This window comes from Carboxydocella sporoproducens DSM 16521 (assembly GCF_900167165.1).
Taxonomy (GTDB): Bacteria; Bacillota.
Genome location: NZ_FUXM01000006.1, coordinates 1 through 101,470 on the forward strand (window position 1 = coordinate 1; position 101,470 = coordinate 101,470).

Here is a 101,470-nt window from a genome sequence, read left to right on the forward strand (position 1 = left end):
ACAGCATACCATTCGGGGCATGGCCAAAATGAAGCTGCGGTGCGGACTGGCCCTATGTGTTATGCTAGCAATGGCGATAGGGCGAATTCGGGAAAATCAGGCAGAGAAGATGCGGAGCCTGGTAGCTTAAAAAGGAGAAGAAAAGCATCTCTAATATGGGCAAAAAGTTACAGGCCGGATGATTAAGAAGTCATTTTAGGGCTAGTGGGATTAGTGCGCCCTTTTTTAGGATTTAAAAAAAGAGAGATACCATTATCCTTGCTAAAGAACTGAATGATAATGTTTAAAAAAAATTATTTATAATATTTTTAGCAATTTTCATTCTGAAAAAGGGTACATCGCAAAAAGCATGTAAATAGTGTAAAGATATTTAGGATTAGGTACAGTCGATGTTACATCTAAAACACTGGCTACCTTATCAATCGGGCTTTGTTTTTTTAAATAAAACCAGCCAAAGCCTACCACCGCTAGCAAAGACACAGCTAAAATGATATTAATTAAAGTGCTTAATTTAACTTTTTTCATGGTTACCCCTGAAACAGGGCCCACCTCCTGTTACTGCTGTTTAGCTAATTCCTGTTTCAATTGTAAGGCCTCCTGATAATCAGGGACGAATTTCAGTGCTTTTTCCACATCAGCCCTGGCCTTGGCAATTTCACCCATATCCTTGTATACGCGGGCCCGGGAAACCAGAACATCCGCCGCTCCGCTTTCCAGGCGCAAAGCAATCTCAAATGCCTTTAATGACTTCTCATATTCTTTTTTATCTGCGTACAGTAAAGCCAGATTATACTGGGCCAGAAAGTGCCACTTGTTTTTCTTAACTACCTTTTCTAGATAGCTAATAGCTTCGTCTTTTTTCCCTATTTCCTTATAAGCCAGCCCCAGATTAAAGAGTACAGCCAGATCATCTGGCTTTGCCAGCTTTTGGGCCTCTTGATATTCCCGCAAAGCCTTATCCTTTTCTCCTCGTCTCAAATACTGATACCCTAAAGCCAGATGGCCTCTGGGATCCTTGGGATCCTTTTTCACCACTTCCATAGCAGCCTTGAGCTGGATATCATCAACAGTAACCTGCTCGTACTGGTTCCAGAAGAATTTATAACCCACAAATAAGCCTGCACTAACGATAAGGACCAGGGATAACGCAAGGATCAAGAGCGCTTTCCCCAGAGATAGTTCTTTTTCCATGTCCATCGCTCCTATTTCTTTTTCGGTAAAATACGGTGAATAATGATATCCTGATTGCGTTTCTCACCATGACACTTCAAACATAACTGTGTTCGCGGCTCAAGAGTGAAATATTGATTGGGGGTACCATGGGGTCCATGACAACTGGTACAACGCATGCTGATACCGCGTATAGGATCCGTATATTTGGGCCCGACCGGATGGTTAATAGCGGCACGGGCTATTTTACCATGACAGGTTTTACACATATCCAACTGGTCTGCAAAAAGCAAGGGCCTGTATTGCGAACCATGCGGCTGATGGCAATTGATACAAAGCCCCTTACCAGCACGACCAACAGCTTTCTTGGCATGGGCCAGACTTTCAAAACCTTCGCGCAGCCAGCCATGGCAGTTATAACACAGCTCATTTCCCGGAGCTATGGTCATCCTTTTACCAGGCCCGGAGTGAGGATTGTGGCAGCTAAAACACTCAATCCTACCCGTATCAACCGGGTGATGAGAGGGCATACTAAAGTAGGATCGATACTTGCCATGACAGAGATAACACAACTGACTTCCTGGTTCTAAAACCAAACTCTTATTGTAAGACCCATGCGGTGTATGACAACCGGTACATTGTCCTTTGGCAAAGGGAGGATGCTGATAACCAACCTTTGTTTGTTCTGCCTTATCTACATGACAGCTGAAACACAGCTTTTCTTTCGGATATCTCAACATCTTCTCGCCACTGGTAGCATGAGGACCATGACAGCCTATGCAGTTTCCCTCAGCATAAGGCTTATGTTTAACTGGCATACTTCTTTCAGCCAGGCGGTCATAATGGCAGGAAAAACAGAGTTTATCTCCTGGTAACTTGGTTAGACCTTTGCCTGTCGAGGCATGAGGGGTATGGCAGTCGGTACAATACCCTTTCGCAAAAGGCGGGTGTTTACTGGGCAAACCCGCATACCTCATCGCAACAGTATGGCAGGATTGACATAATTGTTGCTCTGGTATTCTCAGTTGCCTGGGGTAGTCAGATGCATGAGGATCATGGCAATCTATACAGCGCCCTTTAGCAAAGGGAGGGTGCTTAACCGGCATTGCCATTTCGTTTTTCCGATCGAAATGACAGGTAGCGCACAGCTTATCAATCTCAACTACAAATTCTTTTTTACCACTACCTACGGTATGAGGGACATGACAGTCTGTGCACTGCCAGCGCACAAAAGGGGCATGTTGATATTTCTTGCGAAAATCAGCACTTTTATCGGAATGGCAGGTGCCACATACTTTGCGGTCACCTTCACCACTTTTTCCTGGTTCTTTTGCTCCATCAGTATTTAGCAAACCATCTATCTGAACCAATCCAGCCAGCTTTTCTATTCCATTCTGGAGAAGCTGTCGGCCGGTATCGGTAATTAACATGGTAAAAACTAGAGCCACCGCTGTAATAATCGACACTATGTAACTCAGCCAGCGCCCCATGGAAATCGGCCCCTTTCCCCAACCAACCATCGGATTGTGATATTTATTACATTTTTCCTCATTTGTGGGCTGATCTCTGTTGCCAGCGGTGCCCTTCGCTTGTGTTTAATTTATCATTTCGACAAATATTGCAAAAATCCTTCCTTAGTCAGCCCTGCTTAAAAAATTTTATTAGATAAAGGGACAGCGTATTGCTGTCCCTTTTTAGGTTTTGCCACCATTGGTGTGACACCGGAAGCAGTTGGATGTATCGTGACACTCAAAACAGCGACCGGTACCAGTACCTTTTTCCTTCACATATTTAGGATGAATTTGACGCCAGTTAGACGGGTGTGAACTGGGCCCTTGCGGTTTACCGCTTTGTACCCCCCCGTTTTGATTGCTCCCACCTGTGAAAGTAGTTTGCCCTGGTAAAACCGTTGGTCCATGACATTTAGCACAATAAGTAGTGGTCGCTGTAGAATTGACTGCTGGTTTATTTTGATCATGACAGATGAAACAACCATCTTTATCCTTGCGAGCCGAATGTTTGTGGACTATCTTCCAGTCAGCAGTATGGCTTTGCGGCCATTTCCTGTGACAGGTATAACAGAAAACATTGCCCCGGACATAATCCCTGGTTGAGACTTTTGTTCCCTCCTGAGTTTGCAATGAGAATGAATGGCACTTATTACAGTAATCAATGTCCTTCATAGCCAGTCGGCCATGCTGATACCACCAGTCCTCCTGTTCATGGTTGGTAGGTATAGCAATAGTCTTATGACAGGCCTCACAACGAGTGGTAACATTCCGTTTGGTATGACATTCCAGACAGGTATTCATTTTGGGTTTGGCCAGCTTACCATCAGTCTGTTCTCTTGCTACTGTCTCATTCCAGGCCAGAAACTGAATCCTGGTAGTCACTTTCCGTTTGGCAATTTCCCCATGAGCTACACCGCTGTGGCAATCAACACAGTAAACCCCTTTGGCATCATGGCGATCATGGGGGATTATCAAGTCCCCGGAAACAGTGAACTGACGATTACCAGGCGAATGGCATTTCTTACAGGTATTATTGGGAATGGGATTTTCCATTTTAATCGGCCGTGGATAGGTACCGGTAAAGTGGAGGTAGACCTCTTTAACTGCACTGATTTTATGGATGAGCAGACTGGCCAACCCCGGCTCAATATGGCATTCGGTGCAACGAAATTGACGATGAGATGTTACTTGCCAGGTATAATACTCAGGTCTCATCTCATGACAGGATTGACAAAAATCCGGCTCCATCGTAATCTGGATAGCCCCTACTGTCGCAACCCCGATAAAAATCAGTAGTCCGCAGACCAGTATGAAAGCCTTTAACCGGTTTTCTGTCGTACTGAGGTCCAGCTTTAACCTCCACTTACCCATTATCCCCTATCCTCCTAATATTAGTGGCAACGGTCACAGGTAATGCGAGCCGGTGCCTGTGGTCCTTCTTTGCTGGTTTGACTGTGGCAGGCAAAACAGTTGTTAATGCCTTTAGCTGCCACTTGAGTTTTGTGCATTTTCCTCCACGTAGCCTCTTTATGGCTGGCAGGGGCCTGGCTGTGACAATTCACACAGTATTCATTGCCCCAGGCATAGGCAACGGCCTTATTGGTGTGTACCACCTGTTTTACAGTCATCCCATAGTTATGGCAGGACTTACAAACATTAATATCTTTTTCAGCATCTTTACCATGCTGCGGCAACCATGCTGCTACCGGTGTATGATTATCCGGAGTCTTGATGGTAGCATGACAGGTTTCACACTTGATGGATTGCTTGTTCTTCACATGGCATGCAATACAGTCGTCCATGTCTGCTTTAGTGAATTCGCGAATAGTCTGCTGTTTTCCGTCGTCTAATGTCCATGCCGCCAGATCGCCTTTTTTCACAGCCGTTGGTGACCCTTCAGTAATCATACCCCTTTCGGAAATCTTGCCGTGAGCCACCCCTGCGTGACAATCCACACAGTAGACCTCTGTAATTTTGCTCTCAATATGTCTGGTATGAGGGATCTTTATATCCCCGGAAACAGTGAATTTACGAGTAGTGATAGAGTGACATTTCTCACAAACGAAATTCTCAATTTTGTGTGACATTTTAATCGGAGTAGGATAAGTATTGGTAGCGTATAAATATAATTCCTTCATCGCCCCGATCTTGTGCTTGATCAGGTTAAAAACACCGGGCTCTATGTGACACTCCGTACAGCGGATATTGCTGTGGGAGGTCGCCTGCCAGGTTCGATACTCAGGCTTCATGATGTGACAGGTCTGGCAAAACTCAGGGTACATAGTCAGCTGAATTGCCGTAACTGTGGCCACACCAATGAAGATAAGCAGACCGCTGACCAGAATGAACAGTTTCAGCTTATCTTCTGTCTTGCTGAGATCGAACTGCAGCCATTTTGGCCTCAGACCCATGAAAACTCCCTCCTTGTTATGACATTCACATTCTTGCAGCAATGGACGTCGAATATATTCGCCGTCCTTCTCTACAATTCCTCTTTTTTGTCAGGAAAATTTTTAGTAATTCCGCCGATTTATGAAATGAGCCAGCTTCTCCAGCAAATCACGGGTTGGATTGACCGGGAGTATGGCCAATTCGCGCAAACCTTTCTCCACAAAGCGTCGACTGATTTCCCTGGTTTTCTCAATAGCACCAGCTGCTGAGATCAGCTGGATTGCTTCCTTGATTTCCTTTTCCCCTTTTTCGCGCGCAGCCAGGATTTCAGCCAGCCGGGAATTTTCTCCGTAATATCTAAGGGCAAAAATCATCGGCAAAGTCATAATCCCCTGACGAATATCTCCACCTATGGGTTTTCCCAGTTTTTTCTGGTCAGCAGTTAGATCAAGAATATCATCGGTAATTTGAAAGGCCATACCAATATAGTGGCCAAAACGACCCAGGGCCCGCACAACCGCTCGTTCCGCCCCTGCTGCCAGGGCCCCACAGCGGCAAGATGCTGCAATCAACAGGGCAGTCTTCCTTTCAATCCGGTAGAAATAGTCCTTTATAGTTTGCCTGATATCAAAAGCAGTAAGGATTTGCTGGATTTCGCCTTCGCACATCTTAACACTGGTGGTAGCCAAAATGCCACTTATTTCCCTGTTACCGATACTATGAATCAACTGCAAGGAACGGGCAAAAATATGGTCGCCGGCATGCATGGACATCCTGTTGCCCCATTTGGCCCGCACAGTAGGTAGACCGCGTCTTGTGCTCGAGGCATCAATCACATCATCATGGACCAGAGAGGCCATATGTATAAGCTCTAAAGCCACTGCCAGCGGTATCATTTTCTTGAGATCATAATTGCTAAACTTGCCCGAAATCAGGGCAAAAGCAGGACGCAAACGTTTCCCTCCCGCTGCCAGCAAGTGGGAAGAAGCCTCCTCCAGGACAGGAATTGGCCCTTTTACTGCTTCCTGCAGCTCCTTCTCTACCAGTTGCAAATCACTACTGATTTCACCAAAAATATTCCAGGTATTCATTAAATAGTTGCATCCTTTCTTCTCGTCAACTGCTTGGACACATAGATATATATATTCAATCTCCATCAAAAAATTCCTGCTTAGAAAAAAGACTGTCAGCCTTAGCCGACAGTCTTATTGCTGTCTCCTTCCGATTTGGGCTCATCTTTTACCGCTTCGGTTATTTCCTTTTGCACTTCCCGGGAGGCCCGCTTAAACTCATTGATACTTTTCCCCAGAGCCCTACCTACATCCGGTAATTTACCCGGGCCAAAAATAATCAGTGCCAGCACCAGAATGACAATTAACTCCGGCATACCCAGACCGCCAATAAAACCAAACATGAGACTTATTCCTCCTTCTGGTTGACAAAGTTGAGGGCTATTGATTCAGCATCCAGCAACCAGGGATGAACATCCTGCTTGCCAGTGCGCAAATCCAGAACCTTTAAAGAATATCCGCACTTCCTACAGCTATCCAGTTGCCAGCCCGGCAGTTCCTCGGCCTTGCGGTAATACAAGGTCTCATGGTCGCGATTACCACAGGCCGGACAGGCAAGAGCAGGATAATCCCAGCGGGTAGTACAGCTGCCACAAACCAGCTGTCTGGCCCCACCTGGTCCGCTCAGTACTGCCAGCAAAGGGATACTGCCACAGAGAGGACAGTGGGCGATATTATTTTTAGTTTCCAATTCCTTTTTTAGCATTTCTTTTTGTTGTTTAAGGATTGGATAGAAAATCAAGGTTCGCACCCAGGCAGCCTCCGTTTGCCCGGGTTGATAGGCCCAGAGGCCATTTATATCCATGGTTAGGAATTCCTGAAATAACCGCTGCCAGTCCTCCTTTTTCTCCGGCTTCAGTTCCTGTAAAAATGCCTGCCATCCCAGTAAATACTGGCGCCAGTCATCAGCATCTGCTTGCCAGCGGCAATCGGCCAGCAAAAAAGGCTGTCCCTCCATACTTTCTGCCAGTTCTACCTGTAGACTGACCGGGGGCTGATTTTCTGCAAAAGCCAGAATTCGTTTAACTACCTGCACTAATTCCTGCATTAGACATCCCTAACCTTTCTTTATAATTATCGCATAAACAGAAGGAAAAAACAAGGGAGGGTAATACCCTCCCCGGCAGGGTTAGCCCCGCATTTTCCCCTTGATCTCCTGATACCACAGGGGGTAATGGCTTTTGGCAAATTCCGCATCCACATAACCGCTCAACATACCGTTGATAGCCTCGTTGGTCTTGGGATGAAAAAGAGCCAAATAGGCATGACCGATCATAGCTGTAAAGGTCAGGACAAAAGCCAGATCGTGAACGATCAGGGCCAGTTGCTGGGTTCCCTGGCTGAAGCCCTGGGGGAACCAGAGGATCAACCCGCTGATTGCCAGCAAAGTGCAACCTACCAGCTGCAGCAAGGAGTTAACCTTTTCACCGGCATTGAAGCGGCCCTGGGGCGGTACTTCGACATGAGCTCCAAAAAACTCTTTGACAAAGGCACCAAAGAAGGCGAAATCATTGGCACCCCAGCGAAAAACATGGCTCATCCATTCTTTGAAACCTGCCGGATTGGCAAACAGCGAGAGAATCGGCAGGACAATAAACCCTACTGCTGCAATCCGGTGCAGAAGCCGGGCCCCTTGCATGCCTCCGAATAGAGGTGCCAGGAAGTCCAGGACATCCATGTAAATCAACATGCCAGTAAAGGCAAGGAGCAGGAATGTCACTGTATGGGACCAGTGGGCAAACCGGGCCACCGCCCCGAAGCGTAAAACCTTTTCCCCGCTTTTAGGCGCCATGGCTTTTCCCTCCTTTATCTACAGAATGGCTATTCTCCCGAATCCGGGTGAGGAAGGCGCTGACCGCCACAGCTCCCAGGGCAGCCAGAGGCAGAGCTTTACCGATGGGCTGGATCACATCCTTCCAGGTGGTGAGAATGGCCGGAACCGATGGCTGTTTGGGCAAATCATAAAATTCCGGTGCTTTAGGCAGGAGATAGAAAACATTGGTCCCGCCCAGGAATTGCTCATCTAATCCATACAAGTTGGCTTCGGGATATAATTGCTTTACTTCTTCCAGCCGGGCTTTTGCCTTGCTGACCAGCTGGCTTCTTTCCCCGAACTGGACAGCTCCGGGCGAACAGGTTTTACTGCAAGCCGGGGTCAATCCTTCCGCTACCCGGTCAAAGCAAAGAGTGCACTTGCCCATTTTCTGCACTCCCTCATCCACTTTGGGAATACCGAAGGGACAATATTTAGCACAATAGCCGCAGCCAATGCATTTGTCGTAATCCCTGACCACCGCTCCGGTTTCGGTGTGGCTGAGGGCATTTTCCGGGCAGGCCTTGATACAGGCCGCTTCTGTACAGTGCATACATTGCCTTTTGAAGAAAAACCATTGCACCTGGCCATTTTCTTCAACTTCCTTGAATTTAATCAAATTATAGGTATGAGGCGTGGTATCCGGCATGGATTGCAAACCTGAGTAATAGACCGTCTTCTCCCCCGGCAACTGATTCCAGCTTTTGCAGGCTGTTTGACAGCCCCGACAGCCGACACAAAGGGTCAGGTCGACAAACATGCTAAGTTTCTCTGCCATTCTACTCCGCCCTCCTTATATTGACCAAGAAGGCCTTGTATTCGGGAATCATGGTATTGCCATCCCCTACATGCGGGGTCAGCTTGTTGGCAATATCACCGGTAATCAGCCCCTGATAGCCAAAGTGCCAGGGCATCCCTACCTGATGGATTGTCTTGCCCATCACCGTCAGGGGGCGGAAACGTTTTGTGACCATAGCCCTTGCCTTGACCTGGCCGCGGCTGTTTTCCACGATTACCATATCCCCATCCTTGATCTTCAGTTCAGAGGCCAGAGCTTCCCCGATTTCCACCACCATCTCCGGTACCAGTTCCGCCTGCCATTCCAGGTTTCTGGTCATCTGACCGGCCTGCCAGTGCTCTGAGAAGCGATAGGTGGTAGCCACATAGGGATATTTGGCCGGATCGGATTGTTTATCCGGCTCCCAGACCTTGACAACCGGGTTCAGTTGTACCTTGGAGAATGGATTCTGAACCGGGCTCTCCCAGGGCTCATAGTGTTCCGGGAAAGGTCCTTCATTCATCTTATCCTTGGCGAAGAGCCAGGCCTTGCCGTCATCCTGCATGATAAAGGGATTGAGGAAGGCCGGATCATCGGGGCCAATTACCGCCTTGAAGTCAGGCACGTCATGGCCGACCCATTTCTTCTGCACAGCATCCCACCAGATGACAGCCTTGTCCGGATGCCAGGGCTTCCCGGTGGTGTCTGCTGAAGCCCGGTTGTACAGGATACGGCGGTTCAGCGGCCAGGCATAAGACCATCTGGGATAAATACCCAGACCACTGGGATCATCCTGTTCCCGGAGCTGAGCCAGGTTTTTTCCTTCTTCGGGGTAAATTCCTGAATAAATCCAGTTACCACAGAGGGTGGAGCCATCATCCATTAAGGAGAGGAAGTTTTTGACCTGCTTGCCTGTAGCAGTTTCCTGACCATTTATTTCGCGAGCAACCTTATCTACATCGCACTCATCACCATCACCAAAGTTCCAGTAGAGATACTTAATCGGTTCATCAGCAGGGTTGGTACTATCCTTGTATGTTTCCTTCAGCCGACGCGCCAATTGATGTATAATATCCAGATCAGCTCGCGACTCACCCAGAGGTTCGACCGCCTGCCAGCGCCACTGAGACCAGCGGCCGGAAGATGCAATGCTGCCCTCCTTTTCAAAGGAAGCAGCTGCCGGTAAAACAAAGACCTCAGTCTTGATCTCGGCCGGGTTAGCCCCTGCTTCTTTTGTCCAGAAGGTCATAGTTTCAGTCAGCCAGAGGTCGGCTGCGACCAGCCAATCCAGTTTCTCCAGAGCCTTTCTCTCTTTATTGGAATTTGGGCCACCTACAACTGGGTTCTGGCCCCAGCAGATAAGCCCTTTAAGTTTTCCTTTATACATGGCCTCAAAAAGTCCAATATGTGTATAGTTGGTCTTAGGATCACGCTTGGGCAAATACTGATAGGCAAACTCATTATCCGGGCGGGCAGCATCACCCCACATTGCTTTTAGGTAACTTACAAAAAACTTAGGCAGGTTCGTCAAAAATCCACCTTTAGGAGTTTCTTTTTCAATATATGCTGAAAGGGTAGCATGTTCAGGATCCGCTGTCGGCGTAGGTATATAGCCTGTGATTATGTTGTTTAATAAACCGAAATCAGTAGAGCCCTGCACGTTGGACTCACCCCGCAGAGCATTTACACCGCCACCAGGAATACCTATATTACCCAGTAAGAGCTGCAGAATAGCATAGGCCCGCACATTTTGTGAACCAACAGTATGCTGGGTACCACCCATTGCATATAGAATCGTGCCTGCTTTATCAGGTACACCGGTAGCCGCATAGGTTTTACAAATCTCTTCATAGAGCTCTTTCGGTGTACCGGTTACCTGGCATACGGTATCAATATCATAACGGGAATAATGCTTTTTCAGCAACTGGAAGACACAGCGCGGATCCTGTAAAGAGGGGTCACGCAAAGGCTTGCCTTCCGCATCAAGTTTATAGCCCCAGAGTTTTTTGTCATATTTTCTGTTTTTTTCATCATAGCCGCTGAACATACCATCATTGAAATCATAGGTGTCGGCTACAATGAAAGAAGCGTTGGTGTAATTGACTACATAGTCTTTAAAGTACAGGTTATTTTGCAGGATATAATTGATCATACCCCCGATAAAGGCAATGTCAGTACCAGAACGCATCGGTGCATAAATATCGGCTTTGGAAGAGGTACGGGTAAAACGCGGGTCAACGGAAATGATTTTGGCTCCGCGCTTCTCCTTGGCTTCCATCAGCCACTTGCTGGAGATAGGATGATTTTCAAAGGCATTGGAACCAATAATCAATGCACAATCGGTATTTTTTAAATCAATCCAGTGGTTGGTCATTGCTCCACGACCAAATGAAGGCGCCAGACCGGCGACCGTAGAGCTGTGTCAAATACGGGCCTGGTGTTCGAGATAGACTACGCCCAGCCCCCGCATCAATTTTTGAACCAGATAGCATTCTTCATTATCTAAAGCTGCACCACCTAAAGAGGCGATAGCTTCAGTCCGCATGACTTTGATGCCATCTTTTTCAACTTCAAAGGTCTTATCCCGGGTTTCTTTAATCCGCTTTGTAATTTCTGTCAACATCCAATCCCAATCTTTTTCTTCAAACTTATCGCTGCCCGGAGCCCGGTAGAGGGGTTTAGTCAAGCGCCGGGGATTGGGCTTACCTACTGCTAGATTACGGATCTGGAAAATGGATGCTCCCTTACTACAGGCACCGCCCCGGTTAACCGGATGGTCCGGGTCCCCGTCAATCAACAATAACTCCCCATTAGCAGTGTCCACGTGAGCGATCATCCCACAGCCAGCACTGCAAAACGGGCACAGGGTAGGTACTCGTTTGGCATCCTTGATTCGGAACTGTTTGGCCTGGGCCCTGGCAGGTGCAGTATCAATGCCAAGTACACCCGCTGCCGCCAGAGCACCACTAAGACCAGAGATTTTGAGAAAATCCCGTCTTGTTACGGCCATGCCTTCATCCCCTTTCTCATCTTAATTTTTTGAATTTTTGCTTTTCTATTATCCATCAGCTTCCGCGATAGGTCAATTTTTTGTAAGTAAAGTAAATTATGAAACTAATGTAATTTACAAAAATAGATCCTGTGGCCAGAAAAACCACAGGCTTATCCTTTTTCGAAAATCTGATATAACTTTACCGGTCTACCAATAGCTCCGTATTTTACTTCCACCTGAATTCTACCGTTTTTTTCCAGGTAATCCAGATAGCGTTTAACTGTTACCCTGGTCAGATTCACCCCTTCAGCTATTTCTTCCGCCGACAGGGCCTCTGTTTGCTGGGTCAAATAGGCCAGTATCTGCTTTAAGGTAGATTCGTTCAGACCCTTGGGTAAACTTTCTTCAACGCTGGCAAGACTGGCAGGGGTATCAACTTCGGCTGCCCCCTTTGAAGCCAGCTGAGGCTGCCCCTGCTGCTGACTGATCTGCTGGGTCAACTTCTGCAATTCCTCTACCATCTGGTTAAAAGCCTGAGCCAGTTGCCCGATCTCATTGGAGCTATCCACTTCCACCTTGACTGCCTGATGCCCGGAAGCTACTTCCATAGTTCCCGCTGTAATTTGCTGCAAGGGGCCGATAATAACCCGCTGGGTAAAAAACCAGCCCGCCAGTGCTACCAGCAAGGTTATACCAGCGCTGATGGAAATCACAGTAAAAATTGATTCTTTTAACAGCTGATCTGACAGTCGCTTGGAAATACCTACATAAAACATGCCAATGATGTTACCCTGACTATCCCGCAGGGGTTTATAAGCGGTCTGATAGTACTCGCCAACCACATTGGCTTCACCCAGGTACACCTGTCCATTCTTCAACACTGTGCGGGCCACCGCATCCGAAACTTTCGTTTTTAAAGCCCGCTGGCCATCCGGCCCCCGTACAGTAGTGGCCACTCTGGTATCACCCAGGAAAATGGTCACAGTATCCCCCGTTAGACTGGCAATATAATCTACCAGTTCCAGGTCGTTATTGATTTTATGCTCGCCTTTATATAACTCGCCATTTTTCACCTGCCAGGAACCCGGGTACATTAAATCGATAATAGCTTCCCCTGTGGCCAGGTCGCTTTTAGCTTTAGTTTCCGTGGCCAGAATGGCCCTTTCCTTCATATGAATGCTGATCACAACAGTTAATAAGAGCGACAGCAGGAGGATAGGTCCCAGAACTAATAGTAATAATTGTTGTTTCAGGGACTTCATCTTTTATCACTCCCTACAAACATCTACTTACAGTTATACAGGAAAAGCCCGTATTTTTCAATCAATAAATTTGACAATAAGCATTTTATTTAATATAATCTAATACGGTAAGGGAATGAATGAGGTCTGGTGGCCTCCCCGGCCTTCAAAGCCGCGTGTTTCGGGGTAGCCCCTCGAAAGGTGGGTTCGATTCCCACGCATTCCCGCCAGAACAGATTTGAAGCCTATAAATCCCAGCAGGATTTATAGGCTTTTATATTTTTACGAAAATGTGATGAAACTAACAGTTTTCTGTGACTGTTTTACTGTATGATGATAACTGGTCTTTGCTAAAATAAGCACAACAGGAAATTGAGGAGGAGTAAAAAATGGTTAAAAGAAAAATAGTAAAAATCAATGAAGACCTGTGCACTGGCTGTGGTAAATGCGTCAGCCCCTGTGCCGAAGGTGCCATAACTATCGTAAATGGCAAAGCCAAAGTCTTGCGGGAGGAACTCTGTGATGGCGCTGGCTATTGCCTGGCTGTTTGTCCCACCGGAGCTCTGACCATCGAAGAAAGGGAAACAGTGGAATTTGACCACCATGCTGTGGAAGAACACCGCAAACAAATTCTGGACCAGCTGGCAATCGTCAAGTGTGCCCGCTGCGGTGCCAGTGAAATGGAGCGCGTCCTTATCCCTTACCGGCATAAGCAGGACAGCCAGTGGGTCTGTGTCCGCTGTTTACCGGCCCTGATACATGGCTAAAAGTTTTCCCCCTATGATAGTAATTCAAATCTACCATAGGGGGAATTTTATTTCATTTTCCGTTCTCCAGGGTTCAGTTTCAGAAGCTTTTATTCGCTCCTGGTTGAAGGGGCTAGATGGGTTTCACGTAAAAAAGGAGTATAGTCTGTTTCCCGGTGGTAATTGGGAACTGGCCAGCCGAAACGGCGCCGTTGTTTGAGCCGAAAAGCAGCAGCATGTTTTTTAAGTTCAAAACCAATACCTGCAGTTACTTTTTTGGGCTCTAATAACTCAAGACTTATAGCCCCCTGTGTTCGTGCTAAACCGACTAATTCCTCTCCAGCAGAGGAACGTACCAAAATGGTCGACTTACCAGCCTCGGTTCCCGGTTTCATAGTCGGATCCCAGTAGTCACCAACAGCAACGTCCGCAAGTTCTGCAGCCCAGTCCGTGCACATTTCACACCGATCCCGCTTGTATGCAGGCATTAATATGTGGTACATGTAATGATGCCGATCAATAACTATTTCCTTACCATCAGCCAAACGAACCGTTAAATGGCCGGGCCAGTTACCGCCCCGGTAATTAAGACATTTAACATATTTTAAATCCTTAATACCACCCTGTTCAACCAGCAAATGCCTGGTCCCTTCAAAATAAAATTGAGAAGCGCAAAAAAGGCCAATCACAAGTTTAACAGCTTTTGCTATACTGTCCGGTTTACCGGAAAACTGCATCTTGCGAATTCCATGGATATGACAGGGACAGCCTACAATTGCAATTCGAGTATAACCGCGGGCTACTGCCTCATTCAGCAAACTGTTAATAGGTACCACCGCATATTTAGAACCCGCGGCAGCCAATACTTCTTCTTTTGTAGTTACCAACCTTGCTTCTGTCCGCAATGGGTTATCCTGTTGAAAGCCCGCTACAAGGGCACAGTCGATTACTCCTCTTTCCAGCGAAAATGCCAGCAGGGCACTAACCAGGCCTCCCCCGGTACCTTCTTCCCTAATTGTCGGGTCAGAGGCATAACCATAGTAACAACCCGCATAAACGCCTAAATCATCTTTTCTTTCCGGCCTTACCCGGCCAAAAAATTTCTGTTCCAGAGCCGGGATGGGAATATCGGCCCCCGGGCAGGCCTGAGTGCATATTCCACAAGCCTTACACTCACCTTTTAACTCAGGCAATAACTCCCCATCTTCTTCTGTAATTCCCAATACCCGCCAGGGACACAAACCTACACAAGTGCCGCAGGTGGTGCAAAGTCCCCGGTCAATTACATCCCTTTTAAGTTCTTCAAAAGATTTCATTATAAATTTTTCCTCCTTATTTTTCGGGCGGCAACAATTTTCTTTGTTAATATTTAGAATAAACAGGCGCCAGGGGGTTATGGCAAGTAACTCGATCTTTTACAACCAAAGTGGAGACAGGGGCGGTTGAATATTTTGTAAAAATAGCATCGTGGCCAATACAAAGTCCGATTATTAAATTCAACTCCGTTCCGGCCTCACCTAATATTTTAGCTTGAGCTACCGGATTACAAGTAGCTTCATAGCGACCTTCAACAACATTAGGCATGCCAAATTCTTTTTTATTCATACCGCATACTTTGCACATAACTGAATCTACCTCAAAATAATTCTCCAAAATTTGAGAAATCATTTTAGCCTCATTGGAAAGACCAACACAAAAGGCCAATCCTATATGCTTGATACCTACTTCCTGGCAAAACAAAATAACTTCTTCTAAACGAGTCTTCTTCATGTAATGTTCGGCTTCAATTTTTGCTGCAGCAGTCCACATCTTTCTTACTAATTCGTCCTCATACTCCGGAACCGGGATTCTTTCCTTGGTACAAACCTTCCCCTGGAAATAACAATCATTTTTTGAACAATCGGCGCACTTCACTTTGCATTGCTCCTTTTCTCTATTTTACTTATCTAACCAGCGCAAAATACTGTGAAGTGTAACCTGACGGTTTACATCGGCAATAGAAGCTGTCAAAGGTATTTCTTTTGGGCAAACCCGGACACAGTTCTGGGCATTACCGCATTCAGCTATACCGCCTTCACCCATCAGGGATTCAAGGCGTTGGCCTTTACTCATTGCTCCGGTGGGATGAGCATTAAAAAGGCGAACCTGAGCAATGGGTGCAGGACCGATAAACTTCGATTTGGGGTTGACATTGGGACACGCTTCCATGCAACACCCACAAGTCATGCAACGGGACAATGGATATATCTTCTCCTGTACTTCCTGGGACACCTTGGGTCCAGGACCCAAATCATATGTCCCGTCAATATCAATCCAGGCCTTGACCTTTTTCAGGTTTTCAAACATAATGCTGCGATCTACCATCAAATCCCTGATAACGGGGAACTTGGTTAATGGTTCAAGCACAATAGGCTGCGTTAGCTGGTCAATCAACGCCGAACAGGCCTGACGGGGTTTGCCATTGATAATCATGGTACATGCTCCGCAGACTTCTTCCAGACAATTACATTCCCAAACTACAGCCGTTGTTTTCTGTCCCTGGGCATTAACCGGATTTCTTTGAATTTCCATTAATACGGAAACCACGTTGGCTCCCGTCCGGTAAGGCACTTTAAATTCTTCCCAGCGTGGACGATCCTGGGGGCTATCTTGTCGTTTAATTTTTAGATGAATTGTCTTCGACATTCATAGTAGCCTCCTTTTCCACATCATAACGCCGTGGTCTTGGTTTAATGTATTTAAGATCAACTTCCTCATAACTAAAGACAGGGCCTTCCGGAGTATACCTGGCCATAGTTGTTTTCAGCCAATTAGCGTCATCCCGGTCCGGAAACTCCGGTTTATAATGGGCACCCCGACTTTCATTACGGTTAAGAGCACCAATAGTAATTACCCGGGCCAGTTGTAGCATGTTCCACAGCTGTCTGGTAAATTGGACGGCCTGGTTAGCCCAGCGACTGGTATCGTTAATATTAATTTTCTGCCAGCGTTCCTGAAGCTCTACCAGTTTTTCATCAGTCTTCTTTAGTTTATCATTATATCGGACAATGGTAACATTTTCATTCATTATTTCACCCATTTCCCGGTGCAAGGCGAAGGGGTTTTCTGTTCCGTTCATCTTATAAATTCTTTCCTGGAAATCAATTTGACGTTTTAACTCGCGTTCTATAACCTTGCTGCTGACAGTTTCGGCAGATTTGCCAATATTTTTTACATATTCAACAGCTTTCGGCCCTGCAATCATTCCACCGTATATGGCAGAAATCAAAGAGTTAGCCCCTAACCGGTTGGCGCCATGATATTGATATTCACATTCCCCGCAAGCAAAGAGGCCTGGAATATTGGTCATCTGGTTATAGTCCACCCAAAGTCCGCCCATCGAATAATGAACAGAGGGGAAAATCTTCATCGGTACCTTTCTAGGATCTTCTCCCATAAACTTTTCATAAATTTCCACGACACCACCAAGTTTGCGGTCAATTTCTTTGGCTGGAAGGTGGGAAATATCCAGGTAAACCATATTCTCCCCGTTAATGCCAAGCTTTAACTCGTAACAAACTTTATGGATAGCCCTTGCGGCAATATCTCTTGGCACCAAATTCTTATAGGCGGGATACCATTCTTCAAGAAAATACCAGGGCTTGCCATCTTTGTAAACCCAGATCCGGCCGCCTTCGCCCCTAATAGATTCAGACATCAGGCGGCGCTTATCTTCTCCAGGGATACCCGTCGGGTGAATCTGAATAAATTCCCCGTTGGCATAAATTGCTCCCTGCTGGTAAACAGCGCTCGCCGCCGAACCGGTATTAATGGTAGAATTGGTGGTACGGCCGAAAATCATTCCCGGGCCACCGGTGGCAAGAATCACCGCGTCTGCCTTGACTGCATGGATTTCCATAGATTTCATTTCCTGTACTACAAGACCACGGCAGATTCCCTCATCATCAATAATTGCCGATAACATTTCCCAGCCTTCATACCGTTTGATTAAACCATCGTCTTCATAACGCCGTGTCTGCTCATCAAGGGCATAAAGAAGCTGTTGACCGGTGGTTGCACCAGCAAAAACTGTTCTGGAGTACTTTGCCCCCCCGAGCCGGCGAACATCAAGGTGCCCTTCCGGGGTACGGTTGAAAGGCACTCCCATCCGGTCCATCAGGTATATTATACCGGGTGCAGCATCACACATCCCTTTCACCGGAGTTTGGTTGGCTAAAAAGTCGCCACCGTAAATAGTATCATCAAAATGTTCCCAGGTAGAATCCCCTTCACCCTTGGTATTAACAGCAGCGTTAATTCCTCCCTGGGCACAGGCAGAATGGGAGCGCTTGGCGGGAACTAGAGAGAACAAATCAACATGCATACCTGCCTCAGCTATTTTAATAGCGGCCATCAAACCGGCTAATCCACCGCCAACAACCACGATTTTTCCTTTACTCATATCTGTTTACCTCCAATCCTATCTCGTAAAGGCTACCAATACGTTGATACCAATTATGTTGAGTACCAGGAAAAGCAGCCCCGTAACATAAGTGGTCACTTGCTGCGCCCTTGGGCCAACTGTAATACCCCAGGTGATGAGGAATGTCCATAACCCGTTGGCAAAATGAAAAACAGCTGCAATTAAACCGACAATATAAAAAGCAAAAATTCCTGGATTACTGAGAGAAGCGCTTATAGCCTCAAAACTGACCTCGGTATCGTAAAGAGCTTTTGCCAAACGCAAGACATATACATGCCAAACCAAAAAAACTAAAGTTACGATAGCCGTTACACGTTGCAAGTAAAACATCCAGTTACGGAAATAGCTATAAGATAAGATATTATTCTTGGCAACATAAACTATATACAAACCATAGAATGCGTGAAAGGCAATGGGTAAGCCGATAAACAATATTTCAATAAAAGTGAGATAAGGCAAGGTTTGAAAGAATTCAACTTTTTCGTTAAAAGCTTTGGCACCTTTAAGTGCAAATGAATTGGTAAAAAGATGTTCCAGCAGAAATAATCCGATAGGTATTAAACCTGAGAGAGAATGAATCCGGCGAAGAAAAAAGCTGTTTGTGCTCATATCTAATAAACTCCCTCCTTTCAATTAGTAAAAAATAAAGCGATATTTTGTATGTTCTCCATTTTTAATGCCTTTTGTAAAAGCCTTTCTGCTTCTTCTGGTTTTAGTCTGATACCCGCCAGTTCCCGGAATTTCACAGATAATTCCTCAGCAGTTACCGGATTTTCCGGATCACCTTTCGGGAAGTTGGTCCGCTCTGTATAGACTCGATTATCTGAACAGTAAATTTCTACTATAGCAGGCCACTGTTCCGGGTATAAAGCTTCTATTTCCGGATCTTGAACCAGCTCAACCCTGGACATCAGCTCGCGGATCTCTTTGTCTTCCAGAGCTGCCTCGTTAAACTCGGCGAGTCCGGCCTTCCGCTTTTTTAATCCAAGGGCAACACAAAAGGGAAGGCTAAACTTGGCTGCATAAAGAGAATTGGGCTGATAATTTCCAGTAATATCCAAAGCAATCCCATAAGTTTTAACAACTATTTTTTCAACCTGGCCGGGAGTTAAATCAAACTGCTTGGCTAATGCGATAACCAAATCTAATCCCGGATGGGTATGCCGGCAAGAGGCATGAATCTTGAAAGAATTCTCCAGAATTTTATAACTCTGGCCCAGGCCGTCAGTAATTTTATTTAAATCGTATTCCCTGGCTGTTGCTTTACAGAAACCTTTCTCACCTTCTAAAATTTTGCTCGCACCAGTAAACCCCCGGGCTGCCAGCAAAGCTGCCAGAAGACCGTTCATGGCTGCTTTTCCCGGGTGAAGATGTTTACTCATGGCACCGTCCGCCAGGAACTCCCACAGCCCAGCAGCCTGAGTGCCTGCATTGCCAAGGGCATGAACCATCTGGTCCCGATTCAAGCCTAAAATTTTTCCCGCTGCTGCCGCAGCGCCAAAAGTTCCACAAGTACCGGTATTATGCCAATAATAGTAATGGGAGGGAGTAACCGCCTCGCCAATTCTGATACCGACTTCATAGCCAGCCACAATAGCAGTTATCAGTTCTTCACCAGATGCCCCGATTTTCTCAGCCGCTGCCAGGGCTGCCGGAATTATTGCAGCAGCAGCGTGTAAAATTGATGCCTTGTGAACATCATCCAGCTCTACGATATGCGAAACCGCCCCGTTGACCAGAGCAGCGTTAAGACAAGAAGATTTCCGCAAGGACGGAATTAATGTCGCCTGGGGGTTTCCCCCAATATCCTCAGCTACAGCATAAACCATTTGTCCCGCTTCTTTTCCGGCACCGGCCAGGGCAGACCCCAGCCAGTCCAGAAAAGATAACCTGGTAATTTCAATAACTTCGTCAGGCAAATCGGTATATTTGAGGTTACAGATATAATCAGCCAGCTTTTGCGAAATCATTACAGCAAGCCTCCCTTAACCCAGCAACTTTTTTAAGGTCGGAATCATATCATCAAATTTTTCAAGCACATATGCACCGGCCTCTTTGAGTTTAGCCATTTTTGTTGAGGGTTTCCCTGTTCCGCCGGAAATCATCGCTCCAGCATGGCCAAAGACCGTCCCTTCAGGCATGGACTCGGTAAACCTGCCAGAAATATAAGAAATTAATGGTTTGGTAAAGCCTCCTGACTTAATAAATTCAGCCGCCTCTTCCTCAAAGCTGGTACCCGGTTCGGAATAAGTTACCACCGCTTTTGTTTCAGGGTCTTTCTCAAACAGGGCAAGCAGATCTTTAATAGAGCTACCGATCAAGGCGTCTCCACCGATGCTTATGGCAGTGCTAACCCCATAGCCGGCTCTTTTGACCATCCAGGACGTCTCGGCTGTCATACCTCCGCTCCGAGATATTACCCCTACCGGGCCCGGAACAAAACACCTTTCTACATTGTCCCCGCCAATGGCTCCCAGTTTTACCCTTTCCCCGGGACTGATCATACCCACGGAATTGGGCCCTACAATCCTAACACCCCGTTGCTGAGCTATATTTAAAAATTTAATGGCATCCTTTTGTGGCACGTTTTCTGTAGCAATCAAGATTAACTTAATTCCATTAGCTATTGCTTTCATCACAGCGTCAAAGACAAAGGCCGGTGGCACATAAACGAGAGAGGTGTCCAGTTCATGCTCACGACAAGCAGCTTTTAATGTATCGTAAACAGGTACACCTTCAACATCCTGCCCCCCCTTCCCAGGGGTAATGCCAGCAACAATTTTCGTTCCGTAAGCTAAGGTATGCTTAGTGACCATGGTAGCTTCCCGCCCGGTAATACCTTGAATAACTATTTTCGAATTGCGGTCAATTAAAATTGCCATTAGATTGTCCCTCCCAAATACTGATTTTGTTTCATCGGGTCGTATATTCTCTATTCACCGTAGGTTTCTTTCATGCGCTGTACCATTTTGGCAGCAGCTTCTGTAATAGTAACATCATCACCGTAATATTCAATACCGGCATTGACAAACAGTTCCTTGGCTACAGCATCGTTAACCCCTGCCTCCCGGACAACAACCGGGAACTTTGATGGATCAATGTTTAAGTCTTTAAGAGCCCTGATAATCCCTTTGGCCATTATGTCAACCTGAGTGTTGTTGGTAATGTTATGAGCAACAAAAAGCCCTTTAACACCAGGTTTCGATAAAATACCCCTGGTCAGTCCGTACACCTTTTCCTCTGTCGGGTTTCCACCAACTTCAGAATAGTTAGCCGGTTTGCCGCCAAAAGAAACCAAAGCGTCAAAACTTAACAAACTGCCGCCACCACCACCGCACATAAAACCTATATCTCCACCATCCATTTCGGTATAACGGGCAGTGCCGCGATAAGGATCTGCTTCATTAACCGCAATCATTTGCTTCTCCAATTCTGTGAGCGGTCGCCAGGCTCTTTCACTGCCAATCTGCACTATGTCTTTAAGTTCAGGATGACGGTACATAGCTGAATCATCAACACTCATAACTGAAGCAGCAGCAACAATGTCCTCATCGGTTGTTACCACCAATGGGTTAATTTCTAAAAGATAGGCATCAGTACTATCAAATAAACGGTAAAGTTTAGATAAAACTCCGGTTGCTTTAGTCAAAAGCTTGCCCTTAACACCTAATTCACTCCATATTTCCTTGGCTTCATAATCACAAAAGCCAAGAATCGGGTCTACATGATAGGTAATAATTTTTTCCGGCCACTTGCGGCTTAGTTCTTCTACATCGATACCACCACAAGTACTGGCAATAATCACAGGCGCTTTTTTGCTCTTGTCAATAGTAATTGAAACAAACCATTCCTCGGCAATAGAAATCTTTTCTTCCACCAAAACTCTTTCAACGGGGAAACTGGCCACTTTCATCCGCAACAGTTCAGCCGCTAAATGGGATGCTTCATCAGGAGTATCAGCAAATTTTATTGCACCTGCTTTTCCTCTTTTGCCGATAGGTACTAAAGCTTTTAAAACTACCGGTTTGCCAAAACGTTTAGCAATTTCCCGGGCTTCCTCAGGGCTTGCCGCTACATCGTTTTGCGGAGCCGGAATACCAAACTGCCGTATTAGTTGTTTACTGTGATTTTCCGTAATTCTTCCCATACTAAACCCTCCTTAAAATTTAAGAAATAATTACATTCCTAATGCTTCAGCTATAGCCAATAATTTTTTTGCACGCATGGCCACAGGGTAGTCAATAAATTTACCGTCCACCTGAATCGCAGCCAATCCTTGTTTTTCGGCTTCTTCAAAAGCAACAACAATTTTTCTTGCCTGGGCTATTTCATCAGGGGTGGGTGAGAAAACTTTATTTACTGGTTCTATCTGTCCTGGGTGAATGACTAATTTACTCTGGAATCCCATACTTCTAACCAACCGGCACTCTTCCACCAGTCCATCTATGTCCTTAATTTCTGGATAGACTGTATCGATAGGTGCTTCAATACCAGCAACCCTGGAAGCAATCACCAACTGTGAGCGGGCATAAAAGAAAGCATTGCCATCTTTGCTCCAGGTTGTTCCAATATCGAGACTAAAATCAATCGCCCCAAAAGCAAGCCGCGAAATCCTTGGTGAAGCAGATGCAATTTCCGCCGCCCGATAGACACCAGCTGCACTTTCAATTAGAGGGATGAGGTCTATTTGTCCCGGAGGGAGCCCTCTTTTTTTCTCACCTTCAGTTATCAGCCAATCAACCATACGAATGTCTTCAGCGGATTCAGCCTTGGGTAGCATAATACCGTCCAACCGCGAGCAGATAACTGCTTCTAAATCATCAAAGAAAAAATTAGTGGAAATGGAATTAACCCTAACATAAGCCTTACAACCCCTGGGTTTTAACAAAGTTTCCTGGACCACCTTGCGTGCTTGCTCCTTTTCACTGATTGCTACTGCATCCTCCAGATCGAGGATAACGGCATCAGCTCCTAATGTCAGTACCTTGTCTGATTTTTTGGAATCACTGCCAGGAGCAAACATAAAAGTACGCAACGGTTTCATTAAATATCGCCTCCTTTCATAATCAGAATTTTATTAATTTTTTCATTTTTATTAAAAAGCAAAAACCATGCCAGCATTTTGGCATGGTTTTTTCGCCTATTTTGATATTCGCCGTTTATTTACTGAACAATAAACTTGACATTTGTTTAAATTTTAAACGACGGCAAAACCTTTAAAATTCTTTTAACTTCTTCCAAAGAGTGGTACGACTTATACCAAGTTTTTGAGCCAAAAGAGTCCTGTTTCCATTCATTTTTGCATCAAGCTTTCTAATGATTTCTAACTCCATTTCTTCCAATGTTCCCTCCCGAACTGTAATTGTGTCACCTTGCCAGCAGTTAACCTCTGACCTGTCAGGCTGTTGAAAGGTTTCCTTAAAATAGCACTCCAATTCCTTAGAGGCCTGGTTATTTTGTTCCAGAATAACATAACGCTCGATGATGTTCTCCAATTCCCTCACATTTCCCGGCCAAGAATAACTTAACATCAATTCCTTTAAATATGAAGGGATTGATGTTACTTTTTTATCAAATTTCCTATTAAATTTATTTAAAAAGTGGTTAATCAATACCGGGATGTCCTCTTTTCTTTCCCTCAGCGGCGGAATTTTCAAATTAAGGACGTTCAGACGGAAATATAAATCCGATCGGAATTCTCCATTTTGAACCGCCCGGTTTAAATCTTCGTTTGCCGCTGAGATAACCCGCACATCGACGGGGATAATCCGATCTCCGCCAACCCGCCTAACTTCCTTTTCCTGCAATACTCTTAGAAGCCTAGCCTGCAAGTTCAACGATATCTTTCCTATTTCATCAAGAAATATAGTTCCACCATGAGCCAACTCAAACAACCCCGGCTTACCGCCTTTTCTTGCCCCGGTAAAAGCCCCTTCTTCATAACCAAAAAGTTCACTTTCCAAAAGGTTTTCCGGCAAGGCTGCACAATTTATAGCAACAAAAGGCCCCTTCCGTCTGTCACTGATAGCATGCATACTATGGGCAAATAGTTCTTTACCAGTACCGCTCTCACCAATAATCAATACAGTAGAGTCAGTCCGACCGAACTGTTTGGCCCGTTCAATTGTTTTTTCCATGATACTACTGCAGTAAACAATATCGTCAAAATTAAACCTGGAGATCAGACCTTTATTGTAGAGTTCTTTCCTGATGCGTTGTTCCAGCCTCTGCACCCTGGTAACATCCTGAAAAGTAATAACCATGCCAATATTCTGCCCTTCTACCATAATTGGCACCCGGTTAAAGACAATCTGGGCATCACCAAGACGCAGCACCTTCTCCGTTTCTTCTGTACCGTCCATTAAAAGAGGGGCCGGCAAAAGTGTTGATACAAGAGTATCTGCCGACCGGCTTAACACTTTTTCCCTGGGCAATCCCAGGATTTTTTCCGCTGCTGGATTAAAGACCGTTATCTCTCTTTCCTGATTCAATGCTACTATTCCATCAAAAGCATGATCAATAATAGTCTTAAGCCACTGTGTCTGTTCGAGGTCCTTTTGGCGCAACTCGATTATTTCCAAAGCCCTTTGGAAAGCACGGACTACGGCCCGTCGACTTGTATAAACCAAGACACCATGCATGCCAGCCTTTTGTGCTAACTGTACCCCTGTGTTACCTCCGCCTACTACTACCTCTACTCCTGATTTCTTGGCAGCAATAATTTGTTCCTGTAGTTCCTTTATATTACTGTAGATAAATTGCCGGATCGGGCAGCCTATTATTTCTTCCATACCAGCCAGAAAGTCCGATTCAAGCCGCGCGTGGTCATATGTGAAAAAACCAATATGGTGACTCACCTTTCTTGCTTTCCAAAAAGCCTGTAAAATATCAAAATCGGTAGCATCTGCATTGATCACCGGGATACTAAAATTCTTTTTTAGTGTTTCGGCCGTACCCCCCCGGCTGATAATGACTTCTATCTTATGCTGGTTAAGGACTTCCTGGAGTTTTTGCACAGCTTCTTCCAAAACCGCTTCTACAACAATAGCAGGCGTAGCCATCTCTTCCGAGACTCGTCTGAAAAGGGTGGTAAGCTCCGGATAAGACGAAGTCACTGCAATCTTAGGCTTCATCAAATCCCCCCCTCGAACCATTTGTTTTACACAACAGTTTTTCCTCAATTAGAGTGTATGCTGCCGGGATAAGTAGAGGGGTAAGGATAGTAGAGGTTAGCAAGCCGCCCACCAGCACAATCCCCATCGATGAACGCATCTCCGCTCCTTCGGCTACAGCCAGGGCCGTAGGCAGCATACCGAAAATCATGGTCATAGAGGTCATAAAAATGGGACGCAAGCGGGTTGTACCCGCTTCCAGCAGAGCTTCCCGTAAAGAAAGCCCCCGGGCCCGCAGCGTATTGGTGTAGTCGATTAAAAGAGTACCGTTTTTTGCCGCCAGCCCATCCAGCATGATTAGGCCAATAAGTGAGAGGATATTCAAGGAATTGCCGGTTATAGCCAGTGCCGCCAGAGCGCCAATTAGCCCCGCCGGCAATGATAACATACGAATGAAAGGAGTAAGATAGGATTCATAAAGCACCACCAGAATCATGTATACAAACATTATGGACAACAATAACGCCTGAATCAGATCCTGGAAGGATTCTTCCATATCCTTCTGTTCTCCATAAAAACTGATGTGGTAACCTGGCGGCAGAACTAACTGGTCCAGCTGCCGCTGGATATCTCCAGTTACATCCCCCAGTTTTCTCCCCTGATAGTTGGCCGAAACGGTAATCAAGCGCTGACGGTCCTTATGGTAAATTACCGGGGGTGCCGTCCTTTCCTGCAAATCAGCTACCTGTGCCAGGGTGACCAGATCTCCTGTCAAAGTCTGAACTTTAATAGCAGCCAGCTGTTCCCTATCCTGCACCTGCTCCCGGCGGGCCTGTAAACGGACATCGGTTTCCTTGCCCTGCTGGCGCAAAACCCCGGCTATCTGGCCATCTACTGCTGTGCGCAGGGTCGTCCCGGCTTCATAGGCTGTTACCCCCAGCAGAGCCGCCCGTTCCCGCTGTAAAATCAGCTGCCATTCTGGCTTACCTTCCTTTTTCCAGCTGCTCATCACATCCACGGTTCCCGGAGTCTGGCGCACAATCCTTTCCACCTGGCTGGCCAGTTTCTCCAGGGTCTGAAAGTCCGGGCCTGTCACTTCGATTTGAATGGGCAATCCTCCCCGGCCCCCTACTATTCCCGGATCACTGACTACCAGTTTTATCCCAGGAAAATCCGGAGCCCAGGTGCGAACTTCGTCCATAATTTCCCAGACGGTGCGCTGGCGTTCTTTTTTGTCCACTAGCAGCACGTCTACACTGCCTAAGTTTACAGCAGAGCTGATACCGTATTTTTGGCCGGTATTTCGACCAATGGTAGCCAGATAGCTTTTCACTTCCGGCAGTTGCCTGACCCTGGCCTCCAGTTTTTTGACAGCAGCATCAGTGGCTCGCAGGGAGGCCCCTTCCGGCAATTCCAGAGTGATGGTAAAACGATTCTGATCTGTCCGGGCAATAAACTCTGTTCCAATAAAGCCAAGAGGAATCAGGGCTACTGCCCCACCTACCAGCAATAACACCACCAGGATGGTAAGGCCCCGGTGGTCAAGGGTCCAGAGCAAGGCCCGGCGATAAGCAACCACAACCCAGGCTCCCAGCCGCTCCAGATAGCGCCAGAAACTGCCCTGGGCTTCTTTACCGCCACTGGCAAAGAGCCTGCTGGCCAGCGCAGGCGTCAGAGTAAAGGATACCAGCAAGGAAAAGAGAGTAGCAAAGACTACTGTTAAACCAAACTCCCGGAAAAACTGCCCTACCATGCCTTTCATAAAAGCCATGGGACCAAAGACAACCACATCTGATAAAGTGATAGCTACTGCCGCCAGGCCAATTTCCATCCTGCCATCCAGAGCTGCCTGAAACCCGGATTTTCCCTGTTTCAAATGGCGATGAATGTTTTCCAGAACTACAATTGAATCATCGACCAGAATCCCCACTGAAAGGGATAGACCCATCAGAGAGAGCAGGTTTAGACTGAATCCGGCCCATTTCATAGCCATAAAGGTGGAAATGATTGAAACAGGAATGGCCAGCAGAGCGATTAGCAGTGAACGCCATTCGCGCAGGAAAAAGAACAGCACCAAGCCGGTCATCAATACTCCTTCTACCAGGTTCCGCTGGGTATCTTTTAAAGAGGCATTGGTAAAGGTGGAATCATCTTTGACAACTGAGAGTTTAACCCCTGGTGGCAAGAGGCGCTCCAAATCCTGCAGGCGGCTGGTTACCTGTTCAGCAGTAGCCACCAGATTGGCGCTGCTTTGCTTCTGGATAATCAGGGCCACAGCCTCCTGTCCGTTCAGGCGGCTATAATCCCGGTTTTCCTTGTTGGCCATTTTCACCTCAGCCACTTTATCCAGAGTCAAACCCGGCAAAAGGGGTAAATGGCGGATATCATCAAGATCGGTAAATTGCCCCACCAGGCGGACACCATACTCCCTCTCCCCCTGGGCAATCTGTCCCGAAGGTACATTCAGATTTTCTGCTGCCAGTTTGCGGGCCAGCTGGTTTAAGGTCAGGCCATATTGTTCCAGTTTGAGCAAATCCACATTGATCTGCACTTCCTGTTTTTGCCCACCGACAATATCCACTTGAGCCACGCCCTGGATGTTCTGCAGCGCATCCTTGAGTTTTTCGTCGGCAAGACGATACAACTCATTGGCAGGAAAAGGGCCGGTCAGCGCCAGAGTCATAAAGGGCTGATTGTTAAAATCAAATTTTTTCACTACCGGTTTTTGCGCATCTTTAGGCAGTTTGTTGATTATCCCGTCAATGGCTTTCTGTGCATCCTGAGCGGCAGTATCAGCATTGGTACTCATGGTAAACTCCAGTACCGTCATGGCAATGCCTTCCCCGGCGGTGGAATTGATGCGCTTCAGCCCCGCCAGGGGAGCAACCGCTTCCTCAATAGGATCAACAATGGTTTGCTCGATTTCAGCAGCTCCCGCTCCCGGATAAAAAGTCAGGATAGTAACATAGGGCAGATTGGCTACCGGAAACAGGTCCACTCCCAGCCCGCGGTAACCGATAATCCCCAGCACTGCCAGCAGGGCAAATAGGACAGACAGGGCCCTGGTTTTTTCCAGTGCCCAGCGGGTAATATTCATCTCTCTCCCCTCCCGGATGTTAGGCCAGTGGTTGTGGTTGCTCCCCTAACACACTATGCAGCATGGATAACAAAAAAGTTTCCCGGGCAATAGCGGCAAAAGCCAGACGAAGGTCCTCTACCTCTTGCCAGGGGGCCGTTGCCAGTTCAGGAATATGTTCCTTCAATTCGTAAATAATCCCGATACTGGCATGCTGAATTAAATAGGCGGTTTCATATTGAGCCTGAACCTCTGCTGCCCAGTGAACAGCTTCGTACAAATGTCTTTCCAGTTCCAGCAAACTGGCCACTGCCAGGTCTTTGAAAACCAGCTCTCCCCGGTTTAACAGGCGCGCTGCCAGGAATAAGTCCACTCCCAGTCCGGCGGCCTGTTTCAGCTGATCCAGTAACAGCATATTATATTGTTCTTGCCATTCCTGAACCAGTTCATTGGTCAAAAGCAACCGGGCAAAGGCGATTTGCACTTTTTCCTGTAATACGGGAAGCATAGAGTTAAAAAATTTCTCCCGTTCCTCCCGGTAAAGGCCGGGCCCCTCCTGAACATCGTGAACAATTTCCTGCAATGCTGAACTCAGATCAAAATGATTCATCAGCTTCTCCTCCCGCCCCTATTTTAGCACAGGGAAGGACGGTAGAAAAGCAAGACCCGGTACAAAAATACCGGGTCTTTCGACTAAAACCAATCTTCACCGATTTCCTGGGCCAATTCTTCTCGCAAAGGCATTAGAATCCGCTGCCATTCTTTTCTTTGTTCAGGAGTAAGCTCAATGATTTTAGTACCCTGCGCCCGACGTATTCTTTCCAGATCCTCCAGATTTTGTTTAAACGCTTCCTGTCGTTCCCAGATAGTGACTTCCTGCAAAGTATCCAGGAGCAGCTGTCTGATTTTTTGATCCAGAGCTTCCCACTGGCTCTTGTTAACAACTACGGCATAACCCACATAACCGTGATTACTCAAGGTTATATATTTCTGCAACTGGTAAAATTTTTTGGAATAAAGATTGGAAGGGGGATTTTCACTGCCTTCCACCTGTCCCTTCTCCAGGGCCGAGTAAACGTCACTGAAAGCCATAGCAACGGGATTGGCCCCCAGACGCCGGAATTGTTTTGCCAGCATGGGGCTGTTCATGATCCGGAAATTCAAATCCCGGAAATCGCTGACTTTTACCAGCGGCCGATTGGCTGCCATTACCTTGAAACCATTATCCCAGTAAGCTAGCACCAGCAGATTTCGGGCAAAGAGAGATTGTTTCAGTTTTTCACCTACCGGCCCATCCAGCAAACGGTGAACAGCATCGATATCTTCATAATAAAAAGGCAAGTCCAGCAATTGCCAGACCGGACTGAATTCCGTCAGTTTACTGGTGGCAGGAGCAATAATCTGGACATAACCCTTCTGCACAGCCGCCAGCTCCTCCCCATCCTTATACAAAGTGGAATTGGGGAAAACCTGGATTTCCACTCTGCCCCGGCTGCGCTCCTGCACCAGCTGGGCCCAGCGCCGGGCCGCCCGACCCTTGGGGGTATTATCCCCTACGACATGAGAAAATTTAAGAATAACTTTTTCCTGACTGCTTACCTGCTCAAAATCTCTGGCCGGAGTTTGACATCCTCCGGCCAGAAAAGCAAGCACTAATATTACCAGCAATAACTTGCGCATCCGGCCTCTCTCCTTTGTTATTGTAATTCGAGGCCAGCTACCAAAATCCTTCTTAATCTGCCATCAACACTCGTGGAATATAGAGGGAAATATCGGGCCAAACCATAAGCAATATCATTACAGCAATCATCAATACGATAAAGGGCACAACCCCTTTGACCACTTCCTCCAGCCGTTCTCTGGCCATATTGCTGACCACGAAGAGGTTAAGACCAACCGGGGGAGTAATCATAGCCAGCTCCATGTTTACAGTCATAACAATGGCGAACTGTATCAGGTCAATCCCCAGATGCTCGATCATCGGTAGCAAAATGGGCAAAGTAATGAGAGTAATGGATACCGCTTCCAGGAAGGTGCCCATGATAAAGAACATCAGGTTGCAAACCAGGAAGAAAGTAAATTTATTCAGATTGGCAGTTTTAATCCATTCCCCTACCAGATTGGGCACCTGAGCATCAGTAATATAAAGACTGAAAACCATGGCAGCAGCGATGACCAGATAGATCATGGAGATGGTATTGGTGGCTTCCCGCAAAACCGGACGAATATCCTTCCAGCTAAACTCCCGATAGACAAAAACTGAAACGATAATAGTGTAAAAGACCGATAACACGGCAGCTTCAGTGGGAGTTACGATACCGGAGTAGATGCTGCCCAGAATAAATACCGGCAAAAACGCCCCGGGCAATGCTTTAAAAGTAGCCCGCCATCTTTCCGCCATCGTAGCCTTTTCGCCACGGCCAAAACCATTCTTTTTAGCATAAAAGATAGCACTGATAATCAGGACCAGGGCCATGAACAGTCCCGGTAACAGACCGCCCATGAACAGCTTGCCGATGGACTCTTCCACAGTGATCCCGTAGATGATCAATGTCACACTGGGAGGAATGAGAATACCCAGGGTACCGGAAGCGGCAATCAGACCCATGGCATAGCGCTTGGGGTAACCGCCTTCAATCATCGCCGGTAGCATCAGGGCACCAATAGCCGCTGCCGTCGCCGGGGAAGAGCCGGAAATAGCGGCGAAAATGGCACAGGCCAGAATGGTTACCACCGAGAGACCGCCGGGCAGATGGCCGATCCAGGCCCTCAATGCAGCAATTAAATATTTGGCAATACCGCCGCGGGACATTAGCACCCCTGCCATCACGAAAGCGGGAATGGCAATCAGGGGCGGTGCCAGCAAAGCGGAGAACATCCGCTGTACAATCATATACAACGAAAACTTGCCACCCAGGAAAAGGATAATACTGGCCGCTGTACCAAGACTGACGGCAATGGGCACATTCAAAAGAAAGAGGATAATAAACAGACTAAATAGCAGAATGGTAGTTGTCATTACTGTCATGGCCCCTGCCTCCTTCCTCAGCCGCTGCCCAATCCCGGCCGCCATTTTTGAAAACATCGTGAATTTTGTCCAGATAACGAATAGCCAGCATGATACCGCTGAGCGGCAGGACCAGGGAGACAATCCAGAGGGGAGTCTGACTATCCGCAGAGCCCTGGCCCAGCAGTTTATAAGTCATTACCAGTTTGGTGCCAAACACGGTTATAGCCCCGGCAAAAGCCAGCCCCACCAGATGTGCGAAAATGGTGACCACTCGCTTTACCCCTAATGGCAAAAGACGGTACAGCATATCCACCTTAATATGATGATCATCCCGCAGGGCCACAGCAAAACCGATCATTGCCCCCCAGACAATCAGATAAACCGAATATTCATCTAAAATGGATTCCGGTTTACCGGTTACATAACGCAAAACGACATTGACCATAACCAGGGTCAGACCCAGGAAGATTAATCCACCGGACAGATAATCCTCTATTGCTTCATACAAGGCAATGAATCTCTTCATAAACTTTTCCATCAGCCTCGCCTCCCTTCTCCGGAAAAAAGGGCACACCCTGCGGATGTGCCCCTGCAAGACAAATTATTGAGCATTCCGGGCGGCATCCATGATTTCCTTGCCGATTTTGCTTTCATATTCCCTGTAGACAGGTTCCATTGCTTTCACAAATTCTGCCCGGTCGGCTTCAGTCAGTTCATAAATTTCCACTTTACCGCTCTGTTTGATTTTTTCGAAACTTTCCTTATTCTGTTTATCGGAGAGCTCAGTGGCCAGTTTTGTTGCTTCATCCATGGCTTCTTTAACCTTAGAACGCAGATCTTCGGGAATGCTGTCCCAGAAGGACTTATTAACCAGCACCACATAATCTATGCGACCATGGCCAGAGACAGTCAGATACTTCTGAACTTCAATGTATTTCTGGGTATCAATATTATTGAAGGTATTTTCCTGACCATCCACAGTACCATTCTGCAGAGCCGGATAAACTTCACCGAAGGGAATGGTCTGGGAACCAGCCCCCAGGGCTTTAAACTGGGCATCCAGCACCCCGCCGGATTGGGTCCGGAACTTCAGCCCCTTGAAGTCTTCCGGCCGCTTCAGAGGACGCTTGGAGTTGGTAAAATGCTTGGCACCATTGGGCCACCAGGCCAAACCGAGAATGCCTTTGTCTTCCAGACTGGTCAGCAATTTTTGTCCTACCGGTCCATTGTAGAAGTTTAAGGCAGCCTGATCGTTCTTGAAGATAAAAGGCATATCAACAATCTGGTATGCCGGATTTAAACCCACCAGTTTGGTTGCAGAAGGAGCGATCATTTGCACATTGTTGGCCACCAGGGCTTCCAGCTCTTCCTTGTCACCATAGAGCTGGGAAGAAGGATATACTTCTACCTTGACTTTGCCGCCGGTTTTCTGTTCCACCAGCTCCTTGAATTTGAGAGCAGCCTGCCCTTTGGGAGTGGTTTCCTTTACCACATGGGAAAATTTGATAACAATGGGCTCATCCTTTTTCTGTTCCCCCTGGCTGCTCTTTTCACCCCCGGAGCCACAGCCGGCCAGACCGAAAGCCAGTAGACCTGAGAGGGCAAGCGCAGCAGCCTTACGCCAGAAATTTTTCATCCCTGTTACCTCCTTGTAAATTTTTTGATAATTTTTAATTTTACTTGTATTCTATCTAATATGTCTTTAAATGAGAACCTTTTGTTCATATTGATTATTTTGTTCATTTTGGTCAAAAAAAGGAGTTCACCGCAAAAAATAGCGGTGAACCGGTCTGCCCACTGAACCATACTGAATCTCTTTTTGTATCAATTCCTCTTTCTCCAAATATTCCAGGTAGCGTCTTGCAGTCACCCGGGCCACCCCCACCAGTTCCGCTACCTCTTCAGCCGTCAGAGGGATGGCTTTTTGTCTGAGACAGGTAAGCACTTGTTCCAGGGTAAATAAGTTCAAGCCTTTCGGCAGCTCAGTATGCTTGAGCTTTTCCTGAACAATCACCGGCACTGCCAGCTGATCGATATCCTTCTGGTCCACCTGCTCCTTGCTGATCAGCTGTTTGCGTCGCTCCAGATAGGTTTCCAGGGCCTGTTTCAGCCGCTCAAATTTAAAAGGCTTAATTAAATAATCCACTACCCCGAAGCGCAACATCTGCTGAACTGTCTCACTATCCTGGGCCGCGGTAATGGCTATGACGTCCACCGGTAAGGCTGTACTGCGGATCTGCTGAATTACCTGGATACCATTCGTATCCGGCAGATAGATATCCAGAATCACCAGGTCGGGGTGCAGGTACCGGATTTCCTCCACTGCCCTGCTCCCCTGCCGCAATGCCCCTATCACCTGAAAGCCGGGAATCATATTGATAAAGCTCTGGTTCACCTCTACCACCATGGGGTCATCTTCAATCAGCAATACGCGCAGAGGTTGCACCATCCATTACCCCCTCATAACTGAATTTAACCAGAAAAAGGGTTCCCTGCTGGGGCCGTGAGCGCAAAATAATTTTACCTCCGGCGTTTTCCGCCTGCTGTTTGATTAAATACAGGCCCAGCCCTCTCCCCTCTGGCCGTTTGGTAGAATACCCCAGCTGAAAATAGCGGTCAAAATCCACATCAATCAGACCCGGGCCCCCATCGGCCACCCAGAGTATCAATTCCTTTTGATCCTGTTTGATCCCGCATTTCACCCAGCGCTTTTCCTGCTGGCAGGGTAATACTGCTTCCATAGCGTTTTCCAGCAGGTTCCCCATAATCAGCACGATGTCACTGGCAGTCAAATTGGCTGGCAGGGTCTTTAACTCTGATTTTCGGTCCAGTTCAAACCGGATATTCAGTTCCTTGGCCCGACCCATTTTGCCCAGCAACAGCCCGGCAATAGCCGGATCTTTGACCTGTCGCGTAAGAAAAGCTGTGATTTCCTGTTGCTGTTCCGTAATGCGGAAGATATAATCCAGCGCCTCCTGATAACGATGAAGCTGGATTAACCCGGCGATGGTATGGAGCTTATTCAGGTTTTCGTGGTTCTGCACCCGCAGGGCCTCGACAAACTTTTTCACCCCGGTTAATTCTTCCGCCAGCCGCCTTACTTCCGACTTATCCCGAAACACCGCTACCGCCCCGATGATTTTCTCCCGCCAGCGGATGGGCAAGCGATTGGAAACAATGATCTTGCGGTTAAATACCAGTTCCTGATTGAATTGACTGCTTCCGGTGCTGATCACTTCCGGCAGTGCGGTATTGGGGATAACCTCATTTATTGGACGTCCCAGCAATTCTTCCTCTGCTATGCCCAGAATTTGTCGGGCCGCAGGATTAATCAAGGTAATGCGATTTTCCCGGTCGATAGCGATAATTCCTTCATTAATAGCCGCCAGGATCGCCTCCCTTTCTTCCATCAAAGCGGCGATTTCCTCCGGTTCCAGGCCAAAAATGGCCTGCTTGACATGAGCAGCCAGATAAAAAGCACCAATAGCACCAGCGAACAGGGCGAGGATCATCGTCAGATATATACTGCTTTTCCACTCCAGCAGCACTTCCCCCAGGGAAGGGGTCAAAATCCCCACCACTACTACTCCCACCTGGGCAATGCCCCGTTCATCCTTAATCGGGACAAAGGCACGCACAGCTTCCCCGTTGACTCCCACTGCCAGAGAAGTATATTCATTATCGGCAAAGGCCGGTCCCTCATCTCCACCGGCAAAAATCGTGCCGATCCGATTGGCCACCGGATGGGATAAGCGCTTTTTGTTCATATCCAGTACCACAATATAATCTACATTGGTAGCCAGCCGAATCCGTTCCACATAAGGCTGAATAATTTTTTCTGCCCCCGGACGCCCGACATTTTGCTGAATCAAAGGAGATTGGGCCACGGTGCGGCCAATGGCCAGGGCCCGCCGCCCCAGTTCAGAACGAAAATCCTGAACTGATTGCCAGCTCACTACCACCGCCACAATGGTTACCGAAAACATGACGATCAGAAAAGCCAGCAGGGTCATTTTGGTCCGCAAGCGTATAGTCATTCCGGAAAACCTCCCTCATCCCCGCTGCTGCTATACTTCGACATTTTTAACAGCTTCCCTGCCCGAACAAGCGAAAATGTGATAAAAGTCATTGCTATTTCCAAACAGATTAGTTAAAATGGTATTTGTTATAAAAAGTACAATCCGCAGAAGGGAGAGGAAGAAATTGTCACAGCAATTCTGGCGTCGCCTGAGTCAGGCCTTTTTTGTTCTTGCCAGCCTCTGGATCGGCTATCAATTCTATCAGTTTTATCTCTACCTGGAAGGGACTGGGCCTGCTGCCAGCCGTCCCCCCGGAGTAGAAGGCTATCTGCCCATTGCCGCCCTGGTGGGGCTAAAATACTGGCTAACTACTGGTAACTGGGACCCGGTTCACCCTGCCGGCCTGACTTTGCTCCTCTTTTTCCTGGCTATTTCCTGGCTGTTACATAAAGCCTTTTGCAGCTGGATTTGCCCGATCGGCAGTTTATTCGAGAGCGTGAGCTGGCTGGGTCGGAAACTGGGCCTGCCCGGCCATAAACAGCCCTGGCCCCGCCGTCACCTGGTATTGAAAATCCTGGACTGGTTGTTGCGCAGTATCAAGTATATCTTGATGATCTTTTTCCTGTATTACATTCTCCTGGGCATGAGTGGTGAAGAACTGGCCGCCTATCTGCAAACACCCTATATGGCTCTGGCTGATGTAGCCATGTTGCAGTTTTTCCTCAGCCCGGGTACCGTTTTTTTGACGGTGGTAGGTATCTTTCTGCTGGGCAGCCTGTTCGGCACCAATCTCTGGTGTCGCTATCTCTGCCCCTATGGCGCCCTCATGGGACTTATGGGCAGCCTGGGCCTGAGCCGGATCCAGCGGGATAGCAATAGCTGCATTAACTGTCAGGCCTGTAACCGGGCCTGCCCCAACTGGCTGCCAGTGGCTGAATCCCGGCGGGTACACAGCCCCGATTGCCATCTCTGTCTGCAGTGTGTCAGCGCCTGCCCGGTTCCAGGCACCTTAAAGCCCGGTTTCTGGTCCCGCTTTACCGGCAAGGAGGCAATGACTGTCGCAGTACTGGTTCTAGGACTGTTCCTGCTGGTTTACGTTGTAGCCCGGTTGACCGGCCACTGGGATAATGGCCTCTCCATCGATTTTTACCGGCAAATGCGGGCCTTTTATACCGGCCACCCCTGATCAGTTTCCAGCACCGGTATAGCGCCTGATGCCCCGATTCCAGATCAGCACCCCGATTAGGAAAACTACCAGGCCGACCAGCGGAGTTAAAATCCCGCCGGTCAGGCCTTCTTTTTTGCCCAGCAGCAAGGCTGCCGGAAAATAGCCGGTAAAGGCAAAGGGCAATATAAAGGTGAGGATGAAACGGACAATTCCCCGATATACAGTGACAGGATAACGGCCATAAACCGAGATATTATACATAGTGGGCATCAGGGCGATATTGCCTTCAAACCAGAAGGCCAGACTGGCCAGTGCTATGAAGATGCCACCATAGACCAACGTTCCTCCTGTAACCGTCAAAATCAGCACGGGAAAATGCCACCAGCTCCAGTCCAGCCCAGCGGTTTTGGCACCATAAAGCAAAACGAGAAAGCCGCTGACCAGGCTGAGGGCTGATTCCAGTTCAATCTGTTCCAGCATTACCTGAAACAGGGAAGGGGCTGGACGAACCAGGACCCGGTCCAGTTCCCCCTGAAGAATATAGCGACGGGGAACTTCAAAGAAATTGCTGAAAAAAACATTGAACAGAGCATAGGGTAAGAGAAAAAAACCATAGAGAAACAGCATTTCCCCTTCATTCCAACCATTGAGCCTGGGAATCTGGCGAAAAATGACCAGAATCAGCACCAGACTCATAATCTGACTCATAAGATCAGCGAAAAACTGGGCAAAAAAATCTCCCCGGTATGCCAGCAGTTTCTTCAGGTACTGTTTGCTGTATCCGCTAAAAAGCCGCCAGTAATGCATGTTATCCCCCCTGTATCATTAGCCCTTTCAGAGCCCGCTGCCAGAGCAGCCGGGAAATGAAAGCCAGCACCAGAAACCAGAGGACCTGTTCCGCCAGGACCTGCCAGCCTGCAGCCGGACTGATTTTCCCCAGCCAGATCAAGGTGGGCAAATAACTGATAGAACGAAAGGGCAAAAAATCGATGATTTGCTGGGCCCAGGCAGGATAAAAGCTGATCGGAACTAACAGTCCGGAGAGCAAATCCACCAGCACTCGCTTCATCCGCTGAATGCCCGTATTATTATAGGTATAAAAAGTCAGGTAACCGGTAAGCAAATTGAGCTGGGCATTGACCAGAAAACTGCCTAAAGCCGCTAACAAAAACATCCCCCAGGCTGTCAGACTGGACGGTAATTTAAAGGGATAAAAGAGATACATCACTAAGCCGCTAGGAAGAGTAAAGACCAGAAGACGAAAAAGGGCTTCTCCCAGAGCCCGGGCCAGCTTGACCGCCCCGTAATCATAAGGCCGCAACAATTCCAGCACAATCCGCCCTTCTCGCACTTCCAGGGCGATTTCCCTTTCCAGATTATTGAAATAAAAAGAGCGCACTACCCAGGCTACGATTACGTAACTTAGCATTTCCGAATGAGTAAAACCAGCCAGGGGCCGCCTGGCAGCATAGATAGCATCCCAGAGGAAAAAATAGCCACCAATCTGCACCAGGTAGTTGAGCACACCGGTCAGGTTGGAAACCCGGTAAGCCAGCTGTTTCATGAATTCCATGCGGATCAGAGTCAGATATATTCTCATAAGGCCAGGCCTCCCTGGCGATAAATATCGGCGACAATTTCCTCAATAGGTGTCTCCTCAATTTTGATATCCAGTACCGGTAACCGGTTCAGGATAGGCTGCAGGATAGCAGCTGTTGTCACCTCTTGTTCCACAAAAGAGCCATTCCAGATCCGCCCCTCATCCTGAGCCTGCCATCTCACCGGCAGGTGGCCGCAGATCTCCTGCCAGACAATTGGCGCCACCGGTTGTTCCAGTTCAATCCGCAACTGGCGCTCCCGGCCAAATTGCTGGCGCAGGTTGTCCAGATTACCATCATAAATTTTTCTGCCCTGGTCAATAATCACTACCCGCTGACAGAGAGCTTCGATATCCCCCAGGTCATGGGTAGTAAGAAAAATGGTCGTACCGTCTTCCCGGTTTACTTCCTGGAGAAAGCGCCGGATTTCATTTTTGGCTACCACATCCAGACCGATAGTAGGTTCATCCAGGAATATCAAGGGCGGACGGTGAATAAGGGCGGCTGCCAGCTCACTGCGCATGCGCTGACCCAGGCTCAATTTGCGTACCGGAGTATGCAGAAAAGATGATAGAGACAGGCGATCAGCAAAATCGGCAATCCGCTTCTCCAGCAAAGAATCAGGAACCCGGTAGAGCTGACCCAGCAAGCGCAGCGACTCAATCACCGCCAGATCCCACCAGAGCTGGCTGCGCTGGCCAAACACCACCCCGATCTGCCGTACATACCTTTCCCTCTCCTGGTAGGGCGTAAACCCATTGACCAGAAGCCGCCCCGAGCTGGGTACCAGGACCCCGGTCAGCATTTTGATGGTGGTAGATTTACCGGCTCCATTAGCGCCGATAAAACCGATAATCTCCCCCCGCTTCACTTGCAGGTTCAGGTTATCCACAGCCCTGAGGATACGGTAGTCCCGCTGGAACAAATCCAGTACTGCTCCCCATAAACCCTCCCGGCGTTTAAACAAACGAAATTCTTTGGTTAAGTTCACAGTTTCGATGATATAGTCCATCTCCTTTTCTCCTCCTTCGCCTCCCTCATTATAACATAAAATTAGAGCCCCAGGCGTTAAGCCTGCGGCTCTAAATGAAATTGACTTACTGCTTCCTCCATTTCCCTGGTCATTTCCACCAGCTGCTCACTGGCGGTAGAAATTTCCGCAGTCAAACCCTGCAGTTGTTCACTAAGGGCTGACATCTCCTGGGCACTGGCGCTGTTTTCACCAGCCATTTCCGTAATTTTAACCATTACTGTTTCAATAGTCCTGGCCGCAGCACTAATTTCTTCTGCCTGAGCAGCCGATTCCTTAATGGCCCTGGTCAGCTCTTTGACAGCAGCAACAGCACCTTTACCAGCCTGATTAATGTTTTCCGATTCGCCAGCAATCCGTTCCACCTGATTAAACGTACTGTTCATTTGCTGAACTATGGTTTCCAGCGCCTGTCCGGTGCGCTCAGCCAGGCTGATGCCAGTTTCCACTTCTGACTCCCCTTGTACCATACCGTCAACCGCACGCTGGATGCCCGCCTGAATATCGTGGACCAGCTGGCTGATTTCCCGGGCCGCTCCTGCCGACTTTTCGGCCAGCTTTCTCACCTCATCAGCCACCACGGCAAAACCTTTGCCATGTTCGCCGGCCCGGGCTGCCTCAATAGCAGCATTTAAGGCTAGCAAATTAGTCTGTTCGGCAATGTCCACAATCACCTGGATTATCCCATCAATCTGATTGGAAGCAGCCCCCAGGCGTTTAACCTGTTCCGCAGCATAACTGACGGACTGGCGCACTTTGGCCATCCCGGCAACAGTTTCAGCCACTACTTGTCTGCTGTCACTGGCCACCTGCTGCGTCTGGGTGGCCTGATTAGCCAGCTCCTGGTTTTCTTCACTGATTTTACGAATCCCGGCAGCGGTAACAGCTACCATTTTTCTTACTTCTTCTGCCTGTTCACTTTGTTCTTCCAGCAAAGCCGCAATCTGGTTCACGCTTTCAACCAGATTCTCCACTGCACTCAGGGCCTGCTGGCTTTCTCCTACCTGGACATGGGCTTTCTGGTCAACAACCGTTATGGCAGCTGCCAGCTGACCATTGGCTTCCGCCCCATTCTCAGCCCCTGCTGCCATTTGCCGGGCAAAGTGGGTCAGATCAACGGCTTTCATTTTCATGCCTTCTACCAGAGTATACAAATGTTCTACCATTTGATTAAAGCTGCGCTCCAGCTGACCAAATTCATCCTTTCGGCCCAAATTCAATCTGGTATAAAGCTGTCCACTGGCTACCAGCTGCATTCCTGATTGCAGTTCTTTAATGGGCTTTAACAAATGGCGCTGTAAGACAAAACCCAATACCAGCGCACCTACTAGAGATAGAGCTCCTAAACCGATGGTCCGCCAGCGGAAAGCTGCAGCCAGCTGGTCATAATAGGCATTGGGCACACCCACATAAAGTATGCCGATAACTTTCCCTTCCGGGTTTTTGATCGGCTCGTAGATAGTCTGGTACATGCGGCCGACTACTTCTGCCTCACCAAGAAAGGTTTTCTGTTCTACCAGCACTTCCTGGCGAACTTTTTCAGAAACTTTTGTACCCACCGCCCGGCTGCCATCAGGCCTGCGAACATTAGTAGCTACCCGAACATCGCCCTGAAAGATGGTAACGGTATCGCCTGTTTTCTGGCCGATTAAATCCACAGCAGAATAATCATCATTGATCCGGTACTCGCCTTTGTAAAGCTGACCATCGCGAACCTGCCAGGGCCCGGGATATTTGTAATTCAGGATAATTTTACTCATTTCCAGGTCGCTTCGAAGTTTTTGTCTGGCAGCTGCCAGCAACTGGTCTTTGGCAGCTGCTGCAGTATAAAAAGCTAACAATAGCACTGCAAAAAAAGTTAATCCAACTAGTGCTGCATAAAGTTTTCTGGCATAACTCACTCCGCTTCCCCTTTCTTTTTGTTTTTAGAATTATTTCTACATTTTATGATTAAATCCTGCACAATTTTTGTTTTTTTGACAAAATTTCAACAAAAAACAAGGGATGCCTGTTACAGCATCCCTTGTTTCCTCTCTATATATTTATCCCTTTTACTTACCTTCCCCTAGCTTTCTCCTTCTTTCCAGTTCCCGCAGCTCTACCCGGCGGATTTTGCCGCTGATGGTCTTGGGCAGTGAAGTGACGAACTCGATTTCCCGCGGATATTTATATGGTGCAGTTACATTTTTGACATGTTCCTGCAGCTCCTTGACCAGGGCATCTGACGGCTGATAACCAGGAGCCAGAATGACAAAGGCCTTGACGATTTCTCCCCGCAGTTCATCGGGGCTGGCCACTACCGCTGCTTCGGCCACAGCCGGATGTTCAACCAGAGCGGACTCCACCTCAAAGGGTCCAATCCGGTAACCAGCGGAGAGAATGACATCATCCGCCCGGCCCACAAACCAGAAATAGCCATCCTCATCTTTATAGGCACGGTCACCGGTAATATACCAGTCGCCCCGCTCGGTGGCTCTGGTGCGTTCCGGGTCTTTCCAGTATTCCTTAAACAATCCCACCGGCCGTTCCGGTTTAATCCTGACAGCAATATCCCCTTCCTGACCGGGGGGCAGCTCATTGCCATCTTCATCGATAACGGAAATATAGAAGCCGGGAGCCGGTTTGCCCATGGAACCGAACCGGGGTTCAATGCAGGGCCAGGTGGCTACCATGATCACCGATTCCGTCTGGCCATAGCCATCGCGAATTATGCAACCGGTTGCTTCTTTCCAGACCTCGATGACTTCCGGGTTAAGGGGTTCACCGGCGCCGACACAATGGCGCAGGTGGGGGAATTTATAAGACTTCAGGTCTTCCAGCACCATGACCCGGTAGGCGGTCGGCGGTCCACAGAGAGTGGTAATGGGGTAAGTGGCCAGAAGTTCCAAAGTTTTCTTGGGATCGAATTTCCCGGTGGAATGATGGATGAAAATGGCAGCACCGCAGTTCCAGGGCCCGAAGATAGAGCTCCAGGCTGCTTTAGCCCAGCCGGTATCGGAGAGGTTCCAGTGCAAATCTCCAGGCTTCAGATCCAGCCAGTATTTCCCGGTGACAATATGGCCAATGGGATAGCTGGCATGGGTATGCACAGTCATCTTGGGATAACCGGTGGTACCGGAGGTAAAGAAGATAATAGCCGGGTCATCCGAACGAGTGTTGGCAGTTTCAAATACAGTGGGCTCATTGGCAATCAATTCACCATAATCCAGCCAGCCCTCGGCCTTGCCGCCCACCATAATGCAATGCTTCAAGGTCGGGCATTCATTGCGGATAGCATCCACTTTGGGGGCATTTTCAGCATCAGTTATGATGGCTACCCCTTCGGAAGCTTCAAAACGGTATTTCAGGTCTTTGGGAGTCAACTGGCTCGTCCCGGGAATATAAACAGCCCCAATGCGCATAATTGCCAGAATGCTTTCCCACCATTCCGGCAGCCGGGGTAAGAGCAGGAACACCATGTCCCCTTGCTTGATGCCCAGCTTGCTGAGAGCATTGGCCAGCTGCTGGGACCGTTCGGAAAAGTACTTGAAGGTATACTTGGCTTCATTGCCGTAGTCATCCACCCACCACATGGCCAGTTTGTCCGGATCCTGGGCCCACTTGTCCACTACATCCCGGGCGAAGTTGAAATACTCCGGCACCTGATGCTTGAACTCAGCATAGACCTTATCATAGTCCTCCATATTGGGTTTGCGCAAATCTTCCATCCCTTCTCTACCCCCTTGTCTTCTTTGTATTTTCAGCATAAACAAAAATAGACCAGCCGACAACATCGGCTGGTAAAAAGTAGATTTTCTACCCTGAATGGTGATTTGTTGTCTGTGAACAGCCATTCAGGAAGTTATTGTACATTTACACTGGATTTGTAGACTCCGGCAGTACCGCTATTCTGGCAGTAGACAATATTATGCGGGTTTGTCCCTACTTTGCTCAAGGCAAAAGCTGGCCAGGGATGACCGCAATCCACCAGCTGGGTGGGACCGGTAGGAGCGGTAACTGTTCTGATATCCGAACCATAGATTTTACCGCTACTAGCAGACCAGACTACCAGCTGGTTGGTCACCAGTTCCGCCTTGCCGATAGCAAAAGCGGTAGGAGCAGCACCACCAGGATAGCTGTTTTTAATGACTGGATATTTGGCGCCGCCGCTGATGGCATAGAGCTGCAAATCATAGCCACTGCTACTGTATAAAACATAATTGGGACTGATATCATGCAAGCGCTTGGCTCCGGATACATCCGTCTTGGTAGAATTACTGATATTATGCAATTTGATGAAATTGGTACCACCATTTAAAGTCTCATAAGCCACATGCGTAGTAGTTATACGGGCACGGGCCAAATAGGCCGCACTGGAATCTATGGTTGTTTCTGCCCCATTGGGCAAGGTTTTCATGTAAATAATCGCCCGGGAGTAACTGATTCGGCCATCAGTCCCCACCGTCTCTGTCCATTCTGACCAAACCGCCTTGCCACCAGCTACATCAGGAAAGGCTTTTTTCGTAGTGAGCCGGGAGGGGACTAAATCTGTAATGGTTTTAGTGGTTAAATCCAGGCAGAAGATTTTACTCAGTCCATTGTAAATGGTTGTGAAAACCAGATAGTTGCCATCTAGCGCCACCTCAACAATTTCTCCCACATTGGCTTTGGTAACCAGTTTTTCCACCGAAGAGTCACTGAGTTTAATCCGGGCCAGATCGCCACCACCGTCAATAAAATAGGCATAAGTCCCATCTACCTGCAGGGTCATGGCCTCCGGCACAGCCTGCATGGGGATCGGTGAAAGCAAAGCTGAACTATTGAGATTGACGGCTGCATCCCCTGGCATTAGCAAGAATATCGAGGATAGTGCAAGTGCTAACAAGGTCAAGCCGGCAGCGGCTTTAACCATTTTTTTCATTCTCTGTCCCCCTTTGTGCAATATGTTACTATTCCTTTTCGCCACAAAATTACAGATTCCTGCAAATTACATTAAAAAAATAGAAGTTTGTTCATTTTTAGCGAACAAACTTCTACTACTATAAGTAAAATTAGCGTAATCCCGACTGTATGATGATTTCAGGCACCACTTCTTCCCAGGCCACCGCCATAATATGCACTCCTCTTACTCCCGGAATCTGGCGCAGTGCCTGAATTTGTTCCACCACAACCCGCACCGCTTCCTGTTTGGGATTTTCAGCCTGTTTCAAGCGCTGGATGAGCGCATCCGGCACAATCATGCCGGAAACATTTTTTTGCATGTATTCCGCCATGCGCACCGATTTAACCGGTGTTACTCCCGCCAGGATAAAAGCCTGTTCATGTAAACCCCGTTGCCGTACCAGTTGCATAAAGCGGTCAAAGCGCTCCAGGTCAAAAATACACTGGGTCTGGATAAAACGGGCACCGGCCCGGATTTTCTTTTCCAGTCTCAGTACCCGGTACTCAAAGGGATCGGCAAAGGGATTGGCAACAGCACCGACAAAAAACTGCGGCGGTTCGCCATGTAACGGTTCACCATTGAAGAATTTGCCCTCCCGCAGGCGTTGCAAACCGCGAATGAACTGGATGGAATCAATATCATAGACATTGGCCGCAGTGGGATGATTGCCAAAAGTCTGATGGTCACCGGACAGGCAAAGAACGTTTTTCAGCCCCAGGGACCAGGCCCCCAGCAAATCGGACTGCAGGGCAATGCGGTTCCGGTCCCTCACAGTCATCTGTACAACTCCTTCTACTCCGGCAGCCTGAACGTGAAAAGCCCCGGCAATGGATGAGAGACGGCAAATGGCAGTCTGGTTGTCAGTAACATTGAGGGCATCCACATAAGGAGCCAGCAGTTCAGCATGATGGCGGATAGTGCTGGCATCCGCTCCTTTCGGGGGCCCGACTTCTGCGGTAACCACGAACCTGCCAGCTTCCAGCAACTGTTGGAGACGGCTCATAGGCTCACCTCCTCCCGGATCAGCCGCCGTGGACCTCCATCCCGGGCCAGGCGCCAGTCCTTTTCCTCCTCTATTTCCAGTAACTGCTCCAGCCGGCCCAGGGCCGTCATACGGTCGATAATGAGCTGCCAGGCACAGGGATTGTCTTTAACTTCACAGCGGCCATTCTGACTGCCACCACAGGGACCATTGAGAATGCGTTTGGCACAGCGGGCGATGGGACATATGCCACCGGTGCGGTGGAGCAGACATTGCCCGCAAAGGCCGCAGCGTTCCTCCCAGTGGCCATGGGCCACCGCACCCCCGGCAAATTTAGTATCCACCCCGGGTATAACCCAGTGGTGGGGAAATTTTTCTGCCAGAAACTGTACTCCTACCCCACAGGCCAGGGAGATGATTACCTCCACATCCTGAGCCAGGTTTTCCAGTTCCTCCAGGTACTCCCACTCACACTGGCGAATGCAGGTATGTTCTTTTATCTTCAGCGAACGTCCCTCCCCCGCTGCCAGAATTTGCAGGGAGGTGGCCAGAATCCCTGCTTCCCGAGCCCCTCCGGCCAGACAGACAGTTACACACTCGGCACAGCCCACTATCAATACCTTTTCCACTCCTGCCAGTAGCTGATAAAGCTGGCGATAGGGTTTGGGTTCAGCGACAATCATCCCCAGCTACCTCCCTTCTATTGAGCGGATTGGGTCCTAAAGCGAGAATCCGCTCTGTCATTTCCTCCACAATCTCTTTGAAGCGAGGGCCCATAGAGCCGGAGAGATTGAACATTTCTAACCGTTCCCGGCCCAGTCCCAGTTCATCCAGGATTTTTTTCGCCGCTTCCACCCTTTTACGGGCTCGCAGGTTGCCTTTCAGAAAATGGCAATCTCCCTCCAGACAGCCGGCTACAAAAACCCCATCGGCTCCCTGCAGAAATGCCTCCAGGATTACCCGCACATCTACCCTGCCGGAACAGGGCTGTTCCACCAGCCTTACTGCAGGGGGATATTGCAGACGCATGGTACCTGCCAGGTCGGCGGCAGCATAAGCACAGTAATAGCAACAAAAGGCGATGATTTTGGGCTCAAAATCCTTCATCCTACCTACCCCCTTTGCTGGTGTACGCCAGAGCCCTGACTTTGGCCGCCAGATAATCCTGATGGTAATGGGCCAGCTCCAGGGCCTGACCGGGACATTCACCCACACAGGTACCACAGCCATGGCACTGGACAGGATTGATTTCCGCCACCATATCGGCATTGATGTGCGGGACCCCGTAAGGACAGACCCGGACACAGGTAAGGCAGGCTGCACACTGCTCAGGTCTAGCCATAAAGGCCACTACTCCACCAGCTAGCAAGTGGCGGCGGGAAAGAATGGTAGCTGCCCGGGCCGCCGCCCCCGCCCCCTGGGCAATGGCTTCTGCCAGCAGTTTGGGCGCATGAGCCGCACCAGCCAGATAAAAACCAGCGGAAGGAAAATCCAGGGGGCCCAGCTTGGCATGGGTTTCCACCAGCAGACCCTGTTCATTGCGATGCACCTTGAGCAAGGAAGCAAGTTGACCCAGATCCGCCGGGGGCCGGGCCCCTGTTGCCAGCACCACCCCTTCCTGCCGGAGATTGAGCCGGGGCCAATTTTCTTCGTAGCGGAAAAAGCGGATTTTTTCCTGGCGAGCCTGGCGGTATTCTTCTTCCAGGAAACCATAGCTGCGCATCTCCCGGAAATGGATGTGAACCTGCAGCCGGGGCCAGCGGCTTTTGAGCTTGCGGGCCAACCGCAGCCCCTGCAGACAACAGGTGCGAGAACAGAAGGATACCGGACCTAAGGGCTGGGAGGCACAGAGGACAATGCTGATCCGCTCAAAAGCAGGTTGCCAGTCAGGTTCTTTTTCCAGCAGTTGGGTCACCTGCCTGAGGCTTAACCAGCCCTCGCCCAGGTTGGCCGTCAAATCCGGATCAGGTTCTGCTTCCTCCAATCCTGTTGCCACAACCACCGCTCCGTGTTCCACCACTACCGGTCCGGCAGGCGTCTCAATGCGGGAGCGGAAATGGCCCTGATGGCCTCCGATCTCGGTCAGATGCGACCGGGTATAGATACTGATCAGGGCATGAGACTGAACCCGCTGCCTCAGGTCAGCAATAACGCTTTCATCCCCGGGGTAACCAGCCAGGCCACCCAGTTCCTCCTTTTTTTCTACCAGGTGAACAGGAAAGCCCATTTCCGCCAGGTTATAGGCGGCTGCCATTCCGGCCGGTCCTCCCCCGATTATCAAAGCCTGATTCACTACTGGTACTGGATGCAGTTGCAGAGGACGATGCAGGGCCACTTTGGCAACAGCCATTTTCACCAGGTCAATGGCTTTGGCCGTGGCCGCTTCCGGTTCCAGCCGGTGCACCCAGGAACACTGATCGCGGATATTGGCCATTTCAAACAGGAACTGATTGAGACCTGCTTCCTTTAGTGCTTCCCGGAACAGCGGCTGGTGGGTGCGGATCGTACAAGAAGCCACTACTATCCGGTTCAGCTGGTGTTCATGGATGCGGTTAATAATCTGCTTCAGAGAATCCTGGGAACAGGAATATAGGAATTCCTCCGCCCAGACCACACCTGGCAAACGGGCAGCAGCCTCTACCACCCGGGGCACATTTATCACAGCAGCGATATTGATCCCACAGCGGCAGATAAACACCCCGATGCGCGCTTCCTCCTGACTAACATCCCGTTCCGGGGGATAGGTTTTGGGCTGGACCAGAGTATGACGTCCCGGGGCCAGCAGAGCGGCGATTCTGGCTGCAGCAGCACTGGCATTGGCTACTGTCTCAGGAATATCCCGCGGTCCCTGGAAAGCTCCTGCCACAAAAACCCCGGACCGGCTGGTCGCCACCGGGTCTTCCGGTGGGGTCCAGGCAAAGCCGTACTGGTTGAGCTCAATCCCGGCCGCCCGGGCCAGTTCCTTTGCCCCTGCCGGTGGCTCTACCCCTACGGCCAGCACCACCAGGTCAAATTCCTCTTCTGCTGCCTGACCCTCCCGGCTAAACTGGACCAGCAGTTTTTTTCTTACAGGGTCATATTTTACTCCTGCCACCATAGAGCGAATAAAGCGCACTCCCTGCTCCCGGGCCGACTGGACATAGCGGTCAAAATTTTTGCCATAGGCCCTCAGGTCCAGATAAAAAATGGTGGGCTCGATTTCCGGGTCATGTTCACGGGCAATGATGGCTTCCTTAACCGAATACATACAGCAGATGGATGAACACCAGGAGTTACCCCGACAGGCATCCCGGGACCCTACACACTGGATAAAAGCGATTTTACGGGGAGTCTGCCCGTCACTGGGCCTGACCAAATGGCCCTGACTGGGTCCGGTGGAACTGAGAATGCGTTCAAATTCCAGGGATGTAACCACATCAGGGTAAATCCCATAGCCCAGCTCCCCGTAACGGCGAGCATCAAACAAACTGAAACCGGGAGCCAGCAAAACCGCTCCAATGGCTATTTCCCTTTCTTCTGCCTGCTGGTCATGGGCGATGGCCTGTTTCTTACAGGCGCTCTCACAGAGACGGCATTCACAACAGCCTCCACAATTCAAGCAACGGGCAGCCTCCTGGCCGGCCAGTTCCTCACTGTATTGCTGTACCACTTCCGCAAAGGTCTGCCGTCGTTCCAGCGGATGCAATTTACTGGCCGCTACCCGGCGCTGCCGCTGCACCCGGGCCAGCTCTTCCGGGGTCCAGCGGGCTTCGGGCAGGAAGCGGCGCTCCCGGCCCTGGTAGAGATCCAGGCCGTTCAGGTAACGATCAATCGATTCCGCCGCTTCCCGGCCGGCAGCACAGGCTTCCACCAGAGTTTTGGGTCCAGTCACAGCATCGCCGCCGGCAAAAACGCCAGGCAGACTGGTGGCCAGGGTGACAGGGTCCACTTCGATAAGACGGCCCCGGGTTTTAAGACCGGGATGTTCCCCCAGGAAGGATTTTTCCGGCGCCTGGCTGACAGCGATAATCACTGCATCTACCGCCAGTTCCTCCTCCGAACCGGGAATACCCCGGGGCTGCCGCCGCCCGTCCGGTCCAGGAGGCCCCAGCTGGTTTTTCTGGATTTTAATCGCCTGAACCCGCTCTTGACCCAGGAAGGCTAATGGGGAAGTCAGGAAACGGAATTCCACCCCTTCCTCCCGGGCTTCCACCACTTCTTCCGGTAAAGCAGTCATTTCCTCTTCCGTGCGCCGGTATATAACAGTCACTTCTTCTGCCCCCAGGCGCAAGGCGGTACGAGCAGCATCCATAGCGGTGTTGCCGCCGCCGATCACCGCCACTTTGCGCCCCAGGGCAGGTCTTTCCCCTAATGCTACCTGGCGGAGAAAGCTGACCCCGTGATAGATACCATCCAGTTCTTCCCCGGGCAATCCCAGAGTCTGAGGCTCATGGGCACCGATGCCCAGAAACACCGCCTGGAATCCTTCTTTTTCCAGGAGACTGGTGATAGTTCTTTCCCCACCGATGGGACTATTAACCCGAATTTCTACCCCCATACGCTGAACTAGCTCGATTTCCTTCTGCACCAGAGCTTTGGGCAAGCGATATTCGGGGATACCAACCTGCATCATACCTCCGGCTACCGGCAAGGCCTCAAAAACCGTAACCTGATAACCCCGTCGGGCCAGGTGATAGGCACAGGAAAGACCTGCTGGTCCAGACCCCACCACCGCTACTCGTTCCTGCCGCCTGATAGCCGGACGTATATCTTCATCCCTGAGTTCTTCCAGCACCTTGACCCCAATAAAGCGTTTGATCCGACTAATGGCCACCGGTTCCTCTACCTGCCCCCGCTGGCAAACCTGTTCACAGGGATGGTGACAGACGGTACCGCAGATGATGGGAAAAGGAATAGCCTCACGAATAATATCCCAGGCCTCCCGCCAGCGCCCCTGGGCCGCCAGGGCAACATAGGCGTGAACATTGATTCCGGCTGGACAGGCCAGACGGCAGGGACTGGTCCCCCGCTTGCTGATCAAATATTTATTAGGCACTGCCTGGGGAAAAGCTTTATGCACAGCTTTGCGCCGGTTCAGGCCCTGGTTAAACTCAGCGGGCAGTTCCACCGGACAGACCTGTTCACATTCCCCGCAGGCAGTGCATTCTTCCTCTTTTACATAGCGGGGCCGCACCCTCAGCCGGGCTGTGAACTGACCTGGCTCTCCCTTTAACTCCAGTAAATCGGTGCAGGTAGAGAGGCGAATATTGGGATGATTCAGAGTATCAGTCATTTTGGGACCTAACAAACACATCGCGCAATCATTGGTGGGAAAAGTTTTATCCAGCTGGGCCATGGTTCCCCCCAGACTGGGGCCGATGGTGACCAGATGAACCAAATGCCCGCTTTCCGCCAAATCCAGGGCGGCAGTCATCCCCGCTGGTCCGCCCCCTACCACCAGAGCTGCTCCTATCACTTGTTCCGGTTTCATCTGCTCACCCCCAGTGCTGCCACAATCAATTCTGTAAAATAGCGAACCGGCAGCTTTTTGCTGCCCCCTTGCCGCCAGGCCAGATTGGCATAACAGAGGGGACAGGCAGTAACTATTTCCGCAGCTCCGGCCTGTCGCGCAGCCTCCACAATCTTTTTAACCAGTTCGGAAACAACCTGGCCATGGGGCACGGCCATGCTGCCCCCACAACAAGCGGTTTTGTAGGACCAGAGCACAGGTTCTGCTCCCAAAGCCAGCAACAGCTGATCAAGCCGCCGGGGCTGTTCAGGATCATCAAAGGCGATTTCCGCTGGTCGTACTAACAGGCAACCATAATAAGGCGCAATTTTGCGCCCGGATAGCTGTCCCCGGGCCCGTTTCTCTATTTCCTGTAAAAGCCCGGCTTCAGTCATCAGTTCCAGCAGATGCCGGATTTTCAGGTCCGGTCCGGCCTGACGGGCCAGCACGTTGTAACAGGCAGCACAAGGGACCAGCACTTCTCCCAGCCCCGCCTTGCGAGCCTGCTTTAAATTGCGCTGAGCCAGGGCCTCCCCTACCGGTGGCAACCAGGCATGGCCCGGGGTTGCTCCACAGCAATTCCAGTCCGGTACTTCCCTGACCTCAATCCCCAGCAGAGCCAGGGCCTTGCGGGCAGTATCTTCATAAAGCTGGGCTGTGGAATGCAGGGAACAACCGGGAAAATATCCGTAAACCATTCTATGCCCTCCCTTCCCGCTGCAGCAAAGCCGCTACCTCAGATCGCCCCTGAATGGGCTGGGGCAGAAGACGTAAATTGCCCTGCCTTAGCAACTGCCAGCCCAGAGCCAGGTCCGCCAGCCAGCGGCCGGTCCGCCATTTATACCCCAGTATCATACCCAGTTCATAGACCCGGCCCCAGCGGGCCACACTGGCTAGAAAACTCTGGTAAAAAGCCGGCAACGGGGATGGGGTTACCATTTTCTGCAGCCAGGCTTTCTGTTTCAAACTAGCGGTAACTTCCCCCGCATCGATTCCGTTTGGACAGCGGGCAGCACAGGTACCGCAGTGCAAACACAGCCAGAGGCGATTGGACTGTAGGGCCTCTCCTTCTCGTCCCAGCAACAACAGTTCCACCAGCCGGGCAGGTCCGATGTCCGTCCAGGGAGCTACCGGACACCCGGCGGTACACTTCTGACACTGGTAACAGCCATCAACTGGCAACATACCGGTCACCTCCTCGTGTTGCTTTAATTACATGCAAGGGACACTCCAATTCCTCCCCCTTCCCGGTAAAATGTCAATACCGCCTGCTCAAGAACAAAAAAAGACAGGTAAACGGTTAAAACCATTTACCTGTTAAATGTCTTCTTATCTGTCGCGCAACAGTCCCAGCTGTTCCAGTCTGCGATACAAAGTGCTGCGGGCTACTCCCAGTTCCCGGGCCGCCCGGGCCAGATTACCCTGACAGCGCTTGATGGTATTGAGAATGGTTTCTTCATCCAGGGAGCGCCGCATGGTTTTGCTATTTACCGGCTCCAGCCGAAGGGATTTGCCCTCCATGAGAAATTCCGGTCCTAGCTCCGCCGGGGTCAACCAGGGCCCCTGCGCTACATTGACTGCCCGTTCGATTACATTTTCCAGCTCCCGCACATTCCCCGGCCAGGAATACCGCACCAGCAGCTCTTCGGCCCGGGGATGAAAGCCCCTGATCTGCTTACCCAGCCGCTCAGTCAGCTGTTGCAGGAAAAATCTAGCCAGAGGCATGATATCATCCGGGCGCTGGCGCAAGGGCACCATCTGGATGGTCAGGACATTCAAACGGTAGTAGAGGTCAAGGCGAAAACGCCCTTTTTCCACTTCCTCCCGCAAATTCTTGTTGGTAGCCGCAATCACCCGTACATCCACCGGAATAACCTGCTGGCCCCCAATACGCATCACTGTCCGTTCCTGCAAGACTCTGAGCAAATGGGCCTGCATTTCCAGGGGCATTTCCCCGATTTCGTCCAGAAATACTGTCCCGCCATCAGCCAGCTCGAATTTACCGGAGTTACCACCCCGTTTGGCCCCGGTGAAGGCTCCTTCCGCATAGCCGAACAGCTCAGAACCGATCAGTTCCCGCGGCAGGGCGGCACAGTTGATAGCGATGAACGGTCCGCTGGCCCTCGGCCCGGCATTGTGAATAGCCTGGGCAAAAACCTCCTTGCCGGTGCCGCTTTCCCCCAGCAAGAGCACGGTGGAATTGCTGCGGGCCGCCTGGCGAGCCAGCTCCACTGTCCGCAGAAAAGCCGGGTTAGTACCGATCAGGTCATTAAAACTGAAGCGGGCCCGGGCTCCCACCATTTTAGATACCAGCTGTCTTACTTTCTGGATTTCCCTGACCACCACTACCATCCCCACCAGCCGTTGCTGGCTGTTATAAATAGGCCGGCAGGAGACAGTACAGTGAATCTGCCCCCGCCAGCTTTCCTGTTGCCACTCCTCCTCGGAAATTTCCTCTGCCCGGGTCAGGGCCCGGCTGACAGGGTTGCCTTCCCCCAGGATTTCGTCTATTTTCTGCCCAATGGCCCCCTCGCTGTTTAACCGCAAAATTCGGGCCGCCGCCTGATTCAAACGGGTTACCCGACCTTGCTCATCCAGAGCCAGTAATCCTTCTGAGATAGCCTCCATAATGGCGCTCTGATAACGATTTAACACCGTCATTCTCTCCAGCGCCCGATTGATTTTTAACTGCCCCTCAATGGCCTGGGTGGCTGCAACCACCATACCCAGGGTGTGACTGTGCACCTTTTCGAAACTGCCCGTCATGCTGATAGCGCCCAGAGGTTGGCCAGCCAGGCCCATAATGGGAGCGGCAGAACAGGTCCAGGGATGCAGGCCCTCAAGATAGTGTTCGGCAGCAAAAACCTGAATAGGCCGAAGTAAGCGCAAAGCCAGCCCGGTGGCATTGGTGCCGCTCACCCCTTCCGCCAGGCAGGCACCAGGCACGAGACGACATTCACGAGCCAAACGCAGGGTTTCCGGGTCCCCAACGCTTTCCAGCAAATAGCCCTCTTCATCCACCAGGGATACGATAAACCCGGAGCCCTGGACAAAAGAGTAGAGAGATTTTAAATAGGGAGTAGCCAGATTGATTAACTCTTCCCTTTCCCGCCGCCGGCTGAACAATTCTTCCTTGCCCAGCACCAGCGGTACTTTTTTTAGCTCCGATTTGATCCCGGCCTGGCGGGAACGCCGCCAGGACTCGGCTATTTCCGGCCTCAGGTGCTCCTGGTTTATTCCAGCCCGGCCCTGACGCTGAAATTCCAGCCAGGCCTGATACAAATGGTCAGAGAGCAGATGTACCATCCCGCACTCCCCCTCTTGTTCCTGTCTGCACAAAAACAGAACCGGTCCTGTTCGGACCGGTTTGCCCATTCCACCCTATGCGCCTTTTTCCCCACCAAACCTGTTGCATAAGCGTCCGCCCCTTTTTCCCCCTTTGCTTTCAATGTACCTTTTTTTCAGCAAAATTGAAACAGCCGGGCGGCCAATGGTCAAAATCAGCAGTTAAAGGTCATGATAAATCGGTTTCGCAGAGGGGACAGCGGTCATCCCACTCAGACCAGCACTGGTTGCACATAATCAAACCACAATCACACAGTTTTACATCCAGAGCTGTCTTTTTCTCCTGGCAGGCTCGGCAGAAATAGACGGCCGTAACCGAAGTTACAATCGCCCCCCGCCGCACCTCCTTTAACTCCATTTTCTGCACCAGGCGCAATTGGGGCTTTTCCGGGCCAGGCAGCACTTCCGGCATCCCTTCGGGATAGCGAATTTTATCCACCGCCATCTTCCATTCCTCCTTTCCGCCGCTCCTGCTTTCGGCTGCTTTTGACTATTATCCTAGCAAGAGCAATGCCCGCTGCGGGCCTTATCGGCGAAAAGAAGTTTTTCGTCCCTCAATGGTTATTCAGGCAGTTTAATTGTTATGCGGCCTCTTCCCAGTGTCCCAGCATCTGTTGCATACTGTCTTATCCCGCCAGCAGCAAGGCACATACTTCAGGCACCTTCTCCCAGTAGTTTACAGCCTTATTTAGTTTGGCGGCGTATTTCTCCTGGTTCCAGCCTTCTTTGCGGTAAAAATAGCGATTGGCCAGGCGCCAGAATTTCTGGGGAAAAGTGAGAAAAGCAGCGATCACCGTCTTTTCCTCAGCTGACAGGGGGCGTATCTCCTCATAAGCGGCCAGAATGGCTTCTGCCTTTTCCCTCTGCCAGCCCTGGCGCTTCATAGCCCGTTGCAACAACCGGGCCACATCGGCTGCTGGTAAGTCCTGGCGACAATAATCGAAATCGATTAAATAAGCATGCCCATCCGGATGAATGATGAAATTACGGGCCGCCACATCCCGATGGATAAAAGCCTGAGCTCTTTCAGCTTCACTAGCCACCACCTGGTACTGGCTGCTGTTGAGTACTTCCAGAGCCTGCCTGGCCAGTTGCAAACCCCGGGGCAAAGCCTGCAAAAATCCCCGTTCAAAGGAATTGAGTTTTCCCTTCATGGCCAGCAGTTTTTGAAAAGCCTGCAACTCCTCAATCCTTTCCTCATATTTTTCCGGCCAGGCCCAGTACATGGTTTTGGGCCGGCTGCCCGGCGGTGGTGTCAGCCCATGAGCCACCTGATGCAAAGCCGCCAGGGTCCGGGCTGCCTGCAAGCAATCCTGCCGGCGGCGAAAATCACAGCCCCTACCTTGAACCCAGCCCGTGGCCAGCCAGCTCTCTCCCCCCTCCTGCCAGATTGCTTCGCCCTGCCCTGTCAGTACCAGGGGAGCAAACCAGGGAAACTGCTTTTGTTTTAAATACTGAAGGGCAGCTGTAATAAACGCCAGTCGTTCCGGACTGGTAGTAGGTCGTTTTAAAGCAAATTCCCCTTGCCGGGCCCGCACTTTCCAGACTGTATCATTGATTCGTCGAAACCTGGCTTTTTCCCAACCGTAAGCCTCTGCTATTCTTTTCATAAAAAAATTCCCCCTTTGGCACAGTTTATGCCCGGGGGAAGAAAGGAGTTATTTTTTCTTTTTTCTTTTTGCTTTCGCCTTTTTCTTCTTTTTCGCCTGTTCAGCCAGTTTTTTCTGGGCCTCGGCCTTGAGCCGTTCCTGCTCGGCCAGGTATATCCGCCAGTCTGGCAGTTTCCCCTGCAGAATAGCTCCCGTCGGCGTGAGAGGTACCTTGAGGGCCAGGACCTGGCCCTCAAGGTCTGCCCCATAGACTACATCCCCCATTGCTGCCGGTGCCGCCAGCATAAAGGCATCCCCTGTCTTGTACTGCCAGCTGAGGCGGCCATTCTGAGCATCGATCCCAATTAAGCCACCATAGAAGGTGTTCCAGACCAGCTGACCACCCACCAGAACGGGTCGGGTATCATAGATGGTCTTGCCGCTATTAAATTGCCATAATTCCTTGCCGGTCAGAGGATGATAAGCATACAAGCGGCCACTGACAGCATTAACAAATACCGCCTGTCCCTGTACCAGCGGTGCACCATAGCCTCCTGCCAGTTTGGCCTTCCAGGCCAGTTTGCCGTCCAGCTGGTCCAGAGCAAAGAGGGAATAGCCGCCCTGGCGTTTGTCCGCAGGGGCAACGGCATAGACCAGCCCATACCCTACCGCCATCGGTGCGGTAGCCGGAGCATAATAAAATCCGCTGTTGATCAGGGTCTTCCAGAGAAGCTTGCCGCTATCGGCCGCCAGGGCATATACGTAACCATCGTTACTACCTACAAAAAGACGGTTACCAGCCAGCACCGGCTGGGCCCGTAGACCCCCGCCGGTTTTATAGTTCCAGACAATCCCACCATTTTCAGGAGCCAGTGCCACTACCTGCCCGGTAGCCAGGGCACAGATCAGGTACTTGCCGCTCCATATCGGTGTAGCCAGGGAACCCGCCGGTAACTTAACCTGCCAGAGCACCTGGCCTTCGTCATTAACAGCGGCAGCCCAGCCATCCACTGCCACAGCCATGGCTCCCTCAGGGAAAAGCACTGCTCTTCCCACCAGAGCCTCCCCTTCCGGGCTCACCTGGTATGACCAGAGACGGTTACCGGTGAAGCGGTCCAGAGCCGTCAGTTGCCCATCACTGGAAGTAACCAGCAGTTGTTTGTTCCAGGGCAGTGGAGCAGACTGGACACTGCCCTTTACTTCAGCCTGCCAGAGCAGAGCCGGTTGACCGGTAACCTGGAAGGTTTGATTGAGATGGTAGACCTGGCCGCCGGAAAAAACCAGGCGAACTGTAGCCAGATGCTGACCAGGGGTAGTAATCTGCCAGTTCAGCTGCCAGCTGCCATCAGGCCGGGGAGCGAGTTTCTGCCAGTTGCCAGACCGGTCTACCCGGGCTTCAATACGCTCAGGACGTTCTTCCCCGGATAAGCGCAGGCTGATTCCCGTAGCCGCAGCCTGCACTTCCGCTCCTTGCAGGTTAACAGTTTCGCGAGCTGAAACTTCCGCCAGCTTTTTCAGCCAGGGGAAACCGATCTGCTTATGCCAGAGGGTCAATTTCCCCTCTTTGATTTGAACCAGGGCATAGCCACCATCCACAATGGCTTTCACCATAAAAAAGGGACGACCATTGCGGTTCCACTGCAGGTGGCTGTGGCCATGTCCGGCAAAATAGGCCAGAACATTATAGCCTTGCAGTATTCCCAGTACCTGATCCTCATTATCGATAAAGCGGTTACTAAAAGCCAGCGGATGATGGCTGAAAACCAGCACCGGCGTACCAGGAGCCAGCCGGGCCAGGTCAGCTTGCAACCAGCTGAGCTGGGGTCCATCGATATGGCCATGGGTAGCACCAGGGATAGCTGAATCCAGGATAATAAAATGGTAGCCCTTATAATCAAAGGAATAATAGCTTTTGCCTCCCTGCCCGAACAGCCGGGCCCAAACGGGTTTGGTTTGATCACTCCAGCGGCTGTCATGGTTGCCCAGGGCGTTGTACAAAGGCACCTTTAGAGGGCTGACCGCCTGGCGATAAGCATTGATTTCCCAGGCCAGTCCTTTTTCCGTCATATCACCCATGTGAATGACAAAATCCAGGGCCACAGGATTCTGGTTGAGTTCAGTTACTGCCAGCCTGGTTCGGGCCAGGCCTGTACTAAAACCCACATGGGAATCGGTAATTACAGCAAAGGTTAAGTCCGCAGCCGGATCCAGGTAGCCCTGGTAGACTGCCGCAGCCACAGTTTCGGAAGCCCGGGCCAGCCCAGGCCAGCACCAGGCCAGAACCAGGCTCAAGAGGAATATTAACTTTCGCATAACTCCAGTCCCCTTTAAAAACAAATTTAATGTAAATAAAGTTTTATTCTATCTATCTCTTTTTCTAAAAGAAATCGGCGAAAGGCTGTACTTTCCTGTAAAGCTGCCAGCAAACCCGCTTCCAGTTTACGGTCTCCCGGCCCTTTCCCGGGTCCTTTTTGCAGAATCAGCTCTTCCTCTTCTACTTCTAATATTTGCAGAAAATGACGGGCCTGTAATACCTGCAGACCAAGAAAAACAGTTTCCACCGTTTCCCCCAGCCTGGCTGCCGCCTCTTCCAGGTTAATCCGCCCCAGAAAGGGAGGCAAAAGGGCCAGGTTATGTTTCAAGAGTGCCAGCAAATTCTGGAGGAAATCATCAGCCCTGCCCAAATCTGCTCTGCCAAAAGCCAGTACCAGCCGCCGGGCCCCGGTCAAGGCCAGCATTTCCCGCAGCTGGCGTTCCGATGGCGGTGGTTTCAACAAAACCAGGGTTTCTGCCCTGACTGGCGGAGTATACCCTTCACCCCACTGATAATACCAGCTCTCCTGCCAGAGCGGCAGTTGCCGCCCTTCCTCCCTCCAGTTGCGCCAGTCCTCAATAACCAGATTGAGGGCTGGCTGTGGTCCCGGCAGGGTGCGAGCCAGAAAATCCAGGCAAATCAGCTGCGTACTTTCCCTCTGCCAGACTGGCTGCACCAGCAAATCCCCCCGGGTTCCCGGCACAATTTGTTCTGCCCGTTCCGCCGCCAGCCACCAGTTCAACGTTTGTCCTATTCCCTGCTGTCTGATGGTAAGCTTCAAATGGCGTTGAGCCAGGACCTGGGTCGAAACTATCTCCACCCCTTCCAGTAAAAATACAGGAGGGGGATTGCCTGGTCCAAAAGGCTTCAATTCCTGCCATTCCCGGGCCAGTTCCGGGCTTAACTCGGTCAGATTGAAAGGTAGATCATACAGCAGGGTTGTAGTGGTCGGCAGATTTTGCTGCTGTTGCACCAAAACCGATTTGAGAGTGGTGGTAAAAGCTTCCCAGTTCAGGCGAGGCAGGGAAAATCCGGCTGCTTCCGCATGACCGCCATATTTCTGCAAATGAACTTCAGCCTGTTGCAAAGCCTCCCGGCAATGGTAACCTGCCGGTGCCCGGGCAGAACCGGTCAGGGTTTCCCCATCTTCCTTCAATCCTGCCAGCAATACCGGCACCCGATATTTTTCGCAGAGGCGCCCGGCCACTATTCCCAGTACGCCATGATGCCAGTGCGGCTGCCAGAGCAGAATGGGTTCACCCGGTTGCCAGCCCCTCAGGCGCAATAATTCTTCCGCTTCCTGCCCCATTTCATCCCCGATGGCTTTGCGTTGCCGGTTCAGCAATTCCAGCCTGCGGGCAATTTCATCTAACCTGGTTTCATCACGGCCAATCAACAATTCTACCGCCAGGCGAGCATGGTCCAACCGCCCGGCGGCATTGAGCCTGGGTGCCAGTTGAAAAGCTATCAGCTCTTCATCAATCTCCTCCTGCCGGTAACGGGCCAGCAGCAGGCCCAAACCGGGATAAACCTGATCGGATTGCAACAGCTGTAAACCCCGTTTCACCAGTGTACGGTTATCCCCCAGCAAAGGTACCACATCAGCGACCAACCCCAGGGCTACCAGCTGTTCCAGTTCTCTTTCCTGACCCGCTCTCCCGGCCAGCTGATAGAGCTGACGCACCAGATAATAGGCTACACCGACACCGGAAAGCCAGGCAGCCGGATGGGCGGGTTGATCCAGCAGGTGAGGATTGATCACCGCCTCTGCCGCCGGCAGCCGTTCCGGTGGCAGGTGGTGATCAGTAATCACCACCTTGAGCCCTAGCTCTCTGGCTCGCCGTACTTCTTCTTCATTGCTCACTCCGCAGTCACAGGTGAGCACCAGCTGGATCCCGGCAGCCGCTGCCTGTTCCAGCCGCTCCTTATTTAATCCATATCCTTCCTCAAACCGGTCAGGTACGTGGTACTCCACCTTTGCCCCCAGAGCTTGCAGGGCCCGGTACAGAACAGCGGTAGCAGTGACTCCATCCACATCATAGTCCCCATAGACCAGGATAGGTTGCCCCATTTCGATGGCCTGCCAGACCAGGCTGGCGCCGGTTTCCAGCTGGGGTAAATCCAGCGGAGAGCTCAACTCCGCTTCTGGCGGCAATTCAGTCCAGCCCCGCTGCCAGAGGAGCTGGGCCAGATAAGGTTTGCTGCCTGCCAGTTCCTGCAGTTCAACCGGCATCGGCCGGAGGTTACGCAACTGAAATCTGACCTCTCTCACCAGCTTTCCCCCTCAACCAGTTGCCAGCTTAAATCCTCCAGCCCCAGTTCCCTGGCTGGATCCAGCTCTTCAGTAATCTGACCCTGACAGAGAGGGCGGTATTCACAACTGCGACAAACCTCCTCCACGCCTACAGGCGGATAATCGGCAGCAGCAATTGTTGCCTGGATTTCCGCCAGCACCTGACTTAAACGTTCTTCTGCCTCGGCCAGAAACTTTTCCTTTCCCGGTATGACTACCCGCTGGGCCGGATAGCGGGGATTCCAGTAGACCAGGCTAACCTCGGCATCAGGGGGCAAACCCAGATAGTTGCGACCACAGCGAGCGGCTACCAGCAGGTAGAGGCGGGTTTGCCAGCGTTCTGTCAGCAGTTTCTCTTGCAGAGGAGCAGCCTGAGTCTTCCAGTCATAAATTAGCAGGCGGCCATCGGGAATTTGCACCAGCAAATCATATTTAACCAGCAAAGAACCCCAGGGACTTTGCCAGCGCAATTCCTGTTCGGGATAATAGCTGTACCCGTCCTGGCGGGACCAGGTTGCTGCCAGGGCAGCCAGCCACTGGTTCAGGTTGCTTTCCCCCACCGGCGGTACCTGTCCGGTCAGGTAATATTGCTGGGCCAGGCGATGGAAAGTTAACCCCCGTTCCAGCTCCCGCAGGCTTTCTTCATTTTTTCCCCATACCGTGGGCCAGTAGAGAGCATCCACATAGCGATAGCGAAAACGGCGCCGGCAGGTGAGAAAGGTTTCCAGGGCTGCCTGACTGAAGGTCAGCTGCTGAAATAACTGTTTCTTATTTCTATTCATATATTTTCCCTCCTGCCACCCGTACGAAGTTTGCCATCTCTTTCCAGAAAGTCGGAGCTTCTGAATCTCTCGGTTTTCCATTTTTATCCTGATACTCCCGCGCCCTGGTAATGATCAGACGTTTTTTGGCCCTGGTTATGGCTACGTAAAATAAGCGCAGTTTTTCTCTAATCTCCTCCAGTTTGGCCTCTTCAAGGGGATTACCGGTAATTGCCATTCCCTGCAGCTGTTTCAAATAGGCTTTTGCTTCTGCATTCAGATTGATAATTCTGCCAGGAAGTTTATATTCACTGCGACTGTAATGATGCAGTTTCCCCGTATAGGGATAGGCATTGGTAGCGATGACAAAGACAATATCCCATTCCAGCCCTTTGGCTTTATGACAGGTACAAATAGTTACACTCTTTTCATCAATGCTATCCATCATTTCTTCTACTTTGAGGGCAAATTTCTTGAGGGCAGGCTCGAGAACAGGCAAATTGCTGGCTATTTCTTTTAAACGCCACTCCGGGTAAAGCTGTAACTGGTAGCGGATGTTGCCCGCCAGGTTATGGGCGAGGGCCAGTTCCTCCTTTTTCAGCTCCAGGTCCTCGGCCAGATAGAGCACCAGCTGGTCAGGTACCAGGCGCAGGGAAGCCTCCAGCCAGTCCCGCACCTGTCTTAACCCCTGCTGCAGCACCGTATAGGCCTCCTGGCTCTGCAGGGCATCCAGCAATTCCAGGGTCTGTTGCTGCCCGGGTGGATAAAGCAATTCTTCCGGCCGGTAACCCTGTAAAAAGGTTAACAGGGTCTCCCTGTCCCCGGGTTCCAGTTCCAGGGCGAAAAAGTCCTGCCAGAGCTCGATCCAGGCTTTCAAGTCATCGGGAGAACCCAGATATTTTAGCCCCCGCACCAGGCCATACATGGCCCGTTTTAAATCACTGCCCAGATCTTCTCCCACAATCCGGGCCGCAATCCCCTCCTGGGCCAGCGTCTCGGCCATTTTGGCCCCGATTTCCCGGGTGGGCACTAGAACAGCGATACTCTCACCGGGATAAGTCTTCTGAGCCAGGGCGATATATCTGGTCACCCCCTGGTATTCTTCCTCCCCATTCCGGTAGGTACACATGACTACCGGAAAACCGCCCACTACCGGATTGGGCCTGCTGTCCCCCGCCGGAGCCAGTTGAATAAACTGGGCCTCCAGGGCATTGCGACAGGCCGCAACCGGGTATTCCTCTGTTACCCAGCGCACCAGCCAGTTGGCGGTATCAATCACCTGCTGGCAGCTGCGACTGGCATAAAGCAGATCGACTTTCTGAACCAGGGGGTCACGGCAGTAGGCCCGGTACAGTTCCGGCTCCGCTGCAGTGAAGGTGCCCATAATGGCCTGGTTGGAATCTCCTACCCGAACCAGATTGCCATGGGAAGAGGACAGTAAACGCAGGATTTCTTCCTGCAAAGGGTTGGAATCCTGGGCTTCGTCCTCGAAGATGTACGTCCATTTTTGACTGAGCCGCTGGCGAAGCTGCTGATCCAGGCGCAACAAATCCCGGGCCTTGAGGATCATGTCATCAAAATCAATCCCCCCTTCCCGGCTGAGCTGGCGCTGGTAAACCAGATAGACTTCCAGCAACCAGCCCAGGGGGTTATCCGGTGGCAACGTCCCGATCCAGTCTGCTGCCTGCGGTTCCTGCACTCCTCGTCCTTTCAAGGTCGAAATGCCGGCCAGGAGAAAATCGGCGACTTGCTCACGCCATTTCTCCAGTTGCCGGAGGTCAGGCTGATTACCCAGGGGGCCTTCCCAGCGCTGCCGCTGTTTGCGCATCCAGTCATTGATAATCCCTTTAAGGATATGTTTCCTCTGCTCCTCGTCTATAATATTGAAATCTTTATTAACCAGAACTACCTCGGTTTTTTCCTGCAAGATCTGCACTGCCAGGGAATGAAGGGTCCTGACCTCGAATTTGCGCTTGCCTTCGATGCCCTTTTCGGCCAGAATCCTGCTGATTCTCTGCCGGAAGTTGCTAACAGCGGAATTCATCGCCGTCACGATCAGGATTTTGCCCTGGCCAACGGCCCCGGTGGCGATCAGATCTGCCGCCAGATGGGCCAGGACATGAGTTTTTCCCGCTCCTGGCACCGCCGGAACCGCCAGCCGTCCTCCCCGGTAGGCCATGACCAGATCCTGGCCCGGCCGCCAGTTAATTGCCATCAGCACCACCCCCTGTCTGAGCCAAACTGAGGACAAAGTCCAGGAAGGGCCCTTCCTGCTCTATCCCCTGGGAGTTGTAAATACTAATTCCCAGATAAAGATGGTGGCAGCGGCTGAACAGGGCCCAGGCCATCCGGTTGGCCTGTTCTTTGCGCCAGTTCTGGTCAGTATCGTCCTGCCAGATATCCTCTGCTTCCCGATCCCTGGCCAGCAGCCAGGAGTTGACCAGCTCCTTGGCCGGTCCCTGCCACCAGGCAGGCGCAGTCACATCCAGCAAAAAGACATGCTCAGCTGTGAACCCCCGGTCCAGAAAGGAGCTGACGGTACCCAGCAAAAGCCCCTGGCCTCTCTCCACCCAGGGCGCCACTTCCAGAACTTCCTGGGCCAGGGTCCCTTTGAGAATCATCTGAATAAAGGCCTGGTCGGGCTGGGTTTCATCCCCATAGGCCTGGGCCAGGGCCCGGGGTAAGCGCAGGGCAGCCGCCAGCAACCGCCGCACACTCAGCAGATCCTCCTCCTGTAAAGGCAGAGGAGCCAGAATCTCACCAAAGGCCCGTTGCAGGAAATGGGCAATGGTCCCCGGCTCCTGCCGATAGGAACGCAACCACTCCTGCAATCTCTCCCATCTCTCGCTGAGAGCAAAACCGAGACGGCGCCGCAGCTGGTCCTGATCCAGATCCAGCTCTTCCACCCCGTTTCTGACCAGCTCCCGGGCCAGTAAACGGGCCCGCAGGGGGTCACATTGAAGAATCAGGGCCAGGGAGTGGGCCAGATCATCCTCGGCAACGGCCAAATGCCAGCGGGGATGGGCCAGAACCGCCAGGGTGAGCAGGGCCCGGACCAGAGGCTGGTCCAGTAACCGCCAGCCAGTGGCAAACTTGCGTACCGGTATGCCCTGGCGCTGGGCCCAGTTCTCGATGGCCGTTTCCAGAATGGCATCTGACACCGGAAGAAGCAGGGCTATCTGATCCCATTCTACCCCTCGAGCCCGCAGCTCCAGGATCCGGGCGGCAATCAATTCCAGCAGCTCAGGCCGCCAGCTGGCCTCTATTTCCTGGATTTGCGGGAGGGTTGGCCTCCCACCTATTTGCCGGCAATTCGCCCCTGCCATTTCCTGCAGGCGGGCCCAGGCCAGCTCCGGCGCCCCTCCCCGGATACGCCCCAAACCGCCTTCCGGGTTGATGGTAACCAGCCATTGCTCTGCTTTCAACAGCAATTGCAGCACCAGATCCAGAGCAGTGGGCACCAGTTCTTCGGCATCATCTATGATCAAACCCCGATAACGTCGCAATAGTTCCTGCCGATAGTTCGGCTCAGGGAGCAGATAGCGGTGATATAGTTCCACCGCCAGGGAATAGTCGATCATCCCGCCCGCCAGACACTGCTGGCGAAATTCCTGCCCTACCGCCAGGGCGGCTTTCAGTTCCTCCTGCCGGTCTACTGCTGCCGGCCAGCCTGTCAGCAAACGTTGCAAGGCCTCCTCTTCCTCCAGGCCATTAACAGCAATGAGATTCAGTAAATCCAGCACCTGTACTGCTAGCTGAGCAGTGGTAGCCACGACTTTCAGCAGTTTACCCTGGGCCTTGGCTCTGTCCACCAGTCTGGTAACCAGATAGTGGGCAGTTTCTGCGGAAAGAAAAAGGGGATCATCCCCTTTTAACGCTGGCTGCCTGGCTTTTAACTGCCACCAGTAAAGGGCAATTTCCCGCTGGATAAAACCAAAATAAGTATAGATTTCCAGATTACCCGCCTGAGGCAAAATCAATTGCTGTCGCCACCAGCTCACCCGCCGGGCGGAAGCCAGCAAAACCAGAATCCGCTCAGTGAGCATGCCTTCCTCCAGCCACTGGCGGTAAACCCGTAAGCACTCTGCTGTCTTACCGGCGCCATAAGGTCCTGATAATAGCTCTTTCAACCTGTTCTCCCCTTTAATGCAAACTTATGTTCTATACTATTCGTCCTTTAAACTGGAAATCCTGCCGGTTATGGAAAAATTTTTAGTCAAGGAAACGGCGAACCGCCTTGCCATTGAGATAATCGCATTTTTTTCCCTGCCAGGTATCCAGGGCCTCCAGTCTCTCTTCGATCATCTGCTTGATTTTCCACCAGCTGGTATTCCAGTTGCAGAAATACATTTCGCCCTGGGGCCCCTTGCCTACGAGGCGCTGGATTACCGTCTCCGGCCGCAAATATTCGAGGAAAGCCACAACCCGATCCACATACTCCGGCAAAGAGATCAGGTTTATTTCCCCTCGTTCAAAGCGGCGCCCCAGCTCTGTTCCTTTCACTATATAGAGGGAATGGAGTTTGACATAGTCGATCTCCAGCGCGGAGAGAATTTTGGCATTTTCAATGACATCCACCAGGTCATCTCCAGGCAGATTGAGAATAATGTGGGTGCAAACCTCAAATCCCCGCCGTTTGAGCCTCCAGACGGCATCGATGTACTCCGCCAGGGTATGACCCCGGTTAATCTCCCACAGAGTGTGATAATTGACGGTTTGCAAGCCCAGTTCCACATTGATATTCAGCCCCTGCTCCTGCCACTGGCTCAGGACATCCAGATAGGCTTCATTGATACAGTCCGGGCGGGTGGATATAGAAAGGCCTACTATATCCGGCTGGGTGGCTGCAGCCTCCATGTAATTGCAAAACAGTTCCAATGGTAAATAGGTATTGGTAAATGCCTGAAAATAGACGATAAACTTATGGGCATTAAAACGGCGGCGGAAAAATGCCTGGTTGGTTTTGATCTGATCTTCCACCGCCAGGGAACTGGGCAGGCATTCAAACCCCGCCCCGGCTTCATCGCAAAAAATACAGCCACCTCGCCCGACCGTACCATCCCGATTGGGACAGGTTCCTGGTAAGTTGACCGGCAGTTTGTATACTTTTTCTCCGAATTTGGCCTGTAGATGCCGGGAGTAATTGCGATAGCGTTCCATCCTGTTTACCTTCCTTGTCTCAGTTCTTGCTAATATTATAGCAGATAATCAGCCGTTCGCACGTCTATGACAGCTGTTGAACTGTTTTTTCTACCATTTAGCCGGATTTTTTCCGACAACAGCAGGAAGAAAAACAAGAAAGGAGAAATAGATATTCTATAGATATACAGATAGGGGGTAAGAAGGTATGGAACCAAAAGATTTAAGCAAAGAACAGGCCCTGGCGTTGCTGGAGGATTTCGCCAAGCGCTGGCTGGCCCATGATGGCCTCTGGTTTCTGGCCGTGGAAAAGCGCTACGGCCTGGAAAAGGCCATTGAACTGGATGAGGAGGCCTGGGCTACTTTTACGGTACTGGAGGCCAAACGGGTCAAGGAGTTTCTGGGACTGCCGGATAATGGCGGCCTGGAGGCCCTGAAAACCGCTTTGAAATTCCGGCTCTATGGTTTCCTCAATGAACAGGAGATTATCGAGGAGGGACCTAAGCGCATTGTCTATCGCATGAAAACCTGCCGGGTGCAGGCAGCCCGCAAGCGCAAAGGCCTGCCTGATTTCCCCTGCAAGCCGGTGGGAATCACCGAGTACAGCGGTTTTGCCAGAACCATCGACCCCAGAATCAAGACCCGCTGTATCGCCTGTCCTCCCGATGAACATCCGGAAGAATTTTATTGTGCCTGGGAATTTACACTGGAGGAGTAAGACAATCCCCCTGATAACGTACGTTATCAGGGGGATTTTTCAACGCACTATACCAGCTGCCGCAAAACCGGAGAATCTCCTCTCCACTCAGCTGCATTCCAGGTTTTAATACAACGGCCACGCAAACTGTTTCACCCCAGTCCGGGTGAGGCACACCAAAAACGGCAGCTTCCAGAACCTGCGGCAGCTGGGCCAGTACATCCTCCACTTCTTTAGGTCTGTTCTGATGTATTAACACCATAAATGATTTCAATAAGCCTCATTACCGTCGGGGGATTAAACCAGTGCATGCCAATAAAGCGGTCAGAACGATGAGATGCGGCAGCCAGTGCAGTGATACTGAGCTGGGATGTGTTGGAGGCAAAGATAGTGGGTTCTGGCAGGAGGGAGTGCAGTTGCAGTATTGGCCTTTGAAAAGACGAAAAATCCCCTTCAATACCATAATAAAAACACCTCTCCGTTTCCGAAGAGGTGTCTGTCCTTACTCGGCAGCAACAACTTCCTTGTTTTTGTAGAAACCGCATTCGGGGCAAACCCGATGAGGCATTTTCAGGGATTTGCACTGAGGGCAAACGGACATGCCAGGTCCGTCAATTTTCAACCACTGTGCTCTGCGATTGCGAGTGCGAGCCTTGGATTTCTTATTCTGTTGTACACCCATTGTCTACACCTCCTTCAAAAGCTTTTGCAGCACCGCCAAGCGGGGATCAATTTCCCCCCGGGGACACTGGCATTCACCTTCATTCAGGTTTTGGCCACACTTTGGACAAAGCCCCTTGCAACTTTCCTGGCAAAGACCGGAAATGGGCAAGTCCAGCACCATGGCGGCCTTAATTTCGGTATCAAGAAAAACTGCCTTGCCGGTAAAAATCGTGAATTTATCCCGATCTTCCTGCCCGGCCGGGCCCTCGGCAACTTCATGTAAGGGCAGGTATTCCACTTCCAGCGGTACTTCCAGAGGGAAGGTGTATGGTTCCAGGCAACGCCCGCACTGGCGCCTGATTTCCGTGCGGATTTCCCCTTTAACCTGGATAAGACGCCCTACTTTGGCCGCAGTCCCGCTGACAGAAACCGGCTTTACGAACTCCAGTTTTTCTTGTCCAAACTCCAGCGGCACCCATTGTTCCTCAAAAGCGAAAGCAATGGCCTGCCCTGGAGCCTTCAAAAGTTGGCTGACATCAATTTCCATCGGTTTTCACCTCAATAAATAGCCAACGTTAATTATACAGGCCAGAGGGGCCTTTGTCAATCAATTATTTTCCTGCCAGTACGGCCACTGTATCCCGGGCGATCATCAGCTCTTCATTGGTGGGTACAACCAGGACCTTGACCCGGGCAGAAGGCGCTGAGATATCGGCTTCCTGACCTCTCACCTGGTTCTTTTCGGCATCAATAGCAATCCCCAGGGCCTCCAGGTCACGACAAACCATTTCCCGAACCACCGAGGAGTTTTCCCCCAGCCCGGCGGTAAAGACAATAGCATCGACGCCATTGAGCACCGCCAGATAGGCACCGATATATTTCTTGACATCATAGCAGAAGATTTCCAGAGCCAGCCGGGCCCGTTCATGGCCCCGGGCAGCAGCTGCCTCCAGATCGCGGAAATCACTGCTCACCCCGGAAATGCCCAGTACCCCGGATTTCTTATTGAGAATACCGGTCACCTGCTCAGCAGTCAGGTTTTCCTTTTCCATGATATATGACACAATCGCCGGGTCGATATCTCCGCTGCGGGTACCCATGGTCAGGCCTTCCAGAGGAGTAAAGCCCATGGAGGTAGCCACTGATTTCCCCCCATCGATAGCAGTGATGGAAGCTCCATTGCCCAGGTGGCAGGTAATCAGTTTCAGCTGGTCTAAAGGCTTACCCAGCAACTGAGCGGCCCGCTGGGCCACATAACGGTGGGAAGTACCATGGAAGCCATAGCGGCGGATGCGATATTTTTCATAATACTCATAGGGCAAAGAGTAGATATAGGCTTTAGGTGGCATGGTCTGGTGAAAAGCCGTATCAAAGACGGCCACCTGGGGTACCCCGGGCAATAGGGCCTGACAGGCCTTAATCCCGATGATATTGGGTGGATTGTGAAGGGGAGCCAGTTCCACGCATTCCTCAATAGCTTTTAAAACCTCAGCATCTATGACAGTAGAGGCTGAAAACTTTTCCCCACCATGTACTACCCGGTGGCCTACGGCCTTGATTTCCCCCAATCCCCGTACCTGTTCCAGCACCAGACTGATAGCTGCCTGGTGGTCAGGGATATTCTGTTCAATTACAGTTTTATCCTCACCAACGCGGTGAGTCAAACAGCTGCCCTCCAGGCCGATCCGTTCTACCAGCCCTTTGGCCAGCACAGTTTCCTTTGCCATGTCAAATAACTGGTATTTCAAAGAAGAACTGCCGCAATTAATAACCAGTACATTCATTTAATGGTGCGCCTCCCTTGCTTGAGCCTGTACTGCAGTGATTGCTACAACATTGACGATATCATCCACACTGCAACCCCGGGAGAGGTCATTGACAGGAGCTGCCATACCCTGAAGTACGGGGCCAATAGCTTCTGCTCCCCCTAACCGCTGAGCCAGCTTGTACCCGATGTTGCCGGATTGCAGGTCCGGGAAAATCAGGACATTGACATGTCCGGCCACTTCACTGCCCGGGGCTTTGTATTGCCCTACTGCTGGTACCAGTGCAGCATCAGCCTGCAATTCCCCATCCACCTTTAAGTCAGGATAACGTTCCCGGGCAATATCCGTGGCCCGCTGCACCTTGGAAACCAGCTGGTGTTCCGCACTGCCTTTAGTAGAGAAGGAAAGCATGCCCACCCGGGGCTCAATACCGGCAAGATTGCGCGCAGTCTGGGCTGAAGCATAGGCGATTTCAGCCAGCTGCTCTGCCGTGGGGTCAGGATTAACAGCACAGTCGGCAAAAACCAGCACTCCGCCTTCACCATATTGTTCATTGGGTACAATCATGATAAAGGCCCCGGACACTACGGAAATACCGGGTGCAGTCTTGATAATCTGCAGGGCAGGACGCAACACATCTCCGGTGGTGCTCAGAGAGCCGGCCACCATGCCATCGGCATCTCCCATTTTTACCATCATGGCACCAAAATAAAGGGGATTGCGCAGCAAATGGTCAGCGGCATCACGGGTCAGGCCCTTCTCCTTGCGCAAATTCCAGAGGGCCTCCACATATTCCTCCCGGCGAGGGAATTTAAAGATATCCACGATTTCAGCTCCGGTCAGGTCTACCCCCAGCTCCCGACCATTGCCCAAAATCTCCTCCCTCTTCCCCAGTAAAACGGGATGGGCCAATCCTTCCCGCAAAATGATTTCCGTTGCCCGTAACACCCGTTCATCACTCGTTTCCGGTAGGACAATCTGTTGTTTCTTCTGTCGTGCCTTGTTCCAGATTTTTTCCATCAATTTTACTGCCATATGTATGCCCCCTTTGCTAGCCTACCAAAAAAATATTATACTACAAAGTAAGGAGATTTTGTAGCCGTAGCTTTTATTTTTAAGGAGGATATTATGCACGTCGTGGGGCTAATTACCGAATATAATCCCTTTCATAATGGCCATGCCTGGCATCTGCATGAAGCCAAACGTTTATCCGCCGCTGATTTCGTCCTGTGTGTCATGTCCGGTTCTTTTGTGCAGCGAGGGGAACCGGCTGTACTGGATAAATGGACCCGGGCCCAGATGGCCATCGCTGCCGGTGCCGATGTGGTACTGGAATTACCGGTAGCCTTTGTACTGCGTTCTGCCGGTACTTTTGCCAGAGGGGCTGTCCAGGTTTTAGCTGCAACCGGGGTAATCACTCATCTTTGTTTCGGCTCGGAAAGCGGCCAGCTGCAGCCCTTACAGGAAGTGGCTGATCTTCTGGATGAGGGCTGGTGGGAAAAGGATGTCGGAGAATTAATCCGTCAGGGCCACAGCTTTCCCAAAGCCCGCTATCTGGCTATGAAACAGCCGGAAGCCCTGGCTACTCCCAACAACATTCTGGGCGTGGAGTACCTGCGGGCCATCAAGAAAATGAATCTGGGCTGGGAAGTATTTACCATACCCCGGCGTCAGGCCCATTACCATGATGAAGAACTGCCTGCTGCTACCGAAAGGGAAACCATTGCTTCTGCCACAGCTGTACGCAAAGCCTGGCAGGAAAAGGGAACAGCCCCCCTCGCGTATTTGCCCGTGCCTACCTGGCCTTACCTGCAAGAGGCTGTTGAACAAGGCCGGGGTCCAGTATTCATGGACAGGCTCTGGCCTTTTCTCTGCTGGCAGCTGCGTCAGGATGGAGCAGAAAGCCGTTTGCTGGCTACCGTTGATGGAGAAAGGGCCCTGGTCAACCGGATCTTCAATGCCGTCACTGTAGCGGGCAGCTGGCAGGAACTGGTACAACTGACCAAAACCAAAGCCTATACCTGGACCCGGATTCAAAGGGTATTATGCCAGTTTTTGCTGAATTTTACCCGGGAAGAGGCAAATAACTGGGATGAAACCGGCCCAGCCTACCTCAGGCTGCTGGCCTATTCCCAGCGGGGGCGGCAATTGTTAAAGCAAATAAAAAAGGCCGGGAGCCTGCCCCTGGTTACTCGTACCACTCCCTGGCGTTACCACCGGCAAATGCGCCTGGATAGTCTGGCTACTGATTTGCACTCTCTCCTCTGGCCCCAGCCCTTGCCCCGCCCTGGTCTGGACTGGCGGCGCTGGCCCACCGGGCCAACAGGTTCCTGATGCCGGGCAGAGCCTGACGGGCTGTTTCTTCTCCCAAACGGATTAATTCTTCATAACAGTGAAAATCCCAGGAACCGATGTGTCCCAGTTGCGGTGTAATTAGCAAATCCGCTTCTTGTGGCAGGGTCTGACAAATCTGGCGCTCCAGAATCTCAATGCTCTGAATCGCCACTTCCCATAATTTCTCCGCCCGGTTATCAGCCAGGCCAAAGCGCACATCCACCCCGATAACCAGGTCTGCTCCCAGCTGACGAGCCATGCGAGCCGGCACCCGGGCGGTCAAGGCCCCATCCACCAGCCGACGCCCCTGCCAGTTTACCGGCTGGAAGACCACTGGTACAGCCGCTGAAGCCCGCAGAGCCAGGGCCAGTTCCCCCTCCTGAATAATGTACGGTTCCCCCTGATCCAAATCGGTTGCTACTACCGCCAGCGGTATCCGGGTCTGGGCAAAACTGCGCCCGCCGGTAAGCACTTTGAGAGCCTGATAAAAATTTTCCCCTTTATATAGCCCCAGCCCCCCCAATCCCAGATCCCGCCAGTTCAACTTACTGAGGGGGCCCACCAGATTAGCCAGCCAGCGGGGGCTGATGCCAGAGGCATAGAGGCCCCCGATAATCGCACCCATGGAAGTACCGACCAGTAAATCCAGAGGTAATCTTTCCTCTTCCCAGACCTTCAAAACCCCGATATGGGCCAATCCCCGGGCTGAGCCAGCCCCCAGGGCCAGAGCTAGCCGTGGCCGCCTCTCCTGCATGGCCTCACCCCCTGGTCTGATTTCTCCGCCTCTGCCATATATTTATTCATGGAAAGGCAGGGGATAGGAATTGAACAGGGAAAAACAAAAACTGCATCAGGGCTATTTCATCCTGATTTGTTCTCTCTTGCTAGTTGTTTCCCTGGCTATCAGCCCCAAAGTTGCTTTTCAAGGGGCCTTGCGTGGCACCAGAGCCTGGTTTGAAATCGTTCTTCCGGCTCTCCTGCCCTTTTTTATCGGTTCAGCCTTACTGGAACGTTATGGTCTCACCCACTGCCTGGGGGTATTGCTGGAGCCGGTAATGCGCCCCCTCTTTAATCTGCCCGGTGCCGCCGCTTTCGTCCTGGCCGTAGGCTATACTTCCGGTTATCCCATTGGTGCTGTTATCACAGCCAGTGAAATCAAAGCAGGGCGACTGACGCCGGCAGAAGGCCAGCGCTTGCTGGCCTTTACCAATAACGCCTCGCCCTTGTTCATGCTGGGAGCAGTAGCCGTTGGCATGCTGGGCCAGCCAGCCCTGGGCTGGACCCTGGCTGCCGGCCATTATGCGGCCAATCTGACCCTGGGTATCCTGTTAGCCTGGCGCAGCCGCCAGCATTCATCCCGGCCGCCACTTAAGGCCGGAAATCACAAAATCTGGGCAGCAGCTTTGCAAGAATTACGCCAAAAACTGCTGGCCAATGAGCGCCCCTTGGGCAACCATCTGGCCGAAGCTGTAGGAGAAGCATGCAATAAACTGCTGGCTATCGGCGGGTTTATCATTGTTTTTGCTACCATCAGCCAGCTGCTGCTTCATTTTGGCCTGCTGGGAGCTCTGGCCCGTCTACTGGATTGGCCTTTTCAACTCCTGGGCCTGCCCGAGGGAATTGGTTTGGCTCTCGGCACTGGTTTGCTGGAAATCACCCTGGGCTGTCAGCAGGCCAGTATCAGCGACCTGCCCTTGCAGGCTAAAGTCCTTACCATCGCCGCTATTTTGGCCTGGAGCGGTTTTTCCGTCATTGCCCAGGTGGCCAGCTTTATCAGTTCCACTTCATTGCGCTTGCTGCCTTTTATCAAAGCACGACTGGTTCATATCTTACTGGCCATACCTTATACTTATTTTTTTTATCAGCTGGGCTGGAGTATACCAGCCGCAGCCTGGCCCCTACCTCAGGCTGCTAATGCCTCCTGGCTGGGGCTTTTGGTTTATTCCGGTCAATTATTTCTTTTCACCCTGCTGGTGCTGACTCTGCTGGCCATTATCAGCAGTTTACTGCACCGGCTAAAATCCTAACCCATCTGATTAGCCCGGTTCTTTTGCTGCAAATCCCGTAACTGCTCCTGGCCGGTCTTCAATTCATCCAGTACGTGACTCAAATTGCTTTCCAGCTTGAGCAAAATATCCAGGGCATAATCAGTAGCCCCTTCCCGAATCTGCCGGGCCATTTCTTCCGCCTGCCTGATGATATCTTCAGCATGGGCTTGGGCCTCTTTGACCACTTCACTTTCATGGGCCAGTTTGCTTTTCTCATCATGGGCCTGGTCGATAATTCTTTTCGCTTGCTGTTCCGCATCTTGCAGAATCCGCTGATATTCCCTGGTAATCATCCGGGCCTGCTTCAACTCGTCCGGTAAAAGCACCCGGATCCGGTCCAGGATTTCGATAAGATCACCGGCATCCAGCAAGACCTTATTGCTAATGGGTACACGAAAAGCTTCATTCACCATTTCTTCCAGGTTATCCAGTAAATCCAGTACTTCCACTCGCTGCTCCCCTCCAATGGGTAAATTTAGCCCTTGAGCTGGGCCAGTTTTTCCTTGATTTTAATTTCGACAACCTCGGGGACAAATCCTTTAATGCAACCACCATAATTTGCAATTTCTTTAATTAAACTGGAACTGATAAAGGAATATTCCGCCCGCGCCATCATAAAAAAGGTCTCCACGGAAGGCTTGAGCTTGCGGTTGGTTACCGCCATTTGTAATTCATTTTCAAAATCGGAAATCGCCCGCAAGCCGCGGATAATTACCCGCGCCTTCTGGGAAACAACATAGTCTACTGTCAAACCAGTAAAGCTGTCTACCCTGACATTAGGATAGGGCCGCAAAACTTCCCGTAATAATTCAACTCGTTCTTCCATTGAAAAAAGAGGTTTCTTAGCAGAATTAACCGAAACAGCGACTATCACCTGATCAAACACATCTGCCGCCCTTTCGATAATATCCAGATGGCCATTGGTGATAGGATCAAAACTACCCGGGTAAACAGCTATTTTCACTCTGCCTTCTCCTCCTCAATATAGAAATTCAAGGCCGCTTCCCCATATTTTTCCCGCCGTTTCAGCCGGTAACCTGCTATCTCTTCAATAGCCGGCTCCCGTGACCTGGTCTCTACTATAATCCAGCCCTCCTGCTGAAGCAGCCGGTATTGCGAAAGCAATGGCAACACTCGGGACAAATGTCCTTGTTCATAGGGCGGATCGAGAAAGATAAAATCAAATTTTCTCCCTTCCCGTCCCAAACGGGGAATGGCGCGATAGACATCATCCTTTAATACCTCTGCCCTTTCCTCCAGGCCGGTGCTGGACAAGTTGTCCCTGATGCAGGCCAGGGCTTTCGGGTCCTTTTCCACCAGCACTGCCCGGGTTGCTCCCCGGCTGAGGGCTTCAATCGCCAGGGCCCCGGTACCGGCAAACAGGTCAAGACAGGTACTATCCCAGATTCGGTTCCCGATAATATTGAACAGAGCTTCTCTGACCCGGTCCAGAGTCGGCCGGGTGGAAATACCCCTGGGAGCTTTCAGTTTTCGACCTCTGGCCTGTCCAGCTATTACCCGCAATTTTTTCACCTCATTTGCATTATAGCATAGAAAAAATTTTTTTCCAGATGTATAAACCTTTTCCCTGCAGGTAATAAATATAAATGAACCAGTCAACACTCTCCCTACAAGCTCTTTCTCCGGTTTCTCCTCTCCCAATGTTACCCGCAAGGGTAACAAATTGGGCCACACCGCAAGGTAGTGGCCTTCTTTTTTTATCTAGGATAGAGATGCAGTTGTCCTCTGGTATCCAGCAAGGCGAAAAAGATTTGCTGTGGCTGCTGGTACCCCTGTTTTTGCAGCTCTCCAACCAGCCAGTTTTCCGACAGACCAATCTGTCCCAGATTATGTTTTTGTACAATCCCATCTTTGATTAAGGGGATAGGTAATCCCTCATAACTCGTAGCTAAACTCAGATCAGCAGGAGTAACGGGACGATTCTGGCTTTTGGGGATTACACTTAGCTTTCCGGAAGTCTCCAGTACCGCGAATTCCACTTCCGCCGGTGAGGTAAAACCCTTTTCCCGTAACTGAGCCATTAAATCATCCAGGCTATAGCGCAAGCGTTTCATTTCCTCAATTACCGGCTGGCCATTAGCCACAACAATGGAAGGCTGTCCATCCATCAGTTTACGAAAGACCGGAAATTTTAACGCCAAATAGGAAGTGATAATTTCCAGCAAAACCACTACCAGAATAGGCACCAGGCTGGGCAACAGGGGTTTCTGGTAATACTCCATGGGAATAGCAGCCAGTTCTGCCAGCACAATAAAAACCACAATATCAAAAGTGGATAACTGTCCTACTTCTCTTTTTCCCATTAACCTTACCATGACCAGAATGAAAATATAAACAAAAATTGCCCGCAACACCACGTTTGCCATATATTTCCCTCCAAAAAATTATGTATAATTGCGAAAATTGCCGGGTACATTAAAGGCAGAAATTTGGAGAGGAAGATAATTCATGGCGCGACCGGAATTGCTTAAGCATTTTTCCATCAATCTCGATCTGGCTCTCGAAGCCCATGAAGCGATTCGGGGCCAGGTACAACGGGAAATTCCCGGTGTCGCAATGGAAAAACTGCAAAAACCTCATGCCACCGTAACCATCGTTACAGTCCTGGATGCCCAGGGAGAGCAATTAATGGGTAAACCGCCAGGTAAATATATTACCATCGAAGCACCAGATATCCGGGAAGGTAACCGGTTAGTACAGGCCGAAATCGCCCGGGTCTTTGCCGACCAGCTTAAATCCCTGCTATCCCTGGGGCCAGATGCCACCGTTCTTCTGGTCGGACTGGGCAACTGGAAGGCTACCCCGGATGCGCTGGGGCCCAGAGTAATCAATTCCGTCCTGGTAACCCGCCACCTTTTTCATTATGCCCCCCAGGAACTGGCCGGAGGGATGCGCCCGGTTTGCGCTCTGGCCCCGGGTGTCCTTGGTATAACCGGCATTGAAACCGCTGAAATCATCCGTGGGGTAGTGGACAGAGTCAAGCCCAATGCTGTTATCTGCATTGATGCCCTGGCCGCTGGCAGTGCCATGCGCATCGGCACTACTATCCAGCTAGCTGACACCGGTATAAGTCCCGGTTCCGGCCTGGGTCATAAACGACAGGGTTTAAATCAAGAGACTCTGGGGGTTCCTGTGATTGCCATTGGCATCCCCACCGTTTGTCATGCTGCTGTTATTGCCGGCGAGGCTATCGATAAATTACTGGAGCAGTTCCAGACCAGCCCAACCCTATATCAAATATACAAGAATCTCAATCCGGCTATGATTCAACAAATTATTAATGAAGTGCTGCACCCTTTCGCCGGCAATCTGGTTATGACTCCCAAGGATATTGATGATTTAATTTCCGAATGTGCCAGGATAGTCGCAGGTGGTCTGAATTTGGCCCTCCACCCCGGTATTCCCGAACAGGAAGCCTTCAGCTACCTGCACTAGCCATAGATGGAGAAAGGCGGGACCAAACCCGCCTTCTCCGCCACCCTTATTGCTGGGGAGTAGTGGTGCCAGCTTGCCCGGCCAGAGCTTGTTCAGCCAGCTGCACCATTTTCTTGGTCATCCATCCACCGATGCTGCCACACTCCCGTGAGGTCATATTTTCATAGCCAACAGTCTGGATTTTTTCCGCTAAACCGATTTCATTAGCGATTTCATATTTGAACTGTTCCAAAGCCCTTTTGGCACCGGGAACCGCAGTTTTGTTCCGATTTCTGGCCATGATGCCTCAACCTCCTTCGTTACTGTTGTACACGACCAGCCAAAGCCTGTTCAGCCAGTTGTACCATTTTCTTGGTCATCCATCCACCGATGCTGCCACATTCACGGGAGGTCATGTTTTCATAACCAACAGTCTGAATCTTGCCGGCTAAGCCGATTTCATTGGCCACTTCCATTTTGAACTGCTCCAGGGCCCGTTTGGCGCCGGGAACAGCCGGTTGATTGGTATTGCGTCCGCCTGGCATCTTTATCACCTCCTTTGCTGTTGGTGTTCATAGTATCCATCAAATTCAGTCACCCTATACGCAACAGTTATTGGCGCGGCTGTTTACCTGTTTCCTCTTTTGTAAAAGGAATGTTGCCAATGCCAGTGATGCCCAGTTCAGAAGCTACTTCATACTGAAATTTTTTCAGCTCCGGAGTCAGAGGAAATTCCTTTTTATTTTTTTTCGCCATCATCCTCACCTCCTCTCGAGGGTGTAAAAAGCCAGGAGAAAAATCTCCTGGCTGGTGCGACTGGACTTACTGTTTTGGATGGGCCAGACTCCGTTCCGCCATTTCAATGGCTTTGTGCACCATCATGCCACATTGCCGCGAGGTAACGCCACCGAAACCTTCCCGCTGGACGATGTCCGCCACCCCTAATTCTCTGGCAATTTCCCACTTCAACTGCTCGGACATGATACTGCGCCGTCTGCCCATGGCCACTACCTCCTTCACCATCGCACCATTTATAGTTTGCGTGATTTGCTTAAAACTAACCAGGCAATTTTTGCCAAAAACAAAAGCGGGCTAACCCGCTTTTAATACTCCTCATTGGAAACATAGCCGACCCGACCGGCCAGCAAAGTTTGGCCTCAAACATCGCATTTATTTTCAGGATTGCGAAAGACACTGTTGCCACACTGGGGACATTTGACTGCTGCTTCGGCATTATCCGGTTGTACAGGTTTTACCATCTTCATTTCACCTCCTGCCATAGTTTGCGGCAGGAAGGCGAAAAAAATACTCTTATCTCAGCAGCCACTTAATAATTAGCATATGCTACCACAATTGCACGAAGAAGGAAGCATGGAAATCAACCGGAACAGCAGTCTACAACATCAATTACAACGTGGTCATGGCTGATCACGTACAAGTTTTTCTCTCCGCTCCTCCCAAAATAGCCCCGGCGGTAATCGCCAAAGAGGTGACTCCTGTGGCACCTGCGGAGAGAGTACGATAGTTATAGCTTCCTACCACCCCCTATAAAAACATACCTGCTTTATCACTTTTTGTCACACTGTAAACAAAAACACAGCGATTATTCATCGCTGTAACGAACCAAAAACCGGGAGTATTTTTCCTTACACTCCTGAAGACATTTAACCTCTAGTTTTTGATAGGCCCGGCGGACTATAGTTTTCACTGTGTTTTTGCTAATTCTCAGCTTCCTAGCCACTGCTTCATAACTATATCCAGCAACCAGGTACTCCAAAACAACCTTTTCCCGCCCGGACAGTTCCAAATACTTCAGCCTCTCCTTGTCTGCCGCAACATGAGTCTCCCGGTCAACTTCCCTGGAAATTATTTTTGCCAACATTTCAACTAAAGGAATCATCTTTATTAAATCGGTTTCAATATGCGCAGAAATGTCCAAAAAACCCATTATTCCATGATAACTGCTATAAATCGGAACAGCAACACAGTACCAGGATTTTAAGAAATCACAATAATGCTGTTCTCCTCTAACTACTACCGTTTTTAGTTCTTGCATGGCCAAGCAGATGGCATTGGTTCCGGCACTTTCACAACTAAAAGATGTACCTCTCCTTATTCCAAGTTCAGCACACATTTTTAACACTTCCGGACTACAGGTAAGCTCCAGGACATACCCTTCCTTATCACAGAGCAGGAATAATACATTTTTATCCAGCAAACTGGCATAACTTTCCTGCAGCAGCGGAGCCGCGATCTCTAATAAAATCTTGTTCTGCTTTATTCTAACTAATGTTTTTTGTTTACTCAAACAAATCCTGGGTCTGTCCTGGTCCGGTTTAATGCCAAGTTGTTTGGATTTTTGCCATGATTCATTGATCCGCACTGAATCAAAAAATAAGACACTGGTATCCTGGTGGAGAAAATCAAGTTGTTTCCATTTATCAAACAAAAAGATTCCCCCCTCTTAATCTCCCCCATTCCTATGTCTATATTTTATCATGTGAAACTTTTCCTGAGAAGAAAAAACGGGCCAGCCCCCTGCTTGTCTACGACCGGTGAGCCTGGGAAGGGGCAGGCGGTTAAAACTGTTGACAGTGCTGCCCTATTTAAAACTCGGGAGTAATCGTTACCGAATGAGGCAACTCTTATACGCCATTACCACAAAATCTCCCAACAGATACTTGTGGAAAAATCCTTACAAAAATAACGAATTTCCTCTTGCAAAAAACAATTCTAATTTTGTGATACAGGAGGAATAGTAGTTGATGAATTTATTTTCTTCCAGATTGATTTGATTACAACTTTATACAATAGGTTACCGAAGATTACATAGAATATTATAGTTGCAGTTAAACAGAAATAACATAAATTCCCAGCCCAAAAAAATTGAGCGCACTGTAGAAAAGATGCAAAGCTAGCACATAACATCGCAGTTAAAAGTGTCAGATATTTTAGGCTTGAAAAACGCATTGAAAAATGATTCAAAACCGCAAGGGTGACAGAAGCAACAACTCCTATCAACGCTATAATTACACCATCTATTGGCAGAAAGAATATTTGGTTACACAAAGAACAGCCTTTAACAGTATATTTGACCCAAGCCGTATAACTAAGTAAAACTGCGTTAATTAACGATAAACAAGTTGTTGTATTTATCTTCCACACCTTTTCCCTTCCCCATTTCTTAATATAGCATTTTTATTAATCTATTAACGTTTTCTATGCGGAAATGCGCTTCGGGGGTCTCCTATCCAATCTCCTATAACCTTCCATATACCTTTATATTTACTAGCTTTTTTTTCTTTTAAGTAAAAAGGATACCATAAAAAAGTTGTTGAAAAAATCAAATAATATACTATCATTGAAATAAATCCAAAGGCTCCATTATTTGTATAGCTTTTAATAATAAAGTTAATTGTAAGTCCCAAAGTAATATTTAAAACTATAAGAGCACCATACCTGTTCCTAAAAAGAGTTCCAATTTCTAGCCAAATTCCCTTATAGCGCTGCGGTTGTTTGTCACGTAAATAAAATGGATATAAAAGAAAAAATGCATAAACTAAAAGAACTATAATATTTATAAGTAGCCACCAAGAATTCATAGATTTTAACCTCTTTCAACTAATTTAAGAATATGGTTGAAGCCACTCGGCTTCAACCATATTAACCCTCTATTTACAATAACCTATATCTTGGCATAAAGATGGACAAGTAATGTAACTTCCTACTCCACCACAAATAATACTATAGACAACTCCACAAATTATCGGACAGGTGAAGTTTCCAAATGGTGAACAGGCAATCATACATGCGAAATAACTAGTTAACCCACAACCACCGTTCCAGAGGGTATTACATATTCCAAGACAGATGTCACAACTAGTCCATGCCGCGTTTATTTCTTTTTGAGAACCAGTTTTATCTTTTTTATCATACGGAATAAAAGGCCCTTCTTTCCAATTAATTTTAGGTTGATTATTAATAATTTCTATTTTAGAGGTATTATAGATTTTTCCATTTTTAATGTCGTAAACATCTATTGTTTTTGTACCATTTACGTTTTGAAGAACACCTGCACCTACTTTCACTTTACCATTAAAATCTGCGTAACAAGTTGAATATCTTTAGATCCTTTAATTGTTAATATTAATACATTCCCTTGTTTTTTGGAGTATACATAGTTCGCTGCTCTTTTCTCTGATACCTCATAGCTGCCGCCTGTTAACTTATCCAGTAAAATACGTACATCCTGTTTTTTTAACGCCTCTTCAGCCAAGCTTTCTAGCTCTTTCCCTGTAATTTCCGTGTAGTCTAAAGAACTATTCTTTTTAAAAAAGTCAGCAGTTACATACCCAGCCATTGCCGGCGTTGCTAGCAAAATTAAGGATAGAATAACCGCAATAAACATACTTATCCTTTTATCAACCTTTAATAACATAAATTTTACCTCCTAACTTAGTATACTTTAGTTGTCATCAGGTAGACTTTTATAAATCTATTAAAGTTTTTTAAACGAAATAGTCAGCACCATCGGATGACAATGCGATAAAAGTAAGAGCTTCCTACCACCCCCATAAACACATACCTGTTACCCTCACTCTTCTGTATATGAATATATCCCATTTTGATTAATTATGGTATCACCCCGTTTGTCACCTTTTTGTCACCTTTTTTGTCACCCCATAAACATTACGCAGTGACCCTCAAAAGAAAAAACGGGCCAGTAGCCCGTCGTTAAAAATACTACCCGATTTGTGCCAAATCCAGACCATCGGCAAAAGTAGCTTTCAATTCCTCCTTCAGCAGCCGGTGTTCCGGTCGGGCCAGTTTCGGATCTTCTTCCACAATCCGGAATGCCAGCTGGCGCGCTCCTTCCAGCAGGGGCAAATCCTTGACCAGGTCGGCCACCTTCAGTTCCGGCAGCCCTGACTGACGGGTACCGAAGAATTCCCCTGGGCCCCGCAGTTTCAAATCCTCCTCCGCCAGCACAAAACCGTCATTGGTCTGTTCCATGATGCGCAGGCGGGCCCGCCCTTCAGCCGATTGGGTATCGGAAATCAGGAAACAATAGGACTGATATTCTCCCCGCCCCACCCGGCCCCGCAGCTGGTGGAGCTGGGCCAGGCCAAAGCGTTCGGCATCAATCACCACCATGATAGTAGCATTGGGCACATTCACCCCCACCTCAATCACGGTAGTGGAAACCAGGATTTGCAGGCGGTTCTGGCGGAATTCCTCCATTACCCCTTCCTTTTCCTCCTGTTTCATGCGGCCATGCAGCAGCCCGACCCGGAACTGGGGAAAAATCTGTTCCTGCCACTCCTGGGCCAGTTTGGTAGCCGCCTCCAGATCCATTTTTTCCGATTCCTCTACCAGCGGACAGACTACATAGGCCTGGCGCCCTTGCTCTAACTGTTCTCGGATAAAAGCATAAAGCTTGTCCAGCCGGCTGCGATTGAGCCAGTGGGTTTTCACCGGCTTGCGCCCCGGCGGCAGTTCATCGATGACGGAGACATCCAGGTCCCCGTACAGAGTCAGGGCCAGGGTGCGGGGAATGGGGGTGGCTGTCATCACCAGCAAGTCAGGATGGTTGCCTTTTTCCCGCAAGAGGGCTCGCTGACGCACTCCGAAGCGGTGCTGTTCATCCACTACCGCCAGGCCCAGGCGGGCAAAAACCACATCCTCCTGTAACAGGGCATGGGTGCCGATGACAATGGCCAGATGGCCGGAAGCCAGGTCAGCCAGCAGTTGCCGCCGTTCCTTTTTGCTTTTGCTGCTGGTCAAAAGGCCAACCGGCAAGCCCAGGGGTCGGAACAGCTCCTGCAAATTCCAGTAGTGCTGTTCGGCCAGAATCTCGGTGGGAGCCATCAATGCCCCCTGATAGCCAGAGGCCACTGTTTTCAACAGGGCCAGGGCAGCCACGATGGTTTTCCCGGAGCCCACATCCCCCTGCACCAGCCGGGTCATGGGCCGGGGTGCGGCCATATCCCGGTAGATTTCCCCCAGTACCCTTTCCTGGGCTCTGGTTAACTGAAAGGGCAGGCGCTGGCGAAATTCAATTTCCAGCGGCAAGGGTACCGGACTATGAGCTATACCTTTGGGAGCGGTTTTTTCCGTGCCTTTCAACAGAGCCAGAGCCAGCTGCAGGAGAAAAAGCTCATCAAAAGCCAGACGCCGCCGGGCCAGCTCCCTGCTGGTCCAGGACTGGGGAAAATGGATTTCCTGTAAAGCCTGGGGCCGGGGCAGGAGGCTGTGTTGCTGACAGTACTGCCCTGGCAAAAATTCGGGGGCGATCTCATCCACCTGGTCCAGCAAGCGGTAAATTACGGTGCGGAAAAAGCGGGAATTGAGCTGGCCACTGCCAGGATAGACCGGCACAATCCGGCCGGTGTGAATCAAGTCCTGGCGGTCCACAATCTCGAATTCCTCCACATTGATCTGGGGAATGCCATAGGCCCGATCGGTTTTGCCCGCCACCACCAGTTCTGTGCCCGCCTTCAGCTGTTCTTTCAGATAACGCTGATTGAACCAGACAGCATAGACCTGGCTCTCTTCCACCCTGAGCAGAGCTTTTAAGATCACCAGCCCCCGGCGCGGACGCAGCTCCTGGACATTGACCACCGTCCCCAGCACCGTTTCCTTTTCCCCGTGTACCAGCTGGGAGGGGTGTTTGAACTGACTGCGGTCCTGGTAATCCCGGGGCAGGTGAAAGAGCAGATCCCGCAGGGTATTGATACCCATGGCCTGCAAGGCAGTAGCTCTCTTAGGGCCGATATTTTTCACATATTGCAACTGGGCCGGCAGGCCCTGGCTTTTTTCGGCAGTGCGGGCCGGTGGTGCTTCTGTCTTTTCCTTCGCCTCCAGCTGTGTTTCCAGCTGGGGTTGGGACTGGGCCCTCCGGGGCGCCGGCCTGCTTACCGGCAAATTGACCAGCCAGTGCCAGAGCTTTTCCAGCTTCTCCTCCCGCTTGCTGCGACTCACCTGGCCATAATCGGCAAAAAGCCGGATGAAGTCGGCAGTTTCTGCCCTGCCTCCACCACCCGGCTTACCCGCCAGTTTTTCCAGCTGCTGTATGACAAAACGGTCAAAGCCGCCAAACACAGCCCCATTATTGCAACCCAGGCGCTTTTCCGCCTGGATGGCTTTTAACAAGAGGGTTTTGCTGTCCATTGCCTTTCACCTCAAACCGACTCCTCCACCGGGAAAAAGGCGATGCCCACTGCGCCTGGACCGGCATAGGTGCCGATAACTGTTCCGACCTCATTGATCATAATCACATCAAAACACTGAAATTCCTGGACAATGCGCTGATGCAGTTTCATCACACTTTCAAAATCATTGGCATGGAGGAGGGCACAGCGCATAGGCCGTCCCTGCAGACGCTCCCGGACCAGTTCCACAATCCGGTCAATAGCCTTATTCCAGCCCCGTACTTTGTCAATGGGGGTAACCACTCCATCCTGCATGGTAAGGATGGGCTTGATATTGAGCAGGCTGCCGACAAAGGCCTCGGCCTTGCCAATGCGCCCGCCCTTGTAGATATAATCCAGGGTATTGAGTACAAAATAAAGACGGCTTTCCTGTTTCAGCTTCTCCACCAGGGCGATAATTTCCTCTTTACTGCGCCCTTCCCGGGCTGCCCGGGCCGCCTCAACCACTATGATGCCAAGGCCAATGCTGAGGCTTTCCGAATCGATTACCGTAATATCTGCCCCTTCCGTCATTTCCGCTCCCAGGCGGGCACTTTGCACCGTGCCGCTGGTCTTCTGGCTGAGATGGATGGAAATGACCTGGGTGCCCTCAGCCGCCAGTTCCCTGTATACTTCAGCAAACTCCAGTGGTGAAGGCTGGGAAGTGGTAGGCAGGTTTTGCAAATGGGGCAAACGCTGATAAAACTCTTTGGAATTCAGGGTTACGCCATCCAGATAGGTTTCCCCATCCAGAAAAACTTTTAAAGGCACTATCTTGATGCCATATTCCTGCACCACCTCGGCCGGAATATCGGCAGTGCTATCAGTCACAATCCTGACTTTTCCCATCTATTCCACCCCAAACACATAAGCATAAACGGGTTGGTCTCCCTGGTGCAGCTCAATTTCCAGCTGCGGATAGGCCGCCTGCAGGCGAGTCAGCATTTCTTGCTGTTCCTCAGGCCCAACCCCTTCCCCGGCAAAAATGGTCAATAAAGAATGATCTTCCGTTACTATGTGGGCCAGCATGTTCAAAAACACTTCTTCCCGGGTCTTGCCCACCACCTGTACTTTGTCATCAATTAACCCCAGTATGTCGCCGGCCTTGATGGCCAGACCATCGATCTGACTATCCCGGACGGCATAGGTAATTTCCCCGGAAACCACCTGACCCAGGGCTGCCGTCATTGCCTCCACATTGGCCGCCAGGTCTGCACCCGGATCAAACTGCATTAAAGCTGCCAGCCCCTGCGGAATAGTACGGCTGGGGATAACTACTACCTGCTTGCTGGTCAGCTGCCCTACCTGTTCAGCCGCCATGATCACATTCCCGTTATTGGGCAGGATCAGGACAGTGCGGGCCGGAACCGCTTCTACTGCAGCCAGCAGATCTGCGGTACTGGGATTATTAGTCTGTCCGCCGGCCACCACCTGGTCAACCCCCAGGCTGGTGAAAACCCGGGTTAAGCCGGCTCCCGTTGCCACGGCCACCAGTCCCAGCTCCTTTTCTTCTTTAACAGGAGCGGCAGCTGGCTTGCTGGCTTCCTGCTGTTGCTTCTCCAGATACTGGTCTAACATGTTGGAGATTTTAATATTATGTAAGCTGCCGTATTGTACCGCAATTTCCAGGGCCTGACCAGGATGGTTGGTGTGGACATGGATTTTGGCTAGATCAGCCTCGCCCACCACCAGCAGGGAATCTCCCAGGGGGTCCAGTTTCCCCCGTAACAGGGCCAGAGGCAAATCCTGGCCTTTCAGAATAAATTCCGTACAATAGTGGTATTTGATATCCCCCAGGTCAGCTGGTAACTCATCTACTACTTCCACCATTTGAGGAGTGGCCTGGGCTTGCGCTGGTTTGGTCAGTACCCATTGTACATCCTGGTCCTGGAAGGATGCCAGCATGGCCCGCAAAAGGATAACCAGCCCCTGGCCACCGGCATCCACTACCCCTACCTGCCGCAAAATGGGCAGCAATTCCGGTGTCCGCTGTAATCCTTCTTCAGCAGCTACCACTGCTGCTTGCCATACTTCAATAGCGGAGCTAGCCTTGCGGACAGCCTTTTCCGCCCCCTGAGCCGCTTCGCGAATCACAGTCAGTATCGTGCCTTCAACCGGCTTTAGTACCCCTTTGTAAGCCGTATCGGCAGCGCCGCGGAAAGCAGCAGCCACCTCTTTCGGCCCCATTTCCTGTACCTGGTTCAGCTTCAAGGCAAATCCCCGCAAAATCTGGGAGAGGATCACGCCCGAGTTGCCGCGGGCTCCCATCAAAGAGCCCCGGGCCATAGCCTGGGCCACGGCGGGAATGGTATCCTCCCGAACCCGGGCCAGTTCCGCTACCGCTCCCTGCCAGGTCAGAGCCATATTGGTCCCGGTATCACCATCAGGAACGGGAAAAACATTTAATGCATCCACTTGCTCCCGCTGAGCCTGTAATACTTCACCTGCGGTTACAAAAGCCTTTCTCAGCTGACTGCCATCGATAGTCCTAGACACACCTGTTCCTCCTGCTCTAAATTAACTTTCCTGCAAACGTACTCCCTGGACTGTAACATTTACCTGGGCTACCCGCAGCCCGGTGGTGTTTTCCACCAGATACTTGACCCTTTCCTGAATATTATGGGCAACCTCGGAAATCTTTACCCCATACTGGACGATAATGTAGAGGTCAATGGATACTTCCTGTTCATCAGTGCGGGTGACATACACGCCCTTGTGAGCCTGGTCGCCGCGAAAAAGTTCGGCCAGGCCGTCAGTTATCTTGCGAGAAGCCATCCCAACCAGTCCATAACATTCCATGGCTGCATTGCCAGCTATAACAGCAATCACATCTTCACTGATCTGAATTTTTCCCAGCATATAAAAACCTCCTCCAGCACATCTTTTAATATTATAACCGCTAATTAATCACAAAAAAAGGGCCCACCTGCATGCGGGTCACCTGCTGCTTAATTACTGCTAACAATCTGGTTCAGTTCAGCCAGCAGTTTTTCTAAATCAACACCATGCATCTTCGCCCCGGCCGCAATGGATTCTGCAGTAGCACCCATACATTCAAGACAGTGCATTCCATACTTTTTAAAAATCTCTCTGGTTTGCGGATAGCGGGCTATCGTCTCAAAAATGGACATATCTCTGGTAATCACGGGACATCCCCCCTTAAAATTATATATTCAACGCAGCTTGCACATTTTCCTGCTTGCCAACTAAGAATGTTTCTGTTAGAATATAGAAGTGATTTTTGCGAGCGGTTGGCTGTAAAGGAGGTGGGTTGTAAAATGGCAAAGTGTGCAGTTTGCGGTAAAGGTCAAGTGGTAGGCATCCAGCTCAGCCACTCTCACATCCGGACCAAGCGGACCTGGTCTCCCAACCTGCAGCGGGTAAAAGCTCTGGTCAATGGCACTCCCAGGCGGATCATGGTTTGCACCCGGTGCCTGCGTTCCGGCAAGGTCCAGCGGGCCATCTAATTTAGCAAAAAAACCAGCGATAGCGCTGGTTTTTTTATTTTTCCTCCCTTTTATTCAATTCAAACATCAGCTGCTCCAGCTCTGCCTTGCTGAAATGATACTTTTCATTGCAAAAATGGCAGCGCAATTCTGCCCCACCCTCGGCAGCCATTTCTGCTAGCTCTTTCCAGCCCAGCGCAAGCAAAATGCCACTCATTCTTTCTCTGGAACAGCGGCAGGCAAAGCGCACTTCCTTGCGTTCCAGGATCTGAAAATCAAAGCCCTGTAAAGCCTGTTGCAACAAGTCCTCCGCCCTTGCTCCTTCGGCTACCTGGGAGGAAACCGGTGGGAGCTGGGCCAAATTGGCCTCCAGAGCGTTGATAACCTCCTCGGTCGCACCAGGCATCAGCTGCAGGAGAAAACCACCAGCAGCCTGCACATGGCCCTCTGGAGCCACCAGTACCCCCAGCGCCACGACAGAGGGGATCTGTTCCGATTTGGCAAAATAATGGGTCAGATCCTCGGCAATCTCCCCTGATACCAGAGGGGAAGTCCCGGTATAGGGCTCTTTCAGGCCCAGGTCACGGGTAAAGTAGAGCTGGCCCTGTCCCACCGCCCGGCCTACATCCAGTTTTCCGGGACCTTTGGGCGGTAAATCCACATGAGGCTCCTGGACATAGCCCCGCAAATTGCCTTCAGCATCTGCCTGAGTAATAATCCCACCAATGGGGCCATCACCAAAAATACGCAAGGTGACGGTTTCCTCATTTTTCAAAGTCGCTCCCAAGAGCGCCACTGCCATCAGACAGCGGCCCAGAGCCGCAGTAGCAGTAGGCCAGGTATCATGCCTTTGTCGTGCTTCTTCCACAGCCCGGGTTGCCGTCAGGGCCAGAGCCCGGATTTGCCCCCCGGCAGCTATCCCCCGGATCAACTCATTTTGCATCTTTTTTCCGCCTTTCTACCAGTTAATTTCCTTTATCACTGCACCATTCTGAAGATTAAGCAGCTGAATGCCCCGTTCAGTCACTACCGCCAGGGTCGGAGGCCAATCCTCTTTAGGCAAAGTAGGACTGCCCGGATTTAACAAAAAGGTCCCTTCCTGTTCCAGCAGTACAGGCACATGGGTATGGCCGCTGATCACCACCCGGGCTTTCTGCTGTTTAGCCAGCTTAATCAGACCAGCGGGGCCATCATATTGATGCCCATGGGTTATAACCAGTAAACCAAAGGAAGTATGTACCTGAGTCAAAGGAGGGAGCTGGCGAGCCAGCATCATTTCATCCACTTCGGCATCACAATTGCCCCGCACTGCCAGCCAGGGTCGGGTTAAGCTGTTAAGGGCCTCCGCCAGCGCCGGCGGATTGTATCCGGCTGTAATCGGGTTACGGGGGCCAGGAGCCAGGATATCCCCGGCATGCAAAATCAAATCACAATCGGCCAGTACCTGCTGCCAGGCCTCTTGCCAGACCTGAGAATTGCCATGAGTATCAGAAATCACTCCTATCCGCATGCCAATCACCTCACCGCCTATTTTACTGCCCCTTCGCTATCAGGTCAAGTAAAAGGAAAACGGGCCATGCGGCCCGCTCAATCCAGTTCTTTATTTGCGCAATTCCATACCAGCTCCGGCTTTGGTAGCCTGGGAAGCGATCATGTCACTATTGCCGCTATTGACCAGTTTATGCCAGGTACCTGCCGGTACATAGATAATGGAACCAGCAGCAACAGCGATTTTCTCTTCCCCATTGCCATTATCCAGATAAAACTCCCCTTCGCCCTGGAAGACAAAGAAAACCTGGTCGCCTTCCGGATGGCGATGGTAATCCAGCACCTGGCCGGGTTTGAAGTAGTAAGTGTCAACCCCCAGCATGCCGCCGCTGAAGTTGGCGATTTTATTCATAGCTTCTGCTTTAAAAGCGGGATTTTGAATGACATTTACGTGTTGACTCATAATTTATACCTCCTCATCGATTTCAGTATTAGTTTTGCCTTGCTACTGTTAACAATATACCATGTTAATTTTTGTTTGTCAATAATAATTATTATTATCCTTTAATAAAATCAGCCATCTCTTTACAAAATAGCTTCTGAGGAGGGTCGCTTATGCGCAGTTTATGGAAAGGTGCCGTCAGCTTCGGCCTGGTTAATATCCCGGTCAAAATGTATGTAGCCACCGAAAAAAAGGATATCCGCTTCAATTATCTGCATCAACCCTGTCATACACCGGTACAGTACCGGAAATATTGCCCCACCTGTCAACGGGAAGTGGAGGCAGAGGAAATAGTGCGCGGTTACGAATACAATAAAGGCCAGTATGTCATCATCTCAGAAGAGGATCTGGAAAATATACCGGCCCCAACGGCCAGAGCCATTGAAATCCTGGATTTCGTTGAGCTCAGCCAGATTGATCCTATCTATTATGACAAGACCTATTATCTGGCTCCAGCCGAAGGAGGGCAAAAGCCCTATGCCCTGCTGAAAGCAGCCATGGAAAAGACCGGCAAAATCGCCATCGCCAAAGTCACCATCCGCAGCAAGGAGGCCCTGGCAGCAGTGCGCTGTCATCAGGAATGTCTGGTGCTGGAAACCATGTTCTATCCCGATGAAATTCGCTCTCCCCGCTATATACCGGAACTGGAATTTCAGGCCCAGTTGCAGGAAAAAGAACTGGAAATGGCGGTTACCCTGATCAATAACCTGGCCGCCCCCTTTGACCCGGAAAAATACACCGACCGCTACCGGGAAGCTCTGCGCCAGGCAATCGCAGCCAAAATCGCCGGCCAGGACGTAGTCGCTGTCCCGGCTGCTCAGCCGGCAAAAGTAGTAGATTTGCTGGAGGCCTTAAAAGCCAGTCTGGAACTGACCAAACCCCAGGCCAAAGCAGCCGGGGGTGAAGGCTGATGCCCCTCTTTTACCCACCCATGCTGGGAACCCTCTGGCGGGAAGAATGGCCGATAAACTGGTATTATGAAGTCAAATGGGATGGCATCCGGGCCCTGCTCTATCTGGAAGAAGGAGGCTGGCGACTTTTAAGCCGCCGTGGCCAGTTGCTCAACCACGCTTTCCCGGCCCTGGAAGACCTGCGTTCAGCTTTTTCCTTTCTGCCAGTGGTTTTAGATGGTGAACTGGTAGCCTTTGACCAGCAGGGCCGTCTCTCCTTTTCCGCCATCTTAAAGCAAATGCAGGGAAAACAAACCCTGCCCTGGTACTACTGGGTATTTGATTGCCTGCACCTGGGGGAGCCGTTGCTGCATCTTCCCCTGCGGGAGCGCAAGGAAAAACTGGCCCGTTCTTTCCCTCATCATCCTCTGGCTGGACCGGTGCAGTGGTATCAAGGAGAACAGGCCCGCCTGCTGTGGCAAAAAGTAAAGGAGCTGGAACTGGAAGGAATGATGGCAAAAGACCCTGAAAGTCCCTACCTGCCAGGAAAACGCAGTCAGCACTGGCTCAAAATCAAGCGGGAACAGCGGCTTGAACTCTCGATCCTCGGTTTTACCCGGGAAAACCGTCCGGTCAGCTCTCTGCTGGTAGGAGAAATCAGCCCTGCAGGAGAGAAAAAAGTCAGGTGTAAAGTTAATTGCTCCCTACCCGCTCCCCGTTATCAGGCGCTGGTACAGCTGCTAAGAGCGCTAACCCTGGAGCAGGAAGGCAATATTTTCTGGGTACAGCCCCTGTTAATTGCCGAAGTCGCCTATTTGGAGTTAACGGCAGAAAACCAGCTGCGCCATCCCCGTTTGCTGGGAATTAGAAAACAGGAGGAGAAAAAATGAACCTCCAGCTTACTAATCTGGATAAACCCTTTTGGCCGGAAGGCATTACCAAGGGAGATTTGCTGGCCTATTATCAGGCTATGGCATCTGCCCTGCTTCCCCTGCTGTGCCAGCGTCCCCTGGTCCTGAAACGTTACCCTGATGGCATTGAGGGTGAATATTTTTATCAAAAACAGGCTCCACCTCACACTCCGCCAGATTTTCCCCGGGTCCACTGGCATGGCATCGATTATCTTTATGTAAAAACTGTTGAACACCTGCTATGGATCATCAATACCGGGGCCATTGAGATCCATGCCTGGCCTTCCCGGGTACCCCGGCTGGACCAGCCCGATATCCTCCTCTTTGACCTGGATCCCGCCCCAGGAGTCCCCTTTTCCCAGGTCTGTCAGGCTGCCCTGCTGGTCAAGGCTGCGCTGGAAAAGCTGGGTCTGGTGGGATTTGTTAAAACTTCCGGTTCCCGGGGCTTGCACATTTTTGTGCCCATTCAACCGGGACCAGCGAGTGGTCAATTGCGGCGGGCCCTGGCCCTGCTCTGCCAGACCCTGGTTCAGGTCTGGCCGACCGGTCTTACTACCGAATTCAGTAAAAGCAAGCGCCAGGGCAAAGTCTATCTGGATTACCTGCAAAATACCACCGGCAAATCCACTGCCTGGGTCTACAGTGTGCGCCCATTGCCGGGCGCACCCCTCTCCTGGCCGGTCAGCTGGGATGAAGTCGAGGCAGGCAATTTAAACCCGCAGCAATTTACCTTGCATAATTACCTTCAGTACATTCCTCAGGCCCGGCAGCTCTGGGGGGATTTTTTTCAACAGGCCCGGTCGGCCGCAGGTTTACTGGCTTTACTATCTTGACACGAAGGCCTGGTTTCCCGTAAGATATATTTAGACAGTTATCTAAATATCTAAATGGAGGTGGGGCTATGTCCTTATCCCTCACATTTAAGGCCCTTTCCGATCCCACCCGGCGCAAAATCCTGGAATTGCTGCGGCAGGGTGATCTGACCGCCGGCGCCATCGCAGAACACTTCCAGATCAGCAAGCCCAGCATCTCCCACCATTTAAACCTGTTAAAACAGGCGGGACTGGTGGTGGATGAACGCCAGGGGCAAAATATCCTCTATTCCCTCAATACCTCAGTGCTGGAAGATGTCCTGAGCTGGTTTCTGGAAATGAAAGGAGTGCATGAAGATGAGAAGAAAATGGATTGAAATCGCCATCTGGAGTCTCCTGCTGGGGCAGCTGGCCCTGAGTGTTTACCTCTATCCCCGTTTGCCTGACCCCCTGCCTACCCACTGGAATATGCGGGGAGAAGTAGATGGCTACATGAGTAAACCTCTGGGAGTCGGTTTCCCGCTGGCCCTCAACCTGGGCATCTATCTGCTGCTGGTCTCCCTGCCAGCCCTGGACCCCAAGGCCAAAATCGAGAAGTTTCAACAAGTGCTGGACATGGTCAGGCTGTTCATTCATGGGCTACTAACGGTTATTTTTGTCATTGCTTTATTAAACAGTCTGGGTTACGCCATCCCGGTGGATAAAACGGTACCGGCCCTGATCTCTCTGTTATTTATCTTCCTCGGCAATTATCTGGGCAAACTGCGCCCCAATTATTTTATCGGCATCCGCACCCCCTGGACCCTGGAAAATGAACAAGTCTGGCAAAAAACCCACCGCGTCAGCGGTCCCGTCTGGATGGGGGCCGGACTGGTGGGTCTGATCGGTTCCTTCCGGGGAGGAGCCATTGCCTTTGGTTTTTTCTTTGGCGCGTTAATGGCTGCTACAGCCTTTTCCCTCTGGTATAGCTGGAAGGTCTATCAGGACCTTAAAGGGTCTGACAAACATTAGCTTTATCTTCCCACTCCAGGGAAGTTAATAAGCGCAGTTCAAACATTTTCAGCAAAAAGCGCACCCTTAATGCCGGGCCCATAATAGCATGCCAGCGATTGCCGGCGAAAGGCAGGAAGGTGACATCCAGGGGATCATCATCATTTTCAAAATAGGCCTCCACCTGTTGCCAGGCAGGAAGCAAGTTTTCATCCAGGATTTCCACCTGGAAAATGATTTCACCGGGATTTTTCTCTTCAGTCAATTTGATCTTGTTCTGGTCAAAGCAATACTTCAGCATTCTCTTTCCTCCCGCTGTTTTTTATCTTTTATTATAACACAAAACCCGTCTTCAGTAGCAGGAATTCCCTTCTGCTCTGTCGAAAATTTTAGCTACCCAGCGGTGAGGAGGATTTTCTGTGTGGCTAAAATTTTTTCAGGTAGTGCGGGAACTGCAAATCCATCGCCATATCAATAAACTCAAACCAGAGGAAATCAAGGAAATGCAGCTGATTCATCTGGGTTATCTCTCCGGCCGTCCCCAGCTGATTACCAGAAAAAACTGGCTGAGCCGGGTGCCCTTTGTGGAATTTCCGCTGGCCCTTGAGTGTCAGGCCCAGCCAGGACTCTTCTTTGGTTTTTATCGCCTTTTCCGCAGTCAGGCCAGAGATATCTTGCAGGCCAAACTGGGGGACCAGTTTTATGTGCGCAGCATTGCCGTCAATGACCCGGAATTGCGCTGGTATTATGTGCTGGAGTTAGTGCCAGCCGATAAGCTGACCGATTTCCCCTTGCGCTACAAAGAATACCTTCTACCTCATAAGTTAAACTGTCTGCGCTAAAAAGGGACCAGCGCCAGAAGCGCCGGTCCCTTTTTATTTTACTGGAACAGCTCAGTACTGAGATAACGTTCACCGGTATCGGGAGCCACCACAACCACTCTTTTGCCTGCCCCCAGTTCTTTCGCTACCTTCAGGGCAGCCCAGACGGCAGCACCAGAGGAAATACCTACCAGAATCCCCTCTTTGCGGGCCAGGTTACGGGCAGTTTCCATCGCATCTTCATTGGTCACCTGAATGACCTGGTCATAAATCTTTGTATTCAGCACGTCAGGCACGAATCCAGCGCCAATGCCCTGGATTTTGTGAGGTCCGGGATTGCCGCCACTCAACACCGGGCTGGCAGCAGGTTCCACAGCTACTATTTTGACACCGGGGATTTTTTCTTTCAAAACCTCACCAACCCCGGTTATGGTACCGCCGGTGCCGACCCCGCCGACAAAGGCATCCAGCTGACCGCCGGTCTGCTCCAGAATTTCCAGCGCGGTAGTCTTGCGATGGATTTCCGGGTTGGCCGGGTTTTTAAATTGCTGGGGCAGGAAATAATCGGGATTCTGGGCCAGCAGTTCTTCCGCCCGGCGCACGGCCCCTTTCATTCCCTCACTGCCAGGGGTGAGAATCAGCTCGGCACCATAGGCTTTCAACAAATTGCGCCGCTCTATGCTCATGGTTTCCGGCATCACCAGGATCAGCTTATAACCCCTGGAAGCTGCCACCATGGCCAGACCAATACCGGTATTGCCACTGGTGGGCTCTACGATGGTAGCTCCCGGCTTCAGAATACCGGCTTGTTCAGCAGCTTCGATCATGGACAGAGCAATCCGGTCTTTAACACTGCTGCCCGGGTTGAATGACTCCAGTTTTACATAAACCTCAGCCATATTCTCATCTACCAGTTTGTTCAACCGCACCAGGGGGGTTTGGCCGATCAATTCAGCAATATTGTTGGCTACACGCATGCAAATTACCTCCTCTTTATTCCGAGTATTTCGCTCTGTTTTTATGCTTATCTAAAGCATAACAGACATTATTATTTTTGTCAATAAAAATCGAAAAAACCCATTGGGCATTTTTTGCTCAATGGGTTCTGCTCAGTTTAGGCAAGTACAGGGTTGCGACAGCACCCCCGGTAGGCCAATTGCCCAGCTCGATCCGGCCCCCGTGGGTTTCAGCTATTTGTTTGGAAACCACCAGTCCCAGGCCCATTCCTTCTTCCTTGGTAGTAAAAAAGGGCTCAAAGACTTTGTTTAAAACCTCAGGAGGCAACCCCGGGCCATCATCCATCACCAGTACAGCCCATTCCTGCTCCCGGCTCTCCACTTCGACTACCACTTTGCCACGGCTACCACAGGCATCCACCGCGTTTTTGATAAAATTGACCAGCACCTGCTTGATTTGTTCCCGGTCAGCCCGCACATAGGCCTGACCATATGTAACCCCTTCTAAGGCAACCCCTTTCAGGTTGGCTTCACTGACCATTACCGCCAGAGTTTCCCGCACCAGGTTGATCAGATCTACATCCCGAAAATTGGGGGCACTGGGTTTGGTGAGCAAGAGAATTTCGCTCACCAAACCCTTGATGCGCCGTAATTCTTCATTGACCAGGGCTGCATACTCCCGGGCCTTCCCTTCCGGCAGCAGCGGATTTAGCAGCTGCATGAAACCCATCACCGTCGTCAGGGGGTTACGGATTTCATGGGCCAGCCCGGCAGCCAGCTGCCCGACAACCGCCAGTTTTTCCTGGCGGATGAGTTTATCCTGCATCTCCCGTTCCCTGGTCACATCCCTGACCATCATGATTAGTCCCAGGAAACGGTTTTTGCTGTCCCGGAGCGGGGTCATAAAAACATCCAGCAAGCGTTGATTGACTTTGATATTCCTCTTTTCATAAGCTTCTTTATTTCCGGAACGGAATTCCTCCATTAATTCTAAAACCTGAGCCTGGAACAGCGGTGAATGACATTCCACCACATTCTGCCCGATGAAGTGTTCAGGATTAACAGCAAAAATATCCGCTGCTGCTTGATTAATCTGTACACAACAGGCATCAGGATCGAGAATCATAATCCCATCAACCAGACTGTTAAACAAAGGGCTTTTGCCGATCTTGATTAGCTCTTTCCCTTTCCCCGCACTCATACAAACCTCCCAAACTCCACTCTTTATAATTGTTTTATAACTGCGGCACAGCGGGGACAAAGGTCTGGATGTTCTGCATCCTGGCCTGTTTCGGTGCTATAAATCCAGCATCTTTCGCACTTGCTTCCAGCTGCGGCAGTGACTTCTACCTCCAGTTCCCCGGTACCGCTGGCCAGTTCCACCTGGGAGACGATGAAAATGGGGGCCAGCTGCTCCAGGTATTGTTGTAACAGTTCCAGCTCTGCGCCACTGGCAGTCAGCTTCACCCGGGCATCCAGAGAATGCCCGATCACCTTCTGCTGTCGGGCCACTTCCAGGGCCTTGGTTACTTTTTCCCGTACTTCCAGCAGTTTCTCCCAGCGTTCTGCCAGTGCCTCATCCAGGTAGCGCTGCTCCACCCCGGGCATGTCGGTCAGCTGAACACTCCTGGGTCTTTCCCCCGGCAGGTAGCGCCAGATTTCCTCAGTGGTAAAGGCCAGTACCGGTGCCAGCAGGCGCACCAGGGCATCAATGATGTAGTACATCACCGTCTGAGCCGCCCGCCGTTCCCGGGATGCAGGCAGGGAAACATACAGCCGGTCCTTGGAAATATCGAAATAGATGGCACTTAAGTCCACAGCACAGAAGTTGTGAATAGCATGGTAGACAATATGGAATTCATAGTTTTCATAGCCGGCCCGTACCCGTTCGATTAACCGCTGCAATCGGTAGAGGGCCCATTTGTCCAGCTCCGGCATCTCGTCATAATCCACCAGATCGGTAGCCGGATTGAAATCATAAAGGTTGCCCAGTAAATAGCGGCAGGTATTGCGGATCTTTTTGTAAGCCTCGGCAATCTGCTTCAGAATATTGGGGCTGGCCGCTACATCGGAACGATAATCAGCAGAAGCCACCCAGAGCCGCAGGATATCCGCCCCCATCTGGTTGATGACCTCCAGGGGATCAACCCCGTTACCCAGGGACTTGGACATCTTTCTGCCTTTTTCATCCACCAGGAAGCCGTGGGTCAGCACTGCCCTGTAAGGTGCCTGCCCGCGGGTGGCCACTGCAGTCAGCAGGGAGGAGTTGAACCAGCCCCGGTGCTGGTCACTACCCTCCAGATAGAGGTCAGCGGGCCAGCTCAGTTCCGGCCAGTATTCGGGCTGATCGCAAACCGCCGCATGGCTGGAGCCACTGTCAAACCAGACATCCATGATATCAGTTTCCTTGCGGAAGCGGTCATGGCCACACCTGGGGCAGGTTAGACCGGGAGGCACCAGCTCGGCAGTTTCCCGGGCAAACCAGATGTCGGAACCATGTTCTTTGAACAGGTTTTTAATATGCTTGATGGTCTGGTCATTGATGATTTCCTGACCGCATTGTTCACAGTAGAAAATGGGAATAGGCACGCCCCAGAGGCGTTGCCGGGAAATACACCAGTCTCCCCGCTCTGCCACCATGTTGTAGATACGGTCACGGCCCCAGGCCGGGATCCATTGCACCTCGTCAATGGCCTTTAAGGCCTGCTGACGAAAACCATCGATGGAAGCAAACCATTGCTCGGTAGCCCGGAAGACAATGGGATTTTTACAGCGCCAGCAATGGGGGTACTGGTGAGAAATCCTGCCGCTTTTCAGCAAATAGCCATGTTCATCCAGCCACTGGATTACCTTCAGGTTCCCGTCATTGATATGCAGCCCGGCAAAAGGTCCAGCTTCCTGGGTGAAATAGCCGCTGTCATCCACCGGGTTAACAACTGGCAAGCCATATTTCTGACCCACTTCAAAGTCCTCCGCCCCGTGGCCTGGTGCAGTATGGACCGCACCGGTACCGGCTTCCAGAGTGACATGGTCACCGAGGATGAGGGGACTCTCCCGATCCATGAAAGGATGGCGGCAAACTACTCCTTCCAGTTCCTGGCCTTTGAACCGGGCCGCAATCCCCTGTTCCGTCAGGCCGGTAGCTTCCAGGAACTGTTTTAGCAATTCCCGGGCCACCAGCAACTGCCCTTTTTCCGTTTGCACCAGCACATAATCGAAATCCGGATGCAGACAAATGGCCAGGTTGGCGGGCAGGGTCCAGGGGGTTGTGGTCCAGATTACCACCCCGGCCTCCTGCGGCAGTTTCCCTTTGCCATCCTGGACCGGAAAGCGGACATAAATGGAATGGGAGGTCTTGTCTTTGTATTCCACCTCCGCTTCCGCCAGGGCGGTTTCGCAGCTGGCACACCAGTACACCGGCTTCAGACCTTTGTAAATATAGCCCCGTTTGGCCATTTCCCCGAAAATCTCAATCTGTTTGGCCTCAAAATGCGGCATCAGGGTAAGATAGGGGTTTTCCCAGTCTCCCCTCACCCCCAGGCGTTTAAACTGTTCTTTTTGTATACCGGCATATTTTCTGGCATATTCCGCACAGCGCTGGCGGAATTCCACCGGGCTTACCGCCTTGCGGTTAAGACCCAGGTCCTTGATCGCCCGCTGTTCAATGGGCAGGCCATGGGTATCCCAGCCCGGTACATAGGGGGCATCATAGCCGGTCATGGATTTGTACTTGACGATAATATCCTTTAATACTTTGTTCAGGGTATGGCCCAGATGAATATCCCCATTGGCATAAGGCGGGCCATCATGCAGGATAAACTTGGGCCGGCCCTGGTTTTTCTGTTGTACCTGCCGGTAGATATCCATTTCTTCCCAGAACCTGAGAATTTCCGGCTCCCGTTGCGGCAAATTGCCCCGCATGGGAAAATCGGTTTTGATCATATTGAGAGTTTTGCTGTAATCCATTGCCTTTCCTCCTAAACTGAAAATGTTTACCGCAAAAAATATACTCCCGCCCCCTATGGGACGGGAGTTATACCCGTGGTACCACCCAACTTGCCGGCATAAACCGGCCACTCCTTGTGCAGGTAACGGTTGCACCGGGCCAGCCTACTCCGCCTGTAAGCCTTTCAGCCGCCAGCTCCCGGGGGATCCGCCGTACTGCCCGGGCTCCGGCTTCCACCCTCCCGGAGTCGCTGTTCCCTGCCTCCCTACGGCCTGTCCCGTTCATCGCCATTAGACAAATAGCTCATTTTGTCAATTATTGTATACTTTTCGTACGGTTTTTGTCAAGGGCTATCTTTTCATGCCAGAAAATACTATAATATTGAATAAGCGTTCATTCAGTTATGGGAGGTAGAGAGCATGGCCGAAAAAACCTTAATTCTGGAGTATCTGGACAATCTGGCCCTGATTACCCTCAATCGTCCTGCTGCCCTCAATACCATTAATCTGGATCTGCTGCAGGAAATGGAAGAAATCCAGCAGAAACTGGCTCAGGACCCCAACCTGCGGGCCGTAGTGGTGCAGGCGGCCGGTCCCCATTTTTCTGCCGGTATCGATCTCAGCCTGCTGGCTCAGGTGGATGCCAGCTTTGTGCTGCAGCAGGTCCAGAGATTACAGCAGATTTTTCAGCGCTGGCAGCAATTAACCGTTCCTGTCATTGCCGCCATTCAGGGAGTCTGTTTTGGTTCCGGCCTGGAGCTGGTTCTGGCCTGTGACCTCCGGATCGCAGCCGCTAATGCCCGTTTTGCCTTGCCGGAAGTGCGTTTTGGTCTTGCCCCTGACCTGGGGGGCACCAGTCGCCTGACCAAACTGGTCGGGGCCGGTCAGGCCAAACGCCTGCTGCTCACCTGTGAGGAAATCGATGCCCAGGAAGCTAAAACCATCGGTTTGGTGGAAAAGGTGGTACCCGAAGCAGAGCTGGAAAAGGCTGCTCTGGGCTGGGCGCAAGCTATCGCTTCCTTCCCGCCGGCCGGGCTACGCTTTGCCAAACAGGGCGTGCAGGTGGCCCAGGAAGCCAGTCTCGCTGCGGCCCTTCTGTTCGAGCAGGCCCAATCCGTATATTGTTGTGGTACCCAGGAACAAAAAGAAGCCATCGCCGCCTTTTTCCGCAAACAGAAGTAACCCGGTCCGCGCCGGGTTTTCCTTTTCTTAGCGGACAAAACCGGTAATCCTTTCCCGGTGTTCCGTTTCCGAATCAGGTACCAGCTCCTTGAGCTCCAGCACCGGACTGAGGCAACAATCCTTATCCCCCAGTTCGGCCAGAATCTCTTCCCTCCGGCGCCGGGCAAAATACTGGCTCACTTCCTCATAGACCGGTTGTCCCGGCAAGGCCGGGGCAAATTGCTGGGACAGCCAGTGTTCTTTGCCGGTGGCCCGGCAAAAATTGGCCCAGAATTTTTCTTCCAGTGCAGCCAGCACCACATATCCGTCCAGACAGCGGTAGAGGTTATAACAGACTATGCCTCCGGCTACCACACCCTGGCCGGGTAAGGGGTAACGGCGTTTGTCCTGGCCATAAAAGGCACCGGTAACATTGGCCCAGCTCTGGACTACCTCGGCAATACCAATAGTATAGCGTCCCCCCTGTCCGCTCACTGCCTGCTTGTAAAGGGCTGCGGCAGCCACTGCAAACAATGCCATGCCCCCGGCCAGATCGCCCAGCAATAACCCGGGAATGGCCCGTTCCTGTTTGCCGGTACTGCCGATGATTCCTCCTACCGCCTGGTAGTTGAGGTCATGGCCTGCATCTTTAGCCCAGGGGGAATCCGGCTGATAGCCCCCTATGGTGATGTAAGCCAGGCGCGGATTTAACGTTTGCAGAAAATCATAACCCAGGCCCAGTCGTTCCATTACCCCGGGCCGAAAACTTTCAATCAACAAATCAGCCTCTTTCACCAGCTGCAGGAACTCCTCCCGGTCCACTGCCTGTTTCAAATCCAGATAACGGATTTCCTTGCAGCTGTTGAGCAGGCGGTAAATATAGGCATCCTCCCCTTCCCGTTCAGGAAAGAGGCTTTTCAGATAATCTCCCTTGCCTTTGTCTTCAATTTTCACCACCCGGGCCCCAAACTGGGCCAGCAAGAAAGTGCCATATGGTCCCGGCAGCAGCCGGGTCAGGTCTACAATCAGCGGTTGATTCACAAAAAACATTGGCTTCTTACCTGGTTCAAAAAACTTGACTGTTTTTATTTTTAGCCAAGTTGGCCCCCAGACCAGGATTTCGCCTCCTTCCGAATACTTGATTTGCCCCCGCGGGGCAGGGCGACAGGGGACCTCGGCCCGGGAGTTCCACCCGGACGGGAGTACTGCACCGGTTTATGCTGACCTCCCGGTGGGAGTATAACTCCGCCTCCCGCGTCCTGTTAGGACGCCTACCGGTTTCTCCGACACCGGCTAAACGGGGTCACCGTACGGACAGGGCCAATAACTTCAGGTCAGGCCAGACGGAGTTATACGCCTCCTGTTCACACGGAGCAAGCCCGTTATGCACAGAAAG

Annotated in this window: 96 protein-coding genes, 1 tRNA gene, 2 pseudogenes and 1 other annotated feature; of the genes and pseudogenes, 16 read left to right on the forward strand and 83 right to left on the reverse strand. The window is 50.7% G+C overall.

What is annotated here, in order from left to right; all coding sequences use genetic code 11:
* Window positions 1–318: 318 nt before the first annotated feature.
* From B5D20_RS03695 to B5D20_RS03750, 12 genes are all read right to left on the reverse strand, one after another.
* Window positions 319–525, reverse strand: a complete 207-nt coding sequence (locus B5D20_RS03695) for a hypothetical protein (protein ID WP_078664877.1) — start codon at window positions 523–525, stop codon at window positions 319–321.
* 30 nt (window positions 526–555) lie between these two features.
* The gene (locus B5D20_RS03700; protein ID WP_159071895.1) at window positions 556–1,191 is read right to left on the reverse strand and encodes a tetratricopeptide repeat protein; all 636 of its coding nucleotides are present in this window, start codon (window positions 1,189–1,191) and stop codon (window positions 556–558) included.
* 11 nt (window positions 1,192–1,202) lie between these two features.
* Window positions 1,203–2,660 carry a cytochrome c3 family protein gene (locus tag B5D20_RS03705; RefSeq protein ID WP_159071896.1) on the reverse strand — a complete coding sequence of 486 codons (1,458 nt, stop codon included), beginning with the start codon at window positions 2,658–2,660 and terminating at the stop codon, window positions 1,203–1,205.
* Window positions 2,661–2,864: 204 nt separating this feature from the next.
* Window positions 2,865–4,052 carry a cytochrome c3 family protein gene (locus B5D20_RS03710; protein ID WP_078664880.1) on the reverse strand — a complete coding sequence of 396 codons (1,188 nt, stop codon included), beginning with the start codon at window positions 4,050–4,052 and terminating at the stop codon, window positions 2,865–2,867.
* A gap of 20 nt (window positions 4,053–4,072) precedes the next feature.
* Window positions 4,073–5,092 (reverse strand): cytochrome c3 family protein, encoded by a 1,020-nt coding sequence (locus tag B5D20_RS03715; protein WP_078664881.1) that lies wholly within the window; start codon window positions 5,090–5,092, stop codon window positions 4,073–4,075.
* A gap of 102 nt (window positions 5,093–5,194) precedes the next feature.
* Window positions 5,195–6,163, reverse strand: coding sequence for a polyprenyl synthetase family protein (locus B5D20_RS03720; RefSeq protein ID WP_078664882.1), 969 nt, complete (start codon window positions 6,161–6,163; stop codon window positions 5,195–5,197).
* Between the two features lie 101 nt (window positions 6,164–6,264).
* Window positions 6,265–6,486 carry a twin-arginine translocase TatA/TatE family subunit gene (gene tatA / locus B5D20_RS03725; protein WP_078664883.1) on the reverse strand — a complete coding sequence of 74 codons (222 nt, stop codon included), beginning with the start codon at window positions 6,484–6,486 and terminating at the stop codon, window positions 6,265–6,267.
* A gap of 5 nt (window positions 6,487–6,491) precedes the next feature.
* Window positions 6,492–7,190, reverse strand: a complete 699-nt coding sequence (locus B5D20_RS03730; RefSeq protein ID WP_078664884.1) for a formate dehydrogenase accessory protein FdhE — start codon at window positions 7,188–7,190, stop codon at window positions 6,492–6,494.
* Between the two features lie 81 nt (window positions 7,191–7,271).
* Window positions 7,272–7,934 (reverse strand): formate dehydrogenase subunit gamma, encoded by a 663-nt coding sequence (locus B5D20_RS03735; RefSeq protein ID WP_078664885.1) that lies wholly within the window; start codon window positions 7,932–7,934, stop codon window positions 7,272–7,274.
* Window positions 7,924–8,733, reverse strand: a complete 810-nt coding sequence (locus B5D20_RS03740) for a 4Fe-4S dicluster domain-containing protein (protein WP_078664886.1) — start codon at window positions 8,731–8,733, stop codon at window positions 7,924–7,926. Before B5D20_RS03740 ends, B5D20_RS03735 begins: the two co-directional genes overlap by 11 nt.
* Before the next feature lies 1 nt (window position 8,734).
* A complete protein-coding gene (fdnG, locus tag B5D20_RS03745; protein WP_078664887.1) occupies window positions 8,735–11,743 on the reverse strand; it encodes a formate dehydrogenase-N subunit alpha in 3,009 nt (1,002 codons plus the stop codon).
* Window positions 11,744–11,895: 152 nt separating this feature from the next.
* Entirely contained in the window at window positions 11,896–12,987 is a 1,092-nt protein-coding gene (locus tag B5D20_RS03750) for a cache domain-containing protein (RefSeq protein ID WP_078664888.1), read from the reverse strand.
* 111 nt (window positions 12,988–13,098) lie between these two features.
* Between B5D20_RS03750 and B5D20_RS13805 the strand changes: the two genes are divergently transcribed.
* Together B5D20_RS13805 and B5D20_RS03755 are read left to right on the forward strand one after the other, a co-directional pair.
* Window positions 13,099–13,196 (forward strand) — tRNA-Sec (locus B5D20_RS13805).
* Between the two features lie 159 nt (window positions 13,197–13,355).
* Window positions 13,356–13,733: an ATP-binding protein gene (locus B5D20_RS03755; protein ID WP_078664889.1), complete on the forward strand. Its 378-nt coding sequence runs from the start codon at window positions 13,356–13,358 to the stop codon at window positions 13,731–13,733.
* 89 nt (window positions 13,734–13,822) lie between these two features.
* Here the strand turns inward: B5D20_RS03755 and B5D20_RS03760 are convergent, their stop codons facing one another.
* From B5D20_RS03760 to B5D20_RS03845, 18 genes are all read right to left on the reverse strand, one after another.
* Window positions 13,823–15,028, reverse strand: a complete 1,206-nt coding sequence (locus B5D20_RS03760) for a Coenzyme F420 hydrogenase/dehydrogenase, beta subunit C-terminal domain (RefSeq protein ID WP_078664890.1) — start codon at window positions 15,026–15,028, stop codon at window positions 13,823–13,825.
* Between the two features lie 46 nt (window positions 15,029–15,074).
* Window positions 15,075–15,626, reverse strand: a complete 552-nt coding sequence (locus tag B5D20_RS03765; protein WP_078664891.1) for a DUF1847 domain-containing protein — start codon at window positions 15,624–15,626, stop codon at window positions 15,075–15,077.
* A gap of 24 nt (window positions 15,627–15,650) precedes the next feature.
* Window positions 15,651–16,397: a succinate dehydrogenase iron-sulfur subunit gene (sdhB, locus tag B5D20_RS03770; protein WP_078664892.1), complete on the reverse strand. Its 747-nt coding sequence runs from the start codon at window positions 16,395–16,397 to the stop codon at window positions 15,651–15,653.
* A complete protein-coding gene (gene sdhA, locus B5D20_RS03775) occupies window positions 16,369–18,153 on the reverse strand; it encodes a succinate dehydrogenase flavoprotein subunit (protein ID WP_078664893.1) in 1,785 nt (594 codons plus the stop codon). Before sdhA ends, sdhB begins: the two co-directional genes overlap by 29 nt.
* 18 nt (window positions 18,154–18,171) lie before the next feature.
* Window positions 18,172–18,783: a succinate dehydrogenase cytochrome b558 subunit gene (locus tag B5D20_RS03780; protein ID WP_078664894.1), complete on the reverse strand. Its 612-nt coding sequence runs from the start codon at window positions 18,781–18,783 to the stop codon at window positions 18,172–18,174.
* A 20-nt stretch (window positions 18,784–18,803) separates the two neighbouring features.
* The gene (locus B5D20_RS03785) at window positions 18,804–20,144 is read right to left on the reverse strand and encodes an MmgE/PrpD family protein (protein ID WP_078664895.1); all 1,341 of its coding nucleotides are present in this window, start codon (window positions 20,142–20,144) and stop codon (window positions 18,804–18,806) included.
* Between the two features lie 15 nt (window positions 20,145–20,159).
* On the reverse strand, window positions 20,160–21,056 hold the full coding sequence (locus B5D20_RS03790; RefSeq protein WP_078664896.1) for a succinate--CoA ligase subunit alpha: 897 nt from the start codon (window positions 21,054–21,056) through the stop codon (window positions 20,160–20,162).
* A 50-nt stretch (window positions 21,057–21,106) separates the two neighbouring features.
* A complete protein-coding gene (locus B5D20_RS03795; RefSeq protein WP_078664897.1) occupies window positions 21,107–22,321 on the reverse strand; it encodes a succinate--CoA ligase subunit beta in 1,215 nt (404 codons plus the stop codon).
* Window positions 22,322–22,351: 30 nt separating this feature from the next.
* Window positions 22,352–23,218, reverse strand: a complete 867-nt coding sequence (locus B5D20_RS03800; RefSeq protein WP_078664898.1) for an HpcH/HpaI aldolase/citrate lyase family protein — start codon at window positions 23,216–23,218, stop codon at window positions 22,352–22,354.
* Window positions 23,219–23,390: 172 nt separating this feature from the next.
* Entirely contained in the window at window positions 23,391–25,328 is a 1,938-nt protein-coding gene (locus B5D20_RS03805; protein WP_078664899.1) for a sigma 54-interacting transcriptional regulator, read from the reverse strand.
* On the reverse strand, window positions 25,297–28,383 hold the full coding sequence (locus tag B5D20_RS03810) for an efflux RND transporter permease subunit (RefSeq protein ID WP_078664900.1): 3,087 nt from the start codon (window positions 28,381–28,383) through the stop codon (window positions 25,297–25,299). Before B5D20_RS03810 ends, B5D20_RS03805 begins: the two co-directional genes overlap by 32 nt.
* A 19-nt stretch (window positions 28,384–28,402) precedes the next feature.
* The gene (locus B5D20_RS03815; RefSeq protein ID WP_078664901.1) at window positions 28,403–28,972 is read right to left on the reverse strand and encodes a hypothetical protein; all 570 of its coding nucleotides are present in this window, start codon (window positions 28,970–28,972) and stop codon (window positions 28,403–28,405) included.
* Window positions 28,973–29,055: 83 nt separating this feature from the next.
* Window positions 29,056–30,042, reverse strand: a complete 987-nt coding sequence (locus tag B5D20_RS03820) for a DctP family TRAP transporter solute-binding subunit (RefSeq protein ID WP_078664902.1) — start codon at window positions 30,040–30,042, stop codon at window positions 29,056–29,058.
* 52 nt (window positions 30,043–30,094) lie between these two features.
* The gene (locus B5D20_RS03825; RefSeq protein WP_078664903.1) at window positions 30,095–31,390 is read right to left on the reverse strand and encodes a TRAP transporter large permease; all 1,296 of its coding nucleotides are present in this window, start codon (window positions 31,388–31,390) and stop codon (window positions 30,095–30,097) included.
* Window positions 31,356–31,910, reverse strand: coding sequence for a TRAP transporter small permease (locus B5D20_RS03830; protein ID WP_242952035.1), 555 nt, complete (start codon window positions 31,908–31,910; stop codon window positions 31,356–31,358). Before B5D20_RS03830 ends, B5D20_RS03825 begins: the two co-directional genes overlap by 35 nt.
* 63 nt (window positions 31,911–31,973) lie before the next feature.
* Window positions 31,974–33,008: a TRAP transporter substrate-binding protein gene (locus tag B5D20_RS03835; RefSeq protein ID WP_078664904.1), complete on the reverse strand. Its 1,035-nt coding sequence runs from the start codon at window positions 33,006–33,008 to the stop codon at window positions 31,974–31,976.
* Window positions 33,009–33,134: 126 nt separating this feature from the next.
* On the reverse strand, window positions 33,135–33,821 hold the full coding sequence (locus tag B5D20_RS03840) for a response regulator (RefSeq protein ID WP_078664905.1): 687 nt from the start codon (window positions 33,819–33,821) through the stop codon (window positions 33,135–33,137).
* A complete protein-coding gene (locus tag B5D20_RS03845; RefSeq protein ID WP_078664906.1) occupies window positions 33,790–35,409 on the reverse strand; it encodes a PAS domain-containing protein in 1,620 nt (539 codons plus the stop codon). The genes B5D20_RS03840 and B5D20_RS03845 overlap by 32 nt, the downstream gene beginning before the upstream one ends.
* 166 nt (window positions 35,410–35,575) lie before the next feature.
* Here B5D20_RS03845 and B5D20_RS03850 point away from each other — a divergent pair, with 166 nt between their 5' ends.
* Entirely contained in the window at window positions 35,576–36,577 is a 1,002-nt protein-coding gene (locus B5D20_RS03850; RefSeq protein ID WP_159071898.1) for a 4Fe-4S binding protein, read from the forward strand.
* Here the strand turns inward: B5D20_RS03850 and B5D20_RS03855 are convergent, their stop codons facing one another.
* From B5D20_RS03855 to mnmL, 21 genes are all read right to left on the reverse strand, one after another.
* On the reverse strand, window positions 36,578–37,366 hold the full coding sequence (locus tag B5D20_RS03855; RefSeq protein WP_078664908.1) for an ABC transporter permease: 789 nt from the start codon (window positions 37,364–37,366) through the stop codon (window positions 36,578–36,580).
* 1 nt (window position 37,367) lies between these two features.
* Window positions 37,368–38,159, reverse strand: coding sequence for an ABC transporter permease (locus B5D20_RS03860; RefSeq protein ID WP_078664909.1), 792 nt, complete (start codon window positions 38,157–38,159; stop codon window positions 37,368–37,370).
* The gene (locus B5D20_RS03865) at window positions 38,156–39,169 is read right to left on the reverse strand and encodes an ABC transporter ATP-binding protein (RefSeq protein ID WP_078664910.1); all 1,014 of its coding nucleotides are present in this window, start codon (window positions 39,167–39,169) and stop codon (window positions 38,156–38,158) included. The genes B5D20_RS03860 and B5D20_RS03865 overlap by 4 nt, the downstream gene beginning before the upstream one ends.
* Window positions 39,170–39,225: 56 nt before the next feature.
* Entirely contained in the window at window positions 39,226–41,088 is a 1,863-nt protein-coding gene (locus B5D20_RS03870) for a methyl-accepting chemotaxis protein (protein WP_078664911.1), read from the reverse strand.
* A 150-nt stretch (window positions 41,089–41,238) separates the two neighbouring features.
* Entirely contained in the window at window positions 41,239–42,894 is a 1,656-nt protein-coding gene (locus B5D20_RS03875) for an AMP-binding protein (protein WP_078664912.1), read from the reverse strand.
* A gap of 134 nt (window positions 42,895–43,028) precedes the next feature.
* Window positions 43,029–44,087 carry a TolB-like translocation protein gene (locus B5D20_RS03880; RefSeq protein ID WP_078664913.1) on the reverse strand — a complete coding sequence of 353 codons (1,059 nt, stop codon included), beginning with the start codon at window positions 44,085–44,087 and terminating at the stop codon, window positions 43,029–43,031.
* 130 nt (window positions 44,088–44,217) lie between these two features.
* Window positions 44,218–45,111: a methylenetetrahydrofolate reductase gene (locus B5D20_RS03885; protein WP_078664914.1), complete on the reverse strand. Its 894-nt coding sequence runs from the start codon at window positions 45,109–45,111 to the stop codon at window positions 44,218–44,220.
* Window positions 45,108–45,773 (reverse strand): methylenetetrahydrofolate reductase C-terminal domain-containing protein, encoded by a 666-nt coding sequence (locus B5D20_RS03890; protein WP_078664915.1) that lies wholly within the window; start codon window positions 45,771–45,773, stop codon window positions 45,108–45,110. Before B5D20_RS03890 ends, B5D20_RS03885 begins: the two co-directional genes overlap by 4 nt.
* A complete protein-coding gene (locus B5D20_RS03895) occupies window positions 45,760–46,197 on the reverse strand; it encodes a hydrogenase iron-sulfur subunit (protein WP_078664916.1) in 438 nt (145 codons plus the stop codon). Before B5D20_RS03895 ends, B5D20_RS03890 begins: the two co-directional genes overlap by 14 nt.
* A 1-nt stretch (window position 46,198) precedes the next feature.
* Window positions 46,199–50,560, reverse strand: coding sequence for an FAD-dependent oxidoreductase (locus tag B5D20_RS03900; RefSeq protein WP_078664917.1), 4,362 nt, complete (start codon window positions 50,558–50,560; stop codon window positions 46,199–46,201).
* Window positions 50,557–51,276, reverse strand: a complete 720-nt coding sequence (locus tag B5D20_RS03905; RefSeq protein ID WP_078664918.1) for a CoB--CoM heterodisulfide reductase iron-sulfur subunit B family protein — start codon at window positions 51,274–51,276, stop codon at window positions 50,557–50,559. Before B5D20_RS03905 ends, B5D20_RS03900 begins: the two co-directional genes overlap by 4 nt.
* A 1-nt stretch (window position 51,277) precedes the next feature.
* On the reverse strand, window positions 51,278–51,763 hold the full coding sequence (locus B5D20_RS03910) for a 4Fe-4S dicluster domain-containing protein (protein ID WP_078664919.1): 486 nt from the start codon (window positions 51,761–51,763) through the stop codon (window positions 51,278–51,280).
* Between the two features lie 144 nt (window positions 51,764–51,907).
* Window positions 51,908–53,884: a sigma-54-dependent Fis family transcriptional regulator gene (locus tag B5D20_RS03915; protein ID WP_159071899.1), complete on the reverse strand. Its 1,977-nt coding sequence runs from the start codon at window positions 53,882–53,884 to the stop codon at window positions 51,908–51,910.
* A gap of 208 nt (window positions 53,885–54,092) precedes the next feature.
* Window positions 54,093–54,368 carry a hypothetical protein gene (locus B5D20_RS03920; RefSeq protein WP_078664921.1) on the reverse strand — a complete coding sequence of 92 codons (276 nt, stop codon included), beginning with the start codon at window positions 54,366–54,368 and terminating at the stop codon, window positions 54,093–54,095.
* Window positions 54,369–54,549: 181 nt separating this feature from the next.
* Complete coding sequence (locus B5D20_RS03925; RefSeq protein WP_078664922.1) at window positions 54,550–55,533, reverse strand: CotS family spore coat protein; 984 nt, start codon at window positions 55,531–55,533, stop codon at window positions 54,550–54,552.
* Between the two features lie 48 nt (window positions 55,534–55,581).
* Entirely contained in the window at window positions 55,582–57,825 is a 2,244-nt protein-coding gene (locus tag B5D20_RS03930) for an outer membrane protein assembly factor BamB family protein (protein ID WP_078664923.1), read from the reverse strand.
* Between the two features lie 26 nt (window positions 57,826–57,851).
* Window positions 57,852–60,098: a single-stranded-DNA-specific exonuclease RecJ gene (recJ, locus tag B5D20_RS03935; RefSeq protein WP_078664924.1), complete on the reverse strand. Its 2,247-nt coding sequence runs from the start codon at window positions 60,096–60,098 to the stop codon at window positions 57,852–57,854.
* A complete protein-coding gene (locus B5D20_RS03940; protein ID WP_159071900.1) occupies window positions 60,095–60,901 on the reverse strand; it encodes a PD-(D/E)XK nuclease family protein in 807 nt (268 codons plus the stop codon). Before B5D20_RS03940 ends, recJ begins: the two co-directional genes overlap by 4 nt.
* Window positions 60,894–63,095 carry an ATP-dependent helicase gene (locus B5D20_RS03945; protein ID WP_078664926.1) on the reverse strand — a complete coding sequence of 734 codons (2,202 nt, stop codon included), beginning with the start codon at window positions 63,093–63,095 and terminating at the stop codon, window positions 60,894–60,896. Before B5D20_RS03945 ends, B5D20_RS03940 begins: the two co-directional genes overlap by 8 nt.
* Window positions 63,085–65,010: a hypothetical protein gene (locus B5D20_RS03950; RefSeq protein WP_078664927.1), complete on the reverse strand. Its 1,926-nt coding sequence runs from the start codon at window positions 65,008–65,010 to the stop codon at window positions 63,085–63,087. The genes B5D20_RS03945 and B5D20_RS03950 overlap by 11 nt, the downstream gene beginning before the upstream one ends.
* A gap of 82 nt (window positions 65,011–65,092) precedes the next feature.
* Window positions 65,093–66,040 carry a tRNA modification radical SAM protein MnmL/YtqA gene (gene mnmL / locus B5D20_RS03955; protein WP_078664928.1) on the reverse strand — a complete coding sequence of 316 codons (948 nt, stop codon included), beginning with the start codon at window positions 66,038–66,040 and terminating at the stop codon, window positions 65,093–65,095.
* A gap of 187 nt (window positions 66,041–66,227) precedes the next feature.
* Between mnmL and B5D20_RS03960 the strand changes: the two genes are divergently transcribed.
* Window positions 66,228–66,737: a DUF6125 family protein gene (locus B5D20_RS03960; protein ID WP_078664929.1), complete on the forward strand. Its 510-nt coding sequence runs from the start codon at window positions 66,228–66,230 to the stop codon at window positions 66,735–66,737.
* Here B5D20_RS03960 and B5D20_RS03965 read toward each other — a convergent pair.
* From B5D20_RS03965 to pta, 6 genes and pseudogenes are all read right to left on the reverse strand, one after another.
* A complete protein-coding gene (locus B5D20_RS03965; RefSeq protein ID WP_078664930.1) occupies window positions 66,721–66,978 on the reverse strand; it encodes an AMP-binding enzyme in 258 nt (85 codons plus the stop codon). The two genes, B5D20_RS03960 and B5D20_RS03965, sit on opposite strands and share 17 nt — an antisense overlap.
* Window positions 66,953–67,114, reverse strand: a pseudogene (locus B5D20_RS14340) (3-hydroxyacyl-CoA dehydrogenase NAD-binding domain-containing protein); the annotation flags it as partial. The pseudogene B5D20_RS14340 and the gene B5D20_RS03965, both read right to left, overlap by 26 nt.
* Before the next feature lie 104 nt (window positions 67,115–67,218).
* Window positions 67,219–67,398, reverse strand: coding sequence for a 50S ribosomal protein L32 (gene rpmF / locus B5D20_RS03975; RefSeq protein ID WP_078664932.1), 180 nt, complete (start codon window positions 67,396–67,398; stop codon window positions 67,219–67,221).
* Window positions 67,399–67,401: 3 nt separating this feature from the next.
* Complete coding sequence (locus tag B5D20_RS03980; protein WP_078664933.1) at window positions 67,402–67,926, reverse strand: YceD family protein; 525 nt, start codon at window positions 67,924–67,926, stop codon at window positions 67,402–67,404.
* 64 nt (window positions 67,927–67,990) lie between these two features.
* Entirely contained in the window at window positions 67,991–69,163 is a 1,173-nt protein-coding gene (locus tag B5D20_RS03985; protein ID WP_078664934.1) for an acetate/propionate family kinase, read from the reverse strand.
* Window positions 69,164–70,180 (reverse strand): phosphate acetyltransferase, encoded by a 1,017-nt coding sequence (gene pta, locus B5D20_RS03990; RefSeq protein WP_078664935.1) that lies wholly within the window; start codon window positions 70,178–70,180, stop codon window positions 69,164–69,166.
* Between the two features lie 93 nt (window positions 70,181–70,273).
* On the opposite strand from pta, the gene B5D20_RS03995 reads away from it, so the two are divergent.
* The gene (locus tag B5D20_RS03995) at window positions 70,274–71,479 is read left to right on the forward strand and encodes a nucleotidyltransferase (RefSeq protein WP_078664936.1); all 1,206 of its coding nucleotides are present in this window, start codon (window positions 70,274–70,276) and stop codon (window positions 71,477–71,479) included.
* On the opposite strand, the gene B5D20_RS04000 is transcribed toward B5D20_RS03995, so the two are convergent.
* Entirely contained in the window at window positions 71,388–72,233 is an 846-nt protein-coding gene (locus tag B5D20_RS04000) for a patatin-like phospholipase family protein (RefSeq protein WP_078664937.1), read from the reverse strand. The genes B5D20_RS03995 and B5D20_RS04000 overlap by 92 nt on opposite strands.
* 70 nt (window positions 72,234–72,303) lie before the next feature.
* On the opposite strand from B5D20_RS04000, the gene ylbJ reads away from it, so the two are divergent.
* Window positions 72,304–73,506 carry a sporulation integral membrane protein YlbJ gene (gene ylbJ, locus B5D20_RS04005; RefSeq protein ID WP_078664938.1) on the forward strand — a complete coding sequence of 401 codons (1,203 nt, stop codon included), beginning with the start codon at window positions 72,304–72,306 and terminating at the stop codon, window positions 73,504–73,506.
* On the opposite strand, the gene B5D20_RS04010 is transcribed toward ylbJ, so the two are convergent.
* From B5D20_RS04010 to B5D20_RS04025, 4 genes are read right to left on the reverse strand one after another with little or no spacing between them, the layout of a single operon-like run.
* Entirely contained in the window at window positions 73,503–73,976 is a 474-nt protein-coding gene (locus B5D20_RS04010; RefSeq protein WP_078664939.1) for an ATP synthase subunit B family protein, read from the reverse strand. The genes ylbJ and B5D20_RS04010 overlap by 4 nt on opposite strands.
* A 26-nt stretch (window positions 73,977–74,002) precedes the next feature.
* Entirely contained in the window at window positions 74,003–74,491 is a 489-nt protein-coding gene (coaD, locus tag B5D20_RS04015) for a pantetheine-phosphate adenylyltransferase (RefSeq protein ID WP_078664940.1), read from the reverse strand.
* Window positions 74,488–75,222, reverse strand: coding sequence for a 16S rRNA (guanine(966)-N(2))-methyltransferase RsmD (rsmD, locus tag B5D20_RS04020; RefSeq protein ID WP_341429557.1), 735 nt, complete (start codon window positions 75,220–75,222; stop codon window positions 74,488–74,490). The genes coaD and rsmD overlap by 4 nt, the downstream gene beginning before the upstream one ends.
* Before the next feature lie 23 nt (window positions 75,223–75,245).
* Window positions 75,246–75,914 (reverse strand): DUF421 domain-containing protein, encoded by a 669-nt coding sequence (locus tag B5D20_RS04025; RefSeq protein ID WP_078664941.1) that lies wholly within the window; start codon window positions 75,912–75,914, stop codon window positions 75,246–75,248.
* A gap of 82 nt (window positions 75,915–75,996) precedes the next feature.
* Here B5D20_RS04025 and gpr point away from each other — a divergent pair, with 82 nt between their 5' ends.
* Window positions 75,997–76,983, forward strand: a complete 987-nt coding sequence (gene gpr / locus B5D20_RS04030) for a GPR endopeptidase (protein WP_078664942.1) — start codon at window positions 75,997–75,999, stop codon at window positions 76,981–76,983.
* Between the two features lie 46 nt (window positions 76,984–77,029).
* On the opposite strand, the gene B5D20_RS04035 is transcribed toward gpr, so the two are convergent.
* The 4 genes from B5D20_RS04035 to B5D20_RS04045 all read right to left on the reverse strand — a co-directional run bounded on the left by B5D20_RS04035 (window position 77,030) and on the right by B5D20_RS04045 (window position 77,964).
* Window positions 77,030–77,263 (reverse strand): alpha/beta-type small acid-soluble spore protein, encoded by a 234-nt coding sequence (locus tag B5D20_RS04035; RefSeq protein ID WP_078664943.1) that lies wholly within the window; start codon window positions 77,261–77,263, stop codon window positions 77,030–77,032.
* Between the two features lie 19 nt (window positions 77,264–77,282).
* A complete protein-coding gene (locus B5D20_RS04040) occupies window positions 77,283–77,507 on the reverse strand; it encodes an alpha/beta-type small acid-soluble spore protein (RefSeq protein WP_078664944.1) in 225 nt (74 codons plus the stop codon).
* A 67-nt stretch (window positions 77,508–77,574) separates the two neighbouring features.
* Window positions 77,575–77,718 carry an alpha/beta-type small acid-soluble spore protein gene (locus tag B5D20_RS13810; protein WP_159071902.1) on the reverse strand — a complete coding sequence of 48 codons (144 nt, stop codon included), beginning with the start codon at window positions 77,716–77,718 and terminating at the stop codon, window positions 77,575–77,577.
* 66 nt (window positions 77,719–77,784) lie between these two features.
* Complete coding sequence (locus tag B5D20_RS04045) at window positions 77,785–77,964, reverse strand: small, acid-soluble spore protein, alpha/beta type (RefSeq protein WP_078664945.1); 180 nt, start codon at window positions 77,962–77,964, stop codon at window positions 77,785–77,787.
* Between the two features lie 415 nt (window positions 77,965–78,379).
* On the opposite strand from B5D20_RS04045, the pseudogene B5D20_RS14280 reads away from it, so the two are divergent.
* Window positions 78,380–78,448, forward strand: a pseudogene (locus B5D20_RS14280) (IS200/IS605 family transposase); the annotation flags it as partial.
* Window positions 78,449–78,565: 117 nt separating this feature from the next.
* On the opposite strand, the gene B5D20_RS04050 reads toward B5D20_RS14280, so the two are convergent.
* The 9 genes from B5D20_RS04050 to B5D20_RS04085 form a co-directional block, all read right to left on the reverse strand.
* Complete coding sequence (locus B5D20_RS04050; protein ID WP_078664946.1) at window positions 78,566–79,411, reverse strand: LuxR C-terminal-related transcriptional regulator; 846 nt, start codon at window positions 79,409–79,411, stop codon at window positions 78,566–78,568.
* A 760-nt stretch (window positions 79,412–80,171) separates the two neighbouring features.
* Window positions 80,172–80,564 carry a hypothetical protein gene (locus tag B5D20_RS04055; RefSeq protein WP_078664947.1) on the reverse strand — a complete coding sequence of 131 codons (393 nt, stop codon included), beginning with the start codon at window positions 80,562–80,564 and terminating at the stop codon, window positions 80,172–80,174.
* 69 nt (window positions 80,565–80,633) lie between these two features.
* Window positions 80,634–81,050 carry a hypothetical protein gene (locus B5D20_RS13630; RefSeq protein WP_143311788.1) on the reverse strand — a complete coding sequence of 139 codons (417 nt, stop codon included), beginning with the start codon at window positions 81,048–81,050 and terminating at the stop codon, window positions 80,634–80,636.
* Window positions 81,047–81,400: a hypothetical protein gene (locus tag B5D20_RS04060; RefSeq protein ID WP_078664948.1), complete on the reverse strand. Its 354-nt coding sequence runs from the start codon at window positions 81,398–81,400 to the stop codon at window positions 81,047–81,049. Before B5D20_RS04060 ends, B5D20_RS13630 begins: the two co-directional genes overlap by 4 nt.
* Window positions 81,401–81,705: 305 nt before the next feature.
* The gene (gene recG / locus B5D20_RS04065) at window positions 81,706–84,132 is read right to left on the reverse strand and encodes an ATP-dependent DNA helicase RecG (protein ID WP_078664949.1); all 2,427 of its coding nucleotides are present in this window, start codon (window positions 84,130–84,132) and stop codon (window positions 81,706–81,708) included.
* Between the two features lie 11 nt (window positions 84,133–84,143).
* Window positions 84,144–85,001, reverse strand: a complete 858-nt coding sequence (locus B5D20_RS04070) for a DegV family protein (RefSeq protein WP_078664950.1) — start codon at window positions 84,999–85,001, stop codon at window positions 84,144–84,146.
* Entirely contained in the window at window positions 85,002–86,648 is a 1,647-nt protein-coding gene (locus B5D20_RS04075; protein WP_078664951.1) for a DAK2 domain-containing protein, read from the reverse strand. It abuts the gene before it with no gap.
* 21 nt (window positions 86,649–86,669) lie between these two features.
* On the reverse strand, window positions 86,670–87,011 hold the full coding sequence (locus B5D20_RS04080; protein ID WP_078664952.1) for an Asp23/Gls24 family envelope stress response protein: 342 nt from the start codon (window positions 87,009–87,011) through the stop codon (window positions 86,670–86,672).
* Between the two features lie 89 nt (window positions 87,012–87,100).
* Window positions 87,101–87,298: a DUF1858 domain-containing protein gene (locus tag B5D20_RS04085; protein ID WP_107753612.1), complete on the reverse strand. Its 198-nt coding sequence runs from the start codon at window positions 87,296–87,298 to the stop codon at window positions 87,101–87,103.
* A 132-nt stretch (window positions 87,299–87,430) separates the two neighbouring features.
* Between B5D20_RS04085 and rpmB the strand changes: the two genes are divergently transcribed.
* Window positions 87,431–87,619 carry a 50S ribosomal protein L28 gene (rpmB, locus tag B5D20_RS04090; RefSeq protein ID WP_078664953.1) on the forward strand — a complete coding sequence of 63 codons (189 nt, stop codon included), beginning with the start codon at window positions 87,431–87,433 and terminating at the stop codon, window positions 87,617–87,619.
* 34 nt (window positions 87,620–87,653) lie between these two features.
* Here the strand turns inward: rpmB and hslO are convergent, their stop codons facing one another.
* The 3 genes from hslO to B5D20_RS04105 all read right to left on the reverse strand — a co-directional run bounded on the left by hslO (window position 87,654) and on the right by B5D20_RS04105 (window position 89,549).
* Window positions 87,654–88,541: an Hsp33 family molecular chaperone HslO gene (gene hslO, locus B5D20_RS04095; RefSeq protein WP_078664954.1), complete on the reverse strand. Its 888-nt coding sequence runs from the start codon at window positions 88,539–88,541 to the stop codon at window positions 87,654–87,656.
* Window positions 88,542–88,556: 15 nt separating this feature from the next.
* Window positions 88,557–89,108, reverse strand: coding sequence for a phosphodiesterase (gene yfcE / locus B5D20_RS04100; protein ID WP_078664955.1), 552 nt, complete (start codon window positions 89,106–89,108; stop codon window positions 88,557–88,559).
* Between the two features lie 90 nt (window positions 89,109–89,198).
* Window positions 89,199–89,549, reverse strand: coding sequence for a cupin domain-containing protein (locus B5D20_RS04105; protein ID WP_078664956.1), 351 nt, complete (start codon window positions 89,547–89,549; stop codon window positions 89,199–89,201).
* A 152-nt stretch (window positions 89,550–89,701) separates the two neighbouring features.
* On the opposite strand from B5D20_RS04105, the gene ku reads away from it, so the two are divergent.
* The 5 genes from ku (at window position 89,702) to B5D20_RS04130 (ending at window position 93,212) form a co-directional block, all read left to right on the forward strand.
* On the forward strand, window positions 89,702–90,499 hold the full coding sequence (gene ku / locus B5D20_RS04110) for a non-homologous end joining protein Ku (RefSeq protein ID WP_078664957.1): 798 nt from the start codon (window positions 89,702–89,704) through the stop codon (window positions 90,497–90,499).
* Window positions 90,499–91,368: an ATP-dependent DNA ligase gene (locus B5D20_RS04115; protein ID WP_078664958.1), complete on the forward strand. Its 870-nt coding sequence runs from the start codon at window positions 90,499–90,501 to the stop codon at window positions 91,366–91,368. Before ku ends, B5D20_RS04115 begins: the two co-directional genes overlap by 1 nt.
* Window positions 91,365–92,222: a non-homologous end-joining DNA ligase gene (gene ligD / locus B5D20_RS04120; RefSeq protein ID WP_078664959.1), complete on the forward strand. Its 858-nt coding sequence runs from the start codon at window positions 91,365–91,367 to the stop codon at window positions 92,220–92,222. The genes B5D20_RS04115 and ligD overlap by 4 nt, the downstream gene beginning before the upstream one ends.
* A 68-nt stretch (window positions 92,223–92,290) precedes the next feature.
* A complete protein-coding gene (locus tag B5D20_RS04125; RefSeq protein WP_078664960.1) occupies window positions 92,291–92,578 on the forward strand; it encodes an autorepressor SdpR family transcription factor in 288 nt (95 codons plus the stop codon).
* Window positions 92,559–93,212 (forward strand): SdpI family protein, encoded by a 654-nt coding sequence (locus tag B5D20_RS04130; protein WP_159071903.1) that lies wholly within the window; start codon window positions 92,559–92,561, stop codon window positions 93,210–93,212. The genes B5D20_RS04125 and B5D20_RS04130 overlap by 20 nt, the downstream gene beginning before the upstream one ends.
* On the opposite strand, the gene B5D20_RS04135 is transcribed toward B5D20_RS04130, so the two are convergent.
* The gene (locus B5D20_RS04135) at window positions 93,190–93,492 is read right to left on the reverse strand and encodes a hypothetical protein (RefSeq protein WP_078664962.1); all 303 of its coding nucleotides are present in this window, start codon (window positions 93,490–93,492) and stop codon (window positions 93,190–93,192) included. The genes B5D20_RS04130 and B5D20_RS04135 overlap by 23 nt on opposite strands.
* Before the next feature lie 118 nt (window positions 93,493–93,610).
* Between B5D20_RS04135 and B5D20_RS04140 the strand changes: the two genes are divergently transcribed.
* A complete protein-coding gene (locus tag B5D20_RS04140) occupies window positions 93,611–94,033 on the forward strand; it encodes a hypothetical protein (RefSeq protein ID WP_078664963.1) in 423 nt (140 codons plus the stop codon).
* 38 nt (window positions 94,034–94,071) lie between these two features.
* Here the strand turns inward: B5D20_RS04140 and cysK are convergent, their stop codons facing one another.
* The 3 genes from cysK to ileS all read right to left on the reverse strand — a co-directional run bounded on the left by cysK (window position 94,072) and on the right by ileS (window position 98,934).
* Window positions 94,072–94,989 (reverse strand): cysteine synthase A, encoded by a 918-nt coding sequence (gene cysK / locus B5D20_RS04145; protein ID WP_078664964.1) that lies wholly within the window; start codon window positions 94,987–94,989, stop codon window positions 94,072–94,074.
* Window positions 94,990–95,107: 118 nt separating this feature from the next.
* Window positions 95,108–96,169 (reverse strand): two-component system sensor histidine kinase NtrB, encoded by a 1,062-nt coding sequence (locus tag B5D20_RS04150; protein ID WP_078664965.1) that lies wholly within the window; start codon window positions 96,167–96,169, stop codon window positions 95,108–95,110.
* Between the two features lie 23 nt (window positions 96,170–96,192).
* Window positions 96,193–98,934, reverse strand: coding sequence for an isoleucine--tRNA ligase (gene ileS / locus B5D20_RS04155; protein WP_078664966.1), 2,742 nt, complete (start codon window positions 98,932–98,934; stop codon window positions 96,193–96,195).
* A gap of 53 nt (window positions 98,935–98,987) precedes the next feature.
* Window positions 98,988–99,208: a binding site (T-box leader), on the reverse strand.
* A gap of 125 nt (window positions 99,209–99,333) precedes the next feature.
* Between ileS and B5D20_RS04160 the strand changes: the two genes are divergently transcribed.
* The gene (locus tag B5D20_RS04160; protein WP_078664967.1) at window positions 99,334–100,095 is read left to right on the forward strand and encodes an enoyl-CoA hydratase/isomerase family protein; all 762 of its coding nucleotides are present in this window, start codon (window positions 99,334–99,336) and stop codon (window positions 100,093–100,095) included.
* 27 nt (window positions 100,096–100,122) lie between these two features.
* On the opposite strand, the gene B5D20_RS04165 is transcribed toward B5D20_RS04160, so the two are convergent.
* Entirely contained in the window at window positions 100,123–101,124 is a 1,002-nt protein-coding gene (locus B5D20_RS04165) for a CaiB/BaiF CoA transferase family protein (RefSeq protein ID WP_078664968.1), read from the reverse strand.
* Window positions 101,125–101,470: the final 346 nt, after the last annotated feature.

Coding starts and splice junctions, on each gene's coding strand:
- B5D20_RS03915 (WP_159071899.1), bottom strand. CDS start 53,884: ATGGTACATCTGCTCTCTGACCATTTGTATCAGGCCTGGCTGGAATTT.
- sdhA (WP_078664893.1), bottom strand. CDS start 18,153: ATGAGTAAAGGAAAAATCGTGGTTGTTGGCGGTGGATTAGCCGGTTTG.
- hslO (WP_078664954.1), bottom strand. CDS start 88,541: ATGCAAAATGAGTTGATCCGGGGGATAGCTGCCGGGGGGCAAATCCGG.
- B5D20_RS03795 (WP_078664897.1), bottom strand. CDS start 22,321: ATGGGAAGAATTACGGAAAATCACAGTAAACAACTAATACGGCAGTTT.
- B5D20_RS03825 (WP_078664903.1), bottom strand. CDS start 31,390: ATGACAGTAATGACAACTACCATTCTGCTATTTAGTCTGTTTATTATC.
- B5D20_RS03735 (WP_078664885.1), bottom strand. CDS start 7,934: ATGGCGCCTAAAAGCGGGGAAAAGGTTTTACGCTTCGGGGCGGTGGCC.
- B5D20_RS03790 (WP_078664896.1), bottom strand. CDS start 21,056: ATGGCAATTTTAATTGACCGCAATTCGAAAATAGTTATTCAAGGTATT.
- B5D20_RS03845 (WP_078664906.1), bottom strand. CDS start 35,409: ATGACTATACGCTTGCGGACCAAAATGACCCTGCTGGCTTTTCTGATC.
- ileS (WP_078664966.1), bottom strand. CDS start 98,934: ATGGATTACAGCAAAACTCTCAATATGATCAAAACCGATTTTCCCATG.
- B5D20_RS03880 (WP_078664913.1), bottom strand. CDS start 44,087: ATGAAAAAAATGGTTAAAGCCGCTGCCGGCTTGACCTTGTTAGCACTT.
- B5D20_RS03855 (WP_078664908.1), bottom strand. CDS start 37,366: ATGCATTACTGGCGGCTTTTTAGCGGATACAGCAAACAGTACCTGAAG.
- B5D20_RS04025 (WP_078664941.1), bottom strand. CDS start 75,914: ATGGCAAACGTGGTGTTGCGGGCAATTTTTGTTTATATTTTCATTCTG.
- B5D20_RS03965 (WP_078664930.1), bottom strand. CDS start 66,978: ATGGTGTTAATACATCAGAACAGACCTAAAGAAGTGGAGGATGTACTG.
- ligD (WP_078664959.1), top strand. CDS start 91,365: ATGAACCTCCAGCTTACTAATCTGGATAAACCCTTTTGGCCGGAAGGC.
- B5D20_RS03830 (WP_242952035.1), bottom strand. CDS start 31,910: ATGGAAAAGTTTATGAAGAGATTCATTGCCTTGTATGAAGCAATAGAG.
- B5D20_RS04160 (WP_078664967.1), top strand. CDS start 99,334: ATGGCCGAAAAAACCTTAATTCTGGAGTATCTGGACAATCTGGCCCTG.
- B5D20_RS03860 (WP_078664909.1), bottom strand. CDS start 38,159: ATGAGAATATATCTGACTCTGATCCGCATGGAATTCATGAAACAGCTG.
- B5D20_RS03925 (WP_078664922.1), bottom strand. CDS start 55,533: ATGAAAAGAATAGCAGAGGCTTACGGTTGGGAAAAAGCCAGGTTTCGA.
- B5D20_RS04130 (WP_159071903.1), top strand. CDS start 92,559: ATGAGAAGAAAATGGATTGAAATCGCCATCTGGAGTCTCCTGCTGGGG.
- B5D20_RS03705 (WP_159071896.1), bottom strand. CDS start 2,660: ATGGGGCGCTGGCTGAGTTACATAGTGTCGATTATTACAGCGGTGGCT.
- B5D20_RS04055 (WP_078664947.1), bottom strand. CDS start 80,564: ATGAATTCTTGGTGGCTACTTATAAATATTATAGTTCTTTTAGTTTAT.
- B5D20_RS03945 (WP_078664926.1), bottom strand. CDS start 63,095: ATGGCAATTAACTGGCGGCCGGGCCAGGATCTGGTCATGGCCTACCGG.
- B5D20_RS03940 (WP_159071900.1), bottom strand. CDS start 60,901: ATGAATAGAAATAAGAAACAGTTATTTCAGCAGCTGACCTTCAGTCAG.
- B5D20_RS04040 (WP_078664944.1), bottom strand. CDS start 77,507: ATGCCAGGCGGACGCAATACCAATCAACCGGCTGTTCCCGGCGCCAAA.
- pta (WP_078664935.1), bottom strand. CDS start 70,180: ATGGCAGTAAAATTGATGGAAAAAATCTGGAACAAGGCACGACAGAAG.
- recG (WP_078664949.1), bottom strand. CDS start 84,132: ATGGACAGCAAAACCCTCTTGTTAAAAGCCATCCAGGCGGAAAAGCGC.
- B5D20_RS04000 (WP_078664937.1), bottom strand. CDS start 72,233: ATGCAGGAGAGGCGGCCACGGCTAGCTCTGGCCCTGGGGGCTGGCTCA.
- ku (WP_078664957.1), top strand. CDS start 89,702: ATGCGCAGTTTATGGAAAGGTGCCGTCAGCTTCGGCCTGGTTAATATC.
- B5D20_RS03740 (WP_078664886.1), bottom strand. CDS start 8,733: ATGGCAGAGAAACTTAGCATGTTTGTCGACCTGACCCTTTGTGTCGGC.
- B5D20_RS03760 (WP_078664890.1), bottom strand. CDS start 15,028: ATGAAATCTTTTGAAGAACTTAAAAGGGATGTAATTGACCGGGGACTT.
- B5D20_RS03890 (WP_078664915.1), bottom strand. CDS start 45,773: ATGATTGTCGCTGAACCCAAACCCTATCGCCAGCTTTATCAGCTACTG.
- rpmF (WP_078664932.1), bottom strand. CDS start 67,398: ATGGGTGTACAACAGAATAAGAAATCCAAGGCTCGCACTCGCAATCGC.
- B5D20_RS03885 (WP_078664914.1), bottom strand. CDS start 45,111: ATGAGCCGTCTCCAACAGTTGCTGGAAGCTGGCAGGTTCGTGGTTACC.
- B5D20_RS03980 (WP_078664933.1), bottom strand. CDS start 67,926: ATGGAAATTGATGTCAGCCAACTTTTGAAGGCTCCAGGGCAGGCCATT.
- tatA (WP_078664883.1), bottom strand. CDS start 6,486: ATGTTTGGTTTTATTGGCGGTCTGGGTATGCCGGAGTTAATTGTCATT.
- B5D20_RS03835 (WP_078664904.1), bottom strand. CDS start 33,008: ATGAAAAATTTCTGGCGTAAGGCTGCTGCGCTTGCCCTCTCAGGTCTA.
- B5D20_RS04035 (WP_078664943.1), bottom strand. CDS start 77,263: ATGGCCAGAAATCGGAACAAAACTGCGGTTCCCGGTGCCAAAAGGGCT.
- B5D20_RS03905 (WP_078664918.1), bottom strand. CDS start 51,276: ATGGTTTACGGATATTTTCCCGGTTGTTCCCTGCATTCCACAGCCCAG.
- B5D20_RS03875 (WP_078664912.1), bottom strand. CDS start 42,894: ATGGAAGATTTGCGCAAACCCAATATGGAGGACTATGATAAGGTCTAT.
- B5D20_RS03720 (WP_078664882.1), bottom strand. CDS start 6,163: ATGAATACCTGGAATATTTTTGGTGAAATCAGTAGTGATTTGCAACTG.
- gpr (WP_078664942.1), top strand. CDS start 75,997: ATGGCGCGACCGGAATTGCTTAAGCATTTTTCCATCAATCTCGATCTG.
- mnmL (WP_078664928.1), bottom strand. CDS start 66,040: ATGGAACGCTATCGCAATTACTCCCGGCATCTACAGGCCAAATTCGGA.
- B5D20_RS03815 (WP_078664901.1), bottom strand. CDS start 28,972: ATGAATCATTTTGATCTGAGTTCAGCATTGCAGGAAATTGTTCACGAT.
- B5D20_RS03780 (WP_078664894.1), bottom strand. CDS start 18,783: ATGAGCACAAACAGCTTTTTTCTTCGCCGGATTCATTCTCTCTCAGGT.
- rpmB (WP_078664953.1), top strand. CDS start 87,431: ATGGCAAAGTGTGCAGTTTGCGGTAAAGGTCAAGTGGTAGGCATCCAG.
- B5D20_RS04070 (WP_078664950.1), bottom strand. CDS start 85,001: ATGGGAAAAGTCAGGATTGTGACTGATAGCACTGCCGATATTCCGGCC.
- B5D20_RS03715 (WP_078664881.1), bottom strand. CDS start 5,092: ATGGGTCTGAGGCCAAAATGGCTGCAGTTCGATCTCAGCAAGACAGAA.
- B5D20_RS03840 (WP_078664905.1), bottom strand. CDS start 33,821: ATGGTGCAACCTCTGCGCGTATTGCTGATTGAAGATGACCCCATGGTG.
- B5D20_RS04150 (WP_078664965.1), bottom strand. CDS start 96,169: ATGAGTGCGGGGAAAGGGAAAGAGCTAATCAAGATCGGCAAAAGCCCT.
- B5D20_RS03910 (WP_078664919.1), bottom strand. CDS start 51,763: ATGTTGCCAGTTGATGGCTGTTACCAGTGTCAGAAGTGTACCGCCGGG.
- B5D20_RS04115 (WP_078664958.1), top strand. CDS start 90,499: ATGCCCCTCTTTTACCCACCCATGCTGGGAACCCTCTGGCGGGAAGAA.
- B5D20_RS03900 (WP_078664917.1), bottom strand. CDS start 50,560: ATGAAACCGGAACAAGTGATAGGAGCAGCTCTGGTGGTAGGGGGCGGA.
- B5D20_RS03865 (WP_078664910.1), bottom strand. CDS start 39,169: ATGGACTATATCATCGAAACTGTGAACTTAACCAAAGAATTTCGTTTG.
- B5D20_RS03895 (WP_078664916.1), bottom strand. CDS start 46,197: ATGAAGGATTTTGAGCCCAAAATCATCGCCTTTTGTTGCTATTACTGT.
- B5D20_RS03960 (WP_078664929.1), top strand. CDS start 66,228: ATGGAACCAAAAGATTTAAGCAAAGAACAGGCCCTGGCGTTGCTGGAG.
- B5D20_RS03695 (WP_078664877.1), bottom strand. CDS start 525: ATGAAAAAAGTTAAATTAAGCACTTTAATTAATATCATTTTAGCTGTG.
- B5D20_RS04045 (WP_078664945.1), bottom strand. CDS start 77,964: ATGGGCAGACGGCGCAGTATCATGTCCGAGCAGTTGAAGTGGGAAATT.
- B5D20_RS04125 (WP_078664960.1), top strand. CDS start 92,291: ATGTCCTTATCCCTCACATTTAAGGCCCTTTCCGATCCCACCCGGCGC.
- B5D20_RS03820 (WP_078664902.1), bottom strand. CDS start 30,042: ATGCGCAAGTTATTGCTGGTAATATTAGTGCTTGCTTTTCTGGCCGGA.
- B5D20_RS03700 (WP_159071895.1), bottom strand. CDS start 1,191: ATGGAAAAAGAACTATCTCTGGGGAAAGCGCTCTTGATCCTTGCGTTA.
- B5D20_RS03805 (WP_078664899.1), bottom strand. CDS start 25,328: ATGGTTCGAGGGGGGGATTTGATGAAGCCTAAGATTGCAGTGACTTCG.
- B5D20_RS03730 (WP_078664884.1), bottom strand. CDS start 7,190: ATGCAGGAATTAGTGCAGGTAGTTAAACGAATTCTGGCTTTTGCAGAA.
- B5D20_RS04060 (WP_078664948.1), bottom strand. CDS start 81,400: ATGTTATTAAAGGTTGATAAAAGGATAAGTATGTTTATTGCGGTTATT.
- yfcE (WP_078664955.1), bottom strand. CDS start 89,108: ATGCGGATAGGAGTGATTTCTGATACTCATGGCAATTCTCAGGTCTGG.
- B5D20_RS03930 (WP_078664923.1), bottom strand. CDS start 57,825: ATGCGAAAGTTAATATTCCTCTTGAGCCTGGTTCTGGCCTGGTGCTGG.
- cysK (WP_078664964.1), bottom strand. CDS start 94,989: ATGCGTGTAGCCAACAATATTGCTGAATTGATCGGCCAAACCCCCCTG.
- B5D20_RS03785 (WP_078664895.1), bottom strand. CDS start 20,144: ATGATTTCGCAAAAGCTGGCTGATTATATCTGTAACCTCAAATATACC.
- B5D20_RS03995 (WP_078664936.1), top strand. CDS start 70,274: ATGCACGTCGTGGGGCTAATTACCGAATATAATCCCTTTCATAATGGC.
- sdhB (WP_078664892.1), bottom strand. CDS start 16,397: ATGTCGAAGACAATTCATCTAAAAATTAAACGACAAGATAGCCCCCAG.
- B5D20_RS03920 (WP_078664921.1), bottom strand. CDS start 54,368: ATGGCGGTGGATAAAATTCGCTATCCCGAAGGGATGCCGGAAGTGCTG.
- B5D20_RS04165 (WP_078664968.1), bottom strand. CDS start 101,124: ATGTTTTTTGTGAATCAACCGCTGATTGTAGACCTGACCCGGCTGCTG.
- B5D20_RS04135 (WP_078664962.1), bottom strand. CDS start 93,492: ATGCTGAAGTATTGCTTTGACCAGAACAAGATCAAATTGACTGAAGAG.
- B5D20_RS03810 (WP_078664900.1), bottom strand. CDS start 28,383: ATGAATATTACCCGCTGGGCACTGGAAAAAACCAGGGCCCTGTCTGTC.
- B5D20_RS03750 (WP_078664888.1), bottom strand. CDS start 12,987: ATGAAGTCCCTGAAACAACAATTATTACTATTAGTTCTGGGACCTATC.
- B5D20_RS03985 (WP_078664934.1), bottom strand. CDS start 69,163: ATGAATGTACTGGTTATTAATTGCGGCAGTTCTTCTTTGAAATACCAG.
- B5D20_RS04105 (WP_078664956.1), bottom strand. CDS start 89,549: ATGAGTCAACACGTAAATGTCATTCAAAATCCCGCTTTTAAAGCAGAA.
- B5D20_RS13810 (WP_159071902.1), bottom strand. CDS start 77,718: ATGGCGAAAAAAAATAAAAAGGAATTTCCTCTGACTCCGGAGCTGAAA.
- B5D20_RS03710 (WP_078664880.1), bottom strand. CDS start 4,052: ATGGGTAAGTGGAGGTTAAAGCTGGACCTCAGTACGACAGAAAACCGG.
- B5D20_RS03755 (WP_078664889.1), top strand. CDS start 13,356: ATGGTTAAAAGAAAAATAGTAAAAATCAATGAAGACCTGTGCACTGGC.
- B5D20_RS04080 (WP_078664952.1), bottom strand. CDS start 87,011: ATGCTGGGAAAAATTCAGATCAGTGAAGATGTGATTGCTGTTATAGCT.
- B5D20_RS03800 (WP_078664898.1), bottom strand. CDS start 23,218: ATGAAACCGTTGCGTACTTTTATGTTTGCTCCTGGCAGTGATTCCAAA.